The sequence below is a fragment of the Blautia fusiformis genome, assembly GCF_020686995.1.
Lineage (GTDB): Bacteria > Bacillota > Clostridia > Lachnospirales > Lachnospiraceae > Blautia_A > Blautia_A fusiformis.
On sequence record NZ_JAJEPT010000011.1, the window covers coordinates 1 to 115,343 of the forward strand.

Below are 115,343 nucleotides of genomic sequence, written 5' to 3' on the forward strand. Positions count from 1 at the left end.
CAGGACTAAGTTCCACCCCTAATTTCAGCAAAAGAACATAAAGGGCTGAGGGTGGAAATTAGTTTTTCATTTTACGGAACACAAATTCTTCACAACTTTTTAGCACTCGCCTCTTGACTTTGCTAGCAACAGGTGTTATATTACATATAGAACAAAGGAGAAGATAAAAAAGAACTTCCAGATGTTCAGAATAAAACCAAACGATCACCACTGCGGAATAACCCGAAGTGGTAACTATATACCGGCAACAGTTGGATTTCTTGATCCACCGGAACGGCTTTTCAATTTGAAAGGAGAAATGACTTATGATGTTCCCGAGTGTATTTGGAGAAAACTTATTTGATGACTGGATGGATGATTTTGGATTCAGAGATAATTTCTTTAGCGGAAAGAACCCTCTTTATGGCAAACATGCAAAAAATATCATGAAAACTGATGTACGTGAAACAGATAAAGGCTATGAGCTGGATGTAGATCTTCCAGGATTTAAGAAAGATGAAGTACAGGTACAGCTGAAGGATGGTTATCTTACCATCTCCGCTGCCAAGGGTCTTGACAAAGACGAGGAAGACAAGAAAGGCAATTATATCCGCCGTGAACGTTATGCCGGCAGCACAAGCAGAAGCTTCTATGTTGGTAATGGTGTAAAAAACGAAGATGTCCATGCAAAATTTGAGAACGGTGTTCTGAGACTTTCTATTCCGAAAAAAGCAGCTGAAGAGATTGAAGCTGATAAATATGTATCTATTGAAGGCTGATATTGACTCACTCTCACAGGGGGAGGATCCTTAGGGATTCTCCTCCTCTTTTTTATACGCAATAATACATATGACACTCTCTTTCCAATTTACTACGTACTCACAAGTACTTTCACTCTATAGTAATGATCCTATTGTCAAAGTTTTCATGATATTGGATATTTTTTAACAAATACGCTTGATTTTTTGAATATTTTTTTTATATTTTGCATTATATTATTTCATTTTTTTGAAATTAATGGTATAATATGCACAGCTAATCGGATATTTGCAATCCGCATTCGGTTAAATAAATCTGTTTCGTAATCCTTCAGGATAATTCTCCTGAACAACCACGTAAAACACGATCACGACAGGAGGTTTTTATTATGGATCAGGACAACATCATAAAAATTTATGCACGCACTGACAACCGCATACAGCTTAAAATGATTCCGGGACACTTCGTAACATCCCAGTCCCATATCACACACTACCTGGATCTCACTACTATGAAATCCAGATGCGCTGAAGCACAGCGTATTGCATCCGCTCTCGCAGCAAATTACGAAGCATCCATTCCGGTAGACACCATCGTCTGCATGGACGGACTTGAAGTGATCGGTGCTTATCTCGCCGAAGAACTGACCAAAGCCGGCGTCCTTTCCATGAACGCACACCAGACCATCTACGTCATCACCCCTGAGTTCAACAGCACCGGGCAGATGATCTTCCGCGACAACTATGAACCAATGATCAATGGAAAAAACATCCTCGTCCTAAATGGTTCCATCACCACCGGATCCACATTGAACCGAGCTATCGAAAGCGTTCTGTACTATGGCGGTAAGATCCGCGGCGTGGCAGCCATCTACAGCAGTGTAGACAGTGTAGCCACACTCCCTGTCCACTCTATCTTTCAGGCCAGAGACATCCCGGACTATCACTCCTACCGCTCTGACAACTGCCCACTGTGCAAAAACCGCCAGAAGATCGATGCTATTGTCAGCAGTTACGGATATTCTGTATTATAAGATTCAGATCAATCAACGAATCCCCCATGGATAGCAAAACCAGTGGGGGATTCTCTTTATCTTTTCTTATTATAATTGATATTCTCTGTACATAGCTTCACGCATTTCTTTATCTGTAACAACCTTCTGAATCTCATTACCACGCTCATCAAGTATAAGCCTGTTGATCAGAACACTAAGTCGTTCTTCCCCCTGGGCCATTCCCTGAGCTATTCCCTGAGCCATTCCCTGGGCCATTCCCTGAGCCATTCCCTGAGCCATTCCCTGTTCTCGCCCCAGTGCTTCAGCCTGTTCCTTAGCTTCCGCCATCAGTCTTGCCCTTTTCTCAGATTCCAGTTCCAGAACATGTCCACCCATAATCTCACCTATTCCTTTCCGGACTTTCTCCTCATTTCTGAAAATATGATCAGATATCCGAGTTATCAGTCCAATCAGATCACTGAACAGTTCAGACCTTCCAGATTCAGTGATCTCTACCTCCAGTTTACTCCGGATCACTTCATATTCATTCAGTAATTCCTGAAAAAGTTGTGGATTCTCACTCATCTCATGCCCTCTTTTTTCATATCGCATGATATAAAAAGGAAGCAGCATAAGAAGACTCTTTTCAAATATCTTATCTTTTGTATAATTCTCTACTTTAATGGCAGGCACTCTGTACAAATGACATCCCCCATCCGGAAAAACCACATCCACTTCCAGAAAATCCGGCGTATTCCTACTATTTCTCAGATACAACACACAAGAACGTGGAAACTCCATCCGATACCTCCGTCCCTGCTTTCTGGCAAACTCAACAGCAGTTGCAAAATCATACTCTATCATCCGTACAGCCATTGTCGTGTCATCCGTACTCTGGCATTCTATATGATAAATCCTGTTTCCGATCAACAGCCGCGAATCCGTAATAATCTCACCATCCACCCGCTGATACTCGTTACGCAGCTGCACAATCTCCATATCAGCCGGGTATGATGTATGAAAAACATCATTGATCAAAGGCACGACCAGAAACGTCATTTTCTCCATCATAGTACGAAAAACATCATCAAAAATCGTATTATCTCTCAAACAATACTCCTTCTGGTATATACAATTATACCATCAACCAAACACTTCAGAAACCCTGTATACAGTTTTTATAAATATTTTTGAAAAAACGCTTCAGACATTGAAGCAAAAAGAAACCAAATAAATGGATAGATCTTATAAGATATACAAATCATACCACACATCCCACCACAACACCACAAAAACCCATCTCCAAATTTCGACACCACCTTCCAGCGTCCAGCAACGCACCGACATTCACAACCTCCCTCCAAACCACAAAGAATCTCAAGCTTCCAAACTACAGGCGTCCAGCAACGCGCCGACGCTCACAACCTCCCTGACAAACACATAGAATCTCAAGCTTCCAAACTACAAGCGTCCAGCAACGCGCCGACGCTCACAACCTCCCGGCAAACACATAGAATCTCAAGCTTCCAAACTACAGGCGTCCAGCAACGCGCCGACGCTCACAACCTCCCGGCAAACACATAGAATCTCAAGCTTCCAAACTACAGGCGTCCAGCAACGCGCCGACGCTCACAACCTCCCCTCCAAACCACAAGGAAACTCAGCCTTTCCTCCCAGCCATCCAGCGCAGCGCTGATGGCTCATCCAACTCCCGTCAGACCACTCTATCCCTCCCACCATGACCGCACAGTGTGAGGTTTGCAGCAGAAGTCCGGGTGCTTTGGAGTGAGCCTTGGTCCATACTTAGCGTCTGAGGTGGTTCACGGAGAGGTACCCGGCGGCCACAAGCCGTAGGGTAAGGCCCATCTGTCTGAGCCAGGTACGCATCAGCGTACATGGCGAGTTATGGGCCGGCCGCTCCGTGAGGCACCTCAGACGCTTAGTATGACCAGGCGAAACGACGGCACCCGGACTTCTGCTGCAAATCTCACACGTCCGTCCGCGTCATCTTGCCCCCACCAAACACCTGTGCTATAATCAAACTAATTAAAAAACCGAGGTAAACCACACATGAACAAAAAAGAAATCGCAGAAATAAAAAAACAATTCACCCCTGACCGCTGCTCCATCACCCGCATCTGCGGCTGCTACGTAGACGGTGAAAAAAACAAAAAAACCGAACTCAAAGAAGCCTTCTTATCCTTATCAGAGGAAGAAACCTTCAAATACTTCGACATCTTCCGAAAAACCCTCACCGGCACCATCGGAAAAAACCTCATCAACATGGAATTTCCTCTGGATCAGGAAACCGAAGGCGGAACCCAAAACTTCCTCATGAAACTCCGCAAAAGCAAACTCACCGACGACACCCTCACCGAAGCCTTCTACGACAGAATCATAGAAAACTACGACTACGGTGAAAACTACTACATCATCCTCATCCACGCAGTCTACGACATCCCCGGCAAATCCTCCGACGGTGCCGAAATGTTCGACGCTTCCGATGAGATCTACGATCACATCCTCTGCAGTATCTGCCCGGTCAAGCTCTCCAAAGCAGGCCTGCATTACAATGCAGAGACAAACAATATTGAAGACCGTATCCGGGACTGGCTGGTAGAAATGCCTGACTGGGGCTTCCTTTTCCCACAGTTCAACGACCGCAGTACCGATATCCACGGACTTCTCTACTACACCAAAAACGCCGAAAATCTCCGCTCCACCATGATGGAAGAAGTCTTCGGCTGCACCACACCACTATCTGCCGGAACCCAGCGTGACTCCTTCAATGCTCTGGTGGAAGAAACCCTTGGTGATGACTGTGCCTACGACACAGTCCTTGAGATCCACGAAAAGCTCAACGATCTCATCGAATCCCAGAAGGACGAACCGGAACCTGTTGTCCTCACCAAATCCGAAGTCAAACGTCTCTTCGAAGAATGCGGCGTAGAAGACGAAAAGCTCCAGAACTTCGATGAACAGTATGAGCTTGCCGCAGGAGAAAAATCAGCTCTGGTAGCATCCAACATCACCAACACCCGGAAATTCGAGATCAAAACCCCTGACGTGGTGATCCATGTAGCACCGGACCGGGCAGAACTGGTAGAAACCCGCATCATCGATGGTCGAAAATGCCTTGTGATCCCCATGGAAAGTGAAATAGAACTCAACGGCATCCGTGTCAGCACACTGAACTCTGTTGAAGATACATCCGCAGAACCGCTTCCTGTTAATGATATTACTGACATTGATAACAGTAACACCGAAGAAGAAATCCCATTTTAAAGGAGACCTTATGAACGATAAAAAAATCCTGTTCTTCGACATAGACGGCACACTGCTTACGCCTCACCCCTTCAAGGTTCCGGAGAGCACCAGCCGCGCCCTCACAAAAGCCCATGAAAACGGTCATCTTCTTTTCATCAACACCGGCCGCACCAAAGTAATGATGCCCTCTGCACTCTCAGAGCTTCATTTCGATGGCTATATATACGGCTGTGGAACCCACATTTACATGGACAACAAATTGCTTTTTTTCCGCACAGTCCCAAATCTTCTGTGCAAGGAAACCGTAGACCTTCTCCGCAAATGCAAGATCGAGGCAATTTTTGAATCCAACACTGAGATCCTGTATGATGGCATATCTCCGGCCCAGTCCGAATTCGGAGTCAAAATGCGAAAAGAAATTCCAATGGTCGACATCACAAAATTCAATCGGGAGGATGCCTGCACTTACTCCTATGACAAATTCCTGGTACATATGCTGCCGGATTCCGATGTCGAAAAATTCCGCAGCTTCTGTAATGATCATTACACCTATTTTGATCACGGAGACGGAATCTGGGAAGTCACACAAAAGGGTACCAGCAAAGCCACAGGCATGGAATTTCTCCTGGACCGCCTTTCCATCCCCAAGGAAAACTGCTATGCATTCGGAGACAGTCCCAACGACCTTCCCATGCTGAAAGCTGCCGGAGTCAGCGTTGCTATGGGAAATGCTTACGGAGGCATCGAAAAACACTGCACATACCAGACAGACTCAGTGGACAAGGACGGGATCCTTCACGCACTAGAGCATCTCGATCTGATCTGATGATCCGTAAAGCAGGCATGAGCATTACAAAAAACGAGCCGTGTACGATAAATCCGTACACGGCTCGTTGTCTTTTCTCTTATCATTCCATTGTAAACATGGTATCTTATTTCTCAGCTTCCAGTGTAGCAACTGCCTCAGATTCTGTACTATCTGCAGTCTCCTCATCAGCCTTTGCAGAATCTCCCTCTGTCTCCGGTGTCTCGGTCACATCGGTCTGCTCCTCAGCTGCCGGTGTCTCGGTTGCCTCAGCCTCTGCAGAATCTGCTATCGGTGTCTCAGTTACATCCGGGTCCGGTGTCGGAGTTGGAGTCTGGATCGTAAAGCTGTGATTATCTGTGATCTTGATCTTCTTGATCAATTTTTTCTCTTCTTTGATATCAGCTTTCTTCTTCCAGCCATCTGTTGTATCATTATAGAAATCATCCTTCTTGGTGTTTGTCAGAGACTCTTTCTTACTCTCCGTTGCAGTTTTATCATTCTTGGAATCCAGTCTCACAACATACCATACGGAATCTGTCTTTATGATCTCCTCGTTCAGTGCACCCTCGTCCAGCTTTCTTAAAGCGGTACGAACCTCATCCGGATAAGTAGTTCCGTTGGCAGCACTGTCATCACCTTCCTCATAGGTAGGGCATGTTCCGGTTGTTGCGGTCATATCCTCGGAGATCTTATCTCCAAGAGTATTGAAATCTGCAGCCGGATCCTCTTTAACCTTGTCATAGAACTTCTGAAGATTCTCTTTATTCTTCTTGATATCATCATCGGAAAGATCATCTCCGCTGACCTTTGCACTTGCATAGCTGAAGGACATCTGCTGATATTCTTTCTCATCCAGCTTCACGTCCGCTTTGGCTTCAATGGCATCCTTCATCTTCACATCGTATGTTTCAAGCTCGAGGAAAGTCTTCACCATATCTTCATCAACTGCAAGCTCTGCAATTGTCTCATCAGAATTGGCAGCCATGAAGTTCTTGGCAGCTTCCTCAAGAGCCTTCTGCTCATCATCTGTGATTTCAACATCATACTCGGAAGCGTGTTCTTTCTCCAGACACATCTTTTCAACAGTTTCAACAGAAGTTGTTACCGCATTTTCACCGTAAGTCTCATCGGAATCATCATCCATTTTGGTACTCCAGATAGACATATCGCTTCCGCCGCCAAGATACATCTTGTACATTGCCTCAGCCTGTGCCTGCTGCATACGTGCTGCCAGACTTACAACGCCAAACGGGATTTCCTGCTTATTGACTGTCACTGCGATCTTTGTACCATCGAGTTTTTTATTTCCGCAGCCTGCCATCATTCCTGCTGCTGTAACGCAGACAAGAGCAGTAACTGCCGCTTTCTTTACTGAATTTCTCATTTCATCCTCCATCTATCCGTCCATAAGAATCACGGTCCGGCTCTTATTCCATAATACTTGATTATAAACGTTTTCACCTTTAAGAGCAAGGAATTTCACGAACTTACACGACATTTCACAAATTATCCACAAGTCTTTCCGGGAAAATATCCGGTATCCACAAACCGGATGTTTTTTCCCGTGGATAACCCCGTTCCTGGCTGATTTTTCCCTTTACTCCAGTGGCTCTGCCAGTTTTGCCAGCTCCCCCGCAAACTTCATCAGCTCTTCGATCAGCCTTCCCTGTGGTGTCAGGATAAATTTCGGCTCATGATCAGCTTTAAACTGCAAACCTCTCCTGTACTGCGCCATAATAGCCGGGATACCTGCAGGATCCAGCCTGGCCTTTTCATAGAGCGTGATCCGGACATCTTTTCCAAGCTGCTTGACCTCCGTCACATATCCCTGATGGGCAAGAGCCTTCAGCCTTGCAATGGCGAGAAGGTTCAGCACAGCTTTTGTCGGCTCGCCAAAACGGTCGATCAGCTCTTCCAGCATATCGTCATACTCCTGCTGGCTTTCAATACCGGCAATACGCTTATAAATATCCAGCTTCTGGAACTCGTTGCTGATATAGGAATCCGGAATAAACGCATCTATGTTGAGATCAATGGTCGTTTCAAAATCATCCATAGTCCGGATTCCCTTTGCCTCCTTGACAGCCTCACTGAGCATCTTGCAGTAAAGGTCATAGCCAACTGCGTTCATATGCCCGTGCTGCTGAGCACCAAGAAGATTTCCTGCTCCGCGAAGCTCCAGATCCTTCATAGCTATCTTAAAACCGCTTCCAAGGTCTGAATACTCCCGCATGGCACTGAGCCGTTTCTCTGCGGTTTCCTGGAGCATCTTGTTTTTGGTATACATCAGGAATGCATAAGCAGTCCTGTTGGAACGTCCTACACGCCCACGTAGCTGATAAAGCTGGGAAAGGCCATATCTGTCCGAATCATGGATGATCATGGTGTTTACGTTGGAAATATCCAGTCCTGTTTCAATGATAGTGGTAGAAACCAGCACATCCACATCTCCGTTGATAAAATCATACATTACCTGCTCCAGTTCCCTCTGACTCATCTGTCCATGTGCAAAATCCACTCTGGCCTCCGGCACAAGTCTGGATATCCGAAGGGCTACTTCGGCAATGTCATTGACTCGATTATATACGTAATACACCTGTCCACCCCGGCGAAGCTCCCTGCGGATGGCTTCCCGAACAGTCTCCTCATCGTACTCCATAACGTATGTCTGGATTGGCACACGATCCATCGGCGGCTCTTCCAGAACGCTCATATCACGGATACCGATGAGACTCATATGAAGGGTTCTCGGAATTGGCGTTGCTGTCAGCGTCAGTACATCCACATCTTTTTTCATCTGCTTGATCTTCTCCTTGTGAGTAACACCGAAGCGCTGCTCCTCATCAATGATCAGAAGACCAAGATTTTTAAATTCCACATCTTTTGAAAGAACTCTGTGGGTGCCGATCACAATATCTACCTGCCCCTTTTTGATCCCTTCGATGGCCTTTTTCTGCTGGGCAGATGTCCGGAAACGACAGAGAAGTTCCACCTTTACCGGAAATTCTTTCATACGCTGTACAAAGGTATTGTAATGCTGCTGTGCAAGAATGGTGGTAGGGACAAGATAAACCACCTGCCGGCTTTCCTGTACTGCCTTAAACGCAGCTCTTAAAGCAACCTCCGTCTTTCCGTAACCAACGTCACCACACACAAGACGATCCATGATCCTGGTGCTTTCCATGTCTCTCTTGGTATCTTCAATGGCTGCCAGCTGATCCTCTGTCTCCTCATAGGGAAACATCTCCTCAAATTCCTTCTGCCATACGGTATCTGGTCCGCAGACATATCCCTCTTTCTCCTGGCGTACTGCATAAAGCTCTACCAGCTCTTTTGCGATATTTTTTACCGCACCCTTAACACGACTCTTGGTCTTATTCCACTCCTGACCGCCAAGCTTGTTCAGCTTGGGCGTTTTTGCATTTTCAGAGGATCCGGAATATTTCTGCAAAACATCCAGCTGGGTTGCCAGAATATAGAGATTACTGCCGCCCCGGTATTCGATCTTGATGTAATCCTTCACAACACGGTCAACCTCTACCTTTTCGATTCCACGATAAATACCCAGTCCATGCTTTTCATGAACAACAAGATCTCCAATGGAAAGCTCTGCAAAATCCTGGATCCGGTTTCCGCTGTACTTTTTCTTTTTTTTGCGCTTCTTCTGCTCTTTGCCGAAAATATCGGTTTCCGTCATCACTGCAAATTTGATCAGCGGATACTGGAAGCCACGTCTTGCATGACCATAGACCACCATGATCTCTCCGGGACTGATGATACGATCCATGTCCTGGCTGTAAAAAGCATTCAGACCTTCCTCTGAAAGATCTTTTGCCAGACGCTCCGCCCTGGTCCTGGAACCGGAGAGCAGTGCGATTCGGTATCCCTGCCTCTTATACTGAAGGAGATCCTTTACCAGAAGCTCAAAGCTGCTGTTATAAGAATCTACAGACTTCACCGTAAGATCAAATTCCTCATTGATCTTCCATCCGGAACGTCTGGGAGAGAGTGCGGATACAGCCACACAATTCCGTCTGTTCAGCTTCTTCTGCAGTTCCTGAAAACCACATAGCCACTGCTCCGGAAGATTTGCCTCGCCTTTTTCCTCTCTGTGCATACGACTCTGACGGTACTCTTCCTCCACACCCTCGCCGTTTTCTGCCAGGTGGTTCAGTTCATCCAGAAACACCAGTGTTTTTTCTTCCGGAAAATAATCCAGAAAGGATACCATATCCTCTCCGTCCATCTTTTCCGCGGCCGGATAGATCGTAATTTCATCTACATTTTCCAGGGATCTCTGGCTTTCCGCATCAAAGCTTCGGATAGAATCCACCTCATCATCCCACAATTCGATACGCCAGGGATTATCCTCTGTCAGCGGATAGATATCAATGATTCCTCCACGCACAGAAAACTGCCCCGGAAGCTCTACCTGACCGGTGCGTTCATATCCCAGCTCTACCAGCTCTTCCTTCAGCTGATCCAAATCGATCACACTGTCACTTTTAAAATGAAGAAGCCTGCTTCTGATCTTTTCCAGCGGCATCAGGAAATCCATACATCCGTCAATACTGGTAACAACGGTCACTTCTTCCTGTTCCAGAAGTGCCCGGATCACACGCATCCGCTGCCGGATCAGAAGATTTCCGTGAATATCTGCCTGAAAAAACAGAAGATCCTTTGCCGGATAAAAATATACATTTTTGTCATAGAAGCGGTAATCCTCATAGATTTCCTTTGCATTACGCTCATCATCCGCAAGGATCAGATGATATGGAAAAAGCCCGGAAAGTCCATACATCAGATGGACCTTCTGGGACTCCATGCATCCGGAAACGTTAAGAATTCCGCAGTTTGCGCCACAACGCTTTTTTATTTCCCCAAACTCTGCAAGACCCTGCAGAGGCTGCAAAAATGCTTCCATACAAACCTCAATTCTTAGGCTTTTTCCTGTTATACTTATTCATCGCCGCATCTACGCCCTCGGACAGGATCATCTCCACAGCCTCTGCCGCATCATTGATCCCTTCATCCACAAGCTTGCGGTCACTGTCCGAAAAATGCCCCAGCACAAAATCTGCCAGATCCCAGTCTTTCGGTTTCGCACCGACACCAACACGGATACGGATAAATTTTTCAGTTCCAAGACGGCGGATGATATCCTTTATCCCGTTATGTCCGCCCGCACTGCCTTTTTTGCGAATACGAAGCTGTCCAGGCTCCAGATCAATATCATCGTAGATCACGATCAGCTCTGTCTCCGGATCGATCTTGAAATAGCCGGACATCTCCTGGATCGGACCACCGCTTAAATTCATATAGGAAAGCGGTTTCATCAGAATAGCTTTTTCACCGCCGATGATACCTTTTCCATACATGGCATTAAATTTTACGCCACCCTGCGGGATATTATTCTTCTCCACAAGACAGTCAACGGTGTCAAAGCCCATGTTGTGGCGTGTAGCCTCATACTGCTTTCCCGGATTTCCCAAACCTGCAATTAAATACATAAAAACTCCTCAGCTGTAATTTACCTGTTTCAATGCCAGGCCTTCTTATGCCTTAAGGCATACAAATGCTCTGATCGTATCAGTTGAAATATACCATCTCATCAGCAAGTGGCTCGCAAACTTCCACATGCTCTGCGTAAAGTACGATTCCCTCTCCCTGATATTCCATTCTCTTCTCAAACGCAACCTTCGCGGTAACATCCACCCACTGGCCTTCTGCGATCTTCGGAGCAAAAGCGCTCTTGCAAATATAACCAAGGAATGTGGTATCATCTGCACAGCATGTCATGGCTGTTCTTCCGGGAACAAAGAATTTACTTCCCATTCCACGCGGCTTCAGGGCACGTGCTTTAAAGTGAACGGTTTTTCCGACATAGCGGTCCGGATGATCCATGGAATCCACAAACCAGATACCATAATCCTCCGGAAGAATATCGATCACCGGCGCATCAATATCAAATGGCATCTCATCCTCAAAAAGATCACCAAGCTCGCCTTCTTCATCCTCAAAAATAATCTCCGCACGCTGGTTCACCACCTTGATGCTTCTTCTGTAAGAAGGAAGCGGATCATTCTCCTGGCAGCGGTTAAAGATAACCATATCAGCATTGCGGACCATGTCCATAAAAAGGGACTTCATATTCGCCATATAAACCTGGAATGTGCTTGCATCCACACAGGTGATATGCTGCTCCACGCCCCAGCCTTCCGGTTTTTCCATCTCTTCAAATTTACTTACCAGCCACATGCCATTGTACTCAATGATCACCCGCTCCGGCTGATGCAGGATTTCCATTGCCGCAAGTCGTTCCGGTGTAAGCTCTTCCTCGCTGTCAATGATCTCCACAACGGTATTGCACTGTTTCAGTGCTTCCTCATCATATTCTTCCTCACCTTCTTCGCAAAGGATCAGAAGTGTTTTTCCATCGATCTGAAAGTAATCCTGCTGCAGGGTAAAGCTCAGGAAAGAGGTCTTGCCGCTTTCCAGAAAACCTGTGATCAGATAAACGGGTACTCTGGTCTCTTCCATAAATCCATCCTGTCAGATACTGTACGATTTAATGTACAGTATCTGTTTCCTTTCTGTAACAATCTATATCTGTATTCCGCTTTGGTTTTGCGTCAAAACGGACATTTATTTTATCATATGCTTTATGCGATCCCGAAAAGCTCTTCCAGAGCATGCTCGTCAAGTTTGGAACCGATCACGCACAGACGGCCTGTATATTCTGGTGCGCCCTCACGGATCTCGGTTTCTTCCGGAACCATATCAAAATAGATCCATGTTCCGTCCTCTGCCGGAAGCATTCCTTTTGCACGGAGAATGATACCATATTTGTCAGACTCGGAAAGTGCCTCAAGGATCTTCTCAAGTCCCTCACGTGTGAATTTCTTAATCGTCTCACGGCCCCAGCTTGTGAAGACCTCATCTGCATGATGATGGTGGTGGTCATGTCCACAGCCACACTCTCCGTCATGATGGTGGTGCTCATGCTCTTCATGATCATGTCCGCAGCCGCACTCTCCGTCGTGGTGATGATGATGCTCATGCTCTTCATGATCATGTCCGCAGCCGCACTCTCCGTCGTGGTGATGATGCTCATGCTCTTCATGATCATGTCCGCAGCCGCACTCTCCGTCATGGTGGTGATGATGCTCATGCTCTTCCTCAAGCATCTCCTGCTCCAGGGATACCGGATGCTCCATAACCTCTACCAGTTTCTTACCATCAAGATTCTCAATCGGAGTCGTGATGATAGCAGCATCCTTATTCAGGCTACGGAGAAGCTCCAGAGACTCCTGAACCTTTTTCTCACTTGCAATATCGGTACGGCTCATGATGATGGCACCTGCATACTGGATCTGGTTATCAAAGAACTCACCGAAGTTCTTCATATACATTTTGCATTTTTTTGCATCAACAACAGTTGTATAGCTGTTCAGTTTAATGTCAACCTCGTCCTGAACACCCTGTACAGCCTTGATAACGTCAGAAAGCTTACCAACTCCTGATGGCTCGATCAGGATCCTGTCCGGATTGTATTTGGTAACAACCTCTTTCAGGGATGTTCCGAAATCTCCTACCAGAGAGCAGCAGATACATCCGGAATTCATCTCACGGATCTGAATCCCAGCCTCTTTCAGAAATCCGCCGTCAATACCGATCTCACCGAACTCGTTCTCGATCAGAACTACCTGCTCACCCTGAAATCCGTCCTTCAGAAGTTTTTTGATCAGAGTTGTTTTTCCGGCACCAAGGAAACCGGAGATAATATCAATTTTAACCATTTTGTATACACTCCTTTTAACGTAGTTTGACCAGGAAGTATTATACCCCCTGGTTGTATCCTGTTATGATCATGATGACAGAGAAAAACTATCTGTTTCTGTATCTGCTGTCATTATATCCATTTTACAAAACAGACATTCATATTCTGCTTTATATTCAGATTAATAGAGGGATGTGAAAAGCTCACATCCCTGAAAATCGTTCTTCCTATCAGCCGTTGATCATAAAGTTCATAAGCTTGTCGATATCCTCTTTCTCTGCTGCAACGATCTCAAGTTCCGGAATTTCCCCGGCGGAAAAGATGTTTGCAAGAGATACATACTGGGAAAGCTTGGATTTCAGGTTCAGTCTGTCTCCCTCTCCTGTTACAAGCTCTACTCTGCCTTTGCAGCTGTCAATTACCTCAAAAAATTTATCGATATCTGTAATATGTGTTACTTTCATTTTAAAAATCTCCTTTCTTATCAAAGGGCTGTTCTTAACTCTTTCCGTTAGATTATACCCCAGTGTTTTTAAAAAAGCAATCCCTGCCGGGCAAAAACACTTCACAGATATTCTCTGCGGATCTATATATATTTCGTCATATTTCTTCAATTTCAACGGTACAGTCTTTTCTTCCTTTGTTCCATTTCATGAGATAAACCTTAAATCCCAGAGAATCTCTGGCAATGGTAAACGGTTCTTCTCTGAATACTTCGGATCCGATGCCCTGCTTTTTCAGCTCTGCCTGTTTTGCACTGGCTTTTTCCGTAAGAACTTTAATTTCTTCGTCAGCTTCTTTTCCAAAAGACCGATCCCCATATCCTGATGACGCTTCCCTCAGCTTTTCGGAAAGGCACATCGTTACCTGAATGTGTTTTGTACGGTGAAGCATTCCTGCCAGTTTCCGTGCTACCCATTTAAACGGAAGTTTCCGGTAAATTTCAAGCCACCTGACAAAGGTACGGTCTCCTGCCTGCCTTGCGATCTCTCCCATTACCTCAATTGCCTTTTCCGAGGGAATCCACGGATTTTCCCTGGGAACAATATACTTTTCCGGAACAGACGGATAACAGCAGTAATTCAATGGCGGAAATTCCACCAGTACAGAAAGCTTCTCCTCCAGAGCGTTGCAGCTGTCCCCGCCTATATAATCATATTTGTCGCGGAGGATTGCCAGGCGATATTCCAGCTGCCGTAAATATTCATACCCTTCTATCCAGAAATGACCGATCCGGCTGTAATCGTAGAGATATTTTTCCAGAGACAGGGTTTCAAAAAACAAAGTCACCACCGAATCATCCTGGTGAACCACAAGGATATATTCTCTGCCCTGCCGGCTTAAATCTGCCAGGATCTCGCCCTCGTAATCCGGTTTGTATACACCTGTCATACGGGCATTTCCAAAAACAAGAAAGCTTTCTACCGCATCATTCATAAGATACACAAGGCGGATTTCTCCGTTTTTTACATAAGAATCCACTTTGTATATATTGTCATCGGACTTTTCCGCAATTGCTTCCGAAAAAGCACTCTCTGAAGCTGCTTTCTGATCCTGCGGGCCTTTCTCATCATTCACTGCCACCAGTTCAAACTGATCTTCTCCAAGCAGCTCTGCAAGCTTCTGAAATGTATCTGGCAGCTCTTCAAATGCCTTCTCTGAGACATATCTCTCCGGTGCTGTTTTTTCTGCAGTATTATTTCCAGTATCCATCAATTACCTCTTTATTCAGTTTCTCTCCAATAACGATCATGATCGCCTGTCCCAGCTTTGCTGGCCGGATGCAGATCTCATGGCGGGTAGCATTCAGCTCCAGCCACTGTCCATCTTCTTTTCTGAGAAAACCTTTTACGCGAAAAACATCTCCGCAGGATGGATCATTCAGGATCCTTTCTGCAGTTTCATAGAGTTTCTCCTCACTTTTATGAACGTTCATAAAAAACAGAGAATCAAATCCACCGCCTTCCGCATAGGATTCCTTCACATAAGCTTCTGACACATACCCACAATTCAGGATCTTTTCCAGGTCTGTGTCCGTGAGATCATTCCAGTTTCCGGTGAGGATCTCACTGTCCAGACAGCGCCTGCACTGGATCTGGCCAAGTGCACGGTTGAGATGCTCTTTTGTGCTGCTGATCTCTTCCACCGTGGCTTCCTGGCTCCTGCTCAGTAATACACAGCCTGCATCTGCCACCTCAGAAGCCAGCAGATAATCAGCTTCCGCGGAAAGATCCTTTGCCAGCTTCGCATCCACAATGGCGATCACATTTCCGATCTCGTACCATTTATCCAGCGGTTCCTCATGAAGGGCGTCAAAGAACTCATCCACATCAAAGATTCCGGATGGTTCTACGATGACACGGTCGTAACCGCACATTCCCATAGCGATCAGCTTCGTCTTAAATCGCCGTCTGTGACAGTCCGCATCACAACCGCCAGAAACCATCTCCAACTCACAGTTGTCACCCATCAGATCCTGAAGCAGCATCATATCCACATTCACTGCCCCGAAATCATTTTCCAGGATCCCGATGTTCATACCTTTTTTCAGAAGATAGGAGGCATATTTTTTTATAAATGTTGTCTTTCCGGATCCGAGAAACCCGGTTATCAGATCGATCTTTATCATATTTCTTCCTTTACTTATGTTCCGTCCATATTTCAACAATCTCCCGCCCGACAAATGCCGGACTGCTATCAGTATATAATCTTTTTTCCACAAAGAAAAGAGGCGGTCCTGAAAAATTCTCTCAGAACTGCCTCTTTCCGGCTATTTTATTTTTTTATAAACATGTATGAAGACTACTTTGTAAACAGATCTACCAGATCCTGACCATCATCATAGCCCTGTTTTTTCAGTTCCTGAACAAACCAGTCATCTACACCGTCTACTGCTTTCTTAAAGGAATCGATATCCATGTCCTTTTTCTCTGTGAAGGTCACACCATTTTTGTCTGCCCAGCGTGCTTTGATCTCATCATCACTGGAACGGTTGATGTAACGCTCATATTCAACAGCTTTCTGGCCACACTCGTCAACAACAGCCTGCTGCTCCGGTGTCAGCGCATCATAAATATCCTGGTTGATGCAGAAGAACAGGCAGTCATAGATTGCATCCCACATGGAGCAATATGGCTGTACCTCCTGTACACTGGCTGCATCGATGGCGGGCAACGGATTCTCCTCGCCCTCTACCGTATTCTGCTGAAGTGCCGTGTAGGTCTCGGACCAGTTCATATTTGTGGCATCTGCGCCCCATCTCTTATAACACTCCATAAGAAGATTAGAGCCGGCTACACGAACCTTCAGATTCTTCATATCATCTACAGATTTTACCTCATGCTTGCTGTTTGTCAATTCACGGAATCCGTTCTCTGCAATACCCATGCAGTGGAGTCCGTAGCCGTTAAGGATTTCCTTCAGCTTATCTCCAGCCTCTCCGTCAAACTTCGCATCTGCATCATCATAGGAATCATAGATGAACGGCAGGGATACCACATTGAAGCGTGGATCAAATGCAGAATAGATCAGATTGGAATGCATGGAGATCTGTACCGGGTCTCCGTTCATCAATGCCTGGATTCCCTCGGACTGATTTCCGTTTGTCAGCTGATCCGCTGCGTAAATGTTAACCTTGACCTTTCCTCCGGTAGCCTTTTCCATGAGTTCACCGAACTTACGTCCTCCATCAGCCCAGGTACTTGTCTCTGTTGTGGAGCATGCAAAGTTCCAGGTTGTCTCAGGCCAGTTCAGATCACTGTAATCCTCCACGGTATCTACCGAATCCTCTGTAAACAGATCTACAAGATCCTGTGCATCGTCATAGCCTGCACTCTTAAGCTCATTTACAAACCAGTCGTCGATTCCGTCTACTGCTTTCTTGAAGGAATCGATATCCATATCCTCTTTCTTTGTAAAGGTCACACCGTTGCTCTTCTCCCAGCGGCTCATGATCTCCTCATCGCCGGAACGGTTGATATAACGCTCATACTCAACAGCCTTCTGGCCTGCCTCATCAACAACCTGCTGCTGTTCCGGTGTCAGGCTGTCATAGATATCCTGGTTGATACAGAAGAACAGACAATCATAGATTGCATCCCACATGGAGCAGTACGGCTGTACCTCCTGTACACTGGCTGCGTCGATCGCAGGCAACGGGTTCTCCTCACCCTCTACCGTATTCTGCTGAAGTGCTGTGTATGTTTCGGACCAGTTCATGTTTGTGGCATCTGCCCCCCATCTCTTATAACATTCCATGAGAAGATTGGAACCGGCCACACGAACCTTCAGGTTCTTCATGTCGTCTACTGTTTTTACTTCATGCTTGCTGTTTGTCAGCTCACGGAAACCGTTCTCTGCGATTCCCATACAATGAAGTCCGTACTCACCAAGGATCTCTTTCAGCTTTTCTCCGGCCTCACCGTCAAATTTTGCATCTGCGTCATCGTAGGAATCATAGATAAACGGCAGGGATACTACATTGAATCTCGGGTCAAATGCAGAGTAGATCAGATTGGAATGCATGGAGATCTGTACCGGGTCTCCGTTCATCAGTGCCTGGATTCCCTCGGACTGATTTCCGTTTGTCAGCTGATCTGCTGCGTAAATATTAACCTTGACTTTTCCGCCGGTTGCTTTTTCCATAAGCTCACCAAACTTACGTCCTCCGTCAGCCCAGGTACTTGTTTCAGTTGTAGAGCATGCAAAGTTCCATGTCATCTCCGGCCAGTCAAGATCACTGTAATCAGCGATGGTATTAAAGGAATCACTTCCGTCTCCGGAATCCTTGGAACTCTGGCTTTCTGTATCAGAAGACTGGTCTCCTGTATAGGAGCCCTCTTTTGCAAGAGCCTTCGGAAGAGCTGTGGAAACAGCCGGAATATAAGTGATGATCAGAAGAACTGCAACGGATGCAGCGATCATCGGCATAACTGCTCTGGAGATCTGCTGAAGAGTAACCTCCAGACCTTTTTTGATCTTGATACTGATGGCAACGAAAAGATTTACACCTACCGGAGGTGTTACCTGTCCGATCGCAAGGTTAACTGTTGCCATAACACCGAATGCTACCACATCATAGCCCAGAGCCTTACATACCGGAAGCATGATCGGTACAAAAATGTACATCGCAGAGTTTGCATCAATGAAGCATCCTGCGATCAGGAAAATGATGTTTACGATCAGAAGGAAGGTAAACTGATTATGTGCAATGCCGGCAAGAAGCTCAGATGCCGCATTTGCAATACCAAACTTGGTACATACAAAAGAGAACAGAGAAGCACTCGCTACGATCAGCATGATTCCACCGGTTGTCTTTGCAGAATCCACAAGAATGTCAAACAAATCTTTGAGTTTAACCTCACGGTAGATCACCATACCAACAAACAGACCGTAAACAACAGATACGGCTGCGGCCTCAGTTGGTGTAAAGATACCACCGTAAATTCCTCCGAGGATGATAACCGGCATCAGGAATCCCCAGAATGCATCTTTAAATGTATCCCAGCGCTCTTTTGCGGAAGCTTTTTCACGGGATGGCTGAATATTATGTTTCTTTGCCTCGATCATAACGATGATCACAAGAGCAACACCCATCAGAAGTCCCGGAACGATACCAGCCATAAACATATCTGCAATAGATACGCCTGTGATGGAAGCATATACAACGAATGCGATACTCGGCGGTATGACAATGGCGATGGAACTGGAAGTTGCCATCAATGCCGTGGAAAACGGTGCGGAGAAACCGCCCTGCTCAACCATAGCCGGGATCAGAACTGCTCCAAGTGCCGCAACAGTTGCAGGACCGGAACCGGAGATCGCTCCGAAGAAGCAGGCTACGATAACACATACAATGGCGATACCGCCCTTTTTATGTCCTACGCAGGTATCTACGAAGTTGATCAGTCGTTTTGAAATACCGGCTTTTGCCATAATGTTTCCGGACAGAACAAAGAACGGGATAGCAAGAAGCAGGAATTTACTGATTCCGGAGTACATATTTGTAGCTACGATCGTCAGAGATGTGCCGGAATAAAGGATGGCACATACAGATGACAGACCTAAGCAGATCGCAATGGGAAGTCCCAGGATCAGGAAAACAAAGAAGGAGATAAATAAGATTGCACTGATCATTTATTTGTCCTCCTTTTCATCATCTTTTTTCAGGCAGAAGTCCAGGCAGTACTCAATAAAATGAAGGATCATGCAGCCTGCTCCGATCGGCACGAAGGACCAGAAGATCCACTCCGGCCAGTTCAGTACGAAAGTTCTCTTGCCGTTTACCAGCTGTGTAAGAACTTTGTCCATTCCATACTTAAATAAAATTGCGGAAAAAACAATGCACAGGACCGTGATCAGGATCACAGATGGTTTTTCCAGTTTTTTCGGAAGACGGTCCGTAACCAGTGTCAGACTTACCAGTCCTCCCTTTTCACGGCAGGCAAGTGCTGCTGCCAGAAGTGTGATGAGAACAAACACCGCTACAACAAGCTCTTCTGTAAAAGACCATGAGCGATGGATGACCTTACGGGAAAATACATTTCCCACAGTCAGCACAAGGATCAGCAGTGTGGAAATGACCAGTACGATTTTTTCTACTGCTGCAAGTGCGTTCATGAGTTTTTTGTACACTTTCATACTCTTTCCCCTTTTGTATATTTTTCCGGTTTCAGATCCTTACCCCGTGGTTTAAAATGTTTTTGGATAAAAAAAATCCGTCCCCTTTCAGGGACGGATATAAGATTCCGCAACCACCCTGTTTCTCCATTGAAACAAGCACGATTCTGCAACGTACCGGCATACGCGACTTCTGTAACGGGAAGCACCCGTGAAAACCTACTTACTTGTCTGAAACTTTCGGCTTTCCTTCTCAGGGATGATATTCAAGGCAGTTCCGACGCTGCATCACACCAGTCACAGCTCTCTGAAGACGGTTCCTCTGTCTTTACTGATTCCCTTCATGGAATTTACTTCTGTTATGTGTTAACTCTTTAATGAGCTAAACCAATTCTAACTCTGTTTGTTTTGATAGTCAAGTTTTTTTTTCAAAAACTCCTTCAGGCGTTCTTTCCTTCTCCGGCGAAGTACTCCTTCACAAGCTTTACAACCACACCGGAAAGCAGGAATACTGCGATAAGGTTAGGGATCGCCATCAGACCGTTGAAGGTCTCTGCGATACTCCAGAGAAGTCCAAGGTCAACAGTTGCGCCGATGATCGCTACCAGAGAGTACAGTACCATAAAAGGTCTGATAGCTTTTTCCTTAAAAAGGAACTCCGCACATCTGGCTCCGTAAAGTCCCCATCCAATGATAGTGGAAAATGCGAAGCAGCACATGGCAACTGCTGTAAAGATGGAAACCCAGTTTCCGTATGTACTGGTAAAACCGCTGATGGTAAGCTCCGCTCCTGCTGCTGCGCCATAACCAACCGGCACCCCGCTGCAGAGGATGACAAGCGCTGTCAGCGTACAGATCACGATCGTGTCCGTGAATACCTCAAAGATCCCGAAAAATCCCTGTTTTACAGGTTTTCTGGTGTCTGCACAGGCATGTGCGATGGAACCGGTACCAAGACCTGCCTCATTGGAAAAAATACCTCTGGAAACACCTTTTTTCATACTCATGAAAAAGCTTCCTACTACGCCGCCTGTCACAGATGCTGGATTAAATGCTCCTCTGATGATAGAGCTGAAAACACCCGGAACGTTTTTCCAGTTGATGATAACTACACCGATCGCAAGAATAATATAAAACAGTGCCATAAACGGTACCAGCTTTTCTGTAACCTGACCGATCCTTTTGATTCCGCCAAGCAGGATAAGTCCTACAAGTACTGCAAGAATGATTCCCATAACAAGATTCACTGCGGAAGTATTATCTGCAGTGACCACATTGTAATTGATCAGCGCAGAATCAATAGCAGTTGTGATAGTATTGACCTGTGTTGCGTTTCCGGTTCCAAAAACAGTAAGCACACCGAAAGCTGAAAACAGATATGCCAGCCAGTGCCAGTGTTTTTTCAGACCATTCTTAATGTAATACATTGGTCCTCCAACCAGATCTCCGTTGGCATTGGTTTCGCGGAAATGTACCGCAAGTGTTACCTCGGAAAACTTTGTACACATTCCAAGAAGTGCAGAAATCCACATCCAGAATACGGCTCCCGGTCCTCCGATGGCGATAGCACCTGCCACACCTGCAATATTTCCCGTTCCCACGGTAGCAGCTAACGCCGTACAAACAGCCTGAAACGGTGTCAGACTTCCATCGGAAGCTTCTCTTTTCCGAAGCATACGTCCGATAGTGACCCTGATGGCATAGGGAAATTTCCGAATCTGGAGAAAATTCGTGCGGATACTTAAATAAAGACCTACACCAATAATACAGATCATCGCAGGAACGCCCCAGATAAAATTGTTTACAGCAGCATTCACTGATTCAATAACAGATAACATTCTATAATCCTTCCCTTATTTAATTTTGTCTTTTTAGATTGTACGTTTGTCTGTACAAAAAAAGACGATTCGTTAGATTATATCACATTTTCTGTCGAATGTATAAGAGAAAAGCTTTATAATTTTACTATGATAAAGAAAGAAAGTAAATAAAAGCTGCCAATCCTGTTGTTAAATATGTGATACACCTGTAGTAAAAATACTTATCTGTGATCAATATCATTTTCCGTATCGTCCAGGAATGTAAATATATATCCCCAGTATTTCTCCAGGATCTTACCTCTGCTTCCATAGATCTCATGCTTTGTTCCGATCATATGGATATAATCACAGCTTGTTTTTCCCTGGTGATTGATCTTTCCGGCAAAATTTTTCAGGGCGCGGACAGATACCAGATCTTCAGTCTGGGCCTGGATGAGCAGCATTGGTGCCGTATATTTTTTCCATCCATAGAGACGCAGATACCAGCTCATTTCTGCAGAAGCCCAGAGCCAGCCGTAGGATGGAGACCAGGTCTGGAGCTCCTTATGTTCTGCACGGAGATTTTTGTATCTCTCGTATCTTGGTTTTGATGTTGCGGAGCTTGTCTCAAAAGAACCGCTGCCATCGTAAGGCTTTCGGCCAGCTACATATTCCTCATCTTTTCCGAAAATGCATTTCTCCAGAGCTATGCCAGTGGCTGCCGGCCACGGAACATTATCTGTAAGAGGACGGATCATCGGAGAAGAAAGGATCACCTTGTGAAACCAGTCCGGCTCCCAGGCTGCCGCAATACCGCCAATGGCGCCTCCCATGGAATGTGCATACAAGTTAAGTGACAGATTCGGATGTGCTTTCTTTATGTAGCGGCATGCTTTCAGAAAATCGCGGATATATCTTCGCCATGTATCGATGTGGACCAGAGACGGGTCTGCGGTAAGACGATAGCTGCGGCCATGGCCGCAATGCTCCGGAATATATACATGATAGCCTTCCTTAAGAAAATAATAGGCCACTTCATCATATTTTACTGCTGATTCTGTGAATCCGTGGCTGATGACTACCACACCTTTAGGCATATCAATATCAGACAGATACTGCAGCATATGGATCTTACCTGTGATCCGTTTGCTTTCGTTACGAAACGGATAATCCGCACCCGGTACATAAAGTTCCCTTCTGTGAGACAGAAGATATGGCGTTACGATATTTTTCATGGTTTCTTCGTATTCATTTTCATGTATGATCTGCATATTGGTTAAAAACCTCCCTTGCTTTTACTGTATTGCTTTTTGCTTCTCCCAAACTCTGCTTTTCAAAACCCTTCCATGTTGTCACAGCTGTTTTCTTACAGGATAACAGAATTCACTCCTCCAGGCAATCCTTTTCAGACCATTTTGCTCTTTAATTTCCATTAAAAAATGCCCGAACATTTTGATATGTACCGGGCATTTCTTCTATTATTTAATAAAATCTCACAATATCTTCCACATCTTTACGTTTCGGTCTTGCAGGCTCTTCAGCTGCTTTTCCGATGGCGATCACTGCCATTACCGTTTCTGTTTCCGGAATGGAAAGGATCTCACGGAGCTTGTCTCCAGCACGAAGTCCCATGATCAGGGTTCCATATCCAAGCTCCTTTGCCTTCAGGATCAGATTCTCGTTCTGAAGTCCCAGATCATAGCAGCCCCAGCCGTTTCCGAGTTCATTATCCGGTGTTCCGTCTTTCTGAAATCCGGCATGGTTATGTACAAAGGTTGTAACGATCAGGGAGGCATTCTCTGCTTTTGCCTGGTTCATTTCCGGCAGACATTCTCTGCTGACCTTCTCCACCATCTCTTCGGACATTACACAATAATATCTTCCGGTCTGGGAGTTTTTCCAGCTGGGTGCTTCCTGAGCGGCCCGGATCACTGCAAGAAGATCTTCTTTTGTGATCCTGCTCTCCGGGCTGTATTTACGGATGGTCCTTCTCTCTTCGATCAGTTTCTGAAATTCCATATTTTTCCTCCTTACTGTCCGGTGCCGGATCTGCTTCCGGATCCTGCAGTTATTCCGGCATGGATTTTTATGTTCACACTTTTTATGGAGCTATTTTAACACAATGCCGTATTGAAATCAATTTTCAAAACTCCGGCATCGTTACTGTTCATTCTGCGACCGTTACTGTTTACTCCGTTCTCAGCAACACGCTTCAAAAAATATTGCCTGGGGACAATAACTGCAATACCACTTATGAAGATTTTTTTTGATTTACCACATAAATTCCCACACAGACAAGAAACAGTGCGATGAGACTTCCCATATTAAATGCCTGACGTACCTCTCCCAGAACCAGTGCAGACAGTATCACACTGAACAAAGGATTTACAAAGCCAAAGATCGCTACCCTGGATACATCATTCCAGGCAAGCAACACTGACCACAGTGTATAGGCCACCGCAGACACCATTGCCAGATAAAAGATAATCCCAATACCGGCGGCATTTACCACTCCGAAATGTCCTCCCATCCCTTTTCCGATCAGGAACAGAATGATCCCGCCCATGGTAAACTGCGTTCCGCTGAGTACCACCGGAGATACCTTTCTGGAAAAAATATTGATCAGCACCGTGGACATTCCGTAAGAAAACTGCGCGATCAGAATAAATCCTTCTCCTGTAAGCCTAAAACCTGCATCCAGAGAATTTCCCATGAGATTGATCACGACCACGCCGGCAAAACCCAGGATACAGCCAAGCATCTTTCGCCCGGTCATTTTTTCCTTGTGAAAAACAAGGCAGGACAGCAGGATCGCAATAAAATTCCCAAGACCTGTGATAATAGCGCCTTTTACACCGGAGGTATGTGCCACACCTATATAAAAGAAGAAATACTGACATACCGTCTGAGCCATACATACCGGCACCGCATATTTCAGAACAGTTCGATCCGGAAGCAGAACCCTGCGCTCACGCAAAGATGCAAAAATCAGTACAAGGATTCCTGCCAGTGCAAAACGCACTCCTGCAAAAACGATCTGACTTGCCGTATCTGCAGAATCCATCTGCATCAGACGGTATCCTGTCTTGATCAGCGGGATCGCACTCCCCCAGAGAAGACAGCAGACGCAGGCAAGCGCTGCCACCACCCAGGTTTTTTTTAATATTGTTTTTGTTTGTTCCATTTGTTTATTCTCTCTTTCTCAAAACTTCTTCCATCTGACTGATCACAGCTTTTATTTCATTTATTGCACTGATACTTACGTCCCGGAAATCAAGCTTTTTCCCCTTTCCGTATAATTCCGCCTCATAAGCGCTGGCTTTCTCTTCATCTTTATCCTTGTATCGGGCTTTTCCGATCAGCCAGGCACTGGAATCCGCACAGTCCGGATATTCCGTATTTCCCCGGATCAGAAAATCCTCTGAAGCTTCCGTCAATGCTGTTTTCAGTTTTTCTGCTTTATCCAGAAATTCTTCCGTTGTCTGCGGATAATGTTCTTTTATATAGAGGAGATTTTTATGAATACAGGTGGCACTTTTTTCCATTAGTTTCCGTTCTTCCGGATCTTTGAAATTATCATATTCCCCAGGCCGGACTTCCCATCCGCGGATGGATTTGCTTAATTCCATCAGCCAGTATACATGACGGGAAATATCGTCCGGAAACATAAAATACGTAGAAAATTCATGATCGATCATAGGTGCAAGACTTATGATCCCGCCATCTTTATCACAGAGAAATGCTACATTTTCATAATGATAATTCTGGTCTCCCTTCAGGACAGAGATCAGTACCTGCATGGCAAGCTGTTCCGCCATTTCCTGATGCTCCTGCAAAAAATCAGCTTCAAAAATATCTCTATAATCATAAAACATCTGGCAATAGTTTACATAATTATCTATATCTACCTTTTCATCCGGATATTTCCTGAAAAACTCCAGAAGATTCAAAAGGGATTCCCCTTCTTTATAGGCCATGGGTACTGCCGTTCCGTAGTCAAGATATTTTTCATTTACTGCCTCATACCCTTCACAGATGGCCAGTTCATACCTGGGCGCAGGCATAAAATATTCATTAATGATCGTTGACCAGAACACCTCTGCATAAGCATACAGTGGCGTGGAAAATGGTTTGGATTTCGTCAGTGGTTTGAAAATCATATTTCCAGGAAATATGGGGAAATGTTTTTCCCCGCTTACCACGCCTACAGCTTCAGACTTAAGATTTCCGATTCGATTTTTGTATTGATAGTGTCTGACTTTATAATACATAGCAGTCATATCGTATTGCCTTCCCCTTCAATGTATAAGACGGCTCCCGGCCGGCAAGACATTCACTTTTCAGCGGACGCTTGACGATGATCTTATCCGGATTTGCTCTGATAGCTGCATCAAAAAGATCCTTTTCCCCGGAACACGGTGGTTCCAGCTTCTGGATCAATTGAAGTTTCTTGTTGATCAGGCTGGATTTCTGTCTTGCCGGAAACATGGGATCCAGATAGATCACGTCTACAGGATCAAGAAGCTTTGACATACCTTCTACACTGTTTCCCTCGATCACCTTCATACGACCGGCAATATCTTTCAGATCCATATTTTTCTTGGCACGGCGAATGGCATCTTTAAGAAGGACTGCGATTACCGGATTCTGCTCGTACAGCGTCACTTCATAGCCCTGGGCTGCCAGAAGAAAGGCATCCTCACCCATTCCGGCCGTAGCATCGATGGCCTTCCTTCCCTCCTTATCTGACTTCACCGCCTTCACCAGCATCTCATGCTGAAGTCTGCCTCTGGTAACTCTGTGAAGCATCGTCTCCACAAAATCCCCCTGATAGGTCAGCCCGAAACCGGACAGCGAAACGCCCCTGGAATCAAACCGCACCGTCAGAAAATCTCCCGGCTTATCCTGAAGCTGCGCTCCGGTCCTCCTGCAAAAGGCTTCCGCCATATCTCTCTGTCCGCCCTTTCCAAGACAGACTGCGATTTTATCATTCATTTCCCGATTCTCTCTTTCATGACTCTTTTTCATAAGCTCTTTCATTCTACAATTTTACAAAAGAAATTGCAATTCATCTCAAATAAAAGCTGTCGCTTTGCAATCTATTAATCGCTAAAGCGACAGCTTTCTTCTCAGCCGTATATTTATTTTGAATTTTTCTTTCCTTTTCTGACTTTGATCCTGCGGATCATCATTCGGATCAGAAATACCACAAGCACAATGATCACGATAAAGATCAGACAAATACCTGCGATCATTGCCGAAAACTTATTCGGCTGCTTCACCAGATCAATGATATTTCTGCTGTCCTCCACAACCTTACGTCCATGTGTCGTCTCATAATATTCCGGCACATTGGCAATTCCGTCGCTGTCTGTATCCTCAAAGGACTGCATATATCTTGCGATCGCATCCCAGGCCTTTAATTCCCTGTCATCCTCCATGATCGCCTGATCTTCCAGATTTTCAATGGGATTCCCATCCCTGTCCTTCGGTTCAAGAGACAGCAGTCCATAGGACATTTTCATCACAGAACCAAGCATCTGGCCGGTATACAGATCTGTCACGACATGATACAGCTTATCATCCTGGATTTCGATCCGTTCTCCGTCTGCCCTGGTGAGATAACAATCCGTCACCTTATTCAGGATCATCCGATGTGGATTGTATGCAAAATTCAATCCACTGCAATATAACCTTGCCGTTGTCATAAAATCCGATACAGAAGCGTCCACCTCCGCTACCAGCTTCAGCTCTTTTCCGGTCAGGTATGCACTGATCAGCGGATATCCGGCAACACCGTCCTTTCCGATCCCCAGTGAAAAGGAATTAAAAACATCCTCTACTGTGATATCGCCCTTTGTGTATGTGTCCCGCACGGTTCCGCTTGGAACAACGGCTACATCAACCGGATCACCATCATAATACTCGGAATTTTCCACTGCATATATGTATGCATCGGACATGATATCACCAAGATTCAACTCTTCATGCTTCGTGCCCATTTCTTCCAGACTGTTGAATTCAACATCATTTTCAGCAAGAACCTCTTCCCTTGTATAGCCGAAATCGGCAAGATAATTCTTATCTACCGTATCCATCAGGGCATCGATCTGTTCCTGTGTCGCCTGGTCCGGTTTTACATCCTCAGAAACAGGGATCAGCTCATAGGATGTCAGCTCCCACCGTCCGTCCTGTTTCTGTGTCATGGAAAGTGATCCCAGATTTCTTCCGTATTCGCCGCAGGATACGATATATGTGTTCCCATGCTGAATTGCCTCTTTCAGCTCTGTGTGCGTATGTCCGCTGATGATCAAGTCGATATCCGGCACCTCTTTTGCAAGGATCTCATCCTCCGATTTGTTCTCATCCTCCCAGGTTCCTCCATGGGACACACAAGCGATCATATCCACTTTTTCATTTTTTCGGATCTCTTCTACCGTCTGTTTTACGGCCTCAACCGGATCCTTGAACTTTAATTCACAGGTCGGTGCACATTCCAGGGCATCCTTACCGAACACACCGACTACCGCAGCCTTTACATCTCCTTTTTGAACTACTACATAATCCTTCACACCGTAGGCTTCAAATGCCGACCGGATCTGCTTCTGACCATCGCTTAATCCATCCTGCTCCATGCTGTCCCAGTCCACGTTGCACACTACCAATGCCGGCACTGTCTCACCAGAAGTCTTCGCAGCCTCCAGCATATTTGCCAGTCCCTTTGAACGATAATCATATTCATGATTTCCCAGAGTCGTCACATCATACCCCAGATATCCCAGCATCCGAAGCTCTGCCGCCTCCGTTTCGTATACGGTCTGGATCAGGGTTCCCATGGAAAAATCGCCGCCATCCAGCACCAGGGTGTCCGGATTTTCCTGCTTCTTTTCATCGATCAGGGTTTTGATCCTTGCAAATCCGCCAACTTCTTTTTGCTCTCCATCTACGATGGTTGAAAAGCTGTTCAAATGCGAATGTGTATCATGGCTGAACAAAACATCGATCTGTTTTGCCTCGGCTGCTTCCACCGGAACATTCCATGCAAGAGGAAGCAGCAATGCCGCAATAATCATGATCGCCAGCAGCTTTGCTGAAACTTTCTTTCGTGTTTTCATAACACTCTCCTTTTGTATATAGTTTTCTTATGCATTTTTACAAAACCATCAATAATGTTCCCACACCGATCAAAATACATCCCATCATCGATCTTGCTGTGAATTTCTCATGCAAAAAAATAAATGCCAGTACCAGTGTGATCACGACACTCAGCTTGTCTATCGGCACAACCTTCGATGCATCGCCTATCTGCAGGGCACGATAATAGCATAACCACGAAGCACCCGTTGCCAGACCTGAAAGGGTCAGAAACAGCCAGCTTTTTTTGCTGATCGCTGCGATCCCGCCCTGGGTATTTGTGAGGAAAACCATTCCCCACGCCATAACTAGCACCACCATCGTTCGAATCGCTGTTGCAAGATTCGAATTAACACCGGCAATACCTATCTTGGCCAGTATGGAGGTCAGCGCCGCAAATACAGCAGACAGCAAGGCAAACACAAACCACATAGTAACTCCCCCCTTAAATATAAGATTTTCTTAACTATCCCAATACAAGTCCATCATATCATTTCCCCTCTGATATGTCACTATTTACAATTTCCTCCGCCGTATATTCCTCTATTTCTGTCTTTGTCACCTGTTTGATATGCTTTTTTTTCAGGCGCAGATATACAAATTCCCGAAAGATAGTATAGAACACGGAAAGCAGCGGAATGAAAACAAGCATACCTACAATTCCCATAAGGTTTCCGCCGATCGTAACTGCTGCAAGAACCCAGATCGACGGAAGTCCTACGGATTCACCCACAACATGAGGATAGATCAGATTTCCCTCGATCTGCTGCAGCACCAGAAATACTATAATAAATAAAATTGCCTGTTTCGGATTTACCATAAAGATCAAAAAGCTTCCCACCGCACACCCGATGAAGGCCCCGAAAATCGGAATCAATGCGGTAAACGCAATCAAAACTCCGATCAAAAGTGCATATGGCATCCTCAAAATACTCAGTATCACAACAAACATACAGCCGAGGATCACAGCTTCCAGACACTGACCTGCAAGAAAATTCGCAAATGTCCGATAAGTCAGAGAACAAATTTTAAGAAAAGCATCTGCCTTTTTCTTTGGAAGAAAGGCAAAAAATACTTTTCGGATCTGCACATGCAGCTTCTCCTTCTGAAAAAGAACATAGCAGGCAAATGAAAATGCAATAAAAAAGGTTGCCAATCCACTGACTATGGAACCCACTGCTGACATTGTGGTATTCATCATATTTCCTGCACCATTTCCAAGAAGACTTATTCCCCACTTGATCGCCTGATCCGGATTAAACTGCACCTGATTTACCAGCTTCATGATTTCCTGGTTATTATGGGAAAATTCCCGAATCCAGCCTTGCATCTGCGGAATGAAATCAGCGATACTCATCATCAGAGTTCCCATTGTCCGCGTAAGCTGCGGAATCACCCCGAACATTACCAGTACGATTACACCAACCGCCAATATGATCGTAAGGAGCAGACTTATCGGTCTTGCCAGTTTTCCAACTGTCTTATTTTCTTTTTTTACTCTTCCGAAAATTTTCTTTTCCAAAAAGCTCATTGGCACATTTGTTATAAAAGCGATCGCCCCGCCAAGCACAAACGGAAATATAATCCCCCATATTGCTTTTAGCACGCTGAGCACCACATCGAATTTCCATAGGGCAACTACAAGAAGTGCCGTAAACACAATAAGCTCCCTGATTTTTTTTATAGATATTTTGCTTAAATCCACTATTTTTCCTCTCTTTTTTTCAATTTCATACGTATCCATTTAAGCAGCTGAATGATTGGAAGACTTGCAAACGCATACAAATATACACAGCCAAGCTGCATCAGATCCAGCGTCTCTACTTTAAACAGGAGATGAAATCCCGGAACCGTCAGTACAACGGTAATGAGTACTGCCCCAAGTGCAAATGCTCCCTGAAGCCATTTATTATTAAAGAAACGTTTTGTAAAGATAACCGGATGATCCGATTTGCAGTTGAATCCATGGAACAAACGTGCCAGACAAAGTGTTCCGAAGGCATAGGTACTGCCAAGCAGTGCACCATTCTGGTTATATCCTGTCAAAAATCCTATCATCGTCATCATACCGATCACCAGGCCTTCCAGACCGATTTTACCAAGAAAATCCTTTGTCAGTATTGACTCGTCTGCTGATCTTGGTTTCTCATTCATCACCTCACTGCTGTGCGGCTCCACGCCTAATGCGATCGCCGGAAGGCTGTCTGTCAAAAGATTGATAAACAGCAGATGTACCGGTGCAAAGGGAACCGGAAGTCCTGCAAGGGATGCACAAAGAACTGCCAGGATCGCACCAAAGTTTCCTGACAGAAGAAACTGGATCGCATACTTGATATTCTGATATAAATTTCGTCCATTTTCCACTGCTTTTACAATTGTTGCAAAATTATCATCTGTAAGCACCATTGCTGCAGCATCCTTTGCGACCTCTGTTCCGGTCACTCCCATTGCAACACCAATATCTGCCTGCTTCAATGCCGGAGCATCATTCACACCGTCTCCGGTCATTGCCACGATCATCCCCTTCTCCTGCCATGCACGGACAATACGGATCTTGTGCTCCGGTGACACTCTTGCATACACAGAAATATTCGGGACAAACTCCTTCAGCTGCTCATCACTCATATTTTCAATATCAGCACCCTCGCAGGCCTCCGACAGATCGTGTAAAATTCCGATTCTCTTTGCAATTGCAGCTGCTGTGATCTTATGATCTCCAGTGATCATGACCGGCCGGATCCCCGCTTTTATACATTCTGCAACTGCAGCCTTTGATTCTTCCCTCGGCGGATCCATCATGGCGATCAGACCAAGAAATACCAGATGGTTCTCATCTTCTGTCGTCAATACATGCTTCTCCGGAATTTCACGATAGGTAAATGCCAGTACCCGTAACCCTTCCATTGAAAATTCCTGATTCTGGCGCTGGATCTTTTCTTTATCTGCTTCTGTGATTTCCCGAACTCCGTCCTTTGTCCAAATTCTGTCTGTCAGCTCCAGAAGCCGGTCAACCGCACCTTTTACAATCATCCGGTTCTCACCATCAATTCTGTGAAGCGTTGACATCATCTTACGGTCACTGTCAAAGGGAAGCTCTCCTTCTCTTTGATAAAGCTTTCTTACACCTGCAGCCTCGATTCCGTACCGGCTGCCCAGATTGATCAATGCCGTTTCCGTCGGATCTCCGATCTCCACTCCATTTTCATTTGTTGAATCATTACATAAAATGCTGTAGTCCAAAAGACATCTCTGCGCCGGATCTGCTACATCAATTGCATCTGCTGTGATTCTTTTTCCATCAATATAATAATCCTCTACTGTCATTTTGTTCTGCGTGAGTGTTCCGGTCTTATCCGAACAGATAACAGAAACGCTTCCAAGACCTTCCACAGCCTGGAGCTTACGAATGATCGCGTGCTCCTTTGCCATCTTCTGTGTCCCGAAAGAAAGGACGATCGTCACGATGGAGCTTAAAGCTTCCGGAATCGCTGCGACTGCAAGTGCTACTGCAAACATAAATGCACTGCTGATCTTCTCACCGCGGAATACACTGATCGCAAACAGAATTCCGCAAAATATCAGGATCAGAATGGAAAGTTTCTTTCCAAAATCATCCAGATTCGCCTGAAGTGGCGTCTGTTTTTCCGAAGTCGATTTCAGAAGTCCCGCAATCTTTCCAACCTCTGTCTGCATTCCTACATTCGTTACAACCGCTCTGCCACGCCCATATGTGACAAAGCTTCCGGAAAACAGCATATTTGTCCGATCACCAAGCGGTGCTTCCTCCAAAATAATATCCATACTCTTTTCAACCGCAAGACTTTCTCCGGTAAGAGCACTTTCATCGACCTTAAGACTTGCATTTTCAATCAATCTTCCATCCGCAGGGATCATATCACCTGCTTCAAGAAGGATCACATCTCCTACAACCAGTTCTCTTGCCGGAAGCTGTACCGCCACACCATCACGCAATACTTTTGCCTCCGGACCGGCAAGCTTCTTTAAACTCTGCAGAGACTGCTCAGCCTTTACGGTCTGCACGGTTCCCAAAATCGCATTGATCGTAATAACGATCACGATAACTGCTGCACTTTCCACATCTCCAAGCATACCGGATATCACTGCCGATGCGATCAGGATCAGCACCAGAAAATCCTTATACTGTTCAAAAAAGATCTGCAAAATACTTTTTTTCTTTCCTTCTGCAAGCTCATTCCATCCGCACTTCTCTCTGGACCGTCTGACCTGTTCATCGGTAAGCCCTGATTCCCTGCTTTCCACACGCTCGAGAACTTCTCCTGCTGTCTGCTGATAAATTTCTTTCATTACCTTTGCCTCCTTTTTTGCAAATATTCACCAACTGTAATTTTTTTATGCAATAAAGGATTTTTTTGATAAAATGATATAAAAAAAGAAACCCTTATTGCATAACAAAAAATGCAATAAAAGTCTCACCATTTCCCTGCAACGCCGGATGTTTCCACCGTACTGACGACACTGCAAACGCAGATTTCCAAACGTAGGTTACTCCCCTTTATCAGATTTAATAGTATAACAGGATCGGTACCTCTGTCAAGATACTTTATAAATCACACCTTGCAAATATGATACTCCGGTAACAGAAAAACTCCCATTTTTTGAATGGAAGTTTTTCTGTTACCCTGAAAGTATTATAGGCCTGCAGCCGTTTTATTACCTTTTAAGATTTATTACTCTGATCAGCCACAATATTTCCCTGTACAACTCTTCCCTGATCTTTTCCTTTTCTCAGTCCTCGAACTACCTGCACATTTCCAAGAATCAGATAATCCATTTCTCTCTTAGTGACTTTCGCAAAATTTTTCTTTGAAACAAAATAGAAGGTAACTCCCATCAACACCCACACGATCAGTGCTGCAAAGGACTGTGGAGCCATGAATGCTGGAGAACCGGGCACGATCAGGAGCAGCAATATTACAACAGAGATCACGCAGCCGCCCATTGCTACTGCCGGATGGATTTTATTTGTATCTGTATCATCGCCATATTTTTTCAGAAGAATATAAGCACCTGCACAGGTAAAGAAATATCCGAACGCAGTACCTACGGAACACATATCTACAACCCAGCCGATCACTTCTCTGCCGAAAAATGGGCAGATACAGCAGATGATCATGGTAAACCCAACACATATGGACGGAGTTTTATGCTCCGGATGAACCTTTTCAAAAGCTGACGGAAGCATTTTTGCTCTTGCCATACCAAATAAAAGACGGCTGGATGTCATAAAGAATCCGTTCATACCGGTAAAAATTCCCATGCACACTGCCAGTGCCACAAAGCACACACCAATTTTTCCCATTGCAAGATCAAGAACTGCACCTGTATGCCATTTTACAAGAGTTCCATTCGCATCTGTCATAGTCAGAACCTGCTGCCAGGGAACAACACACTCTGTCACCAGTGCCATTGCACCATAGATCAAAGCACCTACGATCAGTGCTGAGATAATCAGCATTTTGCACTTCTGTGGTGGAAAATCATATTCTTCTGCCGCCTGTGGAATACAGTCAAATCCTACATAAAGGAACGGAGCCAATGCCAGGATAGATACAAAACCGCTTCCAAGAGACTTGCCTTCGGCTCCGTATGCCGGCTGCAAGTTTGAAGCATCAAAATGTCCTGTTGCGATCACACCAATGACTGATACAACAACCGCTGCACACATGATAAGGACCATCGCAAGCTGAAGATTTCCTACAGATTTCGCACCTTTGTAATTCATAATCCCGAAAAGTATGATAAAGAACAGGGATAATCCGACTTCACCCATATATACATCATATCCTGCAATTGTATACAGGTAACCTCTGTTAAAGACTCCAGGAAAAATATAGGATGCCAATACCGGAAGTGCCGTTGCATTCAAAGCTACAATAGACAGATATCCAAGCGACAGCATCCATCCGCATATGTACGAAGCAGTTCTTCCAAAGCCTTTATATGCATAGGCAAATTCACCACCCGCTACCGGGAATTTTGCGATCATATAAGAATAGCTGTATCCTACCACGATCATTAAAAGACCGCCTGCCAGAAATCCCAGAAACAGCGGGAGCGGTCCACCTGCACGTTCTGTCCAGAGACCACCCTGTATAAAACATCCCCATCCAATGATGGAACCGACTGCAACTGCCCAGATTGAACCAGGTCCCATGGATTTTTTTAATTTTGTTCTTTTATTTCTTTCACCCATATATATCCTCCTGCTTCATCAAGCATATCATTCATCATCATCTTCTCTGGTTTCTTCACTGATCGTATATGCCTCACTGATATCGGAAACAAAAATTTTTCCATCACCATAATGTCCATACTGTCCACTCTTTGCACTGTTAATGATAATATCTACAACCTCATCTTTTTCTTTGTCCCCAACAGTAATATACAGCATGTTTTTTGCCATTTCCTGATAAAGGACATCCCCTACCTGAATTCCTTTTTCCTTACCTCTTCCTGAAATTGCCCATTTTGAAAAAGCAAAATATCCTTCCTGCTCCAGTGCTTTGATGACGTCCATCACTTTCTCAGGTCTTACGATTGCTGTGATCAGTTTCATAATCCTTCATCTCCCATCCATAAATACAAAAAGAGCCCAGATACCAAAGTATCCGGACTCCATCGTCTCTTTCTATATTATCATTATTTTTTTCAATATTCAATCAAAATCTTTCACTTTCCGGCCAGATATCGATACATCTCATCCAGCATCTCGTCTGTGATCTCTACCGGATTGTTATAAAGGTTCGGGTGTCTGCTGATGCGAACCAGCTCCGCAATCTGATCATCATCAAGCTCCAGATCCTTCAGATCACACCGCAATCCCATTTTTTTCTTTAATTCAAGAACTGCATCCGCCATCTCTTCTGCATCTTTGAATCCAATCCTTCTGGCAAATTCCTCTACACGTTCACCACCTTCGCCTTTTGCATTGATTCTTATAAAATAATCCAGGGTCAGGCCACACGCCTCGCCATGCGGGATGTGATAAATATTGGTCAATGGAAATGAACACGCATGGGACGAAGTGGTTTTTGGTAAAGTAAACGCCAATCCTGCGATCAAAGATGCTTCGCACATTTTCTCCCTTGCTTCCTCATCATCGGGCTTCCTGTATGCTCTGTAAACATATTTAAATACCAGTTCTGCTGCATGCATCGCAAGTACATCACAGATCGGCTGATGACCTTTGCTCCAATAGCCTTCGATCGCATGGGAAAGAACATCAATTCCTGTTCCTGCCGTAACCTGCGGTGGCATTGTATAAGTAAGTTCCGGATCAATGATAGCTGCTGCCGGATAAAATCCCTCTGATACGATCGGCGCTTTTTTTCCATTTGCGTGATCCGAAAGAACTGATACACAGGTCACTTCACTTCCTGTTCCTGCAGTCGTAGGAACTGCGATCAGCGGAAGATGTTTCTCCGGCATTGCTACTCCGGTTCCATGATACTTACGGATGGAATCCGGAGTCAGAGCTACACTGGCAGCTGCTTTGGCACAATCCATGGGACTGCCTCCACCCAGTGCTACCACAAATCCGATATTTTTCTGCCGGATCACTTCCGCACAGGCATCTACCTCTGCAACGTCCGGGTTTGGAGAAACATCTCCAAAAGAAGCAACGATCATTCCTTCTGACTCTTTTATGACCTTTTCGGCAAGACCGCTTTTAAAGAAAAACGGTCCTGCCACCAGAAGGCCTCTTTCGCAGCCAAGCTCTCTGGCTATTTCTTTGATTTCTTTTACTCTACCTTTGCCGAAATGAATTTTTACCGGCTGTAGATAATCCCAGTTCATAGGCTACCTCCTGCTTTATCAGTCACAAAATTTTTCATCGACCATTGTAAGCACTTCATCAAGGATCGGGAGATACTCTTCCAGCTCCTCTTTCGTGATGATCAGTGGCGGACAGATTTCAATAAAGTTCTCACGTCCGAAAGTTGCAAAACCACGTTTCTTTAATTCTGCAAATATCCACGGCATTACCGGTCCGGGTACGCCGTATTCCTGCATCGGTTCTCTGGTTTCTTTATTCTTGACTACTTCAAGTGCACCGAACAAACCGATACATCTTGCTTCACCAATACATTTATGCTTCTTTACCATCTCATCCATAAACGGAGCAACGATCTCGTGCATCTCAGCTACATGGCCCTCGATGTCGTGTTCTTTATAATATTTCATTGCTGCTACACCAGCCGCACATGCAAGTGTATGTCCACTGTAAGTAAGTCCGCACTGAAGAACATTTTCCTCAAAATACTCCGCAACCTTTTTACTTACAATACATCCGCCCAGCTGTACATAACCACAGGTAACACCTTTTGCAAATGTAATGATATCCGGTTTCATGTCGAAATTCATAAATGCAAACATTTTTCCTGTACGGTAAAATCCTGCCATAACCTCATCACAGATCAGAAGGATTCCATATTTGTCACAAAGTGCACGAACACCTTCCATATATCCGTCTGGAGGAAGAATGACACCGTTTGCACCTACTATAGACTCCATCAGGATCGCTGCCACATTTCCGGGGCCTTCATATCTGAGCTGCAGATCCAGCGCATCCAGATATTTTTTCGTTACCTCTGCATCATCAACTCCTTTTGTATATCCGTCACGATACATCTGAGGGTTCATAAAGTGTACGAACCCATTTGCACCACCGATCTCTGCTGCATATCTTCTCCAGTCACCGGAAGCATTGGATGCTCCAAGTGTAGCTCCATGATAGCTTCTGTAGCAGGAAAAGATCTTGGTTCTTCCGGTTACCATACGTGCCATTTTTATAGCATTCTCATTGGATTCTGCTCCACCATTTGTGAAGAAAACTCTCTTGTATGTATCTGCTCCTGCTGCTTCTACAAGCATTTTTGCCAGTATGCTCTTAGGCTCGGATGCATATGCCGGTGCCATGAAGCACATCTTATCAGCCTGTTCCTTGATCGCTTCAACGATCTCCGGAAGCTCATGTCCGAGGTTGGAACACACCAGAAGTGAAGCCATATCTGCATATTTTTTTCCATCATAATCGTAAAAATAAATTCCCTCAGCTCTTTCTACCGGTAAAGTATCTGCTCCTGATCTTGCCCATGACTGCATCACATAATCTTTGTGCATCTGGGCTACTTCTTTTCCTGTTAAACTCATAATAACTTCCTCCTCTTTATCTGTAATCCAGGTTTAAATATTGTTCATTTTTGCGGTAAACAAACTTATTATTTGTTGTAGAATAAGAAAAGCGCCCGGCCCACATTCATTTGTGAACCAGACGCCTTTGTCTTATCTGAGTCATATATTACTCTCGACACTGGCTGTCTGCAATAGACATCTATCCAATTATTTTTGTGCTGCAGCACAATCGTTATTATTCTGCTGCCGCATTTTCCTTTTACATTTCATTCATCTGATATAACAGGAAACCCAGCCTCAGCTGAAAACGCACATCAAAATCAGAAAGATTTTTTCCAAGTATCTCAGCGGCCTTTCCAAGCTTATAATTAATTGTATTTCGATGTACGATCAATTCCTGTGACGCACTTTTGACACTGCAGTCATTAGCCAGGTAGCACTGAAGTACTCTGACCAGATCTGAGTGGTTCATCTCATCATATTCATACAATGGAGCTACTGTATCTGCCAGATATTCTTTTATTGCTTTCTTATCTGTAAGTGTGAGCAGTACCCTGTAAATCCCAAGATCTTTGTAAAAAATAATCTTTCCGCCATCTGTGCTTTGCTCGCCCGGAACCTGACAGACACATAATAGATCAGACATTTTTTCCGCAAACTGATAGCTCTTATAAATCTGCCTGATCCCGGAAATCTGCTTACTTACACTTACAAAAATCTGTTCCTTCTGACATACCATCCTGCATAGTATCTGAAAAATCCTCTCTGTAGTTTTTCTGCATGCTTCATCAGAATAATCACACAAAACCAGAAGAATCTGCTTATTCTGAGCAGATGTGATTCTTCCGGCTGATTCCATCGAGTTAAGCTCTGAATACCACTGCTCAACATCTGCCTGTACGCTTTCCTTTGCCGATTGTCTCTGATCTCTCATTGCTCCCAGTAAGTCAGTGAATGAGCCACTTTCCAGATCAGCTGCATTCAAGCTCCCGTATTCCTGATTTATCCAGTCCCATTTTGCCTGTGCTTCCGATTCCTTCCACCGGGCAGTTATGCTGTTCATTTTTTCCTGCAAAGCACTGATGGCGCCTTCTTCATCTGCATCTATGATTCCATCTTTCAGTGCCTCAGAGACCTTTTGTGATAACTGGCTAGATAATCCATCCAATTCAACATAATCCGCTGTAGCCCATTTCTCGATGTTCTGGGCTAATGTCTGTCCCTCTTCCGTACCTCCGAGATACGTCTGAACGTGGATATGCGCTGCAAACGTCCGACTTTCCAGTTCATCAATCTTGCTCTTAACAAAAGTTTCGATATTACTTGTGTAATCTTCCTGTTCTTCAGTCGTAAGTTTAATACCAACTCTGCTCTTAAACTCCAGAACGTCATTGGATTCCAGCGCCTTCTGGGCATCTTCTCGAAGCTTATCAGCGTTCTTTACCTCATTTAAGGCAACTTCCACATTGGCCAGGTACTTCTGATCAAGAATTCCAGAAGCAATGTCCTGCACTTCCTGAGCCGATAGTTTGATGTTTCCAAAATGTTCTTCCAGATTACTGTTCAAAGCTTTCTGGTTATAGTTGTCTACTGCAACACCAATTCCAACTACTGCCGCTGTTACTGCCGCTGCCGCAAGTCCGAATTTCGCCGCTGTCGGAACCATTGCTCCCAGATCACTTATGAACGCTCCAACACTTGGCGCTGTCTGTGCTGCAAGTCCAATGCTTTTAATAGCATTTCCGATAGGCTGTAAGGTGGTCGCAATATTCTTTGCATTTCCAAGAAGCCCAGTTGCTCCTTTAGCGATCAGCATAGAGCTGAGCACAGAAGAAAGGCCTGCTTTCTTTCCTCCCGGAAGAATAGCAGACGCGCTAGAGAATAATGTTCCGAGGCCGGAAGAAATCAGATGTTTCCCATCTCCGCTAATCCAGTCGGCAAAAGGCTGACCGATAAGAGTATCCCATGCAATATCCATCTTTCCGAACATATCCGCATTCTGCCACTCATCAGATGCCGTCATGGTCCCGATAACTGTCTTCATGTGTGCTGCTTTTTTGTCCACAGTGTCCATAAAATCATTCAGAGCAACCGTCACAGCCGGCATTGCGTCCGTAATGGAATCAACGAATCCTCTGACATAAGGAGTAAGTCTCTGTCCAAAACTGTTCTGAACACCCTCTACAGCCGACTGCATAAGAGTCATAGAGCCTGCCAGGTTGTCCAACATGGTGTCAGCCATATCCTGCGCTGCATCTTTTGAATTTCCGATAGCGTTGGAAAGATCGTTATAATCCTGTTCTGAAGCATTGATGATAGCAAGCATACCGCTCATAGCCTCTTTTCCGAAAATGGTGGATGCCGCCGCTGTCTGTTCAGTTTCAGAAAGACCTCCTAAACTGCTTCGCAAATTATCCATGACACCTTTCAGTGTTTTCATGTTTCCTGAGCTGTCGGTCAGGCTAATACCATATTTGTCCATAGCCTCTGCCATGCTGTTAGTTGGTGCTGCCATGTTAGCCAGGGACGTCTTTAAGGCTGTACCGGCCATGCTTCCTTTAATTGAACTGTTAGCCATAAGTCCTAATGCCAAAGAAGTATCTTCGACGCTATATTTCATGGCTCCTGCTACCGGAGCAACATATTTGAATGATTCACCCAGCATGCCTACGTTTGTATTCGAACTAGCGGACGCCTTTGCAAGGACATCCGAGAAATGACCGGCATCTCTTGCTTTCAGTCCAAAAGCTGTCAAAGCATCCGTAACAATATCCGAGGTGCTTGCCAGATCTTCGCCGGAAGCTGCTGCCAGGCTCATAATACCGGATATACCAGCGGTCATTTGTTCTGGTTTCCAACCTGCCATAGCCATGTAATTAAATGCCTGAGCCGCTTCAGTAGCAGTAAACTTCGTAGTTGCACCCATTTCCTGTGCTTTTGCGGTCAGATCATCAAACTCTTTCCCTGCAGCGCCAGATATAGCCTGGACCTGCGACATCATACTCTCAAACCCTTTGTATGTATTCACAGTATCAGCCAGTCCTGCGCTCACTCCAAGGAATGTTGCGCCCTGCGCTATTGGATTCTTTGCAGCATTTAAAACCGCTCCCATTGGAGCAGTAGCAGCATCTACTATACTCATAGTTGCCGTAAAAACGCTTCCGTCCCAGGCTTTTGCTTTGTCCCTCACATCGTCGATGATCGGACTTGCATTATCATCTGCCCCCAGTTCCGCTGTCCCGGAAGTTCCATCGAATGTGGCCACTGCATCTTCGGCACTTCGGATTATCTCCGTGGCTGTATCATCAGCTTCCACTGAGGCCACAGCCACTTCACCATTCAAGGCGGCCAGTGCATCCTCCACATCCATAATTTGCATCGTAGCATTGTCGTCCGCAGTAAGCTCTACTACCGCTTCATTTCCGTTTAGAACAGACAGTGAATCTCCAACACTATTTACCACCCCGGTGGCATTATCATCCGCCCCCAGTTCCGCTGTCCCGGAAGTTCCATCGAATGTGGCCACTGCATCTTCGGCACTTCGGATTATCTCCGTGGCTGTATCATCAGCTTCCACTGAGGCCACAGCCACTTCACCATTCAAGGCGGCCAGTGCATCCTCCACATCCATAATTTGCATCGTAGCATTGTCGTCCGCAGTAAGCTCTACTACCGCTTCATTTCCGTTTAGAACAGACAGTGAATCTCCAACACTATTTACCACCCCGGTGGCATTATCATCCGCCCCCAGTTCTACATCAGTACTTGTTCCGTCAAGGGTTACTGCTGCATCCTCGACACCAGATATTTCGGCAGTAGCATTGTCGTTTGCTCCTATCTCAATATCTGCTGAAATTCCTCCTACTCTTTCAGCTGCATCTTCGACTCTTGAAAGAACCGGAGTGGCATTGTCATCTGCCGAAACTTCAATAGAGTGCTCACGTCCAAGCGTTCGTTCCACTCTCTCTGCTGTTCGTTCAATCCCTCTGGTTTTTAATCCAGATGACAGGATCCGATTTACCTTCTGGGCGGCAGTGGCCAGGGTGTTCATCTTATTCGTGATATTTGATAGGCCAGGGTCTGTATTATCATTCACAGATACAGGAATTTCAATTCTAATTGTTTCTCCCATTTACCATGTCACCCCTTTTTCGTATTCGCCTCGATCCATAGCCTGGTTGAAGCAAAAAGAAAAGCCCTCTCTCCAGAGGGCAAACTCATTACTTCACTCGGCAATAAACCTTGGCGTTGAAATATGTGGTGGAGCAATGTTGACTTTCCACCGGCCATAATCAGTTTTTTGCAGTTTCAGCCTTCACTTCTTCATTATTGAAACCATTAACATCATCAATAATCTCCATAATGCGGTCTTTTTCTCCCGGAAGGAGAACAGCGTCAATTACATCGAGAGCATTGATAATACAGATGCCTTTTGCTTCCAGGCCCTTTTTGACAGCCGGATTATCCCACAGTTTGGCCTTGTCTTCTTCCGTAGTAGAGTTGTAGATCACGGAAGCCCTGTACTTTGGCATATCCAGTTCGTCCGCAACCCGGATGCCCTGGCGGCGATTCTTTGTATATTTTGTGTATTTTTTTCGAATATCTTTTAACATTTCATCAGTCAGTGAATGAATACTGAAGGAGAAATACTTCCGTTCGTTACGAATGATCTCGATCTTCTTTGTGTCATTTGCTGCATTATCAGCAGCTGCCAATAATCCTTCCAGATAATCATCCTCGTTTGCAAGGATAGTTTCTCTTTTCTCTTCCTCAGTTAATTCCGGATCCATAAAGTCTTTATTTGCCATTTCTTTTCCTCCTGTTAAAAACGAGGGGCTGATGCCCAGCCCCTCTTAATAGAAATCAGATTGTCAGTTTGCTCTTATTCTCAACCTTGCCATTGCAGTGCAGGGCAAAAGATCTTTTCAGCACATCGCCTGTAGCTACGTTCTGGATATCGCTGTCTCCGGAAAGGATACACTCTCTGTAGGTCACACGTTCCTGTGATCCATTTCTTCCTTCGATAACTCCTGTAAACATCAGAACAGGAGATTCTCCGTTTGCAATAGCATTGATAACCGCATTAAACAGCTCACCATCAAGAACTACGATTTCGGAAATGTTTACGGTAACTCCTACGGTTCCATTAACCTCAAGCTCTCTGTTCTGGCCAAGAGGCGCATATTTGTAGTTATTAAATGAACCTTTAGTAGTGAAACTTTCAACCTGTGCAAATGGTTTTCCAGCAGAGTTATAAAGCATCGCATCTTTGCCGGATCTGCTGTGTCTGGCATCAGTAGCCGCGCTCTTATTCAGCATTATTTATTCCCCCTTTTCTTATTCTCCAGATGCAGCAACAATAGTGCTGAACTGGAAGTAGTAATTCAGATAGATGTGCTCTGCAGAATCCAGATCGATCACTTCGATATCAAATCCACAGGTGTCTCCATCAGTAGTAACAGTTGTAGATTCAGTTACATTGCCGTACTGGATCTTTCCTTCTGCCTCCATGGCATTGCAGATACCCTGGATAGCTGCCATGATAGTGGCTCTTCCGTTTGTATCGTTATCAACCTTTCCAACCAGTGCGTCAGCTGCTGCATTTGCTCTGTTCAGAAGTTCATAACGTGTCTTTGTTCTACGGATTTTCTTCCATCCGCTGTCGTGGTTGGCATCCGGATGAACCAAGGTATTAACACCATTGTCAAGCCATACAGCCCCATCAGAAGCCGTAGAGAGGACCAGGCAGCCTTTTTCTTCAGCTACTTCCATCTCTGTATTTGTAAGGATTTCATTCAGAACGCTGTATCTGCTAAGAGTAGCGTGTGTCACGGACTGGTTCGCAGGAGTAGCGGCTACAACACCCGCAATATACGCAGCCACCTGATATCCTTTCAGCTCTTCATTGCCGGCATTGGCATTCGCATTCAGCGGCGCGATTACGTTTTCGGTATCGAAGCTGGAGATGGATGTCATCCTATCTTCCAGTGAAGAGGAAGGTTTTGGAGTGACAATTGCCATTCCAAAAGAGCCAGCCAGATAAATTCGGTCAAGAAATGCCGCTACCAATGCATGGACAGCGGCGTCTTCTGTATCAACACAAATGGTGTTGAAGTAATATTTCTCCACTTCTTTTAATCCGGCACTGTAGTCTGCGTTTGTTACTGTCGGATCTGCACCATCTGCGAAAGCTGACTGGCTAACCGCTGTAACGGCTCCTGATGCGTCAGTAATATCGACTACAAAGTTCTTTGAGGAAGCAAATGCTTCTTTCAGTGCAGTAGCTTCTTCTGCTCCTGCTGCAAATGTTACCTTTTCGAACTCAGAGCCATCCAAATATACGATGCACTCCTTCTTTGAGGAATCGCCAAGCTTCTCTCTGATTGTTGCTGTAAATTTTGCACCGCTTGGATATTTTGTTGAAAGCTTTGCCTTGCCTGTTGCACAAGCAAGAGAGGCGCTGCCAACCGTACCACCGTTTCCTACTCGAACAGCGATAAGTTTGACAGCGCCTCCATAGAACGCTTCTCTTAATGCATCTGTGGTGCCTCCAGTACCAAAGGTATTTTCATATCCTTCAGATGCCGGAAGAACTGTAGCTTTTCCAAGTGGTCCGATTGAAGACTTGAAAAGCACTGCTACAACACCATCAATTGCTCCAAAGTTTGTTTCGTCCCCTCTTTTCTGTACATTGAAGTATGCACTGGGACGGATTTTGTTTTCTCCAAGAGAAAAATAACCTGCCATTTATTTGACCTCCTTTTTCATGAATCTATCAATGATCTGTTTCGCTTCCGCAACAGTCATTTCTGTTTTTTTGCAGCCTTTGAAGGCTGCTACTGCACATTCGCGAGGAACTCCAAATACTTTTGTGCTTGCATTTTCAAGTTCCTGGATGGTGTACTTGTCAGCGGACGGCTGTACTGTTTGTGTCGCAGCCGGTGTCTTCTTGATATCTTTTTCTGCCATTGCTTACTCCTTTCATGTAAGATCGTTGACTGTTACGCCTGATATACCAGGCTGCTTAAATGTGTCTTTTAAGCACGCATAATACCCTGTCAGAGACATCTGCCCCTCTCTAAGGTAATCAGCATTGTTGTTCATTTTCAGAGCTTTCACGACCATTGGGGAATCATCAAACATGATGATCTCTTCATCCTTCGCTAAGCTCTGGTGAAGTGCGGCCATCATCTTCAACCGCAATGACGGTTTCGGGCACAGGAGATGCACCGAAATAACTGCATTGAACCACGACAGGCTACTCCTGCAATGACCATCTGTGCTGTCAATTGATTTCAGTCCAGAATAGAAAACAGGAGTATCTGCCGGAATGGTGTATTCTGATAACTCATCAATTCCAAAAACTATGCATTCTGGGAAAAGATTCTTAATATACCTGTTCAACGCCATAACAGGATCTGGATCCGTAGTTTCCTGTGCAGGGTATTCCAGAATATCGAACACAATTTCTTTGCACAGCACTGCGTTTCCTTCCAGGATGTAAGGTTCGCTTCTGGCCCATGCAAAGCACATAGGTGCCTCCCCTTCTGGTTTCATCACCACGTCCTGAAGACAATTCCTGATAGCAACTTCTATCTTCTCTACTTCAAGCGGATCCATGATGTCGTACAATGCGACAGTAAGCTGGCCAGATGAAGACCGCTTTGTATCCACCTGTTTGTTGAAGACATAAGAAATCCTCGGATACTGGCTTTTCCCATTCCATCCCTCCTGCTGATCAGGAGGAAACTCTGTGTTAAAGATGGCCGGCTTATCTGCGTACTTGGACAGAGTTCCGTTCAGAAGGTTGTCCTGAGATAATCTTCTATACAGCAACTGATTCAGATCCATTTTCTACACTCCCCTCATATACGTTCACCGTTTCCATTCCGTCAGAAGAATATCTGATAGTCCACATTCCTTTTTCAATAGCCTCAGCCTGGATCGCGAAATGATTCTGGATATTCTGTGTTTCCGGAAGGAATAAAACTGTGATGGTGTCAGCAGTCACTTCTGTCACTATTCCAGACTGCGCTTTATCCCAGGTTTTATTTTTTGCCGAGATAAGAGATCCTCTTCCGATTTCAGCAAGATTTATAACTTTCTTTGTTTCTTCAGTCAGTAACATTTACCCTCCTAATTCCGAGAACAATGCCAGGATTTCCGGCATCGCAGTTTCTTTGATTTTTTCAACATAAGGACGAGCTGCCATTTTGCTTGTTCCATGTTCCAGGTATCCCGAGTAGTGCATTCCAGATTGGATTCCGAATATGCCATTTCCTCCACCGCCAGAACTGTACATATTCCAGTTTCTTCTCAGGTTTCCGCTTCTTACACCCGGTGGACTTCCGGGAGCTGAAGGACTTGGATTGGCCAATACCGTAAGAGCAGCATTTCTGAGTTCATTGGCACCCTGCATCATCTTTGCATCAACCTGTCGTTTGGTTTGCTCTACGCGGTTCTTTACTTCTTCCTGTACGGCTGCCGCTGCTGCCTCCGGACTCATTTCAGATCATTCCTTTCTTCAAGATAAGCAATGCCGGCAACCCCAAGGTCTCCGGCATTATCAACAGCAAGAACTAAATATGCTTTTTCCTCATATGCAAGAATATCTGACTTTTTGAGATCACATCTTCCAGATACCACAAGGGTATGCGTCAGGGAATGCAGTTTCTGGTCCCATAGGTGTTTTGTCAGCTCCCTCTCATTCGAAGTCGCCTGTGCAAGAATTCCATCCACTATAGTTCCCGTATCCTCATATGAGTTCTTTGCATATCCATCTACATTGTCCACATGCATCTTCAATACCCGGAAGCTCTTCCAGAGATTTCCCGGACGAAGGTACATTATGTTTCCGAACATCATATATCTTCCCCCTCTGTTTCCTCATGTGACATCATTCCGGCATAAAAATAAGGCGGTGTTATCCGCCCTGTTTCTGGATTTTCTGCCAACGGAAGAATTGCTTCGGCCGAAGCTGCACTGGCTTTCAAGTCTTTTTTCAGATCCTCATACATCTCTTTCCATAGTTTGGCCCGTTCCCCCATGGATAAGGAGAGTGGGCCAACCTTTGTATCGGGTTCAAATGCAAACTTCCGCATAATGCTTTCAAGGCAACGAAGTTTTGCTTTTTTCCATTGTCTCGCCGTCGGAACCTTTTCCGGAATCACCGCATTGTATTCCTCATCGCAGAGCGCACAAGTCTTTTCTTTTCCCTCGACCATTACATCTCCGAGTTCAAAACGCATACGGTCTTTTCCGTATTCAGCAATATTCCCCGGTTCGTACTGATATGTTCCAGGCATCAGGCATCACCTGCGCTTTCCTCCAGTTCCCCAAGGCTCTTCGCCTTAGTTTCAGCTTCTTTCTTTACAGCAGTTCTCGAATCTACTGCATTCAGAAAGATAAGCACTGTATTATCCTCTACAGTGTCTCTAATATGAGCTACAGCATCCTTCTGGTTCATCTGCATAGTTTTTACTGCTTCCTGAAGCTGAGGCTCTGTAACGTCCAAATCGAAGCCCTTATCTCCTTTTACGATTTCGATTTTGAAGAATACTTCTCCGACTGATGCCACGCATTCCTCAAGTGTTTCAACCGGAATACCGTCACGAATCACAGTCAGCACTCCCATTTTTTCAAGAGCTACCGGATCAGTGACTGCTTCGGCCGGGATTTCCTCTCCGATGAAGTATCGTTTCCCGCTCAGAGTGCATGGTTTATTTGCAACAAGCTTCATATGGCACCTCCTTAGACTGCAGATTTGTAGAATCTCGCCAGATCATCGGATGTCTTATGCATATCTGTTGCCATAAGTCCTTCCACGTATTCTGTATGTGTTCCATTCTCGCCAAGATAGTTCAGAATCGGAAGTATCTGTCCATTTCCAAGCATATCCCATGTAAAGATGTAGCCGGCAGACGGTTCATCAATGCTCGGTGCGTTTGTGGCATAGGCAAGAAGGAATGCATCCGGATCTCCGATGTACTGCATGTTTTCATCTTCTCCCATGCCGGCATTGTTCATGATGGATTTAAGCACCACGATCTTTTCTACTCCGAAGAGCTGTGCCAGAACGTTTTCTGTTACAGACGCTGGGTTTGCAGTGCTTCCACCATATTTAACCCTTTCAAGGATTGCCGGATGCACCTTCAGGGCATTGAATACATTGATACCAAGGCCGAGGCGGTTCGGCATGCGTCCTGTCTGCTGATTCATGTTTGTCTTCTCGCTATCGATAAATGCAATAGGATCAGAGTTTGCATTGCTGAATTTAATGAACTGGTTTGTGCTTGGAGAGGTATTGTCTACTCCTTCAAGTTCATTCTTCCATGCGCCGGCTTTGAAGTAGCTTTCCGCAAACAGACGATCCTGATGGATATTTGCCTGTTCTGCAATGGTTTTTACTCTCTGCTGTTTAGGCTGCATTGTGGTTGGTCCCTGTCTTCTACTGAGATCGGTCTGGCGAATCTGATCAATTCCCATGATCATCTGGTCTACCTGGCATACATAAGGTTTCATGCTCTCGCCTACTACTGTAGGATCAACTTTTCCATAAGCAGGTTTTCTGCTCCAGTTATCTCTCAGAAGATCTTCCTTGCTGAACTCATAGTAGTTGTCAGAAGAAAGACTTACCGGACAGGTTGGGAAAAGAGCCTTTGCGAAGTAGTTAGCTGCATTCTGGTAATATGCCAGAGCCATGTTTGTAAGTGCTGTGTGAGGTCTGAATGCGCCTTTTGCGATTTCAAACTGGATTCCTGCTGCTGTGTTTCTCATCAATATTATCCTCCTTTATCAAGATTATGCTTTTGCCTTCTGGTATTTAGAAAGCTGCAGTCTGCTGTAGCCTCCAGCAGATACATTGTTAAGAGCTACCCCGATCACGTAATCACCAGCTGCCGCAACTGCCGCTTTTCCTCCGGTGGTCGCAGTAACCTCCTGCCCTTTCTTGATCTCAGCGGAAGCAATGACGAATCCGATGTCCTTAATCAGGATATCAACGTCTTCACCCTTCTTAACATTTCCAGCTTCTACACCGGAAATGTCATTATATCCACCTTCGATAATAGAAACGCCAAGCAGAGGTGCTGTGCCATCGGCAGCGACAACCACATTACCATCAGTATCGTATTTCAGAATAAGGTTACGGATGTCAGCAACATCTGCTCCTGCCTTTTCGGAAATAGTTGGTGACTGGTTGATCTGTGTTCCATTAAAATTTTTACCCATTATCATTCGCCTCCTTCTTAGTATCCGGCTTCGTTTTCATACTCAGCTACAAGCTCCGGATGTGCTTCCCAGGCTTTTGCCAGTGCCATGTTATATGGCATGGAAGGATCTTTTTCAATCAATCCCTTTGCAATCTTATCGATTTTTCCTTCTGCTGCAGACTTCTTGACTGCTGCAGTTCCGCCAGAGAATGATTTTCCGATTTCTCCAAATACGCCAGAGTTGTTGACCATTGCCACATTTCTGTCGAGAACGCCGATCATATCATTGTAGGCAGTTCCACCTGCACTTTTCAGCGTTTTCAAGGTCTTAGCCAGTTCTTCTGGCTTCTCTCCAAGAATTTCGTACTTCTTAGCAACTGCATAAAGTTCTCTGTCTTCCGTTTCCTCCGCTCTTTTCTCGAGAGCTTCCAGTTTTTCTCTTACAAGAGGATGCAGTCCTTTGTAAATATCATCGTCTGTATTCTGTTCTGGCGGTGCAAAAGATTTCTTTGTATCTGTTTTCTTTTCAGTTCCATCATCATCGAGAACGTCTGGGTTTTCCTCTTTTTCGCTTTTCTGCGGTGCTTTCTTCTCGATAGACGGCTCCTCGTTTGTCTCTACGGCAAACTTTTTGATAAGTTCATCATATGTCGCTCTTTCCTCAGCAGACATTTTTGACTTGTCGATTTTAATCATGTCTTCCAATTCTCCTTTCGTTTCTACGGATTTCTGAATGATTTCCTCTAGATTGCTATGCGCTTTCATCACCATAGGAAGATCTGTTTCGTCAGGCGCATCCAGATTCTTTTTGATTTTTGCAGATGTTCCCCCAGCCCATCCGGGAATGTATTCCTTCATAGCTGTAGCGAACTGTTCAATGCTTGTATCCATTGCACTCTGCTTCCCGCTGCTGTCCAGTTCTGGGTCGCACAGGATTGAATTAAGTGAATTCTGCAGGGCGTAACATACAGACCAGATTTCATCCCGGATTGCGTCCATGCTCACAGCGTTGATCTGTTCATCAAATGTCGTGGCTGATTTCTGCACCTCTCCGCTGATCCAGTTCAGGAATCGTTTAAATAGTCCGATTTCCGGGTCTGATGTTTCCTCTGCTTTATTCTTGCCTTTCAGCAGTTTGATATCAGCTCTCTGATTTGCGCCTTCATCAACGAAATCTACTTTACCTACTTCCAGGCCTTTCAGTTTTGTTGCCACAATGCTTCCTCCTTTCGCTTTTATTTATCAAAAAAGCACCCTTTCGGATGCCTATTGATCACATTTATTTAATTCCGTGCCACGCTGTCTGAAGCAGAAATCCTAAAAGATACCAGATCTTATCCTTTATCTTCTTCATGCAGATTTCTTCTCCGAGCTGAGCATCTACACATGTAGATGTTTCAATGATCTCAAAACCATTTCGAAGTACGCAACGAACCATTACCGTCTTATAACCTACGGTACTGGTTTTGGTGTAACTGATAAAATCATTCACCATGTGTTCTCCTATTAATACGCCAGATATCAGTTTCGGATCCTCTTGAACCTGCATATAAGACTGTTCGAACACATCTTTCGGAGACCAGCTGATATATCCATCCGGATATTTAACTACATATCCCAGATTGCCATCATCTGAACCTCCAAACCTTCTTCTTGCTTCTTCAATGGTATCGCAGGCACCTGTTTTTAATGCCTGTGCTTCTGCAAGAGTTGCTTTTTCTGCCTCAACAAGCTTTGTTCCAATATATTTATTCATTGTTTACTTCTACCCTTTCTGCTTTCCCTTCAATGGAGAACATGCTGTAAGTTCCATCTTTTACTTTCTCCCAAACATCCGCATCTGTAACCTGGAATCCAATCCACCAGCCAACAGGGAGTGTACCTTCCGGGATTCCCATTGCCGCCATCTTCTCTTCCGTAAATACAACACTCTCGATCAGATAAGCAATCCCGCCTCTTTCGTGCATCTCTCCACCTTCCCGGTAGAGATCAACAAACTTGTAAGCGGCACTTTCAAGTTCATCAGGCTCTATGATGTCGCCCTGCCAGTCTTCCAGAGTTTCTCCATTCTCAGCAATGGCAACACTGGCCCAGCCGAATGCCTGCATTTTTTCATTATTTGTCTTCTTTACCTGGAACTTTCTTTTTGTTACCGCCGGCTTATTGTCCGGTTCGTCCCTTATTTTCATTATTTCATTGAATGTTTTCATTTTTCACCCTCACATACTTCACCGCACATTTACAGCGCGGGTGTAATGGTGGAATAGACGTTGTAATCTCTCTCCTTCCGGATACTGTTTCGAATTCATCATCCATTCCTATCTTAGTGCCTTCAAGAGCTGCACATGATGCACACACATGACCGTCTAGAGCTGTTGACCACTCTTTTTCCATCTCCGGAAGGTTTCCTGCCGTTACCGCTTCCCTCACAAAGGCATCTGCGCCATGGTTGTAGGCTTGTGCTATTTCCGATCTGGCTATAGTCTCTGCCCTATACCGCTGCTGTCTTTCTGCATATTTCGAAGCAGCTTCTCTCGCTTTCCGCTCAATTGACTCAGGTTTCATTCTTGGATGATCTGTTGTCAGCCTTTCCTTGATGGAGTTGTAATATTTGAGATTCGCCGCAGCCTGTCTCTCTGTCAGTCCTATTGTTGGCCGGATATATCTTGCCGTTTCAGCACTGCTCATATTAAGAGATTCAGCTTCAGCGATCAGATACCGAATTGCGCTCACCTGCTCATTACAACAATTTGTTATCAAATCTCCCGTATGATCAACAATCCAGCTTCGAACCCAGCTCTCAGAGCTTATTACATCTTCTGCTCCACAAAAGAGAGAATTGTTTTTCCACCCTTCAAGAAACGCCTGTTCCCATACAGGTGTCATTTTTTCTGACAGCATCTTCGAATAATCCTGGAACCATATATCAAAAAGGCTTTCCGGATCTGTTTCTCCTATTACGAGTTCTCGCAGTTCTCTGTACAGCATGACTGCTGCCTGATCCTGCCAGAATCGAACAAGCCATCTTACTGGTTCATCAATATTTCCCTCGAGATAGGCGTCAAGTGCATCCAGTACTCTCTGTGATTCTTCGCTTTTTTTAACAGCCCTTGATCGTGGCCGTATTTTTCGCATCATCAAATCACCTGCCTAACCTTTTCTTGGCTTCCTCAGCATCTTGATTCTCTTCTGGATCCACCTCTGGTCCATCAGGTTCGTTTGCTGTCTTCTCTGGTGCTCTGCGCTGTGCTTCTCGCCGTTCATCTTTCTCTCTGGAATCTGGAACTTCCGTTCTTTCCGGCAGGTTTGCTGCCTCCCTGACATAATCTTCCAGTTCTTCATCAGGTATCAAGATTCCCGTGCCGACCATATCCTTCAGGAATGTTGACAGTTTCGTGATATCCCGTTTGTCCACATCTCCATGGGCGAGTGTAGGATAGTCCTCAATCCCATCGAAATGGGAACCATTAATGTCTATCAATGAAGGAATGCCCTGGTTATTGAACGTCTCGCAAATAATATCTAAAAAAGCTCCGAGCGCAACAGAAAACAATTCTGTCTTGTCCGAGCTTAGTGCGAAGCTTCCAGTCTTTTCATGTCCAAGCATAATAAAATCTGCAAGGACTGTCTGGGCGATCTTCGTATCGTATCTGTTTATGATTGCATTGGTGTCAAATTGTCTTGTGCCTCCGGTGCTCAGAAGTTCCGCTTCGTATCCATGCGGAAGAACAAGCCCTTCGGATTCATTTCTACGAAGGTTCTTTACCATGGTAATAAGTGCTCCATTAATTTTAACCATGTCAGGATCTTGACTATCCCATATTTCTAAATTTTCAGGAGCATGAATAACTGGCAGACCTGCAAGATCTCGCTCAATTCCGATAGCTTCAATTTCCTGGATTCTCCGTTTAAAATACCAGGAGCGATATGCGTTTCTTAAAATACTCCGACCTTCTGGATTGTCTTTTACGCTCTCCGTTCGGAATAGCATTGCTTTACTCATCGGTATAGTAAACAGTCCATAATCCGGAGGCGGTTGCTGTGTCATTCCAATCAGATTGTCACTATCATCATATTCCCAGCGGTACAAGGTATCCTGTGCTCTCGGAGGAAGTTTCTGCCAACCTATCAGTCCATCAGAGTATTTGCTTGATGATCTTCGGTTCTTTGTTTTACCCATTCGGCGCTTATATACAATCTCATGGAAGCTCCAACCGTAAGGCAGGAATGACAGGATTTCCGAAATGGTATCTGTCCATGTGGCCTGCATGTCGTCCATACAGCTTTCAACAAACTCTGCAGCTTCCTTGTCTTTGGCACTGTCACCTCCCGGCTCTACATGCCACTCAACCTGCCGGATCAACATCTTAATTGCAAAAAGAATGGCTCCAACGGTATCGTCATTCTCTTTCATTTCTTGAAATACCTTTATCCCACGCATTCCGGACAGTTCCGGAAGAAATTCCTCGTAAAACTGTCCTTCCCAGCGTTTCTGTCCAATCCGTCCATACTCTTTCATCTTCATCACCCCTCTTTCCGGCTATATCAGCCCCAGTAATTGTCTTTGGTCAGTTCCTGTAATTCTTTGACTCCAGGTGCTGTGCCTGTGTGTTTCTTGATCTTTCCGAGATACAATGCCAAAGAAAGAGCATCTGCTCGGTCGGGGGAATCCAGCCCCCTTTTCTTCATTTCTTTTTTTGATTCGATTTCAAGCTTTCCGTTACTCGTCATTGTATATTTTCTGGAGGAAAGCTGGCCGACCGTCTGCTCATCGTCTTCAATTACAATTTGCTTGTTATCCAGAAGATCTCGCATGCTGGCCCACATGGCGGTGGTCAGGTTATTGTACTTTTCAGCTGCATCTTTACCTGCTGCCGTATCGGTCTCAATCTTTTCTGCTGCATTTATCGGAATAATCTGCATCTTATACAGCTTCTGTTCTTTCCGGACTTCCTTCAGACGGTCAGTAACACCTCCACCAAGACCGGTGTCATCAATCTGTACATACACCTTGCCTTCATACTTTGAATACTCCCTGTATATCTTTTTGAATTCCTTTACGATGTCACCTACAGTGGCCATCAGGTTCTGTCCTCGCCTGTTTCGGACTATTTTGCAATGACCATGATAATTACGATATATGATCGTTTCATCATCTCCGAAACGAGCCACATCTACCCCCAGTGATACAAACTGCATCCCAGCCGCATCATCAAGTTCTAGCAATTTACTGCTGCACTGCTCGATCAGGCTTAACGGAATAAATACATCATCTTCCTGATTCGGAAATTCTCCACGGACACGGACACGGACTACGTTTGAATCCCATCCATACTTCCTTATGAGCGAATCAATATTTTCTTTGTTTGTTCTACTGCTGTCTGCAGATGATACAGTGTGGCATTTATACAGTGCCCTGTCTCTGGTATGCGAATCATAGAATGTTCCAGATGTTCGTGTTGGGTTTCCACACAGAAGAAGTTTATTATTTGATCCGGATAAGGTACCAAGGATAGCCTCCATGATCGGATCCGCAACACCGGAAGCTTCATCAACGATAAAAAGCATATTATCTTCATGGAAGCCTTGCATATTCTCTGGCTTTGTAGCAGTCCTAGCAACACCAAACCAACGCTTTTCATTGCCAACCATATAAACATAGGTCTTTGTCCATTTCAGAAGCATAGAGAGCAACTCAGACTTGCTCATCCACTTAGAAATCTCAGACCAGAGGACATCGTGCAACTGCTGTTTGGTTGGTGCTGTCGCAACGATTCTTGGATATGGGAAACAGGTTATGAACCAAAGAAATACTGCTGCCTCAAGACCAGTCTTTCCTACACCCTGTCCAGATTTAATACTGACCTTCGGGTTTGCCGCCAAATCTCTTGCAGCTTCTGCCTGCCATTCATCAGGTTCAAAGTTGAGCACCTCCCGGAAGAACATAACCGGATCATTTCGCCACAGCGGTATGCTTTCATCAAGGAATTCAGAGAACTGAATATCATCCATCTTTGTTCTCTCCTTCCCTTGCTTTTACCACAGCTTCGGCCCATGCACGAACAACCTCATTGCCCTTGCTTTCTCCGGCTATCTTCTGCTTTTCAAGTCTCAGCTTCGCAAGTGCTTCAATAGCCTTTGTCTTCTTTGACTGTACAGTTGACAGCTCTTTTTCAAGTCTGGCAATCATATTGTCCTTGTTTTCCATTGTGGTTTGCATGTTATACATATCTCCCGGCAGACGTTCTTCAGCAGATATTTTCTTCTCTATGCGTTCTTCGTAGAGCTGCTTGTCCTCTTCTGTTTTGAATGTCCTTTTGCTTTCGCTTCGGTTGAATCCATACAGGGATACTTCACCTTTCATGTTCCGGTATTTATTGATTGCAATCATGATCCTTCTTTCCCTCACGGCAAAGAGCTGAATCTGTTCGATCAGGAGCATTTCTTCATCCATCGGGATATCTTCGATCATATCTTTTTCAGACTCATCAAGGACATCCCAATATACAGAGGAATATGCTCCGTGTTTCTCTGCAATCTTATCTCCCGGTTTCAGTGGACCGCCCTTATTTCCAACTGCATTTCTGTTTCCAGGCTGTCCACCTTTATGGCGAGCGTTCGTTTTTTTCTTTTGCGAACGTTCGTTTTTCTTTCCTTTTGTCTTTCCGTCCCAATTCTGTGTTGATTTCCACCGCCGAACTGTGCTGGCCGGGACGTCCAACTTCTTGGCAATGTCAACAAGTTTCATCCCGTTCTTATACATTTCCTCAGCTTCAATGCTGTTGGGACTTCTTGCCCTTGCCAATGGACACCCCTCCCCTCCATCATCTTATTTCGGCATATGCAAAAGGGAGAGGTTGCACTCCCTCTCCCCGCTTTCTGTTCTATATGTCGTAGAACAATATTAAATTTTTGTAATAAATTCAGCTTTTGAATAGCCCGTCACCCCTTTTGTCATCATCTTCAAGAAGTCTTCTTTTGAAAAATCTGACAATCGGAAGATCTCCTCCGGTCTCATTCCAAGCTGTTTTCCGATTTCTTCAACTGTTTTGCCTTCGTCCATGAGTTCTTTAACGATTTTCTTCATAGGTTCTAGCAAATGGGTACCTCTTGCCCTATTATGGGTAACGGTACCGTAAATATTTTTCGCTTTATCTTTATGATCAACAATCACTACAAGCACTTTTCCCTCAAGACGTTCGTATAATGTCCTGCGATCATCTTCTTCCGAAGGAGGAACGTACTTCCAGTCAGGTCCTGCAACCGTCCATCTGTGGAATCCATCAATAATAGTACCGTCTGGTCTTACCACAATTGGCAGCGTCCATCCGTTTGTAAAGATAGACTGTGTGAGCAGTTCCAGATTTTGTCTCGAAACTTTGTTCGGGTTGTAATCATTTGGTTTGATCTTATTCCTATCTACCCAATGCATGGTCCTAGATGGTGCTGACAGCTTATTGTCCATGGTGTTCTCCTTTCTTCGCATCGTTGATATAACGTCCATATACTCTCTGGTACAGTGCCCGGAATGCCCTCATTTTGGGATCTCCGGATATCAGTCCTTCGTATATGTGCTTGCAATCGGCCGATGTAGCTATTGCTGATACCGCCATAAAGAAATTACGGTATCGTTCTGCCACATGCCTTTTATGCGGAGTGTCGAAAAAAACGTCCATGTGATTAAAAAGATGTATCAGCTCCTGCCGATAATCTCTCTGCTCCTGTCCCTCTTCCGCCTCTTTCCTTTTTCTGGAACTTCTGCCGAACATCTCGCTGTCCCAATACAGGGCAGCCAGATAAGCGTTCGGTTCTCTTCTGATGATCCGTTCCATAAGATCTGGATAATACTCATTCATCTTCACAAGGCTTCTTGCTGTATCAACAGAAAAGAACTGGGATACTCGCATCTGCCTTTTACTGGATCCTGACTGCCAGAGGAACAAATATATCTCCGGGATATCTACATGATTTCTCAGAAGGAAGAGCCAGACATCATTGTCCGTCCAATCATAAATGGGAAATACCTGCTTCTTTGCAGTCATTTTGTTTCCTGCTTTTGTCATAGACGCAATATTCTGAAGCCTCTGTACAGATTCCGCTGTACGGATACCGACCATTGTAATTCCTGATACGGTTGTCCTTGGCAGGAAATCCTGATAAGCATCAATCCTTGGACGTAACAGTTTATGGTTCCTTATCGCAAAGGAAGGCGGCTGTCTTACCCATACGTCTTGTTTTGCGGAATCCCAGCAGATAAATGTTTCATCATTTGACAGTTCATTGAAGCAGTTAAAATGTTTTACTTCTACGCAATACCATTCAAACTTTGCTCCCATCATCATAAAGATGCGCCGCCACTTCTTTGTCATATCCTCCATGCAAGGAAAGATTGCTTCTTCATCTATAAACTGCACTGTAAGTTGTTTCATGTCAATCTCACCTCGATTGGCCAGATTGACCATCAGCTGCGCCACGCATAAGCTGTCCTTTCCCCCACTGAAAGAAAAGAACACTGGTAGCCCGTTTCCGAACACGTTTTTTATCCGGATCTCTGCAGCTTTCACAACATCGATATTGGCTTCACAACGTTTTACAGCCATATCTTTTCACCGCAGTTCGGGCAGATAACAAACTTCCGGGTTTCTGTTATTTCCGGTTCTGTTTCAGTGGTATTCTGCCTTTCCGACGATTGGTTGTCTGAAGTGTTCGGATTTTCCGAACTGTTCTCTGAATTATTGTCAGATATTTCCGCTGCTGCCGCTTTCTGCTCCCGTTTCTCATTGGCTTCCTTTATCTTCTGGATCTCTGATTCGTCCAATGTTCCATATTCAGAGATTTTCTCAGTTACTTCGTCTGCATCCGCGACCATCTGCTGTAATATTTCTTCATCGTATCCCGGAATGTCCAGATCGCCCTGCAATTCCTCAAGAAACTCATTCAGTGTATCCAGATTATCAATTCCAAGAGCATAAGTCTTATTGTCGGCTATCATAAGCTTCTTTTTATCATTTTCAGAAAGTTCCGTTTTTACATATACGGATGCCTCCTGATAACCAAGGCTCACCATAGCCTCATATAAGCCGTTCCCGATCAGAATCACATTATTTTCATCCACAACAAGGGCTCTGGTCTGTCCAAACTTCTCAAGGGAGCGTTTCAGTTCCCTGATCTGCTGTTCAGAATGAATTCTGACATTTTTCTCTGGATGTTTAAGATCATCCAGTCTCTTTTTAATAACCTTCATTTTGTCCTCCATTTCTGAAGGGCAATGGCCTCCGGCTGCAACCGGCTATTTGATAGCTTTTAAAAAATCTCTGGCTCCATCGAAATGCTGTGCCGCACTTTCAACTATGGTCTTATCAATGTCGTAAACTTCTTTCCAGCCCTGCTGTTCTGTCTCCATGTACTGTCTGGCAGGCCATGGATGTGTGCCGCATAAATATCCTTTCTCCCAGTCATATATGGGTGGGAGCTTCACATCATAATAGTGAATGTATGCAAGGATATCTTCGTGCCTCCACTCTGCAAGAGGGCTGTATCTGGTGATTCCGGCTGAATTAGTGTAGATATTATCTTTTCCAACATAATTGCCGTCTGCCTTTCTGCGTCCGAGCAGGAGTATTTCCAGCTGATGTTCTTTATAATATCGTGCCTGTCCCCTGTGCTGTACGATATGGAACCACTGCGCTGCCTTATTGCTTTTATCCGGAAATAACATATCCGGATGCTTTTTCAGCCATTCCATATCTTGTCCGGTATTGATAATCTCAAGGCCAGAAGGTTTATTCTGCTCTACCCATGCAATAAATGCCGGATATTCCAGATTACACCTTACAAGGACGCTCTGATCAATGCCGGCTTTCTCGCATATCTCTCCAAGTACCAGTGAGTCTTTTCCCGCACTCCATGCATAGGCTGCCTTTTTCCCCTTGCATTTCTCTTTGATGTCTTTCACTGTCTTTTTCACAAGGGAATCCAGTTCTTTCTTTGGCACCGTCTCTTCAATGTGATCAAGCGCATTCTTCCAGTCTTCATTATTTCGAACGGATTGTTTTCTACCGAGCATAGTGTCTCTCCTTTCCGGAAGCAGCCAAGGCGATAAGTCCGCTCAACAGGACTGTCAGCAAGCTTCCCAGTGTTTTATATGGTCCACTATTCAAAACGCTGCCGTAGGCGAATACAGGAAGCCCTACAGCCAGTGCAGCAACCACACCTGTGATAATCCCTTTTGCATTCAGTCTTACCCCTTTCAGTGTCATGACTGTTGGAAGTAATGTTGACGCCCTCAGTGTGCCATAGAACAAAAACAGATGTGTCACTGTAATTCCCGGGATATTTGCAATCAGAATGCCAGTGATCAGAAGCACTACCATTGCAACTCTGGTCTTCCTGATGTCTTTTCCTCCTGCAATATCTGTCGTAAGCGAAGATACTGCGCACAGGTTGCTATCCACTGTAGACAGCAAACCGGAAACAATCATGAAAAGGAACGGCAATACTGCCCAGGACGGGAAAAAGTGGCGGATCAATTCAAAATTGATGATTCCAAGGTTCTGTGCCTGATATCCTGCACCGGCTCCCATAAATCCAAGAATTCCCATTGACAGTGGAACCACCGCAAAAAGAACTGCTCCAAGAAGAAACGCTCTTCCCAGCTTCTCTTTTTTTACTGCAAATGCCCTCTGCCAGAAGCTCTGATCTCCAAACGGCCCGGATAAAAGTCCTATCGTTGTCGGAAGCCCAAAGGCTAAGAAAATCTCTACTCCTTTTCCAGAAAAGAGCGTTGTACAGTCTCCTGATATACCACTCAGGCCCTGTATAATGCCCTGTGTTCCTGTATTTCTTACTCCGAATATTACAAATAGGCTACATGCAACAAGCATGAATACCATTTGAATAGCATCTGTAAGCATAGATGCTTTAATTCCAGAGAACAGAGAATAGGAAATTGCTATACAAGCGAGCAGAATAGTCATGGTTTTAAACGAAATTCCTGTTACTGCACTAAGAATCTGGCTTCCCGCAAGAAGCTGAACTCCTGTTGACAGAACAGACAGTCCGATCAGCTGAAAGAGGTAAACTCTTTTCACTCCATCGGATTTGTATTTTTCTTTCATGTAACCAGACAGTGTCATTCCTTCCGGCATTTCCTTCCGGATTTTCTTTGCAAATGGAATGAATATCACCAGACAAAGGGCATTCGGAACCAGAAACCAGAACAGGCCAACCCAGCCGGTAGAATATGCTTTCTCAGTTGATACAAATAATGCCGGAGCCCAGATCCACGTTGCCGCAATGCTGAGAGCCGACATCAGCCAGTTTTCAGAACGGCTTCCAACACAGAAGCGTTCCACATTTTTTTCTTTCTTTGTCAGAATCACTGTTGCCAGGATCATAATAACTGCATATACAAATAATATTGTTACTCCATTCATGCGTAATCTCCTCTAAAATATTTTAAAGGAGCATTCCCATCTTTCTATCCTTTCCTCCCTCCCAAGATTGCATTAAAAAAGCCACTGGTTTTTCCCCAGTGGCTCATGGCTTTTGATTAAAATTTTACCCGCATATCATACACCATTTTCGTTATTAAGTCAATGTTAAGTTAACAGATTCCGTTATTCTGATTTTATTAAAAAAACTTCAGACCGTCAATTCCGAAAAACAGCGAAGATAAGCGCTCTTTCGCAATTTTGATATCTTCATATACAGTGACCTTGCTGACCGAAAATTTTTTTGAAATTTCTGCAATCGTCATTGGAGTCTTTGATATGTAAAGGGCTTTAATAATCTTATAGCGTCTCTTATCTTTTTCCGATAATTTGCTACAATAGATACGGTATACATCAAGCATTTTGTCAATATGCTGTACCATGATAGCGGTTCTTTTGGCCGAAGTTTTGATGCTCTCCACTATGACCTTATCATCTTTCATGGTCATGATGTCTTCCAGCACCTCTGTAACCTCCCCTTCCTTGGACTTGTAGACGGCATTTTCGTAGCTCGCCTTTAAAGTTCTGTAATTTCTAAGGAGTAAATCAGTATTATGCAAACGACGATCAATCTTCTCCTTCTCGCTTTTTCTCTGCCCTACCATCATTGCATCAGACGCAACCTGTGCGCCGGCAAGGGCAGCCTGCTGAATCATTGCATCAATTTCCTCTTTTGTCAGTGCTACGAATTGTACTTTTTTCTCTGTGTCCATGCCATACCTCACAAATATTTCTTTCCTGTTTCCGGATCCTCAAATCGAATTCTGTCGCAAAGTTTAAAATTAAATCCTTTTGCCAGACGTTTCACCATCTTTACGAACATATCTGCCTCGTTGTCTCTCCGCGTCCAGTCAGATCTGAAAACCTGTGTCTGCGGTTTTGATGCAGAACAAATCGCATCATGAGCGGTCTTATCCTTACACCCGCTGGCATTATAAAGTGTTCTGTCCATGCTGTCCCTCCCTCGACCTTTTTAAAAATCCACTTTTATATCCTTCCCATTGCTGATCGGTCATTTCCGGTCCCAACAAATCCCTCACAGTGTCAAGTGCCTGCTTTGTTCCACAGTCAGGACATATTTCTGTTTTCCTATCCTTTCTCGACACTGCTGGTCTGATGCCGTACTGCTGCCCGCATTCAGGGCATATCTTTCTTATCGCCATTGTCCCCACCTCCCATATCCAAAAAATCCTCGATGTTCATCTGCCCAGGTACTCTGTAGTTTTCCCAGTCAACAGGGCTCCGGTAATAATGTGCAGTTAGGCTATTCCAGCATTCCGGACCATATCCCCTTTTGATGCTTTCCGGATCCGTCAGTTTCTTTCCACACTTCTGGCATTTACTGTACATATGGGCTTCCTTTCTTTACTCGTCTGTATATGTTTCATACGCTAATCGAGATATTGGAATTACCTTTTCTTCCGGCACATTGCACATATCCGCAATACTCTTTTTCTGCATGCTTACATATTCTTCAAGATCGATGTTTTTTGTATCAATATCGACATTCAGCTGCATATAGCCATCATCAAAGTTATACAGCTCTGCGTCTAAAATTTTATAATATGTGCTAATACTACATTTCATTGCTTTTCCTCCTGCTTTTCTTCTTCTATTTTTCCGCACATCAGTTCGACAAGCCATTGTTCCTGTTTCATCAAATACTCATACTTCCACTGAAGCAATGCCTGATCCAGAGCATGATCTGCTATATGAAGCTGCATTTTCACAGAAGAAATTCTCATTCTTGTTTCATCGATCTGTTTCTGAATCCTCGCGCAAAGCTCTCCGTACTTGGATGCTTCACTTTCTTTTCTCACTCTTTGTACTGCTACCGCGCACCATAATGTAAAAAATGCTCCTACTGTAGCAGCTCCAGCAATATAAAATAATACTTCTATCATTCATTCACCTTCTTCCCCTTCTTCAAATTTGAATTCGACATTCTCACTGCTATCCACTCCAAGCTGTTTACATTTTGCCATTGTGGACGTTCCTCCGGAATGATATGTCCTGAACAAGAACAATTCCTGAACGATATGGAAATACGACATGTTATAGCAGAACCTTTCTTCTTCACTCAGCTCTTTTATTGCATTTTCTCCATGTACCCATCTGTACCATTCTTCGAAACATCCGACCAGCTCCTGCATGAGAGAAATACAGTAATGCAGAATGTACTTTTCTTCATGGCTTTCAAGCTCTTTGTCTTTGCAATCCCATTTTGTTTCCCGTAATATCTTCCATAATTTTTCTACTTCCGGGGATCTCCACGCAACCATGCAATATGTATGTGCGTCTTCTGAGTAATGATAATAATTTCTCTCAAGATGTCCCCTGGCTTCTTTCTCTGTAAGAAACATCGTGTTTGGGTACATAAATGGTCTGATCGAAATACCAATTATCATGGTATCATCATGTCCATTGTTGGCAAGAAATTCATTCACTTCCTGCGTTGACAAATCCTCATACTCTTCTTCTCCATCTTCCGTGTACGTCAGTTTAAAATCCCATGTGTACCCTGTTTCAATTTTGCAGTTTTCTCTATCGATATTGCAGTCTGGCAAGATGTTATCATTGAGATACTTCACTGTTTCTTCCGTTGTGCTTGTAACGGTGCTTCCATCTACTTGCAGGACAAGTTCATCTGGATTTTCATTGTCAACTACTCTCTCGCTGCCTTTAATAACCCAGAAGCGAGGATCCGCTGTTCCTGTTGTGTCCTGAGTATTCATCTCAAGCTGTAATTTCTTCAGAAATTCTATATCTTCCTGTGAAATATCTCTTTTCTCTGTTGTATCTTCATGATACTGCAATGTTTTATGAAATATTGCCATCTTAATTCCTCATCTTAATGCCCGCTCCGCAGCATGCAGAACAGCAGTTCCGTCATAGATCGTTTTCTTGAGCCTGCATGACAGTTCAAAGCAACTGACAGTTTCCATTTCTCCGTATCTCCATCTAACGGTGTTGGATTTTCGAATTCTTCCGTAACCTCTCTCCAACGCGGAACCGCAACCAATACTCCCATGCAGCCTATCTCCGCATAGCATTCTGGAAAGTGCTCGCGTACATGTCTTGCAAAGTTTCCATTTCTGAGGTCTGGTAAAATGTCTTTATAACACTCCATTGTTACTACAAGATAATTTTTCTCACCGATAAAATTCAATCCATTTCCACTATAAATATCTGCCCGGCAACTTTTGATTTCATAGCAAGTAAATATGCCTTTCTCAATTGCAGATATGGAGCACTGATTCTCCGGCGAAAATTGCATATAATCTATTCTTCTTGGCTTTCCTGCTGCGTAGCCATAATCAAGGCTTACTTCTCTAGCCCAGTATTTACCTGGACCAGAAAAACGGCTTTTTTCCAACAATCTGCTAAGAAATTTTGTTGTTTCAGATCTTGTCATTTTATACCTCACATTCTTCTGCAAGTTCTGCTTTGCTACTTCAGATTTGGTTTCTTGATCTTAATCGTTTCCTTCAGCTCAGGTTTTACAGTGTTGTTTTCTGCCCACATGCGAAGCTCCTTTGCTCCCGGATTATTTTTTTTCAATATCATCTGCCAAATTACGCAGGACCATAGAAATAATTCCGGCGTCTGCAGTTGCATATGGCGTAAGAGCTTTAATGATATTTTTACTGTAATAGTTCAAGCCTTCACTAAGCATTTCTGCCCCTTCTTTGTTTTTTCCTTCTTGGACCATTTTTCTGGCTCTAAGGACATAACTCTGCATACGTTTCTCCTTAATCTTTATCATTTCTTTACCACCTTTATCTTTTTTCTCAAACGTTCAGCATGTTCATTTGTCACAATATAGTTTTCGCACTGCTTACATCTCATATCTTTATTTTTTAAGTCACCATCATAGTATCGACATTCCTCGCAAACATAGCAAAATATCTTTGCTTCTCCTGCCATTTGGTCTGAACTGTACAGATTGTTCGCACAATGGTCGCAAAGACAGCCGGCGCACGGAAAAGCATAGTCATCCCGGCTTATACTTCCACCTCAAATTCTTTCAATTCAGAAATTAACCATCTTCTTCCGTCATCTGCGATAAAATCAAACTTGGCTTTTGTTACGTCTTTTAAATTTAGGCTCTCAGAATTTACAGCGAATAGAGTGAATGTTCTTTTAACAGCTTCCAATTCTCCGTTGCTATTTCTGCATAAGTAATCCCATTTATCATTCAAAGATTCGACAAAACATTTCTCAATTTTTGTAAGTTTTGGTCTTTCATCTTTCTTCAGATCATCCTGTAGCTGTTGAATCATAACTAAAACATCTTCTGACGACATTGGCTTGCCTTCCATTACCAGCGGTCTTAAATAATCACGGTATGCAGATAATCTGCTTTTTATCCGGCTCATTCTCTCGCCTCCGTTTCTTTAAATTCCTCCTGCAACTTATCATCAATGAGCGGGAGCATCATCTTAGGAGTCACCATCCTATGAATCTGTGTAGGTGCATTAACAATTTTCAGACACATATCCAAATATATCTCTCCTGCTGTAATGCCATCCTTATAGGTATCCACTTTATCTGTATTGTCCTTATAAACCGGCAATTTTCTGCATTTTTCTGCCACCTCACGAATCAGTTTCCTAGCCTCTTCCGGAAATTCAACTGTATTGTCTTTCTTTATCTGGACCAATTGCATAATCTTAATGATTTTTTCTTCCATAACGCCATTTCCTCCTTGCTTCTGCTCTTTTCATGCGATGAACTTCATTTTCCAAGGTATTCACCTGTTTCTGCAGGTCATCCACATCGACCAACAGGTAAAAATCCGGCTGGACCAGTCTGGTCGGGCCTACATTCATATTCATCTCTTTGTGCAATTCCTTGCACTTGTTTTCTCTCTCATGCACTGCTTTGTATACTTTCATGCTACTCCTTTCTACTGAATCCAAGCCTCTTGCGGAAGCGCATCAGTATATCTTTCAAATTCTTTCCACTCCGTACTGTATTTGGCGGTTATACCTTGTTCTTTGCTCGCCGCTTCATACAAACGCTCAATTTCCTTAATGGTTTGCAAAAATCCCGTGTTTTGATCTCTCAGGATATCTATAGCCGCTTTCAAGGAATCGTAACGATTCCGTAACCCTATATACGACTGATAAACCTTAAAGCACTGTCTGGCCGCTGCTATTAATTCATCCTTTGTTATTGCCTTCATTTTCTTCTTTGCTTCGTCTTCAGCCCAAGCATCTGTACCGTCAATTCCGAAATAATCTCCTTCAAAGGAATCCCAGCCAAGTAGTCCCCCGGAGTTTTCCCCTGCACCTGCAGCCACGAAAAACATATCGAAACAATTCGGAATCCATTCTTCCCGCAAATCCTCTTGCATTCTTTCACATTCAGCACACAGATCCGCAAACGCCATTTTAAATTCATATGCTTCGTCTTCATCTCCATCCAAAGCATTAATAAGAGAATCGTTTCCATCGTCAGAATCTGTATACCACCGAATATTTTCACATTCCTCCATGATGTTCCATAAATCCTCTTGTATCTTGTCCAAGTTCAAATCCCGGACTATCGGCTTTTTATAGCGGAGCTGTTTCGCCTTCCATCGTTTTGTTTCTTCTGCATCCATATTTTCCCACACCTCTCAAGAATTTCTCTACAAACCCGGTCATATTCCAAAAGTAATGTAAGATCTTTCGTTCGGCTCAGTGGCCGGTCTACAACTTCAACGTAAAATTCTTTCCGGATCATCTGGCCATAGCTCGCAGAATTATAAACATCCTGCTTTTTGCAGCTAATCAATTCAGCTACTTCGGATCCAGTGATGGAGTACTCCATCACTGTCCCATTCCTTTTGCATAAGTTATATAACGCCTTCGCCATATTAATCACCCGTAATAAATTTCGCTGCATCCATCATCGGAAAACTCAACTTCTTCCAGCTTCCAACCATCGCGCTGGAATTCTCCTCGATATGCTTTTTCGTAATGGTTTTTTACGATTTTTTCAGCCTCTTGCATGTCTTTTGCTTTAACAATTCCGACTATAGTTTCGCATCGGAATCCATCATGCTGATAATATCTATACAAATTCATTTATTTCATCCCCTTTCAGCTGTGCGTGGCAATAAAGTTTTCCATCGCCCATCTGTTTCCAGTAGCAGCCACCTGTGCTCTGGTTCGTTCATACGGGCTGAGAGGTCTCCCAGATATTCTTCTGGTTTCTTCTGCCGGAAGAAGTCCCTTCCGGCGAAGATTTGCAAGTTCCTCTGGTGTTGCGTCTTTGATATCTTTTACTGATATGATCTCAATCATGTTTATGCCTCCCTTATCGCAACCGGAAGCACCATGGCTTTCATGTCGCTGTCCTCTGCTTCCACAATCATCGGTGTTCGTGGGCTGGTGAAGCCCAGTGCAATATTGTCACAGGTGAAGGCTTTCAATGTTTCCAGGACCAGTCTTGAATCGAATCCCAACCGTATGGATTTGCATACGGTTTCCTGGAGCGGTACCTGTTCCTGATAGTCTGCCAGCTTATCCCGGATACTGATATTCAGCACATCGTCTTCTATCTGGAACACTGCCGGCTGCTTTTCTTCCGTACACATCTTTGCCCTGGTCATTGCGCCGATCAATGCAGTTCTTGATGCACATGTATTAATCTCGCCTTCGGTAAACATTTTCTGATAAGCAAAGTATTTTCCTTCAATCAGTCTTGTGTAAATGGTATATTCAGCAGACTTGAATACCGCACTGTTTTTGGTGTATGTAAGTGTCACATCATCGATTACGCCCATGGAAATCAGCTTCTTGGCAGTCGTCTTCGGTACGATCAGTTTCATATCCTTTGCGCCTTCTGCTTTAACAGAATCTACTGCGACTACGTGCCCGTCCAGTGCGGCAAGGGAAACTCCGCTGTCTGTACCCTCAAAATAAATTCCGGTCATCTGTGTATTCGCACCGCCGTCAGCTGCTGCATAAATAACATGACCTATAGCCTCCATGATCTTTTTACCATTCAATTCCACTCCATCCGCTTCCGGATCCTCTGTAATATCAAAATTGAATTCCTCCGGAGGGTAACTCTGGTATTTGTTTTTAATTGCTCCTATCTTGATCATAACTACATTCTTGTCGGTTGCGCTGATGTCGATTTCTCCATCCGGAAGATTTTTGATCAAGTCAAAGGCTTTCATTGGAATAATAAAATAACTGCCTTCTGAGGCCTCTAATTTGACCTTCATTGTAATCTCGGAGTTGGAGGCGATTAAATACCCGTCCTTTACCAGAATCCCTCCCAGAGCCGGAAACTGGTCGTTCTTCTGCACAATACTTTTTAATTTATCAATAACTCTGGCGATCTCATACTTCTGTACTTTCATCTTCATTCCTTTCCCGGAGAACAATACCATCGAGGTACTTCACCACTCCGTTTGAATATTTGATCCTGTAAGGTTCCAGTTCTTCCCGGTTCATGTACTTGTGTCCGTAAATCTTCTTCATATCCCGAAATACCACCCACGGAACCCGGTAGAATTCTTTAAATTCCAGAGATACAACCAAAAAACACATTGCCCCAAGCTTCATATACCTTTCAAAGCACGCCTGCTGTTCAGTGGTTACTACGTCCCTGCTAATCTTATCTTTGTCCGTATGCTTTGCATCAAACAAGATCATGGTTGAATCCATGAGAATTCCTTTGAAATCAGGCTGAGCCTGTTTAGTGAAACAGCAGATGAACTGCCCTCTGTTCCTGTCCATTGCCTTCAGTACCTTAAATGCTTCCGGAGTTTTATCAACTGCTGCAATTCCTCTTTCTTCATAGAATCTGGATGCCGCAAGTATCATTCCCTCAAAATGTTCTCCGTTAGATCTGCTCTGCAGACCTCTTATTGAACGCTTATAAGTATCCATTTTCTTCCGCTACCTTTATGAGTTTGTTTATTGTTACTGCTCCAATTCCCGGAATCTTATTCAGCTGAAGGAATGCGATAAACTCCTTTGCTCCCTCTCCGGTTTTTGAGATACTGGCTTTTCCACAATTAAAGCCCTCGCTTCGTGCTTTTTCCACACGATCTTCCACATAATGCACAAGCTGTTCGTCTGTCTTCTTTCTCATTTCCACAGCTTTTTTATGAATAAGGTTTTCATCAGTTGTTCTTCTACAGCTTCTCTTTGCCATCTTCAATCTCCTTTTTATTTTCAAGGTCCGGCACCGGTATATTGTGACTAGTCAGCCATTTCGCAAAGCAGGAATGACACATATGGCCAAACGATGTCGCCTTGCCGCCCCTGACCGCTCTTGCTGTCAAGGTAACCATCTTGTTTTTATCTTCTGTCTTTCCGCACAACATACAGTTGCCACTGAGTTTTTTATTGACTTTCTCGCTCCTTTTACGAATCTGCAGCTCCTTCGGATAATCCCTGCGCATATTCTTCTCACCAACAATCGGAATCAGACTGTCTTTCATAAATACCGGTATCCCGTTGTAATCAGCTTCTACAACGATTCTCTTGATCCATTCGAATTCAGGAATCACTTTCTCTTTCCTGTGTCCTGTCTCGGCACCGATGATTATCCAGTTCAAATATTTCAGTGCGGAAATGTTTTCATCTATATCTTCGAGCAATGGCTCTATACTGGTGAAAGTGTTTAACAGGTTTGGAAGCTGGTATATCCGTTCCATGTCCTCACTATTCGTCACAGTTGTTCCGTACCACATATTCCCTTTCCCAGAAGGCACACCGTACTGGGTGTACCTTTTCGGATTCTTTGTGAGAAACAGGTAATTGTGCTGAGGATGTTTTGCACAAGCGTAAAGGACATCCTCTATCCAACTGTCAGGAATCCACTCTCCAAATATGTCTGCCATTGCTCCAACAAATATATTTTGCCCCTGTTTCAGCTTGTCCAATGTGTCATATCTGTATATGTGTAATGTCGGTTCAAACCCAAATGGATATATGACAGGCTTTCCATCCTCATTCATGAACGGTTTATCCAGGACAAACAGATCTCCCTCCATTCGATATTGGTCTGTCTGGACCATATTTCTTTTCATATTTCCGCAAAAACGGAGTGACATCTTGTCAGCGTAGCAGTAAGAACAGCCATGCCGACAACCGGTAATTGGATTCCATGTATGATCGCACCATTCGATACCACTCTTATTCATTGGCCAGCCTCCTTCCTGCATGTTCAAGGATTTTTTCTTCTTCCCACTTCACTTCGGAGAAGTCAATCTTCTGTCCACACTCGCTACAATATTTCGGTTGAAAGTTCGGCCCCGCATTCAACACATGATTACATCTAGGACAATAACAAGGCTTATGCTCCACATATGTGAATCCGTATTTCCGGTAAACTTCCGTTCTTACAACTGGTTTTCGTGCTATGAATTTCATCACTCCACCTTCTCTCCATACTCGATCACGTATTCGTACTGAGCTGATTTTCTGTTTTCGCCTCCGGGAACTTCTTTTCTGACAATCTGGACTGCATATCCTGCTTTTGCCAGCATGGAAACCATCTGCAATCGGTCTTCTTCGTTCCACTGAACGCTTCCTTTTCGAATACTTCTGATGCTCTGCTTCGCCATTATCCGCACTTCCTTTCCATCTTTTCTTCTCGTTCTTTCATCAGCTTCTCAAATGCAGCTACAAAAGCTTTTACCGATGCCGGCATCCCACAGTTGTGATTTCCCCTGCACTGGATCACGCGACCATTGTTATATTCCATTGTGAAATATGGTGTATCAGGTTCTTCCACTCTGCGCACAAAGAAGATGTGTGTCTGCCCTTTGGCCACTCGGTCAACGTAAGTTCCAACACAATGGTGAAGGGCAGCTCCTTCATTCTTGATTTCCTGTGTATCTCTTGGCACTCTCAATATCAATCCTTTTCCTTTTATCAAGAAAGCGTTGTCTATGCCGGCATTCTCTTTGAGCATTTCCTCCAGAAGTTTTTTCATGACCTCGGCTTCCCGCTTTATCCGTTCATCTTCCCGGCGTTTCTTTTCCGCTGCCTTTTTATCCTGCAATGCTTGATATTCCGCAGCTGTCCGATCATGTACTTTCTTGAAATTCTTCGGAAAATAGAAGAACATATTGTTGAGATCATATTTCAGTTCTTTGCACCAGTTCAAATAATCAAGCCAGTCCTTAGCGCAATTCTGCAGACGTTCTTCTCTGATATCCGGTCTTTCTTTACGCTGCATATAGGAATATCGCCAACATTGTCCGCTCTCTCCCACGCGATAATCAGCACCTTCGCGTTCAATATATCTGCAGATCTTATGGATGGTCGATTTCCTGTTCTCCTTCCGGATCAGCGTTGTGTTGCATCCGAAAAGTTTATAGAACCGTTCCAGTTCTTCCGCTTTTAGGTTGTAACCAGAGCTTTGCGCTTCCTGCAATAATCTCAGTTCATCAATGTTTCCATCAATAGACTGCAGTATTCGCGTGTTTTCCTTCGTAAGGCCAAGAATTTCAAATATTGTTTTTCCACTTTTTCTCAGTCCCCTAATTCCATTCCGGCTTTCATACCCAAAAGCACCATCGTGAAACTCGTTGATCAGATGTGCGGCCAGTTTATACAGCCCCATTTTTATAAACCATTCAAGCTGCGGAAACTTTCTGTATCTGTTGATTGCCTTTGCATAATGTATCTGTTCACTCGGTCTATTCTCCGCCAAAATTTCCAGTGCCGAGTATTTCATCGGAGTATCTTTCCATGCTTCCGGCAGGTTTCCAGGATATAAGGTGCAGTATGAACTTTCTCTGTATCCTTCATCTGTGCACCACCGTACAATACCAGTCTGTTTATACTCTCTGTATTCATAACTGCTGGTGCATGGCGTTCCGTTCGGTGCAAATTTGTAAAATGTCCTTACAATCTCAAATAATCCATCATTTGTCTTTCCATCCAGCTTTACTTCTCTGTATGCTGTAAAATACCGCCACAGGAACCCATCTTCTCTTGGCTCAATAAATGAAACAATCCTCCTGTCACATATGCGTGCCGGCATCCTGCCTCTGGCTTTAATGGTGACCGGACTTCCACAAAGGGGGCATATCCCCTTCTCGTTATTTCTTAACCGAATTTTCGTTCTGTCTACCAGTGTCACCCCATTACAATGAGTGCAATGCACCAGAGCCTCATTCTTTGATCTTGTTGAGTAAATCAGATATCTGCTGAATGACATCGCCTTATCTGATACCCAGTTTTTAAATTCATCAGGGATTTCTTTGACCGTTTCCATAAGCGCATCAATTGGATTGGTTTCTTTGGCATGTCTTTCATCAAGACGTTTTTGTTTGACCATATCCTGAAAGCGTGTCACAGCTGTCCAGTCTCTTGCATCTTTCTCTGTGCTCCATTCCTCGAAAAAGCTGCGCATACGATCAATGTCTGCATCCGTCCAGAAAAACATATTCGGCGTCCATCTGCCTGTGCTTTCTTTGTAATCCCAATGATGTTCATAAAGGCTGATATCATACATTCTGTCATAAGCTGCAGTCAGCCATTTCACTTTTTCAACGGTCAGATCTTGTGATATGTAATCATTCTTGGAAAAAAACGTTCTTAACTGAGCGTCTTTTTTTCCTTTCTTCAATTTTCTGATTGGATAGAATGTTACCATCAACAGATCTTTTTCTATATCTTTGGTCGTTACGATATGTGTGCCTGCAGCTCTTTCCGCAAATCTGACCATTTCATCAGAGGCTTCCTCCCTCGGAATCTTTGCTAATTTTCTCTTTTCCATGCGACAGCCTCCTACAGAAGATCAAACAATGACATCTGGCCAGACAGTTCGCTGCTTTTGGTACTGGTTTTTTCAGTTTTCCGCCGCTTGGAAGCAGCATCTTTTTTCACTGGCTTTTCAGAAACCTTGGAATCATCCTTTATTTTCTGGACATCTTTCTTGGTTTCTGTAACTTTTTTAGTTGGTGCTTCGGTCTTTTTTGTTGTCGCAGGCTTTTTGCTTTTTTCCTTTTTGGCGGTTTCCGGTTTTTCATACTTGTGGTAATAATCCTCGGCCCATTCATACACGACCCGGTCTTCAACTGCTGTACTTCTACCATTCGACTGCTTCCTGGCCTGCTCAACGATATAACTAAAGCACTTGTTCCAGGTCTTTCCCTCCTGCATCACATCTTCAGCAAGCCCCTGATCCTCTTCGCATCTTTTCATCAGGTAAGTAATGACCGGATCCGCAAAGTTCTTCTGGGTTGCTTTTTTCTTTTCAGCTTCCAGTTTTTCTCTGGCTTTCTGCTTTACCGGCTTTGCATTTTCAGCTTCTGCCGCTTCAACTTCTTCTTTTGTCGGAGCCGGAATCCCGGAAACAATATCAGCAAGAGAGGCTTTTCCCATTGGAACTGTATCCTCTTCCTTTGATTCATCGTCTTCCTGGGCCTCTAATTTGCCCTCTGTCGGTTTCTCTTCCTGTTCCCCTATTGTTTCACTGTCTGCAACCGTTTCCGCCTCTAAACGGTCAGTATCAGCTTCAAGTTCCTGTTTTAACTGTTCTGACATTTGTAATCTCCTTTCTCGAAATCAAAATAAAAAGTAATCTTCCCAGGGTTGCGTTCTTCAATCGGAGTTATCCATGAACCGCACATTTCTTTAAATATCTGAATCTGCCGTCTACAGTTCCATTCTCCCCTGAAATAAAACGGTGTGTACCAGAATTCCTGTCCCGGCTTTTCAACCGGCATCAGTGGATCTCCGCACACCGGATTGGATATCGTATTTGCAACAGCCACCCAGCCTGCGCACCCAAGAAGCGAAAGCTGTATGTAACACATCTGGGCAACTACCCTGTCTATGTCATTGGCGGTGAACAAAACCCGTGTCTGATAATTTATCTTTTTTCTGTGGAATATGTTTGCCGCTGCTACAAGAGTTGCTCCTGCTCCACACGCCGGATCATTGACAGATATCCATTCCTGTTTTTCCAATGTCTGTACATTGTCATTGATTGTTATGCTTGCCATACATTCACAGACATTGTATGGTGTAAAAAACTGCCCTTTCCAGTGGTTCCCTAGCTCAAGGCTCATGTACAGTTTTCCAAGAAAGTCCTGATCTGGATTGCGTTCCAGTGCCTCAACCACAATCGCAAAGCATTTGGCCGGCTTCTCTACCCCGCCAAGGCGTTTGATGCACTCTGCATATTCTTTCTCTCTTGCAGTGTATCTCGGTTCCGTCTTATCAACCGAATTCGCCAGTGTGCAAGCCATTGCCGCCATTAGATCGGCCCACACCTGCCATGAACTCCGGCTGTAACACAGCTCTTGAAAGACTTTTATGAATTCTTTCTCTGTTCCCTGTATTTTCTCTATCTGCTCCATGCTGTCACCTCTTGAATCCGTGTTCCCGCATTAGCATATCTATATACTCTGGTGTCGCACGTTCTGGTTCTTCTGCTATCTGGTCCCGGTGCTGTTGTTCTATTGCCGCATTTTCGTGTGTGGTAAGCTGTGCAATATATTTATTTTTCGCTTCCAGAATACTCGGAGGAAGCTTTGCATCATTCGTCTTGCGCTCGATCAGGGTTGAATATATCTTGAAGAAATGCGCTCGGACAGCATCCTGGTTCTCATCAAGGCATATCTCCCGGAAGCCAAGCCGCTTTACCGCCTCTCTGACTATTGGTGTCAGGCTTTCCAGCGCCTCTTCCTGCCTGTAATATCCATACTGGCTGATGGCCTTCTGGACTTCTCCCCAGGCTTCTCCCTGGTCTTTGAGGTGTGGAACTGTGTATTCTGCACATTTCTCCCGTATCTCAGATATCTGCGGCGGGTATGTATGAGTGGCAAACAGTTCCATCAATGCTGTTTCGCAAAGCTTATAGTCCAGATCTCCAAGCATGCGGTACCACATTCTGATGCTGTATTGGTCTGGCATGACATTAAATGTTGGATAGGCACTTTTGATTGAAGCTCTGATAAAATCAAATTCTTGAGGTGTCACTTCAATCACCTATCCCTTCGCACCAGCCGGACGTTGCCTCCATATACTGATCCGTTGACATGTTCTTTGTAGCTGCAGGTGCTTGCGGTGTTCTGGATGCCGGCATTGAATTCTGTGAACGTTCTAACCAACCAGTGATAAATCTCTTGATTCCTCTCGGTGTCTTACGATTACGAGGGTGACTGTCAAGCCATGCCGCCATTGATCTAAACTCCTGTTCAACATCCAGTGCCGGAAACAGTTCTCTCAGTGAATTGAGATAATCAAATGTCACATCATAGTTTCCAGATCCTGTAATCAACGGAAGAGAGATGAACGTGTTCTGCTTGGAGTCTTTAAGCTCCAAGCTAATGTTTTTATTATCTTTATTATCTTTATTCTCTGTTCTCTTATCTCTATTCTCTGGTGCCCGAACGTCCGACATTTGTCTGGACATTTGTCCTTCTTTATCCTCAATAATCCTTGATTTTTCGGCATTTATAGTTGCTCTGTACTCTCTTTTCCTGTCGGCTTCATTAGAACTCCGTCCTATAAAATTCTGGATATCAAGCATATAAATTGCACCATTATCCAAAATTTCAATGAATCCCATGGATGTCAGCACTTTCATTGCTTTTTCAACAGTTCCAACTTGATGGTGTGTAATTGTTGCCACCATATCCGGCGTATAAGGGATAATTCCCCTATACATAAGCCGGCCGTCCTGTCTTAAGCTCATTAAATAGAGTTTAAGTAAGATATCACTATAGATATATCCATCCTTCATTCCTTGCAGGAGAAGCATATCTTCTGAATCGAAGAAGCCTTCTTTAAGTTTCAGGTAATAATAAGTTTTCTTATCTGCCATCTTCCCCTCCTGTTAATAGATTACTTTTGAGCCATCATCTGTTTTAATTACTGTCACAGCCTGGCCGAATCTCGCTTTCATGGCATCGTCATGAGTGATTGCCATAATCTTCACATCGGAATACCGATCACGGATCGTCTCAAGGGCATCTACATAAGCCTGTGCGCCCTCATCATCAAGGAATGGTGGTTCATCAATAAAGAGCATTCCAAGCTGTATTCCTGCCGCTGTTGCCTTGATCTCGGACAGTGCAAGGATAACGGCAAGAGAAGCTTTTACCTTCTCGCCTCCGCTCTTGGAAGCATATGGAAGAGTTGTCTTGCCATATTCGTTGATCAGAACATCCAGCGTTGCCTTGTCTCCGTCCTTTCCTTTGACGGTGCGCTCCATCACAAATTCCACTCCCATCGTTCCACCAGTCATCTGGCCAAGAATATTATTCGTAGTATCTGTGATATGAGGAATGATGTTCCTGATGATCTGGTGTGGAACTCCGTCCTGTGAAAAAGCCTGCTTTAATGCTTCGTAACAGTCCGCTCTGCCGGCAGCTACAGCAATTCCATTATTCAGCATGGAGATTTCGCCTCGCATGGTATCGATATTTTCCAGACGTTCAAGGAGTACTCCCTTCTGGATCTGCAGTTCTCCAAGAGTTTCCTTGTTACTGCGAATCTGCCTGCCTGTTTCTTCTACCATATCTGCCGAAAATGTTTCCTTCATTTTTTCTATCATGGTATCCATACCAGTAAGCTGAGAAGAGAGAATGAATTTTCTGTCAGTAAGTTTTTCCATCTCTTTTTCCATGCTCTCAATCCTTTCAAGAACATGCTGCTTTCTTTCTTCGTAAACAGGAAGTTCTTTTTCCTGTTCTACATAAGTCTGCAGATGAGCCATCTGCTGTTTGATCTGTTCCTGTCTGTCAACTGATTTCGATAGTTCATTAACTGTTTCCGTTATCTCAGAGGCCTTTGATTTGACCTGTAGCAGATTCTCCTCGCACTGCCCTATATTTTTATCGTTCGATTCCTTTTCGGCCTCTAAACGGGCAATTTCGAGTTTGTTTTGCTCCGCATCTTTCTTTATGCGTTCATATTTTGCAAGTCCATTCACCTGTATGAGCAACAACTTCAGCTGATCTGGATTGTATCCGATCTCCCAAATTTTCTTTTGTTTCTCCGCTACCTTCTTGTTCATTTCAGATGTCAGCGTTTCGATTTCTTTTTCAAACTTCTGCAAGCAGCCCCGTTCAACAGGAAGGTTTTTGACATCATCAACTGCTTTTGCAAGAAATCGGCAACTTGCATTTTCGATATCCGGACATCCGGAATTTTTCATAAATTCTTCCTGCTGTTTTATTTCCCTGAGCCTTGTCTGGTGATAATCACGTTTATTTTTTGCATCTGATATCTGCTGCGAATATGATGATCTGATTTGCTGCAGTTCGTGATCTGCAACAGATGCACGGTATCTCTTTTCCTGCTGGCTATCAAGTTCCTCTTTTTTGCGATTCAATTCTTCAAGTCTGTATTCCAGATCAGTCGGAACGTTGGAACTCAGCAGAGAAATCTGAGAATCTATCTGCTCATTTCTGAGCTTGCTCTTTGTAATAATCCTCTGGTAACGGTCAGCCTCTTCGGTGTAACCGTTCAATGTCTCTTTGGCATTTTTGTATTTAATAACGTCCTTTTCTACGCCAGAAAGCTGCAAAGATAATTCTGAATGCTGTTTTGCTTTTTCCCGTATCACATCCGCCATTTCCAAAAGGTTATTGCACGCTGTCAGCGTCTGCTTTGAATATTCCAGGTCATGTTCCATGGCACTGCATTCCTCAGAGCATTCTTTTAATTCACTTCTCGCTTTTTCGCTTTCTTTCTCTGCCTCAGATATTTTTTCCTGACGTTCGAGCAGTTTTCTTCTGGATTCATCCAGATTTTCAAGTTCTTCCTGCTTTTTATGAATATCTTTTTCTACTGTCTCCAGTTCTTCCTCTGGATTTCCCTGAGCCTTAATGAAGTCAGTCTTGATCCGAACGGCTTCTTTTTTAGAAGCAAGCTCTTTTCTTGCATCCGCAAGCTTCTTTCTGGCATCCAGTTCCATTACTCCATAGATTCCAAGCCCGAGCAGATTTCCAAGGATAGCAATACGTTCATCTTTCTTCGCCTGCAAGAATAATCCATACTGGTCCTGCATGATCAATGCGCAGCTGCGAAATGTCATGCTGTCCATGCCAAGAAGCTTCTCGATTTCAGCCTGTGTGTCAACGATTCTTTCCTTGGACAGATTCATCCAGTCAGCACTTTCTTCCTGATACTGTGACAAGTTCAGAGTTGGTTTTCCGGATTTTGTTCTGGTGCGAACTACCCGGAATCGTTTCTCTCCGATGTCGAAAATAAATTCTATGGAACCGCTTCTTGCATCCTCTGTACCTCGGATCCACGCCTTGCAGTCTCCCTCACGGGTTTCTTCAAACAGGCAATCCACAATAGCATCCATGAAAAGGCTGCTCTTTCCTGCACCGTTTACTCCATTGATCGTGCAAAATGAAATGTCTGAAAAATCAAAACTTTCTTCCTTGTAGTTTCTGTAATTCCTTACCGAAATAGATACCGGCTTAAACACACCGTGAATCTCTGCAGTGGTACTCTGTTTCATGGCTTCTGCTATGATTGGCTCGGCAAGCTCCACGATTTTGTCTGGATTCTTAAATGTCTTTTCCTCCAACCATTTTTTCAGATTCAACCTTGGGTCGCTTTCCTCCGAGAGAAGCCCGCGGTTCGTGATGTCAATAGTGCTTTCTGCTTCAATATCTGCCACATAGAATGCACCAAGCTCATACAGGTTCTTTTGCAGTAGCGGAATGTTGAGCGCCTTTTTCTGCTCAGATGTGCAGGAATACCGCACCCGGACTATCTTATCCGTCACATCTTCTGAAATGCCTGTTCTGTGAAGATACATAGCTCCTTCACGGATATAGTCGCTAGCTTCATCAGGATCCCAGGTGATAGTGTGGAACTGTCTGTATGGAGTAGTGTATTTATGTCCTTTTACCAGAGTGCCTTTCTCATTAAATTCATGAATCCAGAATCCACGATCCTGTCCTTCATCATTAAAATTCATTGCATTGATCGCTCCGGAATAGAATACATTGTCAAGTCCTTCAATGATTTGCGGGCGATGGATATGGCCAAGAAGCACCGCCTCATATCTTGCGGCCATTAAAGCTTCTCTTGGAATGACCGGCTCAAAGTTTGTGAAGAAGGAGGTCTGCCCTGATTCCATGTTGCAACCAGGAACCGTATAATGTGCCATGAGAATCGGTGTCTTTTCACACTCTGCTCTCAATGCAAAAACCATATCTGAAATATATTTCGTCCATGCAAGATTTTCTTCGTCTGCAGATAAACCAGGGAATTTTGCTCTGAACTCCTGTTTGTCAAATCCCGGCAGGCAGGCAATGTCTGCCCATGGAGTCTTTATTACTCCTGGTTCTGTAACAACATCTACATTTCTAATATTAAGCAGCATCCGTTCAAGAACTCTAAACTGAGCAGCTCCATCGTGATTTGGAGTGCCTCGCATCACGATCACATACTTCGAAAAATGTGCTAATGATGTAATGATGTTCGTTGCCGTAATCATTTCGTCTGAATACCTCACGGGGCCAACCTGTTCCTGATGAAAGATATCTCCTGATACACAAACGATATCCGGTTTCTCTTCTATAGCTACCTGTACCATATATTCCAAACATTTTACTGTATCCTGCGAACGGAGATTTACTCCGTCCACTACAGGTCCTTTAAACTGGCCAATATGCCAGTCAGCAGTATGAAGTATTTTCATTTGCTCATCTCCTTTACTGTTGCCTTCATTGCTGTGATCATGTTCTTTAATTCCGTTTCTAAAAGCGAAAAGTTCTCCTCGCTAATTCCGCAGAATTCAACGCCATCATCTCCCATCTTTTCTCCGATAAAGAGAATATTTCCAACAATGGGGCATCCATGTTTATCAAACTCGTAAAGATAACTTCCGATCAGATTTGCTTTGTTCGGCTTCAGTCTTCCCTCTTCATCGATCAGCATACTCACACACTTCCCTGGTTCTTTAACAGGGCTGGATGGCATTTTCAGTTCTGTGTATAATCTCTTTGGCATTACATGTTCTACAAGGTCACAGCCGTTTCCGATAAGTTCACACAGAGCTTTGTTATGTTCCCGGATGGTACCGGATGGAAATTCATGTACTGACATTTCCAATTCTGTTGATACCTTTATTATTTTCATCTGCGCCCGCCTCCTCTCTGGCATTTAATGCAAAGTGGCTCTCCGAATTTATTGATTGAATATTCGTAAACCCTTTCATTTATGACCTCACCGCATCTGGAACACTGGAAATCTGCCGATCTATCCGGCTCTGGTTCTGGCTCCGGTTCGGGAGCAATATCCGGCTCCTGCATTGGTGGATAATCATCTTCGTTTTCTGTATCCGAAGCATATGCTGGATTATTCAAATCATCCTGAGTAAATACTGTGCTTTCAGATTCGAAATCCACGCTCTTAACTGCTATCTGTGGTGTACCAAACATATTGTTCACGGAGTTCATGCCTTGTGTCAGCATTGCCTGTCTGACCTGTGGATCCGAGAAATCAGGTGAAAATATAACTGTTGGGATAGCGAAATTCTTCTGCAATTCCGCCTTTGTGTATGTGCCTTTTACACCAAGCAGAGCTCTTATAACACGAAGCTTCGCACCGGTCATAGCTTTTTCAGCCCAGGTCTTTTTCAGCAGTGCCATGTTTACCATGACGGAGCGATCAATGTATCTGTCTCTATCTTCTTTCGCAACCACAAAGGCCTGACATTTCTTCCCCCATTTATTCTTGGATTCCACCCATTGTCCAGAAAAGATTTCCGCAGCTGCCTGTGCCTGTTTTTCATCAGTAATGCCTTTTGTGGCTTTGTCAGCAAACTCAATGCGGTATTTTTCTTCTTCATCTTCCAGACAGATCACCTTCTGGTCAGTTTCTGTTCTGGCTGTTCCGTCAGCCTTGCGCATAGCTCCCTGAGCCTGTGCTCGATATGTAACCCGGTCGATACGCTCACCATATGTTTCCTTTGGATTGAACTGGATACCGGCTGCCATAGCCATTTTGTTGAGCAAAGGCTTAGATAAAGAAAACACATCTTCCCAGATGTCTTTTCCTTTCTCATCCTGCTTACCTGTCTTAACTGAGCCAACCTTGAAAATGTCTCCGCTGTTTTCGCCCAGATCAACCGGAACCTCTTCTACATGGAATTTGTAGAATGGATTAAGTTGCACATCCGTTGCTGTCGGCACCAGCAGGTTATAATTTTTGTATGCCGTTATAACTTCCGGCAAGCTTCCTAAAACCTCTTTCATCTACTTGATAACCTCCTATTTTTGTGATAAAATGACGATGACTTTAAAAACAAAGGGTCGATAACCTGTTTTTAAAAGTTCTGACTGGTCTTGGATAGGATCGTGGGTGCCGTCTACACTCCGCTTTCCCCTTATTATCCAAGACCTTTTTAATGTTCATCACCTCCTATAAACCAATTCAGAAACCCAAACAGTGCGATGCCGAATATTCCAACAAAAACTATTTCTGAGCCAATTTCATGGCTTCCTCTTTCGAGATAAAGCTTATTTGAAAGCATATTGTAAAGAATCGTGCTTGCCAGGACTGGAAGTGCATACTTCAAAGCTCTTGCAATAAAAAGGATTCTCTTTCTCACTTTCTCTTTCTTTTTGCGGATGTAGTATTTCTCATATTCTGCCTCATTGAATTTTCGCACCACGGACAGATATACCCTTGTTTTGGAATCTTCTGTGATATACTTATATTCCATGTCTTTGCACATATCTGGCACCTTGCATACATTCATTTCCTTACCTCCTTGTCAATGAGAATCAATTCCTTTGCGATAACGCTCTGCAATGCCATTCTGTCCATTTCGTGCCAGCTGATCGGCACCGGGCTGTTGTCCATTGCATTCAGGATCCGCTCTGCGGCCTGATGATATTTTTCAAGATCTTTTGCTGTCAGCATCTTTCCCTCCTATACTGCCAGGCGAAGCTGGCCATTTTTTTCTTCTTTCATCATCTTTTCAACAAATGCAGTTGCTTTTTCTTTTCTTTCCATTTCGATCAGACATTCTTCATGGCAACTGCACTGTTCTCCCGGATCCAGATACGCTCCGCAATCCGGGCAGATTCTATAAAAAGCCATCGTATCCACTCCTTTCATTCAATCATGTATAATTTGTTAAATGCCTTTTTGGGGATTTTCCCTGACGGATACCCCTTGGCAAGCTGTCCATCGGCTATCAGGTCCGACCTAAGGGAGCGTATCATGCGATATGCCGTATCCCTGCTCACACCCATCATTTCTCTGACCTCAGCGGCTGTATAGTAAGAACGTTCCGCAGATGTAAGCTTTTTGATTACACCGTTTGCATTTTCCATACCAAGCACCTCATTCCAGATTTCTCTCAACCCAATTTTTCAGATTCTGCGTGATCTCATTTACTTCGTCCAATGTCTGAATGATTTTTTTCAGTTCCGGTTTTTCCTCTTCTGAGATAATTCCGTCTGCCGTAATATCAAGAAGTGATTCCTTTGCCTCGTTTATCTTCTTTAAAGAAGAAAGCATTCTCAGGCTGATTCTATCCAGTCCTGCATTCTCTATCTTCGGCATGTTCTTTCCAAGCGGGCACATCTCCCGGCAATAATTTCCTTTCAATTCCGGCGCCTTATAGCAGTCAGCCATCAGAAGAACTTCCTCCTGATATGGTATCGTGCTCCCAAGTTCGATTCTGGCTAGCCTTGTACGATCAATTCCTATTTCTTCCGCAGCACCTTCTCTGCTGCTCAGACGCTCATTTGACTTTGCCGCCTCATATCGTGCCTGGCAAAACATATTAGCCGCTGCTTTCGTAGCAAATTTCGACATTTTTCTCTCCTTCTATAAGCTGTATAATCAAGTTATGGTAATTAAATTGTGTACTCTGTATCGATATCCAGAGCCTTGCTGATTTTTTCAGCAAGTGCAGGTGCATACATTCTTCCATTTATGGTGGTTGTCACGTAGTTCCTGCACATCCCAACTTCACCGCACAATTCCGTGACAGACATATCTCTGTCGATTAAGGTTTTCTTTACTTCTTTGCACCATGGCGACAGTTTTCGCTTCAAAATATCACCTCCGTTTTCAACAAATGTTTATTACATTTGTTGTTTACATTTGTTTGCGATTGCATTAAAATAATCAGAAAGGAGTTATCATGGATAATTGGATTGATAATCTCAGAAGAATTGGGCTTAAACGTTATGGTGACGAAAACCGCCGGATTCTTTCTGAATTATTAAGAAACGGTATTCCTGCCGGAAACACTGTTATGTCAGAAGCATCTGCTGAGGCTCTTATCATTGCTGTGGCGGCCATGATTGAAGAAAACAACAAAGCATTGCTCTCCGATTTATCATCGATGTAACTCTCTCTTTTTTTGTTTTGCATTAAACATTTGTTTATTACATTTTTAATAATAATAGCATATTTGCTAGTTGTCAATACTTTTTTCGCATATTTGCTAAATCGGAGGTTTTTTATCATTATGTCTTTGGTTTCTCGAATCAAGAATCTTTCAAAAGAAAAAGACTTGAATTTAAAGCTTTTGGAAGAACAGGCAGGTTTTGGTAATGGAACTATCCGTAGATGGGATAGTAGCCCTCCCTCCGCGGATAAGCTTCTAAAAATAGCACATTTGCTAAATACATCCTGTGAATTTTTACTTACAGGAATAGAACAAGAATACCGCTGCTCTGAATTTGAATCGGAAGTTCTTTCTTTATTTAGATCACTTCCGCATGATGCGCAGTTGGAATTTCGAGGTGAATTGAAGGGGTACATAAAATGTTTAAAACGACAGGAAGAAGATGCTGCCGAGCCTCTTAAGAAAGCAAAATAATAAGCTTCGAGTGGTACCGAAGCAAAAGAGGGGAATGACTATGAAAGAGAAAATGATTGCACTTACCTGCTCATTGATTTTTGCCAATACTATCCCTGTATTCGCAGCATCCGATTATGGCATTAATATCGATCAAAAATACGTTTCTGGAGATGCTTCCCAATTATCCGATGCAATTTCCGAGTCGTTGAATGATATGGGTGTTAAAAAGGTTTCCTCTTACGATTTAGAGAAAAAAGAAGATTCTCAAACAGTTGCACAAGTAATTTTATCAGCAGATGGCGTAGCCATGGAGGCGGTCTGCTACTATACAAAAGACAATACTTGGAGTTGCTCTTCTATAACGAATATCCACAGTAGTAGTGATGATCTGATTTATTATTGGGTCAATCCGGTTTCCGCTGATGCAACCGCGTTTGAAATTAAAGACTACAAAACAGGGGAATATAAGCCAGAAGGAGCTGCCAAAGAACTGCTTTCACAATATGAGAATCAGGAAAAATGGTTTTCACTGGAAGATTTTAAATTATACGATAAAAATGACGCTCCTATTGAGATACCTGATTCAGAAGATCATATAATGGCCTCTGCTTATCCTGATAGCAAAACATTTCGTGGCATAAAAATTGGTGATACAATTTCGAATTTATTTTCAGCGTATGATTCCAAATATTTTTCAGTACAGGTAGGCTATGATGACACCACCGCTACCGACGCTCAAAAGAAACTGGTTGAGATGTACAATGCCCAGATTGAAGCTGCTGATCCAGAGGATATCGAAAGTACTATTTCTTCTATTGACAGTAGCGCAGTATCCGTAGTCGTACTATTTGAAGGTGCTGAATTTTGTGGAAAAATAATTCCAAAGCCAGAACCGAATTCAGGCAAGTCGGTTTCATATAAGGTATCAGAAGATATAGGTTTCATAATTGATAATGATAAGATTTCTGATATTGGAATCCAACGCGGTGGCAGATATTAATAAGAGGAATAGTTTTTATGACAATTGGTGAACGAATAAAAGAATTGCGGGCTGAGGCTAATCTGCGTCAGTCCGAACTTGGAAAAGCAATAGGTTTTTCTGGCCAAGTAGTATCGAATGTCGAAAGAGGTTACTCTTTCCCGTCAACAGAATTTGTTAATCGCAGTGCTGCATGCTTCGGTGTGCCAGCAGATTACATTCTTGGCCGAACTACTTCAAGATATGCTGTTGCGGATCCGAAAGAAGTTTCCGCAGTGCAGGCAAGAATAAAAGCCCGTTTGGCTCAGTTGCAGATGAGCCTTCCGGACCTGATCAAAAAATCAACGCTGACAGAGGAAACCTGCTGTGACATTCTGGCCGGAAAGACTGTTCCTGGAATAGATGCCACTGCAAGCCTGTCAAAAGCCCTCGACACCTCTATGGATTACCTTGTGGGTAATTCTGAATACAGCTGTGCCATTGCTTCAGAAGACGAACAGGATATCATCCTGCGGTACCGTCAGTTATCCAAGAAGGGAAAACGTATCTTTTTGGGAATGATGGAGAAGATGGAAGAAGAAAAAACAGAATAGTATATTTAACTGGGGAACCGTTGGGGTGTTATGTCAGCCGCCGGACACTTTTGTGAAAGGAGGCTGGTGCTGATGGTTACATATGGTGATTTATTTACTTTTGTAATTATGCTTTGTGCAGTTGTAACTCTTGTTATCAATTTAATGCATAAAAAATAGCGCCCCTGCTCTGGTAAAGTAAGGCGCTATTTTTTAGTTACTACTCTATCCGGCGGTCAGGTGTACACTGACCAACGGTTCTCTTGTTAAGTACATTATATCTATATTCAACATTTTTGTCAAACATTTGTTGATTACATTTGTTTAGTAATGGAGGATTCAGATGCCGGCTTATAAGTATTTTACCAAAGATGGAAAGACAAAATGGTACGCCAACTTCTACTATGATGATTGGCTTGGCAAGCGTCAGCACAAATGCAAAAGGGGGTTTTCTACCAAAAAAGAGGCTATAGAATGGGAACGTGACTTTCTGGCGCAGGGAGCCAAGGATCCAGATATCCTGTTTTCTGCTCTGATCAAGAATTATATGTCAGACTGCAGCTCCCGGCTGAAACTGACCACTCTGGAAAATAAGCAGTATCTAATAGACATGAAACTGCTGCCATTCTTTAAAGATATGAAGATCGGTGACATTACTCCGATCGTGATCCATCGATGGCAAGATGCCATGATTAATTACAGGGACGATAAGGGAAATCCTTATTCTCAGACGTATCTGAAGACCATCAATAACCAGATGTCTGCTATCATGAATTATGCTGTCAAATACTATAAGCTCCGGAGCAATCCATGCCTTGCAGCTGGTGCGATCGGGAAAAGCAGTGCAGATGAAATGAACATCTGGACCAGAGAGCAATTTGACTACTTCCTTACCTTTGAAAAGAAAAGTGCGTACCGGATGGCGTTCAGCCTCATGTTCTATGGAGGACTCCGATCTGCAGAAGTTCTGGCTATTACTCCGGCGGATATCCTGCCGGACTACTCCATATCAATTAACAAGAACTTTGTGGTTATAAAAGGCGAGCAATACTTCCAGACACCCAAAACCGAAAAGAGCAAACGTGTCGTGAACATTCCGCAATCTCTATATAAAGAGCTTCAGGATTATGTTGCCAGCATGGCTATAGAACCAGATGAGCGTATCTTCTATTTTCAGAAATCCGGTATGCGGTCAGAATTTAAACGTGCAACTGCCAGATCTGGTCTTCCGGAGATCAGGATCCATGATCTTCGCCATTCCCACGCAAGTATGCTGATTGACATGAAGTTTTCTATCAAAGAGATTTCGGACCGGCTTGGACATGAATCACCGGAAACAACCTGGAAAGTTTATGCTCATTTGTATCCAGGAAAAGACAGGAAGCTTGCTGACGCTCTCAATGAAGTAAGAGCCACAAATGATAATGCAGAAGATAAAAACGTATGAAACGTACAGTATCATATAATAACAAAAAATCCCCAAAAATAAGACACTTTCTCCCCATTAACATCACCGTAGCATCACGGGCAAAAATAAAATCCCAGAAACCCTTGTAAATAAAGGATTTCTGGGATTTTGCTCATTATTCAAACTCAATCGTTCCAGGCGGCTTACTTGTAAGATCATAGAATACGCGGTTTACGCCCTTAACCTCATTAATAATGCGGTTCATCACCTTATTAAGTACTGCATAAGGAATCTCAGCAGACTCCGCAGTCATGAAGTCAATAGTCTTAACGGCGCGAAGCGCCACTGCATAATCGTATGTTCTGAAGTCTCCCATTACACCTACGCTTCGCATATTTGTAAGGGCTGCAAAGTACTGGTTCGGCATCCAGGACGGATCTTCTCCGTGTTCTTTCTTATAGTCGGCGGCTGCATTGTCGACTTCTTCACGGTAGATGTAGTCTGCATCCTGTACGATGCGTACTTTTTCCTCGGTGACTTCACCGATGATACGGATTCCAAGTCCCGGGCCCGGGAATGGCTGACGGAATACCAGTCTTTCCGGAATTCCAAGCTCAAGGCCGGCTTTACGGACCTCATCTTTAAACAGGTCACGAAGCGGCTCAATGATTTCTTTGAAATCAACGAAATCCGGAAGGCCGCCTACGTTATGGTGGGATTTGATCACTGCGGATTCTCCGCCGAGACCGCTCTCTACAACGTCCGGATAAATGGTTCCCTGTGCAAGGAAATCTACAGCACCGATCTTCTTGGCTTCCTCCTCGAAGATACGGATAAATTCCTCACCGATGATCTTACGCTTCGCTTCAGGCTCTGTAACACCGGCAAGCTTGTCGTAATATCTCTGCTGTGCATTCACGCGGATAAAGTTCAGGTCAAACTGACCATTCGGTCCGAATACACCTTCAACCTCATCACCTTCATCCTTACGAAGAAGACCATGATCTACAAACACACAGGTAAGCTGCTTGCCGATCGCTCTGGAAAGAAGTCCTGCTGCTACGGAGGAATCTACACCACCTGACAGGGCAAGGAGAACTTTTCCATCACCGACTTTCTCGCGGATCTCTTTGATCGTGTGTTCAACAAAGGCATCCATCTTCCAGTCTCCGGCACATTCGCAGACACCAAGCACGAAGTTGGACAGCATTGTCTTTCCTTCTACTGTGTGCAGTACTTCCGGATGGAACTGGATCGCATACAGTTTCTTCTCTTCATTCTGTGCAGTTGCTACCGGACAGTCTGCAGTATGTGCAGCGATCTCAAATCCCGGTGCAGTCTGGGAAATATAGTCTGTATGGCTCATCCAGCAGATTGTTTTGTCGGATACATTTTTGAAGATCCTGGAATCTTTCTTATCGATGAGAAGCTCTGTCTTACCGTATTCGCTGACATCTGCTTTCTCAACTTTTCCGCCAAGGACATGCATCATGAGCTGTGCTCCATAGCAAAGTCCAAGTACCGGAATACCAAGCTCAAATAATTCCTTCTGGTAAGTCGGTGAATCTGCCTCATAGCAGCTGTTTGGTCCGCCGGTAAGGATGATTCCCTTAGGATTCATCGCTTTAATCTTCTCAAGATCTGTCTTGTAAGAATAAATTTCGCAATATACATTACATTCTCTGACACGTCTTGCAACCAGCTGATTGTACTGACCGCCAAAATCAATGACAATAACTAATTCTCTTTTCAAGGCTTTCCTCCTGTTATTTATAACATCTTTAGAATCTGTTACTCATTATAAATGAGTACATGCACTTTTACAATGCTAATTTTATCTCCCGCCGGACTTTTTATTTTCCGGAAAAATTTTTCACTGTTTTTTTTGCCTGCTCATCCCAGTAAGCGCAGTCATTTCTTCCAATTATCTCCGATGTAAACGGAGTACCGTCATTCTTCTTATAATGTCTGGTCGCCCGGAAAACATATTTCGCACCGACATAAACGATCGGTACGTTGAAAAATACGATCAGAATATTTCCAAGATCAGAAAATGCCCAGAGATTTCCAAGCTCCAGTCCTGCGATATTACAGAGAATACCAAATGCGGCAACAAAAAGACCGATGCAGCGTACAAAATTAATACATATCTTATCCTTGCGGATACGGTTTGCTGCGATTTCCGAAAAGCTGATCATTCCAAGCAGACAGGTAAATGCAAACAGGCAGAAACATAAGGTTACAAGAAATGTAACGATCCCGTTCATTGCAGTTCCCGGAGTCAGCACAGCAATGGACTCCGTATATTTAGGAAGTTTATCAAGAGCCTGCCAGTTTTCCGCATCTGCTCCTGTCCAGCAATGTGCCATAACTACCACAAATCCGGTAAGTGTACAGATCACAATGGTATCAAGAAAAACTCCCAGAGAAGCGATCACACCCTGCTCACATGGATGCTTTGCGTCAGCTGCTGCTGCTGACATGGTGATCGTTCCCTGACCAGCCTCATTGGACATCAAACCTCGTTTTACGCCCTGTGCAAGAACTGTTCCAAAAACACCTCCAAAAAATGCATCCGGCTTAAAGGCTCCTGCAAACACGCTTCCGAAGAAATACGGAATACGGGTAAAATTCAATATGATAAGAAGTAACACTACTACCATATAGAGCACTGCCATCACCGGCACCATCATATCTGTCCATCTGGATACTTTTTTGATTCCGCCAAATGCGATAGCTGCTGTGAGAATTACGATCAGCGTACCTACTATATAATAGAAGGCTGATCCGCTTGGGATGGTTTTTCCGGTTACGATCTCTGCCATGCGTCCTACTGATGAAACAACGTTAAAGCCCTGTGCCGGCAGACAGCAAAGCGCATACAGAATATACAATACCGAAAGAAAAACACCGATCCATACCTTATTTCCAAGAAGCTTTCTCCCATAAAAAGGAAGACCTCCTACGAACTCATCGTCCTTCTTCTCCTTGAAAATCTGAGCAAGGACACCCTCCATGTATGCAACTGCCATCCCGAAAAACGCAGATATCCACATCCAGAACAGGGCCCCCGGTCCACCCACTGCAATAGCACCTGTTACGCCCAGGATATTTCCCGGTCCTACACGCATAGCTGAACTCAGGAAAAACGATGCAAGCGGCGAAATTCCTGTTTCCACAACACGTTTCTCCGTCATGGTCCTGATTCCTTTTTTAAAGTAAGTCACCTGCATAAAACCGATCCTGAAACTGAAAAAAATCCCGGACCCAAGAAGTAATATGATCGCAAAGGATATATTTCCCAGAATCGGGATACTGCTGTACCAGTCAAAATTCGTGGGGAACTCCCACAGAAAATCAGACAGTGGACCGATAAAGCTGAACACTCCATTGATCGCCTCAAACACTTTCTCCATAGCCATCTCCTCCCTTTTCATCTGAATACCTCAGAATTGAACCATCTTTCCGGATATCACATTTTCCGCTGAATATAAAATATAGATATATTCATTTATACCCCTCAGAAAAATTTCCGCACCTGTTCATATAACATGTGTACCACATCCATACTCGTTCATTTCCCCTCCGGATTTTTATGCTATGGTTTATTATACCGTATCGGCTTAAAAAAGTCTTATTTATTTTCACTATTTTTGTACAAATTTCAGAATTTTCTATTCTTACAAGCCCCACCGACTGCTATTGCTTTTCGCCCCCCGCAGGGGACTTACTTGATTCGAGTCAAGCGGATATTCGCAATCCGCTTCGCTACGCGGCTCTACACCGAATAACTTCTTCGCAGTTTATCAGACTTTATAAGATATTTAGACTTTCCTCACAAATTTTTAAAACGCTTCTCACAGTTCCATCACATTTTGACGGTATATTATTAATCAAATAAAGCACAAAGCTTTTTCATCTTATAGATCATTACTTATTTTTCTTTTCATACTCTGCCGGGTCCCTTCCAAGACCCGGCCCTCCTTTTTATCTTCTTACAAACTCCCATAGTATACCATCCTTTCTTTATTCAAAAGGATCTATACCTATAATCATGGTGTCTATATTAGACATTCTGATTCTATCTGATGATCGACATTTTCATCTCGGTCCATTTACTCCGCATCACTTCACGCCCAGATATCCTTATCCCCCCTGAAACCCGAATAAACACAACAAAAAAACACCGTCCCCGCAGCTCTATATCTGCAAAAACAGTGCCTTTAGTGCGTCTTCAGGGGTTCGAACCCTGGACACCCTGATTAAGAGTCAGGTGCTCTACCAACTGAGCTAAAGACGCTTATTTAATTATTTGTCTTTCGTTTTTTGTTTCGTTCGTTCCTCAAGACATGTTGTATTATACGTTATGATTTGAAGAAAGTCAACACCTTTTTTTAATTTTTTTTATTTTTTTCTTTTTTATTTTTTATATCTTCATTTGATGCAATTTTGTTCAGTGATTTTTCTATTTCTGACAGCGAATTTCTGATCTGAAATGCCTGGCTTTTGACGCCGCGTTTTACACTGTTGAGATTTCGCCGGAATGAGTTGGATTTTCTTTTTTTCAAACCTTATCTTCCCCTCTTTCTTTATGCAGATCAGGCAGCTTCTCCTGCAGATTCGTATATTCCTGCTTGACGCTCCCTCTTATTTATTATATGAAAACAGGCCGATCTGTTTACAGATCAGCCCGATAAAACAACCTTCTATATTAATGCAGAATATCTATGCGCCAGATAAGCTTTGATATCAGATACCTTCTGAAAACCACTTAACCTTACCTCTTCTATTTTTGTCTGATCACCATCTTACAGATCGGATTGCCCATGGAAGAAAACTTCTCCTCATACTCCGTCATCACATTTCCCTTCACCAGCTCCTCATCATGATGAAGATCAAACGTACAAACCTCCAGGTTCCAGTCAGACTCCTTCACCTCTTCCAGGGAAAATTCAAACAATCCACGGTTATCTGTCTTAAATTCCACAGTACCCTCTTTTTTCAGGACCTGCTCATACCTCTTCAAAAACTCCCTGGAAGTCAGTCTTCTCTTGGCATGACGGGCCTTCGGCCACGGATCGGAAAAATTCAGATAAATCCCGTCAACCTCATCCTTCTCAAAAATCTCCGGCAAAAGCCTTGCATCCACACGGATGAACACCAGATTTGAAAACTTCTCCCCGGCCTCCTCAAGCTCCTCCCTCTTCTGAAGTGCCCGAAGCAGCACACTGTCATACATCTCGATCCCAACATAATTCCTCTCCGGATGCAGCCTCGCCATATCCATCAGGAAACGCCCTTTTCCCATACCAACCTCAAGAAAAAGCGGTCTCTTCTCCCCAAAAACACTCGCCCATTCCCCTTTAAACTTCTCCGGTTCATCAATCACCCAGTCACACTCCAAAATCGCATCCTTCGCCCCGGGAATATTACGTAATCTCATAAATAACCTCCAAATTAATCTTCCTATAATATACAAATCAAATAACTACCTCTCGCAGCCAGCAAAAGCAGTCTATAACAATTCCCCAAACCAATGAAACCACTATAATACATCCGCCACCAGCCACACAAACCAGAATACCTGCACAAATCCAAAAAAATCATCATTCCTCTTCCAGAATATCCGATAAAACACCCTGTGCAAGGCATCCCAATATTCAACTATACATGTAACCCCCACCCCGCCGCAAGCAAAAAATAAAAAAAATCCTCAACCAAGCAATAGCAACGCGCTTCGCCATCCACATCCATATACACATCCCCTCAACCAGGCGACAGCAACGCGCCTCGCCGTCCACATCCAACACCATCCGCATCCACACACATCGGCTCAACCTCACACATCCAACACAGCAGCATACATACACAAGTCAACAACCTCACACCACCACAACCAAGAACTCCTAAAAAAAAGCCCGAGGGGTGTGCAGAGGGGCCATGGCTTTATGGCCCCTTTGCGGTTTTCCTCTTTTCCCACAAAACCCCAAAAAATATCTTTTTACCCACATTTCCCTCAAAAGTTTGCAGAAAAATTAACAAAATTTTAGTTGTTTTTACCATAAAAAAGGTGTATCATATAAAAATCAATTATAAACAATAAACAAACAAGGAGGGCGCTATGGAACAAATCCTAAATAAGCTTTCGGAAATCGAAGCTACAGCCAATGCCATCATGCAGGACGCTGCGCGACAGAAACAGGCTCTCTCGGAAGAAGCAGAAAAACAGACGAAGGAATTCGACGCTTCACTTGAAAAAGAAACCAGCGACGAGATCCGGAAGATCCGTGAAAATCTGGCCCGCGAGAAAGACGCCCGGATCAATGAGCTTCGTGCAGAAACCGAAGACCAGCTATCCAGGCTGGATGCCTATTACGAAGCCCATCACGAAAGTCTTTGCAGTGAGCTGTTTCAGAAAATAACAGGCATCACCGAAACCTGAAGGGAAAGGAAGTGATTCAATGGGCTCTGTCCTCTCATACAGCGGACTCTCCACCAAGATCCGCGCCATGCAGAGCAGGCTTGTGACAGATGAGCAGCTGGAAGAAATCGTTCAGCTTCCCAATGTCCCCCAGGTAACAGCCTACCTGAAACGGACTCCGGAATATCAGAATATCTGGTCCGGTCTCGATGAAAATGATCTTCACCGCGGACAGATAGAAAAACTCCTGAAGAAATCCATCTTCCTGAATTTTTCAAGGCTTTACCACTTTGCAAATCAGGAACAGCGAACGTTCCTGTCGCTTTACTCGAAGCGTTATGAGATCCGCGTCCTGAAAGAAATCATGACGAATCTCTTTGACCACCGGGACACCGATCCCGTAGATATTTCTCCCTACCGCGATTTTTTCAGACATCATTCCAAGCTGGACATTGACAGGCTTACCGCCTGCACCAATATGGATGAATTCATTGCGGCACTGAAGGGAAATGATTTTTTTATTCCGCTGTCTCAGGTCAATGAACGTGGAAATGCCACGCTTTTTGACTTCGGCATGGCACTTGACCTTTCGTATTTTTCACAGATCTGGAATGTGCGGAAGAAGCTTTTCAAAGGTAACGATCTGAAACAGATCACCAGGGCTTACGGTGAAAAATTCGATATGCTGAACCTGCAGTTCATCCAGCGCTCCAAACGCTGCTTTCAGATGGAACCGGCTGCTATTTACGCACTGCTGGTCCCCATGAACTACAAGCTCCGCAAAGAGGAGATCACCACCCTTGTGGAAGCCCCTACACCAGAAGAGTTCCGTCGTATCTTCAATGGGACTTATTATGGTAAAAAATACGAACAGCTGACCGTCGCCAGTCTGGAAGAATTTTATAACTATATTCTTCGCAGCATACTGGAACAGGAAGCACGCAAGGATCCCTATTCCGTAGCAGTCATCTATTCCTATTTATATCACAAAGAACATGAAGTCAACCGTCTGACCATTGCCCTTGAATGCGTGCGCTATGGCGTGGACCCAGAACAATCCCTGCGTTATATACGCAACGGTTAATAACCAGGAGGTAGCAACGTGATTGAAAAAATGAATTTTCTGAGCATCACCGGTCCCAAGGCAGATATCGACCGGGTTGTAAACACCTACCTGTGCAAGTACGAGATCCATCTGGAAAACGCTCTCTCAGAGCTGACCACAGTAGAAAGTCTGACGCCTTTCCTGGATGTCAACCCTTACAGAGATGCCTTAAATTCCATCAATACCATTTATGAGGAGCTGAAAACTCCTCCGTCCACTTCCAACAGAAGCCCGGGTATTGAAACAGCACTTTCCACAGTAAAGGAGATCCGCTCCCAGGCGGATCAGCTCCAGAAGGAACAGTCCGAACTGGAAGAAAAATGTTCCTCTCTGGAAGAGTCACTGCGGATCATACGTCCCTTCCGAAATATTGATTATGATATTTCATCCATACTTCATCTGAAGTATATCCATTTTCATTTCGGACGTATCGAGAAACAGTATTATGAGAAATTCAAGAAATATATTTACGACAATCTGAACACGATCTTCCTTAAATGTGATGAAGATGACCAATACGTCTGGGGCGTTTACTTCGTACCGAAGCATGAAGCGCACAAAATCGATGCCGCCTACTCTTCTATGCACTTTGAGAAGATCTTTGTGCCGGATAATTATACCGGAACTGCCCAGCAGGCATTTTCAAGCGTAAGCAAACAATACGAGGATGCCCTGAAGCATCTGGAAGCACAGAAACAGAAATACCAGAGATTTCTTGCGGATCAGGCAGAAGCCATCGTTACCGCCAGAAACACCCTTCTTCAGTTTTCCAGAAATTTCGATGTCCGTAAAGCGGCTGCCTGCACCGGAAAGCATGAAAATTTCTATATTCTCTGCGGCTGGATGACAGAAGCCGACACCAGAGCCTTTCAAGCCGAAATCTCATCCGACGAAAAAATCTTCTGCCTGGTAGACGGAGAAGATACCAATACGCCGGAGCACGACCAGAACCATCAGCCACCGACCAAGCTGAAAAACCCGAAGCTTTTCAAGCCCTTTGAAATGTATGTAAAAATGTACGGACTTCCCGCCTATGGTGAGATGGACCCCACCTGGTTTGTCGCCATCACCTACTCCTTTATTTTCGGAGCCATGTTCGGTGATGCAGGACAGGGACTCCTGCTTTTTATCGGAGGATTGCTCCTGTACAAACTAAAGCATATCGATCTTGCCGGAATCATCAGCTGCGCCGGAGTCTTTTCCACATTTTTCGGTCTGATGTTCGGAAGCATCTTTGGATTTGAGGATGTCATACCTGCTCTGTGGCTGCGGCCTGTGAACAGTATGACGACCATACCTTTTATCGGAAAACTGAATACCGTATTTATTGTTGCCATCGGCTTCGGCATGGGAATCATCCTCCTGTGTATGGTTTTCAACATCATCAATTCCTTTAAGATGCATGACGTTGAAAAAACCTGGTTTGACACCAACGCTGTGGCAGGACTTGTATTTTATGGCTCCGCAGTTCTCTGCATCGGACTTTTTGTATCCGGGCATGCTGTTCCGGGTGGTGCAGTCCTTGCCATTATGTTTGTTTTACCGCTGCTTCTTATTTTCTTCAAGGAGCCTCTTACAAACCTGGTAGAAAAAAAAGCCGAGGTTATGCCAAAAGAAAAAGGCATGTTTATCGTACAGGGTATCTTTGAACTGTTCGAGGTTATCCTGAGCTACTTTTCCAATACACTCTCCTTCGTGCGTATCGGTGCTTTTGCAGTCAGCCACGCAGCTATGATGGAGGTTGTACTTATGCTTGCAGGCGCAGAGAACGGCAGTCCGAACTGGATCGTCATCATTCTCGGAAACCTGTTTGTATGCGCTATGGAGGGCCTGATCGTAGGTATCCAGGTACTCCGTCTGGAATATTACGAAATGTTCAGCCGTTTTTACAAGGGCAGCGGACGGAAATTCGAGCCGTTCTGCTCTAAAAACAAATAAAATGCCAGAGTCGGAACGCATTCTGATCCGGGCATTCAATTAAACGAATATTAAGGAGGTCATCATCATGACAGTCATTACACAGATCACAATCGCAGTTGCACTTATACTCAGCATCATTCTTCCATTTGGTTACTATCTTCTCGGCGAAAAAAACCGTGGCCGCTACAAAACAGCTCTTGGTGTCAACGCCTTTTTCTTCTTCGGGATCATGCTTGTTGCCATTGCAGTAACATTTGCAGGCGGAGCTTCCGTACAGGCTGCTACAGGCGCTGACGCAGGCCTTGCAACAGGTATGGGTTACATCGCAGCAGCACTTGTTACCGGACTTTCCTGTATCGGTGGTGGTATTGCCGTTGCCAGTGCGGCAAGCGCAGCACTTGGAGCGATCAGTGAGGATCAGAGCATCCTTGGTAAATCTCTTATCTTCGTAGGTCTTGCCGAAGGTGTTGCTCTTTATGGACTGATCATCTCCTTCATGATCCTTGGTAAACTTTGATATGAAAATGTATCTGATCAGTGACAATATTGATACTCTGACAGGAATGAGACTGGCTGGTGTAGAGGGTGTGATCGTTCATGAGCACGACGAACTGAAGGAAGCTCTGGAGCGCACCATCGCAGACAAAGAGATCGGAATCATACTCCTGACCGAAAAATTCGGCCGGGAGTTTCCTGAGATCATTGATGATGTCAAGCTTCATCACAAAACACCTCTCATCATTGAAATTCCTGACAGACATGGTACCGGCCGCAGACCTGATTTTATTACATCTTATGTAAACGAGGCTATCGGATTAAAATTATAGGCAGGTGATATTATGACAATTGAAGAGAAGCTTAAACACTTCTATGACACCTCCGTGGACGAAGCACGCCGTCAGGCGGAAAAAGATGTCCGGGAACACAAGGAAGCCCTGGATGCCGCACTGGAGGAACATAAAAAAATGTCTCTGGGAAATGCTGCCAGTTCCCGCAAAGCCGAGATTGCAAACGCAAAGCGCGAGATCAACAAGGCACTTTCCGCAGAGCAGCTTCACATCCGGCGAAACTGGACTGCCAGGCAGAGCCGCTTAAAAGAAAAACTTTTTGCAGATGTTCGGGTACAGATCCTAAAATTCATGGAATCTCCCCGCTATGAAGAATATCTTTGTACAAAGATCGAGGAAGCTGTCTGCTTCGCGGAACACGATGAGATCCAGATCTATCTTTCAAAAGAAGATGAACCCCGTCTGAAGTCTCTCACTGTAAAGACCGGTTTCCCGCTGAAGCTTTCCGATGAATCCTTTATCGGCGGAATCAAGGCGATAATCCCTGAAAAAAATATCCTCATCGACAATTCCTTTGAGGAAGGCTATCAGGCAGCTTACAGAGAATTCAAATTTGACGGAGGTCCAGCACATGAGTAAAACAGGTATTATCTACGGTGTTAACGGTCCTGTTATCTACCTCAAGGGCGACACCGGCTTCAAGATCTCCGAGATGGTCTATGTAGGCCCCGAAAAACTGGTTGGAGAAGTTATCGGTCTCAAGAAACATATGACGACCATACAGGTTTTTGAGGAAACTACAGGACTGAAACCCGGAGAAACTGTTATCGGAACAGGAGACGCCATTTCCGTTCTCCTTGGTCCGGGAATCATCCACAATATTTTTGATGGTATCCAGAGACCTCTGGCAGAGATTGCCCAGGCCTCTGGAAAATATATTTCCCGTGGTGTCAGCGTTGACTCTCTTGACACAGAAAAAAAATGGGAAACCCACATTACCGTAAAGGAAGGTGACGTCATCGGTGCAGGCACGGTTATCGCTGAAACACAGGAAACCGCCTCCATCCTTCACAAATCCATGGTTCCGCCCACGATCACACACGGAACCGTTATCCATGCGGTTCCTGACGGTGCTTATAACGTTCTGGAGCCCATCGTTACCGTCCGTCTTGATGACGGAACCGAAAAAGAACTGGCACTTGCCCAGAAATGGCCGATCCGTGTTCCACGTCCGACCTACAAGCGTTTCCCGGCCAGCGTTCCGCTCCTTACTGGACAGCGAATCCTGGATACTCTTTTCCCTATTGCCAAGGGAGGCACTGCTGCAGTTCCAGGCGGATTCGGAACAGGAAAAACCATGACACAGCACCAGATCGCCAAGTGGTCTGACGCAGATATCATCATCTACATCGGCTGTGGCGAGCGCGGAAACGAAATGACACAGGTTCTTGAGGACTTCAGCAAGCTGATCGACCCGAAATCCGGAAACCTGATGATGGACCGTACCACACTGATCGCCAACACTTCCAACATGCCGGTTGCAGCCCGTGAGGCTTCCATCTACACAGGTGTTACACTTGCGGAATATTACCGTGATATGGGTTATGACGTAGCAATCATGGCAGACTCCACATCCCGATGGGCCGAGGCTCTCCGTGAGCTTTCCGGACGTCTGGAGGAGATGCCTGCAGAGGAAGGCTTCCCTGCGTATCTGGCAAGTAAGCTTTCCGCCTTCTATGAGCGCGCGGGAATGATGCAGAACCTGAACGGAACAGAAGGTTCCGTATCCATTATCGGTGCAGTTTCCCCTCAGGGCGGTGATTTCTCCGAGCCGGTCACACAGAATACCAAACGTTTTGTCCGCTGTTTCTGGGGACTGGACAAGGCTCTTGCCTATGCCCGTCACTTTCCTGCCATCCAATGGCTGACCAGCTACAGCGAATATCTGGAGGACCTGACTCCCTGGTACAGAGAGCATGTCTCCCCGAAATTCGTTTATGACAGAAACCAGATCATGGCTATCCTCAACCAGGAAAGCTCTCTTATGGAGATCGTCAAGCTGATCGGAAGCGATGTTCTTCCGGATGATCAGAAGCTGACGCTGGAGATCGCCAGGGTTATCCGTCTGGGCTTCCTGCAGCAGAACGCTTTTCACCAGGAGGACACCAGTGTTCCTATGGAAAAGCAGTTCCTGATGATGGAAACCATCCTCTATCTCTACGAAAAATGCCGTGCCCTTGTAAACCGTGGCATGCCGGTTTCCGTGCTGAAGGAGGATAAGATCTTTGAACGTATCATCGCCATCAAATACGAGGTTCCAAATAAAGAGCCGGAGCGTTTTGATGAATATCATAAAGATATCGACCGCTTCTACGACAATGTACTGGAAAAAAACGGTTAAAGGAGGGATCAGTTTATGGCAATCGAATATCTTGGCCTGAGTGAAATAAACGGCCCTCTTGTTGTCCTTGAGGGTGTAAAAAATGCATCTTACGAGGAGATCGTGGAATTCCACATGGAGGACGGCACTCAGAAGATCGGCCGTATCGTGGAAATCTATGAGGACAAGGCCGTTATCCAGGTTTTTGAGGGAACTGACAATATGTCCCTCGGCAATACACACACACGTCTTACCGGACATCCTATGGAGATCGGGCTTTCCCCTGAGATCCTGGGACGTACCTTTAACGGTATCGGCCAGCCCATTGACGGGCTTGGCGAGATCACACCGGAAGTCAGCCTGAACATTAACGGGCTTCCGCTGAATCCGGTAACCCGTGAATATCCACGAAACTATATCAACACCGGTATCTCCGCTATCGACGGACTGACCACACTGATCCGCGGCCAGAAGCTGCCGATCTTTTCCGGTAACGGTCTTCCACATGATAAGCTGGCTGCACAGATCGTTCAGCAGGCTTCCCTGGGAGCAGATTCCGATGAAAAATTCGCCATTGTTTTTGCGGCAATGGGCGTCAAATATGACGTAGCCGAATTCTTCCGCAGAACCTTTGAGGAAAGCGGTGCCTCCGATCACGTTGTGATGTTTTTGAACCTTGCAAACGATCCGGTTGTAGAGCGTCTTCTGACACCGAAGATCGCCCTCACTGCCGCTGAGTATCTTGCTTTTGAAAAAGGCATGCACATCCTGGTAATCCTTACAGATATCACCTCCTTCTGCGAGGCCATGCGAGAGGTTTCCTCCTCCAAAGGTGAAATTCCTTCCCGAAAAGGTTATCCCGGATATCTGTACAGTGAGCTTGCAACTCTTTACGAGCGTGCGGGAATCGTCCGTGGCGGCACCGGTTCTGTAACCCAGATCCCGATCCTGACCATGCCAAACGACGACATCACACACCCGATCCCAGACCTTACCGGATATATCACAGAAGGCCAGATCGTACTGGACCGCCAGCTTCACGGTCAGGCGATCTATCCGCCGATCAATGTTCTGCCATCCCTGTCCCGTCTGATGAAGGACGGTATCGGTGAAGGCTTCACACGTGCCGATCATCAGGATGTTGCCAACCAGCTCTTCTCCTGCTACGCAAAGGTAGGCGACGCAAGAGCTCTGGCATCCGTTATCGGTGAGGATGAGCTTTCTCCGCTGGATAAGCAATACCTTGTATTCGGAAAAGCCTTCGAGGCAGAGTTTGTAGGACAGTCAGAAACAGAGAATCGAAGCATCATCGAAACTCTGGATAAGGGCTGGGAGCTTCTTGGTCTTCTTCCAAGAGAAGAGCTCGACCGTATCGATACCAAAGTTCTGGATCAGTATTACAGAGAAACCGTCCGTTAGTGAGGTGATTTTATGGATCCGAATACCTTTCCTACCAAGGGAAATCTTATACTTGCAAAAAACTCTCTGGCTCTTTCCAAACAGGGCTATGAGCTTATGGACAAAAAGCGTAATATCCTGATCCGTGAAATGATGGAGCTGATTGATCAGGCAAAGGACATTCAGTCCCAGATCGATGAGACCTTCCGTACCGCTTACGCGGCGCTTCAGAAGGCAAATATGGAAATTGGAATCGCTTTCGTAGACCAGATCTCTCATACCGTTCCTGTGGAAGATTCCATCCGAATCAAAACCAGAAGCGTTATGGGAACCGAGATCCCTCTTGTGGAATATGACAAAAAAGCAGGCAACACGCCGACCTACGCCTACTACAGCACCAAGCTGTCCCTGGACGAGGCCAAGGCAGCCTTCGAGCGTGTAAAGGAGCTGTCCATCCAGCTCTCCATGATCGAAAACGCCGCCATCCGTCTTGCTACCAACATCAAGAAAACCCAGAAGCGTGCCAATGCGCTGAAAAACATCACCATCCCCAGATATGAAACCCTCACCAGAGATATCACTAATGCTCTGGAGGAAAAAGAGCGCGAAGAGTTTACACGTCTGAAGGTGATCAAGCGTATGAAACAAAACAGTTAAAAAAATCCTCCGCAGATCTTTCCGGTTCTGCGGAGGATTTTTGGGTTATCCACACTTATCCACATCTGAAAATAACTTTTCAACACCTTGCAGTGACCGTTTTAACTGGGCACTGTTCTTTTTTATCCTCATTTCCATACATCCGATAATCCCCCTTTTAAATAGATTAGTTTTTCAAGAATTTACTCACTATTATCTGATTATTTGTTTTTATTCTTTTATATTATGTCTTTTTTGCAATAAATTTTATGATATTTAGAATTTAAAAATGTCAATAGTTTTAAGAACTTTTTTCCCACTTTTTACAATTTTATCATTTTACACAAAACATATGTTTAAATTTATTTATGTAAATCAGCTCATCCACATGGTTATCCTTGTGGATAATGTGGATAAATTTGTGCATAACTTGATTATTAGCGGATTTGCGGATTTTTGTCATGTGGAAAACTTTTTGGAAAGTTTTTCACTTATCCACCATAGTTCGACAGGTTTTGTGCATATTGCCAGAATGGTATTTTCCTGCGTGCAGTCTTGACATCAGCACTGTTTTTTGTTAAGGTGAAAACGCTAAAACAACGTGTGGATTTTTCAGTTCCGACTTTTTTCGCCACACAATCTGCCTTCACCAGTAAGACAGATTGTGTGGCTTTTATTATGCACAAAAAGCACACCTTTTTTCCCATGATCTACATTGTGAATTCTGATATAAAGGAGGATTTTTCATGAACGACACATTTATGAAGGAGAAGCCTGTCGGCCCGCTGCTGGCATCCATGGCGCTGCCTATGGTCTTTTCTATGCTTGTAAACTCACTATACAACATTGTGGACAGCTTCTTCGTGGCACAGATCAGCGAGCAGGCCATGACCGCCCTGTCCCTTGTCTATCCGGTCCAGAACATGATCAACGCCGTTGCCATTGGCTTCGGGATCGGAATCAACGCCAGAGTTTCCTATCACCTTGGCGCAGGGGACAAAAAAATGGCAGACACTGCCGCAACCCACGGATTTTTTCTGTCTGTGATCCACGGGATCCTGATGACTGTGATCAGCATCGCTGTTATGCCCGTATTCCTTCAGATGTACACCCAGGATGAAACCGTGATCCGGATGGGGCTGGAGTATTCTACCATCGTTTTCCTGTTTTCCACAGTAATTGCCATCAGCCTTTTCTTCGAAAAACTTTTCCAGGCTGTAGGACGGATGAAAGTATCTATGATCGCCCTGCTGGTGGGATGTATCAGCAACATCATCCTGGATCCGTTCCTGATCTGGGGAATCGGCTTTTTCCCGAAGCTGGGTATCCGGGGCGCAGCTCTGGCTACTGGCATCGGCCAGGTGCTCACCATTGCGGTCTATATGTTCTTTTATATCCTGAAGCCTATTCCTGTACGTGTAACGCCCAAAGCCCTGAAAACAAGCAAAGTAACGGATCTGAGCCTGTATGCCATCGGTGTTCCCGCGATCCTGAACCTGGCACTGCCATCGTTTCTGATCTCTTTTCTGAACTCCGTGCTGGCCGCTTACTCGGACAGCTATGTGGTGATCCTTGGCATTTATTACAAACTGCAGACCTTCCTGTATCTCCCGGCCAACGGAATCATCCAGGGAATGCGCCCGCTGATCGGTTATAACTTCGGTGCCCGTGAGATGAAGCGTGTGAAAAAAATCTTCCGGCTCACCCTGGAATCCAGCTGTGTGATCATGCTCTTTGGAACCGTTATCTGCCTCCTGGCATCCGGACAGCTTATGGGACTTTTCACAACTACCCCGGAAACCATTGCCGCTGGCTCCAGAGCACTGAAGATCATCAGCGCCGGCTTTCTTGTTTCTGCTGTATCCGTTACCACTTCCGGTGCCATGGAAGGCCTTGGAAAAGGCACGCAATCCCTTGTAATTTCCCTTTTCCGCTATGTGGTCGTTATCATGCCCACCGCATATCTTCTGTCCCATTTTATGGGTCCTGATGGCGTGTGGAACGCATTCTGGATCACAGAGGTGTTTACAGCCATCGTTTCTGTCATGATTTATCACAAAACGTTGAAAAAAGCCTGAGACTGCAAATGTCCGGCCCACCGGCCTGTTTGCAGCCACCTGCAGGTTTACGTCCCGAAAGCACAAAAAGCTTCGATCCACTCTCTGAGCACATCGCTCATCGATGAGAGTTAGATCGAAGCTTTCTTTATTAACCAAATCAGGAAAATCCCAAGAGTGATCCCTGATATCCTCTTGACTCAAACGGATATCCGTGATCTGCGTTCATTTAATTCGCGGAAATTTCCTCTGTATTTCTTACAGCAGTCCCTTCTCACGGATCAGCTTTAAAGCGCCTTCATCGGCCACTACCGTCACATCCGGGTGAAGCTGCAGGATAGATGCCGGCACGTTGGGCGTGATCGGTCCGTAGAGAGATTTGTAAAGAGCATCTGCCTTTGCCTCTCCGGTAGCGACCAGAAGGATTTTCTTTGCAGTCATGATGTTTTTGATACCCATGGTATATGCCTGCTTCGGCACATCATCCATAGTCTCAAAGAATCTTGCATTTGCCTTGATGGTGCTCTCCGTAAGGTCTACGCAGTGAGTCTCCTTCTCAAATGCTGCACCCGGCTCGTTGAAGCCGATGTGGCCATTTCCGCCGATTCCAAGCAGCTGCATATCGATACCACCCACGCTGCGGATGATCTCATTGTAATCCGCGCAGGCTTTCTCACTGTCCTCTTCCAGTCCGTTTGGCACATAGGTTCTTGCCTTATCGATATTTACATGATCAAACAGATTTGTGTTCATAAAATAACGATAGCTCTGATCGTTGTCTCCGGAAAGTCCTTTGTATTCATCAAGATTTACGGATGTGATCTGCGAAAAGTCCAGATCTCCTTTTTTGTACCACTCGATCAGCTGCTTGTACATTCCCACCGGTGTGGAGCCTGTAGCAAGTCCGAGAACGGCATTTGGCTTCATGATGATCTGTGCAGACATGATATTCGCTGCTTTTCTGCTTACGTCATAGTAATCTTTTCCTGTATAAATGATCATAATCTTTTCCCTTCTCCTTATGGTAAAAAAGAACAACCGGATAACTAAGATTCACATATCTCCTGCTTTTCCTGTTGTTCTTTTTTATTATTGATTCGTTTTTTTACTCAGCCATCTCTACTTCGAGAACATAATCTACCGGGTCCGGAAGTACCGGGTCAGGTCCCAGATCAACGAATGCGATATCCGGGTAATCGCTGTGCATCCATGCGTTGGAGATCGGCACCTCATGTCCGTCATCCAGCGCACGCACCTTCACGATCTTATCCTTATCAAATCCCAGAAGCGGAAGTGGTCCCAGTGTATTCTCATAAATATGCACATAGTATTTGTTTCCGTTTCTGGTGATACGTCCGTAATCCGGCTTCGGAATGTTTTCAGCCGGTACACAGCCGTAGATACTGTCATGATTCTTATCCATCCAGCGGCCGATCTCAGCCAGGATCGCAGATGATTCCTTCGGGAATTTACCTTTGGCATCCGGTCCTACGTTCAGGATCATATTTCCACCCTTGGAAACACACTCTACCAGCTTCTTGATCAGCATGGAAGCCGGTTTGTAATAATGATCGTTTGCACAGTATCCCCAGTTGTTGTTCATGGTGAAGCATGCTTCCCAGACCATCGGGTTGCCTTCCTTATCGCAGATTCCTTCCGGCGGGATGATCTGCTCAGGGCTTACGAAATCGCCATGGTACGGTGTCGGATCACACTCATACAGGGATCCTCTTCCCTCTCCGCTGGCTTCCAGACGGTTATCGATGATAACCTGCGGCTGTAAGCTGCGCACCATGTTGATCAGCTTGGTTGCGCCCCATTTTTCCCCTCTCATATCGTCGTAGGAGAAATCAAACCAGATGATATCGATCTGTCCGTAGTTTGTACAGATCTCTTCTACCTGATTATACAGATATTCTGTATAACGTGAGAAATCACGGTTCTCATTTCCGCACTCTTTGTGGTTTCTCATCGGATGGATACGGTCTCCGTAATGCGGATAATCCGGATGATGCCAGTCAAGTAGTGTGAAATAGATTCCAACCTTAAGGCCTTCCTCACGAAGTGCCTCTACATACTCCTTGATCAGGTCTCTTCCTGCCGGTGTATTTGTTACCTTGTAATCTGTGTATTTACTGTCAAATAAGCAGAAGCCGTCGTGATGCTTCGCTGTCAGGACTACATATTTCATACCTGCAGCCTTGGCCTCTTTTGCCCACTGCTTCGGGTTGTAGTCTCTTGCATCAAATTCTTTCATAAACGGAAGATATTCTTCCTCAGGTATTTCCTCTACGCTTCGTACCCACTCGCCTCTTGCAGGGATAGAATATAATCCCCAGTGGATAAACATTCCAAAACGGGCATCCTGGTACCACTCCATACGTTTTTCATATTCTTTTCTGTCAAACTGATACATGATTTTTTCCTCCTGTTTAGATTAAAAGCATCAGCCTTTGATAGCTCCGGAAAGCATACCTTTTTCAATCTGTTTATGGAACACGATGTAAATGATAAGCATCGGAATTACGGACATTACTACATATGCAAACTGACTTCCGATCTCCTGTGTATGTGCAGAAGAGAAGTTCAGCATCGCACGTGAAACTGTGAAATATTTGGTATCTGTCATCAGGATCATGGAGAATACAAGTTCACTGTATCCATAGATGAATACGAAGATCGCCTCTGTTGCGATGATCGGCTTGCAAACAGGGAAAAGGATCTTCCACAGCAGCTGCCAGTTGTTACATCCATCAATGATCGCCGCCTCATCCAGGTTCCTGGAGATTCCATCCATGAATCCTGTATAAAGGAATATCGCCTGGGACATACCAAACGCAACATAGATCAGGATCAGGAAGAACAGATTGTTCTTTGCATTTAATGCTGTTGCAATGTTGTTGATCGGGATCAGCGTACAGTGAACCGGAACCATTACTCCGATCATGAAGAATACATATACCCATTTCAGGAATTTGTAATCTTTTCTTGATAAGATGTATGCTGCCATCATTCCGACTACAGTATTAAATACAGTTGTCAGAGTTGCTACAACCAGGGAGTTCTTGATGGTATTCAATGCATCCGCTGTTTTGTTTGCGCTGATATAGTTCTGGAACATAAGCTTCTTAGGTAAGCTCAGCAGGTTCAGGTAGATCTCTGAGTTTGTTTTGAAGGAAGCCATTACGGTCACTACTACCGGAAACAGTGTAACAACTGTCCACAGGATCGCGATAACGTACAGTGCTATCTTTCCTCCGTGCATTTTCTGTTTATTAGCTGTTTTTTCCATATCGTCTCTTCTCCTTCCGCCTACATTGCAAGATCTTTATCTTCACGGAACAAATGATTGGTTATAAGACTCAGTGCAACACCCAGCACTAACAGAATAACACCGTATGCACTGCTTCGTCCGAACAGCTTATAGGAGAATCCCTGTGTATAAAGCATGATTGAAGGTGTGGAGCTGATATCGTTCGGGCCTCCTCTTGTCATCGCCCAGATAATATCGAATACTTTCAGACATCCTGTAATACACAAAATAGAGAATACCTTGAAGGAGTTTTTCATCAGAGGCAGGGTAATGTAACGAACTCTCTGCCATCCGGTAGCTCCATCCAGTGCTGCTGCCTCATTTAACTCATCCGGGATCGCTACCAGACCCGCTGCAAATATCAGCATGTTATATCCGGCATACATCCACTCATTTACCAGGATAACGATCCAGACGTTTACAGTCTTTATCGTCAGCACATCAGGGATCGTACCATGAAGGCCGAAAATATTTTCAATGGTATTAAAGATACCAAAGTTCGGATTTAACATAAATGTCCACATCAGGGCTACTGCTGTTGTTCCTAACATATTCGGAAGGAAGTAACAGGTTCTGAAGAATCCGGTTCCCTTAATCTTTGCAGTTACCAACATTGCGAGACCAAATGAAAGCGGCATCAGGATAACGAAACCACCGATCATAAAGTACACACTGTTGAGCATTGCATTCCAGAACAACTTATCTGAAAAAATCTTCTGATAGTTCTCAAGACCTACCCATTGCTTTACCGCGCCAAACATACCGTTCCATTTACGGAATGATAAGCCTACGGTATCAAAAACAGGGTAGATGACAAAAATAACTGTTATTAAAATTGCCGGAAGAAGGAACGCTAAAGAAAGCGCAAGATCTTTTTTGTCCAGCTTCTGTTTTACCTTTGGTACAGATTTACCTGCCATATGTATACCTCCGTAATGAACAAGGGGAAGCAGATGATGCTTCCCCCTGTTTCTCTTATCCACACATCATGCGTTCAGTCAAAATTCTCTTTATTCGTAAGCAGACATTTTGTCAACGATATCGTCTCCAACTTCCTGTGCACTTGCGCCTGTCGCTAATGCCTGAAGAGAATTACGGATTGTGTCCATAGCTGCTGTGTTACTGTCATATGTAGGAATCTCAAGTTTAGACTCTGTATTCTCAGCCATGATCGCATTTACATCGTCAAGCAGATAGTTACCTGTATCGATTGTAACCTTCTCAGCATATGTTGTCGGGCTGGATTTGCACATTTCGTTGATGGAATCTACACTTGTAAGATATTTGATGAATTTAACAGTTGCTGCGATTTCCTCATCACTCTTGTTTAATGTAGTGATGTAGTATGTATCAGAACCGCCACCCATCTCTACAGTCTTGTTTGCTTCGTCGATATAAGGAATTCTTGTAACACCGATCTTCTGAGCATCGAAGAGAGTTGTATCGGAGTCATTCTGGAAGTTACCGCAGTTCCATGTTCCGTCAACTGTGAATGCAGCTTTTCCTGCCTCGAACATATTTCTCTCTGTGTTGAAGTCTGTGCTGAGGATTCCGTCTCCCCAGTATCCTGCATCGATCATATCTTTCATCTTCTGATAGATTGCAACCATCTTCTCGCCGTTGTAAGCTTCTTTGTCGCTTGCAAGATCATCTGCGATGCTTGTTCCGTAAGCTTTCAGAGCAAGAGCACTCATCAGATGCTCGAAGTGATAGTTATCTTTGTCAGAGTAGTTGAATGGCTGGATTCCTGCTTCTTTTAATTTTGCGCAGGCATCAACAAGATCATCCCAGGACTCCGGAACATCTACGCCAACCTGATCAAGGTAATCTTTGTTGTAGTAGAGGCAGAGCTGATAAGCGGACCACGGAATACCATAGGTTCCTTCAATACCGTCAAACTGTGTTGTCTCCCATGCAAAATCCTGAACTCCCTCTTTCCATTCCGGATACTGCTCGAAGTATGGTGTCAGATCCAGTATATATCCTGCATCTACATACTCTCTTGTACGGCTTCCGCCATACTGAAGGAATGCGTTCGGTACATTACCGGAAGCAAAATCTGTTGTAAGCTTCTCTTCGTAATCAGACTCTGTAGAAATACTCTCATCTGTTACATGGATCTTTCCTTCGTTCTCTTTATTGAACTCTTCAAGTGCTTTGTAATACCATTTAGCCTGTCCGTCTGTGTCAGATCCGTTGTTAAATCTGAATGCTACACGAAGCTCAACGTTTTCAAAATCCATACTCTCTACGTCGTAGTTTGTGTCACCCTTTGCAAATACAGCGCTTCCTGTTACGCCTACTGTAGACATTGCTGTTACACCGGCGAGACACAGTGTTGCAACTTTTTTCATTCGTTTCTTCATGAATAAATCCTCCCTTAATATGATTTTATTTATATAGTTTACCCATTGATGCTCTTAAGTTAATCGATGATCGCCTCAAAGATCGGCTCCTCTTCCTCAAGCTCCAGGCATACACAGTAGTTCTTTGCTCCCTGAAGTTTCTCCGGAAGTTCAACCTCTACCATGGAGTTTCCTTCGCAGCACTTTAATGCGCGGCATGGAAGTTTCTCTCCTGTGCTTACCACATATGCACCTTTTAACTGGTTGCCGATGTTCAGCAGCTCTACACGATATCTCGGTGCAAGTACATGTACATAAAGTTTATGTGGTCTCTTGGTAAATTCAATGCTCGGAATCTCATACGGATAGATACCAACATTCTTGGTTCCGTAAATTGCTTCCGCATTCTCGGTCACGTATTTACCAACCTCATTCATAACCTCAACACAAGCTTCCGGAACAGTTCCGTCTGCCATTGGTCCTACGTTCAGCAGATAATTTCCGCCTCTGCCGACGATCTTGAGAAGAAGGTTCAGGATATCATCCGGATTCTTCCAGTTTGTATCGTATTTATTATAACCCCATGTATCATTTACAGTTGCCGGTACTTCCCAGTCACCGTCGTATGGAAGACGTGGGATAAAGTTATCACCGGTGGTCATATAATCGCCCTTCTGGTGTCCGATACGTCCGCTGATGATGCAGTCAGGCTTAATACCCTTAACCCAGTCTCTTAATTCCTGAGCTTCGTCTGCGGTCATTCCCATCGGAGTATCAAACCAGATCAGGGAAATATTATCGTAATTCTCAAGAAGCTCTTTTAACTGCGGCTTGCATTTCTCATCGAAGTATGTACGGAATTCCAGCTTCCATTCGTTCTTGTCTTCGTAATCCTTCTTATAGGCATTGTCATCATCCCAGTCCTGAGCCTGTGAATAATAGATACCCATTGTCATGTCATATTTCTTACAAGCATCGGAAAGCTCTCTTAAGATATCTCTTCCTGCAGCCTTCACTACATTAAAATCACTGACCTTGGAATCGTACATTGCGAATCCCTCGTGATGCTTGGAAGTAAGAACGATATATTTAACACCCCACTGTTCTTTCGCTCTTTTCACAAACATGTCCGCGTCAAATTTGTCCGGATGGAACTCATCTTTCAGCTTTCTGTAATCTTCCTTGTCAATGTTGAGATTGTTCTCGATCCACTCTGCGATACGGTCTGTCTTGGTGACCTCGCCGGTCTTCGGATCTTTCCACTCTCCTGCAAGGATGGAATAAAGTCCCCAATGGATGAATAATCCGTATTTGGCATCTTTATACCACTGCTGCTTTGTGTCTGCCATAACCTTCTCCTTGTTTCGTATAGCTGATTTTCTTGTTACGTAAAACGTTTCGTTTTTTGTTAAGACTATCTTACCGCATCCGAAGCAGCTTTTCAAGTAAAATCATGGGTCAAAAATCATTTTTCCTATTTTTTACAATTATTCCATCTTGTTTTTGTGTATTTTTTCGTATCAGGTTTTGTTAAACGTTTCATTTTTATCAATTTTCTGTACAATACACTCGTTTTTTCTGATAGTTTATGTGTAAAAAATGCCTTATGTGTTGAGGCGTTTTCTTTTTCATGATATAATATGAGAATACTCTATTATCTGTAAATGTATCAGAACCGGAGGTTTTACATGAACGTTACGATCAATGATATCGCCCGTGCGACAGGCCTGTCCACCGCAACGATCTCAAAATATATAAACCACAAAAAAATACGGGAAGAAAATCGTATCCTTATAGAAAGGGCAATTCAGGAGCTTGGATATACCCCAAACCGGAATGCCCAGCTTCTCCGTGCCAAAAACACACATACCATCGGTATCCTGATCTCAGATCTTGGTAATTATTTCTGGGGCGAGCTTGTCAATTCCATTATCAAGCATTTCACGGATCATGGTTATACAGTTATTGTCTGTTCTTTCTTTTTTGAACATCAGAAGGAGATCGATACGATACAGGATATTATCTCCCAGCACTTTGACGGAGTTATCATGCTCCCATCCTGCTGGCATGATGATCTGTACCAGCTTTTACAGAATGCCAGCATACCGGTTGTAATGCTCGATCAGATTCCTGCTTCCATGAGACATTTTCCTGTAGACTGTGTTATTTCTGATAATTACAAAGGCGGTGCACTGCTGGCAGAGCACCTTTTGGAAAAAGGCCACACAAAGGTCTGGATCATGGAACAGTATCTGGACGCCTACACGATCGAGCAGCGGATTCAGGGCTTTGTGGATGTATACCAGAAAAATGGCATTGACCTTCTGAAACAGCAGGATTCTTTTCCCCCTGTTTCTTTTGGTTCCACTGCAGAAACCATCACCCAGAGCAACCTGCATTTCCAGAAGCTTATTGATTCTTCCGATCCCCCTACTGCTGTTTTTTTTGACTGCTATCTCTCCGCAATGGGTGGTTTAAGCGCTGCCAGCCAGGCACGGATTTCCGTTCCTCAGGATATTTCCTTTGTGTGCTTTGATGATGATCCGCTTTTCAAGACCATGAGTGCGACTATGACCTGTGTCTCACAGGATCTGACAAGCATGGGGAAACATGCTGTGGAATTACTTTTAAAAAGAATCCATGGAGACTATACGGATTTTCCAAAAATAGACATGCTGGATATTGTATTCCACCCGCGGCGCTCTGTAAAAGACCTGTCCGGGCACAACAGTACAGCATCCGGAAAGGATTGATTTATGAGTGCAACCATCAAGGACATTGCCAGAGAAACCGGTCTGGCACTGGCCACCATTTCAAAATATATCAACGGCGGAACTGTACGGCCGCAAAACAAAAAGCAGATCGACGAAGCGATCCGGAAACTGAATTACGTTCCACGAAACACGGCCCGGGGACTTCGTTCCTCCAAGACATACCGTATCGGTCTGATATCCGCTCCTCCCAATAATCCGCATAATGCTTTTCTTCTGAGCAAAATAGAAAACACCATGCGTGCTCACGGTTATTCTCTCACATTTATGAGCGGCGACAAATATAAGGATCATGTCAATAAATTTATCCCCCATATGCTCCACTCAGGGATCGACGGTCTTATCATTTCTTCTTTCTGTCTGAGCAAGGACATCTGTTCTGCCGTGGAACATACCAAGATCCCTGTTGTGGAGCTGGAAGAGCATAGTCATTTCCACCGTACAGACTGTGTACAGACCAGCTGTACCTCCGGGGCCTATGAGATTGTGGAGCATCTGATAAAAATGGGGCATCAGAAGATCGCCCTTGTCACCGGTCCTCCTGCATCCTATACCGCATGCGAACGAAAAAAAGGATATCTCCGGGCACTGGAAGACTACAATATTCCTGTTAACCCCGATTATATCATCGCTGAAAATTATGCAAACGACTTTGGATATCAGGCAATGCAGAAATTATGGAATCTTCCGGAACGTCCGACTGCCGTATTTTCTGCGAACTACACACTATGCCTCGGTATTTATGAAGCGATCTACAGCCTTGGCATCCGTATCCCGGAAGACCTGTCTGTTGTCTCCTTTGATGATTTTGAACTGTCCATGCTGCTTTCTCCTCAGCTGACCGCTGTCCGTCAGCCGCTTGCCGGTCTGGCAGAGCAGGCCTGTGATCTGCTGCTTCGCAGAATGAACGGAGACTACTGCGATTTTCCAAGGACGATCCGCCTGAAGCCGGAATGCATTTACCGGGATTCTGTGCGTAATCTCTATTCTGATGGTAAGTAATGCAAAACAACTTTTATTACGGCAATTTCGGGAAGCACAACAGGCATTCTCATTCCGATCTGCCTTCATATTCTGAGCATCTGAACCACTGCAATAATTTCACAGCTTTTACAGGGGCACAGACCGTCACCGACACAGTCGATGATACGGCCTGTGTTCCTTCTGTATATATCTGATATATCTGTCACATCAGTCTCAACAGCATATCTCCGGTTCCCACATTGTATCCACTGGTTGCATAAATCCCATTCAGGCTTTTGTTTGTCACAATGATCAGCGGAAGCTTATCCGGATCTACGTACATTCTTCTTCCCAGTGTATTGATAATCTCTGAAAAATCATCATATAAGATCTGGACATTTCCAAGCTTGCCCAGTGCTCTTGAAAGGGTAGGTGTCTCCAGCGCTTTTTTGCTTTTTACGACAAAAATGATTCTCGTCGCATATCGGGAAAAAACTTCCTCCTGCTCCATCATCTCATTTAAGATATGCTCCGTCGGTTCTTTCTCCTCTTCCAGAAACGCCAGGATATGCTTCCCATCTGCCGTCAATTCTGACGCCTTCACGGTGCTTCCATCCTCTTTTCTGAGAGTAAATTCCGGTATGGAAATATTCTCCAGCATGTCTTCCAGGTTTGCATTCCGAAATGCCAGCTCCACCCTCTTCATTTCTCCGATCTGAACCTCAAAATAATACTCCGCTGCAAATATATTTCCATTTGGCAGTCTGTTTGAGGTAAGGATCCTGTAATTTCCCGCTTCCAGTGGCAGCTTCATCATCTGATCTCTGAAATTTTCGGCTTCCAGCTTTAGTGTGCTGTATTTTCCGGCTTCCAGTTTTGCGATGCTCCAGTTCTGGAAATATTTCCACTGTGTATCCTCACTTGCCTTCAGAAGGATCGATGCGTTTTTCTCCGTTTCCGCAGATACCGGGATGAATTTTCCGTTTTTCATATACTCCATGGAACGGTCATGAGGGTTCAGGCGTGCCGGAATTCCCAGTGTTCTCGCCATTGCCACAAAAAGGATCTTCTTTGACAGAAGGCTTCCTGTTCCCGTTTTCAAACATCCGGACGGCGTGGTGATCACACTGCTGCGTTCTTTCTTCGGACAGGAAATGATCTTATCCTCAATCCATTTCCAGATCTTTGCCGGCTCCTTTTGCAGCATATTTTTCTCTTCTTCCGACAGCTGCTCAAGGATCGCTTTTCTGTATTTCTGCAAAACTTCATCGTCAACTCTCGGGTTCAGTACATATGGTACAAAAATATCTGCATCCATGTTTTTTTCATACGGTAATGCAAATTTCAGATGCTCCTCCAGAACCTGGCTGATGCAGTCTGTTCTGTCTTTCTCTGTGAGGACTTCAAGGAGTTTTTTTCTCATTGAAGAATCTCCGGTTTCTTTTTCCAGGAATTTCCGGCACTCCGGATTGCTCAGGTTTCTTACCTTCTGTTCCCTGTAAGCGTTTGCCTCTGCCAGACGTCTGCTGCCTCTTTCCTTCTGCTCCGGTGTTGGCATATCTTTATTTACAGGCGCATCATGAGGTGCGATCATATCGTTCTCCGCCCACTCCTCATAAAAAATACCATTTTCTTTTCCCACGGGCATCAGACAGATCTCGCAGCAGTCCTCTGTTTTTGTATCCATGCTGTTTTCTGCATGCAGCCATTCTCCATCTGCGTACATCCTTGCAGAAATATGGATACTTCCAAGCCCTGTTGTCAGGCAGACTTTTCCCAGACTGTCGGTTTTCAGTTCTGCGATCGGGGCATATTCTGAATAATTCAGCACCTCAAAAGAAACTTCTGCACCTTCTGCCGGTTTTCCATGTGAATCCTTTACGGACACAGTGATCTCTTTTGTCAGTGCATATCGTTTCAGCTCGTTGAGCATAGTCACCATACCATCTTTGCCGATCACTTCTCCCTCCGGGATCATGGTATCAAAAACTCTTGAATGGACCATCATGGCCCTTGAGGAAGCGTTGGTAAACCATCCCTTATTCAGGATCTCCTCCGGCTCACAGGCTCCCAGAAAATACCAGCTTCCATCGCACCAGATTTCCACCCAGGCATGATTGTCATCACAATGAGACCACTTTGGTGCATATACCTGACGGGCAGGTACACCAACACTTCTCAGTGCATTAACGGTAAATACAGATTCCTCTCCGCATCTTCCGTTTCCTCTGCGGTATACGGCAAGTGCAGACAGGGTACGATCATCTGTACAATGATAGGTAGCCTCCTGTGCACACCAGTAGTTCACCTCCAGGGCAGCTTCCCGGAAGCTCATTCCCTCAGTTCTCTCTCCGATCTCCCTGCGGAAAAATGTACGGCAGGGTGCGATCTCCTCCTCATTTACTCTATGAAACAGCACATAATTCAAAAAGATCTCTTCCGGCAGCTCTGCCACCCCGGAGTTTTCCTTCCATAAATGTACGCCATTTTCCGCATAATC

The 115,343-nt window shown here is 44.4% G+C and carries 117 protein-coding genes, 1 tRNA gene and 1 other annotated feature (1 of these 119 running past the window's edge); of the genes, 21 read left to right on the forward strand and 97 right to left on the reverse strand.

Features of this window, described 5'->3' with window-relative positions; genetic code table 11:
- The first annotated feature begins 305 nt into the window (after positions 1–305).
- A complete protein-coding gene (locus tag LKD46_RS10225; protein ID WP_015525518.1) occupies positions 306–758 on the forward strand; it encodes an Hsp20/alpha crystallin family protein in 453 nt (150 codons plus the stop codon).
- A gap of 368 nt (positions 759–1,126) precedes the next feature.
- Positions 1,127–1,771, forward strand: a complete 645-nt coding sequence (locus tag LKD46_RS10230) for a type I phosphoribosyltransferase (RefSeq protein ID WP_021652759.1) — start codon at positions 1,127–1,129, stop codon at positions 1,769–1,771.
- 69 nt (positions 1,772–1,840) lie between these two features.
- Here the strand turns inward: LKD46_RS10230 and LKD46_RS10235 are convergent, their stop codons facing one another.
- Complete coding sequence (locus tag LKD46_RS10235; protein WP_110102710.1) at positions 1,841–2,842, reverse strand: RpnC/YadD family protein; 1,002 nt, start codon at positions 2,840–2,842, stop codon at positions 1,841–1,843.
- Between the two features lie 960 nt (positions 2,843–3,802).
- On the opposite strand from LKD46_RS10235, the gene LKD46_RS10240 reads away from it, so the two are divergent.
- Positions 3,803–5,017, forward strand: coding sequence for a DUF4317 domain-containing protein (locus LKD46_RS10240; RefSeq protein WP_059086232.1), 1,215 nt, complete (start codon positions 3,803–3,805; stop codon positions 5,015–5,017).
- 10 nt (positions 5,018–5,027) lie between these two features.
- On the forward strand, positions 5,028–5,825 hold the full coding sequence (locus LKD46_RS10245) for a Cof-type HAD-IIB family hydrolase (RefSeq protein WP_015525514.1): 798 nt from the start codon (positions 5,028–5,030) through the stop codon (positions 5,823–5,825).
- Between the two features lie 106 nt (positions 5,826–5,931).
- Here LKD46_RS10245 and LKD46_RS10250 read toward each other — a convergent pair whose 3' ends face one another.
- The 84 genes from LKD46_RS10250 to LKD46_RS10665 all read right to left on the reverse strand — a co-directional run bounded on the left by LKD46_RS10250 (position 5,932) and on the right by LKD46_RS10665 (position 83,032).
- A complete protein-coding gene (locus tag LKD46_RS10250; RefSeq protein ID WP_227574092.1) occupies positions 5,932–7,191 on the reverse strand; it encodes an FKBP-type peptidylprolyl isomerase in 1,260 nt (419 codons plus the stop codon).
- Between the two features lie 213 nt (positions 7,192–7,404).
- Positions 7,405–10,731 carry a transcription-repair coupling factor gene (gene mfd / locus LKD46_RS10255; RefSeq protein ID WP_227574093.1) on the reverse strand — a complete coding sequence of 1,109 codons (3,327 nt, stop codon included), beginning with the start codon at positions 10,729–10,731 and terminating at the stop codon, positions 7,405–7,407.
- A 7-nt stretch (positions 10,732–10,738) separates the two neighbouring features.
- A complete protein-coding gene (gene pth, locus LKD46_RS10260) occupies positions 10,739–11,317 on the reverse strand; it encodes an aminoacyl-tRNA hydrolase (protein WP_118514159.1) in 579 nt (192 codons plus the stop codon).
- Between the two features lie 79 nt (positions 11,318–11,396).
- A complete protein-coding gene (locus LKD46_RS10265; RefSeq protein ID WP_118607885.1) occupies positions 11,397–12,347 on the reverse strand; it encodes a TIGR03943 family putative permease subunit in 951 nt (316 codons plus the stop codon).
- Between the two features lie 122 nt (positions 12,348–12,469).
- Positions 12,470–13,606: a CobW family GTP-binding protein gene (locus tag LKD46_RS10270; RefSeq protein WP_227574094.1), complete on the reverse strand. Its 1,137-nt coding sequence runs from the start codon at positions 13,604–13,606 to the stop codon at positions 12,470–12,472.
- 211 nt (positions 13,607–13,817) lie between these two features.
- On the reverse strand, positions 13,818–14,051 hold the full coding sequence (locus LKD46_RS10275; RefSeq protein WP_015525508.1) for a hypothetical protein: 234 nt from the start codon (positions 14,049–14,051) through the stop codon (positions 13,818–13,820).
- Positions 14,052–14,187: 136 nt separating this feature from the next.
- Positions 14,188–15,300, reverse strand: a complete 1,113-nt coding sequence (locus LKD46_RS10280; protein ID WP_118607887.1) for a DUF3878 family protein — start codon at positions 15,298–15,300, stop codon at positions 14,188–14,190.
- Positions 15,284–16,216 carry a GTP-binding protein gene (locus LKD46_RS10285; RefSeq protein ID WP_227574095.1) on the reverse strand — a complete coding sequence of 311 codons (933 nt, stop codon included), beginning with the start codon at positions 16,214–16,216 and terminating at the stop codon, positions 15,284–15,286. Before LKD46_RS10285 ends, LKD46_RS10280 begins: the two co-directional genes overlap by 17 nt.
- A 173-nt stretch (positions 16,217–16,389) precedes the next feature.
- Positions 16,390–19,722, reverse strand: a complete 3,333-nt coding sequence (locus tag LKD46_RS10290; protein ID WP_118514169.1) for a TRAP transporter large permease subunit — start codon at positions 19,720–19,722, stop codon at positions 16,390–16,392.
- The gene (locus tag LKD46_RS10295) at positions 19,723–20,226 is read right to left on the reverse strand and encodes a TRAP transporter small permease (RefSeq protein ID WP_173754051.1); all 504 of its coding nucleotides are present in this window, start codon (positions 20,224–20,226) and stop codon (positions 19,723–19,725) included.
- A gap of 86 nt (positions 20,227–20,312) precedes the next feature.
- Positions 20,313–20,559, reverse strand: a binding site (T-box leader).
- A gap of 86 nt (positions 20,560–20,645) precedes the next feature.
- Complete coding sequence (locus tag LKD46_RS10300; protein WP_173754052.1) at positions 20,646–22,043, reverse strand: alanine/glycine:cation symporter family protein; 1,398 nt, start codon at positions 22,041–22,043, stop codon at positions 20,646–20,648.
- Between the two features lie 203 nt (positions 22,044–22,246).
- Positions 22,247–23,275, reverse strand: a complete 1,029-nt coding sequence (locus LKD46_RS10305; RefSeq protein ID WP_227574096.1) for an alpha/beta fold hydrolase — start codon at positions 23,273–23,275, stop codon at positions 22,247–22,249.
- Between the two features lie 211 nt (positions 23,276–23,486).
- Positions 23,487–24,023 carry a nitroreductase family protein gene (locus LKD46_RS10310; RefSeq protein ID WP_015525501.1) on the reverse strand — a complete coding sequence of 179 codons (537 nt, stop codon included), beginning with the start codon at positions 24,021–24,023 and terminating at the stop codon, positions 23,487–23,489.
- 232 nt (positions 24,024–24,255) lie between these two features.
- A complete protein-coding gene (locus LKD46_RS10315) occupies positions 24,256–25,188 on the reverse strand; it encodes a DMT family transporter (protein ID WP_227574097.1) in 933 nt (310 codons plus the stop codon).
- Between the two features lie 4 nt (positions 25,189–25,192).
- Positions 25,193–26,284 (reverse strand): hypothetical protein, encoded by a 1,092-nt coding sequence (locus LKD46_RS10320; protein WP_227574098.1) that lies wholly within the window; start codon positions 26,282–26,284, stop codon positions 25,193–25,195.
- Positions 26,265–26,999: a class I SAM-dependent methyltransferase gene (locus LKD46_RS10325; RefSeq protein ID WP_092072118.1), complete on the reverse strand. Its 735-nt coding sequence runs from the start codon at positions 26,997–26,999 to the stop codon at positions 26,265–26,267. Before LKD46_RS10325 ends, LKD46_RS10320 begins: the two co-directional genes overlap by 20 nt.
- Before the next feature lie 146 nt (positions 27,000–27,145).
- Positions 27,146–29,119, reverse strand: coding sequence for a bifunctional metallophosphatase/5'-nucleotidase (locus LKD46_RS10330; protein WP_227574099.1), 1,974 nt, complete (start codon positions 29,117–29,119; stop codon positions 27,146–27,148).
- A gap of 37 nt (positions 29,120–29,156) precedes the next feature.
- Positions 29,157–29,570, reverse strand: coding sequence for an EamA family transporter (locus LKD46_RS10335; RefSeq protein WP_227574100.1), 414 nt, complete (start codon positions 29,568–29,570; stop codon positions 29,157–29,159).
- Positions 29,571–29,628: 58 nt separating this feature from the next.
- Entirely contained in the window at positions 29,629–30,843 is a 1,215-nt protein-coding gene (locus LKD46_RS10340) for an AI-2E family transporter (RefSeq protein WP_334303263.1), read from the reverse strand.
- A complete protein-coding gene (locus LKD46_RS10345; RefSeq protein WP_227574101.1) occupies positions 30,843–33,464 on the reverse strand; it encodes a cation-translocating P-type ATPase in 2,622 nt (873 codons plus the stop codon). Before LKD46_RS10345 ends, LKD46_RS10340 begins: the two co-directional genes overlap by 1 nt.
- Before the next feature lie 373 nt (positions 33,465–33,837).
- Positions 33,838–35,373: an APC family permease gene (locus tag LKD46_RS10350; RefSeq protein ID WP_227574102.1), complete on the reverse strand. Its 1,536-nt coding sequence runs from the start codon at positions 35,371–35,373 to the stop codon at positions 33,838–33,840.
- Positions 35,374–35,400: 27 nt separating this feature from the next.
- Positions 35,401–35,736: a P-II family nitrogen regulator gene (locus LKD46_RS10355; RefSeq protein ID WP_015525489.1), complete on the reverse strand. Its 336-nt coding sequence runs from the start codon at positions 35,734–35,736 to the stop codon at positions 35,401–35,403.
- Between the two features lie 113 nt (positions 35,737–35,849).
- A complete protein-coding gene (locus tag LKD46_RS10360) occupies positions 35,850–36,977 on the reverse strand; it encodes an iron-containing alcohol dehydrogenase family protein (protein ID WP_227574103.1) in 1,128 nt (375 codons plus the stop codon).
- Positions 36,978–36,995: 18 nt separating this feature from the next.
- Positions 36,996–38,333, reverse strand: a complete 1,338-nt coding sequence (locus tag LKD46_RS10365; RefSeq protein WP_227574104.1) for an aminotransferase class III-fold pyridoxal phosphate-dependent enzyme — start codon at positions 38,331–38,333, stop codon at positions 36,996–36,998.
- A gap of 241 nt (positions 38,334–38,574) precedes the next feature.
- Entirely contained in the window at positions 38,575–42,447 is a 3,873-nt protein-coding gene (locus LKD46_RS10370; protein ID WP_227574105.1) for a phage tail tape measure protein, read from the reverse strand.
- A gap of 160 nt (positions 42,448–42,607) precedes the next feature.
- Positions 42,608–43,123: a phage tail assembly chaperone gene (locus LKD46_RS10375; protein WP_226854272.1), complete on the reverse strand. Its 516-nt coding sequence runs from the start codon at positions 43,121–43,123 to the stop codon at positions 42,608–42,610.
- A gap of 55 nt (positions 43,124–43,178) precedes the next feature.
- A complete protein-coding gene (locus LKD46_RS10380) occupies positions 43,179–43,634 on the reverse strand; it encodes a hypothetical protein (RefSeq protein ID WP_021652452.1) in 456 nt (151 codons plus the stop codon).
- Between the two features lie 18 nt (positions 43,635–43,652).
- Complete coding sequence (locus tag LKD46_RS10385) at positions 43,653–45,062, reverse strand: phage tail sheath subtilisin-like domain-containing protein (RefSeq protein ID WP_227574106.1); 1,410 nt, start codon at positions 45,060–45,062, stop codon at positions 43,653–43,655.
- Complete coding sequence (locus LKD46_RS10390) at positions 45,063–45,284, reverse strand: YqzN/YkzM domain-containing protein (RefSeq protein WP_117628314.1); 222 nt, start codon at positions 45,282–45,284, stop codon at positions 45,063–45,065.
- 12 nt (positions 45,285–45,296) lie between these two features.
- Positions 45,297–46,166, reverse strand: a complete 870-nt coding sequence (locus LKD46_RS10395) for a hypothetical protein (protein ID WP_227574107.1) — start codon at positions 46,164–46,166, stop codon at positions 45,297–45,299.
- Positions 46,141–46,443, reverse strand: a complete 303-nt coding sequence (locus LKD46_RS10400; protein WP_117628316.1) for a DUF5026 domain-containing protein — start codon at positions 46,441–46,443, stop codon at positions 46,141–46,143. Before LKD46_RS10400 ends, LKD46_RS10395 begins: the two co-directional genes overlap by 26 nt.
- Positions 46,444–46,821: a hypothetical protein gene (locus LKD46_RS10405; protein WP_046438167.1), complete on the reverse strand. Its 378-nt coding sequence runs from the start codon at positions 46,819–46,821 to the stop codon at positions 46,444–46,446.
- Positions 46,818–47,180 (reverse strand): hypothetical protein, encoded by a 363-nt coding sequence (locus LKD46_RS10410; RefSeq protein ID WP_227574108.1) that lies wholly within the window; start codon positions 47,178–47,180, stop codon positions 46,818–46,820. Before LKD46_RS10410 ends, LKD46_RS10405 begins: the two co-directional genes overlap by 4 nt.
- Positions 47,177–47,620: a hypothetical protein gene (locus LKD46_RS10415; protein WP_226854267.1), complete on the reverse strand. Its 444-nt coding sequence runs from the start codon at positions 47,618–47,620 to the stop codon at positions 47,177–47,179. Before LKD46_RS10415 ends, LKD46_RS10410 begins: the two co-directional genes overlap by 4 nt.
- Positions 47,620–48,054, reverse strand: coding sequence for a hypothetical protein (locus tag LKD46_RS10420; protein ID WP_158433213.1), 435 nt, complete (start codon positions 48,052–48,054; stop codon positions 47,620–47,622). Before LKD46_RS10420 ends, LKD46_RS10415 begins: the two co-directional genes overlap by 1 nt.
- An 11-nt stretch (positions 48,055–48,065) precedes the next feature.
- Positions 48,066–49,091, reverse strand: a complete 1,026-nt coding sequence (locus LKD46_RS10425) for a hypothetical protein (protein WP_195566754.1) — start codon at positions 49,089–49,091, stop codon at positions 48,066–48,068.
- 24 nt (positions 49,092–49,115) lie between these two features.
- Entirely contained in the window at positions 49,116–49,544 is a 429-nt protein-coding gene (locus tag LKD46_RS10430) for a structural cement protein Gp24 (RefSeq protein ID WP_118252757.1), read from the reverse strand.
- 17 nt (positions 49,545–49,561) lie between these two features.
- Positions 49,562–50,740 (reverse strand): hypothetical protein, encoded by a 1,179-nt coding sequence (locus tag LKD46_RS10435; protein WP_227574109.1) that lies wholly within the window; start codon positions 50,738–50,740, stop codon positions 49,562–49,564.
- Between the two features lie 64 nt (positions 50,741–50,804).
- Complete coding sequence (locus tag LKD46_RS10440) at positions 50,805–51,281, reverse strand: Gp49 family protein (protein ID WP_195565626.1); 477 nt, start codon at positions 51,279–51,281, stop codon at positions 50,805–50,807.
- Complete coding sequence (locus LKD46_RS10445; RefSeq protein WP_227574110.1) at positions 51,274–51,735, reverse strand: XkdF-like putative serine protease domain-containing protein; 462 nt, start codon at positions 51,733–51,735, stop codon at positions 51,274–51,276. Before LKD46_RS10445 ends, LKD46_RS10440 begins: the two co-directional genes overlap by 8 nt.
- Positions 51,719–52,663: a phage minor head protein gene (locus LKD46_RS10450; protein ID WP_227574111.1), complete on the reverse strand. Its 945-nt coding sequence runs from the start codon at positions 52,661–52,663 to the stop codon at positions 51,719–51,721. The genes LKD46_RS10445 and LKD46_RS10450 overlap by 17 nt, the downstream gene beginning before the upstream one ends.
- A 4-nt stretch (positions 52,664–52,667) precedes the next feature.
- The gene (locus LKD46_RS10455) at positions 52,668–54,050 is read right to left on the reverse strand and encodes a phage portal protein family protein (protein WP_423856348.1); all 1,383 of its coding nucleotides are present in this window, start codon (positions 54,048–54,050) and stop codon (positions 52,668–52,670) included.
- A 20-nt stretch (positions 54,051–54,070) separates the two neighbouring features.
- Positions 54,071–55,537, reverse strand: coding sequence for a DEAD/DEAH box helicase family protein (locus LKD46_RS10460; protein WP_227574112.1), 1,467 nt, complete (start codon positions 55,535–55,537; stop codon positions 54,071–54,073).
- Complete coding sequence (terS, locus tag LKD46_RS10465; RefSeq protein ID WP_227574113.1) at positions 55,530–56,330, reverse strand: phage terminase small subunit; 801 nt, start codon at positions 56,328–56,330, stop codon at positions 55,530–55,532. Before terS ends, LKD46_RS10460 begins: the two co-directional genes overlap by 8 nt.
- Positions 56,331–56,429: 99 nt before the next feature.
- Positions 56,430–56,990 carry a ParB N-terminal domain-containing protein gene (locus tag LKD46_RS10470; protein ID WP_021652434.1) on the reverse strand — a complete coding sequence of 187 codons (561 nt, stop codon included), beginning with the start codon at positions 56,988–56,990 and terminating at the stop codon, positions 56,430–56,432.
- On the reverse strand, positions 56,980–58,125 hold the full coding sequence (locus LKD46_RS10475; protein WP_021652433.1) for a phosphoadenosine phosphosulfate reductase domain-containing protein: 1,146 nt from the start codon (positions 58,123–58,125) through the stop codon (positions 56,980–56,982). Before LKD46_RS10475 ends, LKD46_RS10470 begins: the two co-directional genes overlap by 11 nt.
- Positions 58,116–58,769, reverse strand: a complete 654-nt coding sequence (locus LKD46_RS10480) for a ParB/Srx family N-terminal domain-containing protein (protein WP_044962048.1) — start codon at positions 58,767–58,769, stop codon at positions 58,116–58,118. Before LKD46_RS10480 ends, LKD46_RS10475 begins: the two co-directional genes overlap by 10 nt.
- Before the next feature lie 45 nt (positions 58,770–58,814).
- On the reverse strand, positions 58,815–59,591 hold the full coding sequence (locus LKD46_RS10485) for a phosphoadenosine phosphosulfate reductase domain-containing protein (RefSeq protein WP_227574114.1): 777 nt from the start codon (positions 59,589–59,591) through the stop codon (positions 58,815–58,817).
- Positions 59,581–60,960, reverse strand: coding sequence for a sodium:solute symporter family transporter (locus tag LKD46_RS10490; RefSeq protein ID WP_227574115.1), 1,380 nt, complete (start codon positions 60,958–60,960; stop codon positions 59,581–59,583). The genes LKD46_RS10485 and LKD46_RS10490 overlap by 11 nt, the downstream gene beginning before the upstream one ends.
- 197 nt (positions 60,961–61,157) lie before the next feature.
- The gene (locus LKD46_RS10495; RefSeq protein ID WP_021652429.1) at positions 61,158–61,730 is read right to left on the reverse strand and encodes a helix-turn-helix domain-containing protein; all 573 of its coding nucleotides are present in this window, start codon (positions 61,728–61,730) and stop codon (positions 61,158–61,160) included.
- A gap of 8 nt (positions 61,731–61,738) precedes the next feature.
- Complete coding sequence (locus LKD46_RS10500) at positions 61,739–61,969, reverse strand: hypothetical protein (RefSeq protein ID WP_021652428.1); 231 nt, start codon at positions 61,967–61,969, stop codon at positions 61,739–61,741.
- Positions 61,950–62,180, reverse strand: a complete 231-nt coding sequence (locus LKD46_RS10505; protein ID WP_227574116.1) for a hypothetical protein — start codon at positions 62,178–62,180, stop codon at positions 61,950–61,952. The genes LKD46_RS10500 and LKD46_RS10505 overlap by 20 nt, the downstream gene beginning before the upstream one ends.
- Positions 62,155–62,367 (reverse strand): DUF6011 domain-containing protein, encoded by a 213-nt coding sequence (locus tag LKD46_RS10510; protein ID WP_118510322.1) that lies wholly within the window; start codon positions 62,365–62,367, stop codon positions 62,155–62,157. Before LKD46_RS10510 ends, LKD46_RS10505 begins: the two co-directional genes overlap by 26 nt.
- Before the next feature lie 15 nt (positions 62,368–62,382).
- Positions 62,383–62,604, reverse strand: coding sequence for a hypothetical protein (locus LKD46_RS10515; protein WP_227574117.1), 222 nt, complete (start codon positions 62,602–62,604; stop codon positions 62,383–62,385).
- A complete protein-coding gene (locus tag LKD46_RS10520) occupies positions 62,601–62,921 on the reverse strand; it encodes a hypothetical protein (RefSeq protein ID WP_227574118.1) in 321 nt (106 codons plus the stop codon). The genes LKD46_RS10515 and LKD46_RS10520 overlap by 4 nt, the downstream gene beginning before the upstream one ends.
- Complete coding sequence (locus LKD46_RS10525) at positions 62,922–63,854, reverse strand: hypothetical protein (RefSeq protein WP_227574119.1); 933 nt, start codon at positions 63,852–63,854, stop codon at positions 62,922–62,924.
- Positions 63,855–63,868: 14 nt separating this feature from the next.
- Positions 63,869–64,432 carry a hypothetical protein gene (locus LKD46_RS10530; RefSeq protein ID WP_227574120.1) on the reverse strand — a complete coding sequence of 188 codons (564 nt, stop codon included), beginning with the start codon at positions 64,430–64,432 and terminating at the stop codon, positions 63,869–63,871.
- Between the two features lie 132 nt (positions 64,433–64,564).
- Positions 64,565–64,783 (reverse strand): hypothetical protein, encoded by a 219-nt coding sequence (locus LKD46_RS10535; RefSeq protein WP_227574121.1) that lies wholly within the window; start codon positions 64,781–64,783, stop codon positions 64,565–64,567.
- A 238-nt stretch (positions 64,784–65,021) separates the two neighbouring features.
- Complete coding sequence (locus LKD46_RS10540) at positions 65,022–65,396, reverse strand: hypothetical protein (protein WP_046438148.1); 375 nt, start codon at positions 65,394–65,396, stop codon at positions 65,022–65,024.
- Complete coding sequence (locus LKD46_RS10545) at positions 65,393–65,710, reverse strand: hypothetical protein (protein ID WP_227574122.1); 318 nt, start codon at positions 65,708–65,710, stop codon at positions 65,393–65,395. The genes LKD46_RS10540 and LKD46_RS10545 overlap by 4 nt, the downstream gene beginning before the upstream one ends.
- Complete coding sequence (locus tag LKD46_RS10550) at positions 65,691–65,915, reverse strand: hypothetical protein (protein WP_118510338.1); 225 nt, start codon at positions 65,913–65,915, stop codon at positions 65,691–65,693. The genes LKD46_RS10545 and LKD46_RS10550 overlap by 20 nt, the downstream gene beginning before the upstream one ends.
- 11 nt (positions 65,916–65,926) lie before the next feature.
- Positions 65,927–66,625 (reverse strand): hypothetical protein, encoded by a 699-nt coding sequence (locus LKD46_RS10555; protein ID WP_227574123.1) that lies wholly within the window; start codon positions 66,623–66,625, stop codon positions 65,927–65,929.
- Between the two features lie 259 nt (positions 66,626–66,884).
- A complete protein-coding gene (locus LKD46_RS10560; protein WP_046438144.1) occupies positions 66,885–67,091 on the reverse strand; it encodes a hypothetical protein in 207 nt (68 codons plus the stop codon).
- Positions 67,092–67,106: 15 nt separating this feature from the next.
- Positions 67,107–67,310 (reverse strand): hypothetical protein, encoded by a 204-nt coding sequence (locus tag LKD46_RS10565; protein ID WP_118045288.1) that lies wholly within the window; start codon positions 67,308–67,310, stop codon positions 67,107–67,109.
- A gap of 2 nt (positions 67,311–67,312) precedes the next feature.
- A complete protein-coding gene (locus tag LKD46_RS10570) occupies positions 67,313–68,377 on the reverse strand; it encodes a DNA polymerase III subunit beta (RefSeq protein ID WP_182437394.1) in 1,065 nt (354 codons plus the stop codon).
- Positions 68,358–68,909 (reverse strand): Holliday junction resolvase RecU, encoded by a 552-nt coding sequence (locus tag LKD46_RS10575; protein ID WP_117628348.1) that lies wholly within the window; start codon positions 68,907–68,909, stop codon positions 68,358–68,360. The genes LKD46_RS10570 and LKD46_RS10575 overlap by 20 nt, the downstream gene beginning before the upstream one ends.
- Positions 68,896–69,177, reverse strand: a complete 282-nt coding sequence (locus LKD46_RS10580) for a hypothetical protein (RefSeq protein ID WP_117628349.1) — start codon at positions 69,175–69,177, stop codon at positions 68,896–68,898. Before LKD46_RS10580 ends, LKD46_RS10575 begins: the two co-directional genes overlap by 14 nt.
- Positions 69,158–70,192 (reverse strand): DUF5131 family protein, encoded by a 1,035-nt coding sequence (locus LKD46_RS10585; RefSeq protein WP_331465970.1) that lies wholly within the window; start codon positions 70,190–70,192, stop codon positions 69,158–69,160. Before LKD46_RS10585 ends, LKD46_RS10580 begins: the two co-directional genes overlap by 20 nt.
- Positions 70,164–70,400 (reverse strand): hypothetical protein, encoded by a 237-nt coding sequence (locus LKD46_RS10590; RefSeq protein WP_046438199.1) that lies wholly within the window; start codon positions 70,398–70,400, stop codon positions 70,164–70,166. Before LKD46_RS10590 ends, LKD46_RS10585 begins: the two co-directional genes overlap by 29 nt.
- Positions 70,400–70,594: a hypothetical protein gene (locus LKD46_RS10595; RefSeq protein WP_021652404.1), complete on the reverse strand. Its 195-nt coding sequence runs from the start codon at positions 70,592–70,594 to the stop codon at positions 70,400–70,402. The genes LKD46_RS10590 and LKD46_RS10595 overlap by 1 nt, the downstream gene beginning before the upstream one ends.
- Positions 70,594–72,759, reverse strand: a complete 2,166-nt coding sequence (locus LKD46_RS10600) for a PcfJ domain-containing protein (RefSeq protein WP_227574126.1) — start codon at positions 72,757–72,759, stop codon at positions 70,594–70,596. The genes LKD46_RS10595 and LKD46_RS10600 overlap by 1 nt, the downstream gene beginning before the upstream one ends.
- A gap of 11 nt (positions 72,760–72,770) precedes the next feature.
- Positions 72,771–73,529 carry a Cas9 inhibitor AcrIIA9 family protein gene (locus tag LKD46_RS10605; protein ID WP_227574127.1) on the reverse strand — a complete coding sequence of 253 codons (759 nt, stop codon included), beginning with the start codon at positions 73,527–73,529 and terminating at the stop codon, positions 72,771–72,773.
- On the reverse strand, positions 73,514–74,347 hold the full coding sequence (locus LKD46_RS10610; protein WP_021652401.1) for an N-6 DNA methylase: 834 nt from the start codon (positions 74,345–74,347) through the stop codon (positions 73,514–73,516). The genes LKD46_RS10605 and LKD46_RS10610 overlap by 16 nt, the downstream gene beginning before the upstream one ends.
- A gap of 4 nt (positions 74,348–74,351) precedes the next feature.
- Positions 74,352–74,978 carry a replicative helicase loader/inhibitor gene (locus tag LKD46_RS10615; protein WP_046438193.1) on the reverse strand — a complete coding sequence of 209 codons (627 nt, stop codon included), beginning with the start codon at positions 74,976–74,978 and terminating at the stop codon, positions 74,352–74,354.
- Positions 74,971–75,816 carry a phage replisome organizer N-terminal domain-containing protein gene (locus LKD46_RS10620; RefSeq protein ID WP_227574128.1) on the reverse strand — a complete coding sequence of 282 codons (846 nt, stop codon included), beginning with the start codon at positions 75,814–75,816 and terminating at the stop codon, positions 74,971–74,973. The genes LKD46_RS10615 and LKD46_RS10620 overlap by 8 nt, the downstream gene beginning before the upstream one ends.
- Positions 75,817–75,828: 12 nt before the next feature.
- The gene (gene sbcD, locus LKD46_RS10625) at positions 75,829–79,659 is read right to left on the reverse strand and encodes an exonuclease subunit SbcD (RefSeq protein WP_173758005.1); all 3,831 of its coding nucleotides are present in this window, start codon (positions 79,657–79,659) and stop codon (positions 75,829–75,831) included.
- Positions 79,656–80,099 (reverse strand): hypothetical protein, encoded by a 444-nt coding sequence (locus LKD46_RS10630; RefSeq protein WP_117628356.1) that lies wholly within the window; start codon positions 80,097–80,099, stop codon positions 79,656–79,658. Before LKD46_RS10630 ends, sbcD begins: the two co-directional genes overlap by 4 nt.
- Positions 80,096–81,217: a hypothetical protein gene (locus LKD46_RS10635; protein WP_118045308.1), complete on the reverse strand. Its 1,122-nt coding sequence runs from the start codon at positions 81,215–81,217 to the stop codon at positions 80,096–80,098. Before LKD46_RS10635 ends, LKD46_RS10630 begins: the two co-directional genes overlap by 4 nt.
- A 149-nt stretch (positions 81,218–81,366) precedes the next feature.
- Positions 81,367–81,723 carry a hypothetical protein gene (locus tag LKD46_RS10640; RefSeq protein ID WP_173745658.1) on the reverse strand — a complete coding sequence of 119 codons (357 nt, stop codon included), beginning with the start codon at positions 81,721–81,723 and terminating at the stop codon, positions 81,367–81,369.
- On the reverse strand, positions 81,720–81,887 hold the full coding sequence (locus LKD46_RS10645; RefSeq protein WP_227574129.1) for a hypothetical protein: 168 nt from the start codon (positions 81,885–81,887) through the stop codon (positions 81,720–81,722). The genes LKD46_RS10640 and LKD46_RS10645 overlap by 4 nt, the downstream gene beginning before the upstream one ends.
- Positions 81,888–81,896: 9 nt before the next feature.
- On the reverse strand, positions 81,897–82,067 hold the full coding sequence (locus LKD46_RS10650) for a hypothetical protein (protein WP_173757997.1): 171 nt from the start codon (positions 82,065–82,067) through the stop codon (positions 81,897–81,899).
- Positions 82,068–82,081: 14 nt separating this feature from the next.
- Positions 82,082–82,303 carry a helix-turn-helix domain-containing protein gene (locus tag LKD46_RS10655; RefSeq protein WP_021652393.1) on the reverse strand — a complete coding sequence of 74 codons (222 nt, stop codon included), beginning with the start codon at positions 82,301–82,303 and terminating at the stop codon, positions 82,082–82,084.
- Between the two features lie 10 nt (positions 82,304–82,313).
- Positions 82,314–82,790, reverse strand: a complete 477-nt coding sequence (locus tag LKD46_RS10660) for a transcriptional regulator (RefSeq protein WP_055222078.1) — start codon at positions 82,788–82,790, stop codon at positions 82,314–82,316.
- A 41-nt stretch (positions 82,791–82,831) separates the two neighbouring features.
- Complete coding sequence (locus tag LKD46_RS10665) at positions 82,832–83,032, reverse strand: helix-turn-helix domain-containing protein (RefSeq protein ID WP_021652391.1); 201 nt, start codon at positions 83,030–83,032, stop codon at positions 82,832–82,834.
- Between the two features lie 89 nt (positions 83,033–83,121).
- Between LKD46_RS10665 and LKD46_RS10670 the strand changes: the two genes are divergently transcribed.
- The 5 genes from LKD46_RS10670 to LKD46_RS10690 all read left to right on the forward strand — a co-directional run bounded on the left by LKD46_RS10670 (position 83,122) and on the right by LKD46_RS10690 (position 86,785).
- A complete protein-coding gene (locus LKD46_RS10670) occupies positions 83,122–83,331 on the forward strand; it encodes a hypothetical protein (protein WP_055222080.1) in 210 nt (69 codons plus the stop codon).
- Positions 83,332–83,451: 120 nt separating this feature from the next.
- Positions 83,452–83,805 (forward strand): helix-turn-helix domain-containing protein, encoded by a 354-nt coding sequence (locus LKD46_RS10675; protein ID WP_117628360.1) that lies wholly within the window; start codon positions 83,452–83,454, stop codon positions 83,803–83,805.
- Positions 83,806–83,845: 40 nt separating this feature from the next.
- Positions 83,846–84,787 (forward strand): hypothetical protein, encoded by a 942-nt coding sequence (locus LKD46_RS10680; protein WP_227574130.1) that lies wholly within the window; start codon positions 83,846–83,848, stop codon positions 84,785–84,787.
- Positions 84,788–84,804: 17 nt separating this feature from the next.
- Positions 84,805–85,359, forward strand: a complete 555-nt coding sequence (locus tag LKD46_RS10685; protein WP_173758000.1) for a helix-turn-helix domain-containing protein — start codon at positions 84,805–84,807, stop codon at positions 85,357–85,359.
- Between the two features lie 322 nt (positions 85,360–85,681).
- Positions 85,682–86,785, forward strand: coding sequence for a site-specific integrase (locus LKD46_RS10690; protein WP_227574131.1), 1,104 nt, complete (start codon positions 85,682–85,684; stop codon positions 86,783–86,785).
- Between the two features lie 136 nt (positions 86,786–86,921).
- On the opposite strand, the gene guaA is transcribed toward LKD46_RS10690, so the two are convergent.
- From guaA to trmB, 5 genes are all read right to left on the reverse strand, one after another.
- A complete protein-coding gene (guaA, locus tag LKD46_RS10695) occupies positions 86,922–88,499 on the reverse strand; it encodes a glutamine-hydrolyzing GMP synthase (RefSeq protein WP_021652384.1) in 1,578 nt (525 codons plus the stop codon).
- A 100-nt stretch (positions 88,500–88,599) separates the two neighbouring features.
- A complete protein-coding gene (locus LKD46_RS10700; protein WP_118515345.1) occupies positions 88,600–90,162 on the reverse strand; it encodes an alanine/glycine:cation symporter family protein in 1,563 nt (520 codons plus the stop codon).
- A gap of 811 nt (positions 90,163–90,973) precedes the next feature.
- Positions 90,974–91,046, reverse strand: a tRNA-Lys gene (locus LKD46_RS10705).
- A gap of 94 nt (positions 91,047–91,140) precedes the next feature.
- Positions 91,141–91,314 (reverse strand): hypothetical protein, encoded by a 174-nt coding sequence (locus tag LKD46_RS10710; RefSeq protein WP_173739392.1) that lies wholly within the window; start codon positions 91,312–91,314, stop codon positions 91,141–91,143.
- A 218-nt stretch (positions 91,315–91,532) separates the two neighbouring features.
- Entirely contained in the window at positions 91,533–92,189 is a 657-nt protein-coding gene (gene trmB, locus LKD46_RS10715) for a tRNA (guanosine(46)-N7)-methyltransferase TrmB (RefSeq protein WP_092072632.1), read from the reverse strand.
- A gap of 678 nt (positions 92,190–92,867) precedes the next feature.
- On the opposite strand from trmB, the gene LKD46_RS10720 reads away from it, so the two are divergent.
- The 10 genes from LKD46_RS10720 (at position 92,868) to LKD46_RS10765 (ending at position 103,472) form a co-directional block, all read left to right on the forward strand.
- Positions 92,868–93,188 carry a hypothetical protein gene (locus tag LKD46_RS10720; RefSeq protein ID WP_227574132.1) on the forward strand — a complete coding sequence of 107 codons (321 nt, stop codon included), beginning with the start codon at positions 92,868–92,870 and terminating at the stop codon, positions 93,186–93,188.
- Between the two features lie 19 nt (positions 93,189–93,207).
- Entirely contained in the window at positions 93,208–94,251 is a 1,044-nt protein-coding gene (locus tag LKD46_RS10725; RefSeq protein WP_227574133.1) for a V0D/AC39 family V-type ATPase subunit, read from the forward strand.
- 18 nt (positions 94,252–94,269) lie between these two features.
- On the forward strand, positions 94,270–96,210 hold the full coding sequence (locus LKD46_RS10730; RefSeq protein WP_118625180.1) for a V-type ATP synthase subunit I: 1,941 nt from the start codon (positions 94,270–94,272) through the stop codon (positions 96,208–96,210).
- Between the two features lie 67 nt (positions 96,211–96,277).
- Positions 96,278–96,709, forward strand: a complete 432-nt coding sequence (locus LKD46_RS10735; RefSeq protein WP_227574134.1) for an ATP synthase subunit C — start codon at positions 96,278–96,280, stop codon at positions 96,707–96,709.
- 1 nt (position 96,710) lies between these two features.
- Positions 96,711–97,019: a V-type ATP synthase subunit F gene (locus LKD46_RS10740; protein WP_021653137.1), complete on the forward strand. Its 309-nt coding sequence runs from the start codon at positions 96,711–96,713 to the stop codon at positions 97,017–97,019.
- Positions 97,020–97,031: 12 nt separating this feature from the next.
- Positions 97,032–97,619 carry a V-type ATP synthase subunit E gene (locus LKD46_RS10745; RefSeq protein ID WP_118515355.1) on the forward strand — a complete coding sequence of 196 codons (588 nt, stop codon included), beginning with the start codon at positions 97,032–97,034 and terminating at the stop codon, positions 97,617–97,619.
- Positions 97,612–99,381: a V-type ATP synthase subunit A gene (locus LKD46_RS10750; RefSeq protein WP_227574135.1), complete on the forward strand. Its 1,770-nt coding sequence runs from the start codon at positions 97,612–97,614 to the stop codon at positions 99,379–99,381. Before LKD46_RS10745 ends, LKD46_RS10750 begins: the two co-directional genes overlap by 8 nt.
- 15 nt (positions 99,382–99,396) lie before the next feature.
- Positions 99,397–100,779: a V-type ATP synthase subunit B gene (locus LKD46_RS10755; RefSeq protein ID WP_015525388.1), complete on the forward strand. Its 1,383-nt coding sequence runs from the start codon at positions 99,397–99,399 to the stop codon at positions 100,777–100,779.
- 12 nt (positions 100,780–100,791) lie between these two features.
- Positions 100,792–101,415 (forward strand): V-type ATP synthase subunit D, encoded by a 624-nt coding sequence (locus LKD46_RS10760; protein WP_059086266.1) that lies wholly within the window; start codon positions 100,792–100,794, stop codon positions 101,413–101,415.
- Positions 101,416–102,140: 725 nt separating this feature from the next.
- Positions 102,141–103,472, forward strand: coding sequence for an MATE family efflux transporter (locus LKD46_RS10765; RefSeq protein ID WP_227574136.1), 1,332 nt, complete (start codon positions 102,141–102,143; stop codon positions 103,470–103,472).
- A 237-nt stretch (positions 103,473–103,709) separates the two neighbouring features.
- Here the strand turns inward: LKD46_RS10765 and nagB are convergent, their stop codons facing one another.
- From nagB to LKD46_RS10795, 6 genes are all read right to left on the reverse strand, one after another.
- Positions 103,710–104,453 carry a glucosamine-6-phosphate deaminase gene (gene nagB / locus LKD46_RS10770; protein ID WP_015525385.1) on the reverse strand — a complete coding sequence of 248 codons (744 nt, stop codon included), beginning with the start codon at positions 104,451–104,453 and terminating at the stop codon, positions 103,710–103,712.
- A 103-nt stretch (positions 104,454–104,556) separates the two neighbouring features.
- Positions 104,557–105,867, reverse strand: a complete 1,311-nt coding sequence (locus LKD46_RS10775) for an alpha-L-fucosidase (RefSeq protein WP_021653144.1) — start codon at positions 105,865–105,867, stop codon at positions 104,557–104,559.
- A gap of 30 nt (positions 105,868–105,897) precedes the next feature.
- Complete coding sequence (locus LKD46_RS10780) at positions 105,898–106,743, reverse strand: carbohydrate ABC transporter permease (protein ID WP_227574137.1); 846 nt, start codon at positions 106,741–106,743, stop codon at positions 105,898–105,900.
- Between the two features lie 20 nt (positions 106,744–106,763).
- Positions 106,764–107,684, reverse strand: coding sequence for a carbohydrate ABC transporter permease (locus LKD46_RS10785; protein WP_227574138.1), 921 nt, complete (start codon positions 107,682–107,684; stop codon positions 106,764–106,766).
- 90 nt (positions 107,685–107,774) lie between these two features.
- Positions 107,775–109,130, reverse strand: coding sequence for an ABC transporter substrate-binding protein (locus LKD46_RS10790; protein WP_118515363.1), 1,356 nt, complete (start codon positions 109,128–109,130; stop codon positions 107,775–107,777).
- A gap of 59 nt (positions 109,131–109,189) precedes the next feature.
- The gene (locus LKD46_RS10795; protein ID WP_227574139.1) at positions 109,190–110,554 is read right to left on the reverse strand and encodes an alpha-L-fucosidase; all 1,365 of its coding nucleotides are present in this window, start codon (positions 110,552–110,554) and stop codon (positions 109,190–109,192) included.
- Between the two features lie 243 nt (positions 110,555–110,797).
- Here LKD46_RS10795 and LKD46_RS10800 point away from each other — a divergent pair, with 243 nt between their 5' ends.
- Complete coding sequence (locus LKD46_RS10800; RefSeq protein WP_227574140.1) at positions 110,798–111,862, forward strand: LacI family DNA-binding transcriptional regulator; 1,065 nt, start codon at positions 110,798–110,800, stop codon at positions 111,860–111,862.
- Between the two features lie 3 nt (positions 111,863–111,865).
- The gene (locus LKD46_RS10805; RefSeq protein ID WP_227574141.1) at positions 111,866–112,882 is read left to right on the forward strand and encodes a LacI family DNA-binding transcriptional regulator; all 1,017 of its coding nucleotides are present in this window, start codon (positions 111,866–111,868) and stop codon (positions 112,880–112,882) included.
- Between the two features lie 184 nt (positions 112,883–113,066).
- Here LKD46_RS10805 and LKD46_RS10810 read toward each other — a convergent pair whose 3' ends face one another.
- Positions 113,067–115,343 carry the 3' portion of a transglutaminase domain-containing protein gene (locus tag LKD46_RS10810; RefSeq protein ID WP_227574142.1) on the reverse strand. Its footprint extends 207 nt past the window's final position, so 2,277 of the gene's 2,484 nt are visible here — the last part of the coding sequence; the start codon falls outside the window, past its right edge; its stop codon occupies positions 113,067–113,069.

What these genes read in the sequence shown, in the direction of transcription:
- LKD46_RS10725 (WP_227574133.1), top strand. Translation starts at nt 93,208, where the DNA reads ATGGGCTCTGTCCTCTCATACAGCGGACTCTCCACCAAGATCCGCGCC.
- LKD46_RS10760 (WP_059086266.1), top strand. Translation starts at nt 100,792, where the DNA reads ATGGATCCGAATACCTTTCCTACCAAGGGAAATCTTATACTTGCAAAA.
- LKD46_RS10585 (WP_331465970.1), bottom strand. Translation starts at nt 70,192, where the DNA reads ATGCAGGAAGGAGGCTGGCCAATGAATAAGAGTGGTATCGAATGGTGC.
- LKD46_RS10380 (WP_021652452.1), bottom strand. Translation starts at nt 43,634, where the DNA reads ATGCTGAATAAGAGCGCGGCTACTGATGCCAGACACAGCAGATCCGGC.
- LKD46_RS10420 (WP_158433213.1), bottom strand. Translation starts at nt 48,054, where the DNA reads ATGAAGCTTGTTGCAAATAAACCATGCACTCTGAGCGGGAAACGATAC.
- LKD46_RS10240 (WP_059086232.1), top strand. Translation starts at nt 3,803, where the DNA reads ATGAACAAAAAAGAAATCGCAGAAATAAAAAAACAATTCACCCCTGAC.
- LKD46_RS10540 (WP_046438148.1), bottom strand. Translation starts at nt 65,396, where the DNA reads ATGAGCCGGATAAAAAGCAGATTATCTGCATACCGTGATTATTTAAGA.
- LKD46_RS10595 (WP_021652404.1), bottom strand. Translation starts at nt 70,594, where the DNA reads ATGGCGAAGCAGAGCATCAGAAGTATTCGAAAAGGAAGCGTTCAGTGG.
- LKD46_RS10635 (WP_118045308.1), bottom strand. Translation starts at nt 81,217, where the DNA reads ATGAAAGAGGTTTTAGGAAGCTTGCCGGAAGTTATAACGGCATACAAA.
- LKD46_RS10305 (WP_227574096.1), bottom strand. Translation starts at nt 23,275, where the DNA reads ATGCAGATCATACATGAAAATGAATACGAAGAAACCATGAAAAATATC.
- LKD46_RS10450 (WP_227574111.1), bottom strand. Translation starts at nt 52,663, where the DNA reads ATGATGCGAAAAATACGGCCACGATCAAGGGCTGTTAAAAAAAGCGAA.
- LKD46_RS10360 (WP_227574103.1), bottom strand. Translation starts at nt 36,977, where the DNA reads ATGAACTGGGATTATCTACAGCCGGTAAAAATTCATTTCGGCAAAGGT.
- LKD46_RS10280 (WP_118607887.1), bottom strand. Translation starts at nt 15,300, where the DNA reads ATGGATACTGGAAATAATACTGCAGAAAAAACAGCACCGGAGAGATAT.
- LKD46_RS10290 (WP_118514169.1), bottom strand. Translation starts at nt 19,722, where the DNA reads ATGATCAGTGCAATCTTATTTATCTCCTTCTTTGTTTTCCTGATCCTG.
- LKD46_RS10335 (WP_227574100.1), bottom strand. Translation starts at nt 29,570, where the DNA reads ATGTGGTTTGTGTTTGCCTTGCTGTCTGCTGTATTTGCGGCGCTGACC.
- LKD46_RS10565 (WP_118045288.1), bottom strand. Translation starts at nt 67,310, where the DNA reads ATGATTGAGATCATATCAGTAAAAGATATCAAAGACGCAACACCAGAG.
- nagB (WP_015525385.1), bottom strand. Translation starts at nt 104,453, where the DNA reads ATGATCATTTATACAGGAAAAGATTACTATGACGTAAGCAGAAAAGCA.
- LKD46_RS10545 (WP_227574122.1), bottom strand. Translation starts at nt 65,710, where the DNA reads ATGGAAGAAAAAATCATTAAGATTATGCAATTGGTCCAGATAAAGAAA.
- LKD46_RS10605 (WP_227574127.1), bottom strand. Translation starts at nt 73,529, where the DNA reads ATGTCAGAACAGTTAAAACAGGAACTTGAAGCTGATACTGACCGTTTA.
- sbcD (WP_173758005.1), bottom strand. Translation starts at nt 79,659, where the DNA reads ATGAAAATACTTCATACTGCTGACTGGCATATTGGCCAGTTTAAAGGA.
- LKD46_RS10640 (WP_173745658.1), bottom strand. Translation starts at nt 81,723, where the DNA reads ATGAATGTATGCAAGGTGCCAGATATGTGCAAAGACATGGAATATAAG.
- LKD46_RS10590 (WP_046438199.1), bottom strand. Translation starts at nt 70,400, where the DNA reads ATGAAATTCATAGCACGAAAACCAGTTGTAAGAACGGAAGTTTACCGG.
- LKD46_RS10555 (WP_227574123.1), bottom strand. Translation starts at nt 66,625, where the DNA reads ATGGATGCAGAAGAAACAAAACGATGGAAGGCGAAACAGCTCCGCTAT.
- LKD46_RS10530 (WP_227574120.1), bottom strand. Translation starts at nt 64,432, where the DNA reads ATGACAAGATCTGAAACAACAAAATTTCTTAGCAGATTGTTGGAAAAA.
- LKD46_RS10475 (WP_021652433.1), bottom strand. Translation starts at nt 58,125, where the DNA reads ATGGCTGTAAAACGTTGTGAAGCCAATATCGATGTTGTGAAAGCTGCA.
- LKD46_RS10390 (WP_117628314.1), bottom strand. Translation starts at nt 45,284, where the DNA reads ATGGCAGAAAAAGATATCAAGAAGACACCGGCTGCGACACAAACAGTA.
- LKD46_RS10775 (WP_021653144.1), bottom strand. Translation starts at nt 105,867, where the DNA reads ATGTATCAGTTTGACAGAAAAGAATATGAAAAACGTATGGAGTGGTAC.
- LKD46_RS10495 (WP_021652429.1), bottom strand. Translation starts at nt 61,730, where the DNA reads ATGGACACAGAGAAAAAAGTACAATTCGTAGCACTGACAAAAGAGGAA.
- LKD46_RS10355 (WP_015525489.1), bottom strand. Translation starts at nt 35,736, where the DNA reads ATGAAACTGATCACAGCAATCGTAAGACCTGAGAAAGTGATGGACGTC.
- LKD46_RS10755 (WP_015525388.1), top strand. Translation starts at nt 99,397, where the DNA reads ATGGCAATCGAATATCTTGGCCTGAGTGAAATAAACGGCCCTCTTGTT.
- LKD46_RS10490 (WP_227574115.1), bottom strand. Translation starts at nt 60,960, where the DNA reads ATGAATGGAGTAACAATATTATTTGTATATGCAGTTATTATGATCCTG.
- LKD46_RS10310 (WP_015525501.1), bottom strand. Translation starts at nt 24,023, where the DNA reads ATGGAATTTCAGAAACTGATCGAAGAGAGAAGGACCATCCGTAAATAC.
- LKD46_RS10415 (WP_226854267.1), bottom strand. Translation starts at nt 47,620, where the DNA reads ATGCCTGGAACATATCAGTACGAACCGGGGAATATTGCTGAATACGGA.
- LKD46_RS10740 (WP_021653137.1), top strand. Translation starts at nt 96,711, where the DNA reads ATGAAAATGTATCTGATCAGTGACAATATTGATACTCTGACAGGAATG.
- LKD46_RS10500 (WP_021652428.1), bottom strand. Translation starts at nt 61,969, where the DNA reads ATGGACAGAACACTTTATAATGCCAGCGGGTGTAAGGATAAGACCGCT.
- LKD46_RS10745 (WP_118515355.1), top strand. Translation starts at nt 97,032, where the DNA reads ATGACAATTGAAGAGAAGCTTAAACACTTCTATGACACCTCCGTGGAC.
- LKD46_RS10655 (WP_021652393.1), bottom strand. Translation starts at nt 82,303, where the DNA reads ATGGAAAATGCAAACGGTGTAATCAAAAAGCTTACATCTGCGGAACGT.
- LKD46_RS10485 (WP_227574114.1), bottom strand. Translation starts at nt 59,591, where the DNA reads ATGCTCGGTAGAAAACAATCCGTTCGAAATAATGAAGACTGGAAGAAT.
- pth (WP_118514159.1), bottom strand. Translation starts at nt 11,317, where the DNA reads ATGTATTTAATTGCAGGTTTGGGAAATCCGGGAAAGCAGTATGAGGCT.
- LKD46_RS10405 (WP_046438167.1), bottom strand. Translation starts at nt 46,821, where the DNA reads ATGAGTCCGGAGGCAGCAGCGGCAGCCGTACAGGAAGAAGTAAAGAAC.
- LKD46_RS10780 (WP_227574137.1), bottom strand. Translation starts at nt 106,743, where the DNA reads ATGGAAAAAACAGCTAATAAACAGAAAATGCACGGAGGAAAGATAGCA.
- LKD46_RS10575 (WP_117628348.1), bottom strand. Translation starts at nt 68,909, where the DNA reads ATGGATACTTATAAGCGTTCAATAAGAGGTCTGCAGAGCAGATCTAAC.
- LKD46_RS10700 (WP_118515345.1), bottom strand. Translation starts at nt 90,162, where the DNA reads ATGGAGAAAGTGTTTGAGGCGATCAATGGAGTGTTCAGCTTTATCGGT.
- LKD46_RS10470 (WP_021652434.1), bottom strand. Translation starts at nt 56,990, where the DNA reads ATGGACAATAAGCTGTCAGCACCATCTAGGACCATGCATTGGGTAGAT.
- LKD46_RS10675 (WP_117628360.1), top strand. Translation starts at nt 83,452, where the DNA reads ATGTCTTTGGTTTCTCGAATCAAGAATCTTTCAAAAGAAAAAGACTTG.
- trmB (WP_092072632.1), bottom strand. Translation starts at nt 92,189, where the DNA reads ATGAGATTACGTAATATTCCCGGGGCGAAGGATGCGATTTTGGAGTGT.
- LKD46_RS10265 (WP_118607885.1), bottom strand. Translation starts at nt 12,347, where the DNA reads ATGGAAGAGACCAGAGTACCCGTTTATCTGATCACAGGTTTTCTGGAA.
- LKD46_RS10315 (WP_227574097.1), bottom strand. Translation starts at nt 25,188, where the DNA reads ATGGAACAAACAAAAACAATATTAAAAAAAACCTGGGTGGTGGCAGCG.
- LKD46_RS10805 (WP_227574141.1), top strand. Translation starts at nt 111,866, where the DNA reads ATGAGTGCAACCATCAAGGACATTGCCAGAGAAACCGGTCTGGCACTG.
- LKD46_RS10460 (WP_227574112.1), bottom strand. Translation starts at nt 55,537, where the DNA reads ATGGATGATATTCAGTTCTCTGAATTCCTTGATGAAAGCATACCGCTG.
- LKD46_RS10345 (WP_227574101.1), bottom strand. Translation starts at nt 33,464, where the DNA reads ATGAAAGAAATTTATCAGCAGACAGCAGGAGAAGTTCTCGAGCGTGTG.
- LKD46_RS10765 (WP_227574136.1), top strand. Translation starts at nt 102,141, where the DNA reads ATGAACGACACATTTATGAAGGAGAAGCCTGTCGGCCCGCTGCTGGCA.
- LKD46_RS10550 (WP_118510338.1), bottom strand. Translation starts at nt 65,915, where the DNA reads ATGAAAGTATACAAAGCAGTGCATGAGAGAGAAAACAAGTGCAAGGAA.
- LKD46_RS10505 (WP_227574116.1), bottom strand. Translation starts at nt 62,180, where the DNA reads ATGGCGATAAGAAAGATATGCCCTGAATGCGGGCAGCAGTACGGCATC.
- LKD46_RS10630 (WP_117628356.1), bottom strand. Translation starts at nt 80,099, where the DNA reads ATGAAAATAATAAAGGTATCAACAGAATTGGAAATGTCAGTACATGAA.
- LKD46_RS10520 (WP_227574118.1), bottom strand. Translation starts at nt 62,921, where the DNA reads ATGATAGAAGTATTATTTTATATTGCTGGAGCTGCTACAGTAGGAGCA.
- LKD46_RS10300 (WP_173754052.1), bottom strand. Translation starts at nt 22,043, where the DNA reads ATGTTATCTGTTATTGAATCAGTGAATGCTGCTGTAAACAATTTTATC.
- LKD46_RS10270 (WP_227574094.1), bottom strand. Translation starts at nt 13,606, where the DNA reads ATGGTTAAAATTGATATTATCTCCGGTTTCCTTGGTGCCGGAAAAACA.
- LKD46_RS10680 (WP_227574130.1), top strand. Translation starts at nt 83,846, where the DNA reads ATGAAAGAGAAAATGATTGCACTTACCTGCTCATTGATTTTTGCCAAT.
- LKD46_RS10285 (WP_227574095.1), bottom strand. Translation starts at nt 16,216, where the DNA reads ATGATAAAGATCGATCTGATAACCGGGTTTCTCGGATCCGGAAAGACA.
- LKD46_RS10785 (WP_227574138.1), bottom strand. Translation starts at nt 107,684, where the DNA reads ATGGCAGGTAAATCTGTACCAAAGGTAAAACAGAAGCTGGACAAAAAA.
- LKD46_RS10400 (WP_117628316.1), bottom strand. Translation starts at nt 46,443, where the DNA reads ATGTTACTGACTGAAGAAACAAAGAAAGTTATAAATCTTGCTGAAATC.
- LKD46_RS10620 (WP_227574128.1), bottom strand. Translation starts at nt 75,816, where the DNA reads ATGGCAGATAAGAAAACTTATTATTACCTGAAACTTAAAGAAGGCTTC.
- LKD46_RS10800 (WP_227574140.1), top strand. Translation starts at nt 110,798, where the DNA reads ATGAACGTTACGATCAATGATATCGCCCGTGCGACAGGCCTGTCCACC.
- LKD46_RS10330 (WP_227574099.1), bottom strand. Translation starts at nt 29,119, where the DNA reads ATGAAAACACGAAAGAAAGTTTCAGCAAAGCTGCTGGCGATCATGATT.
- LKD46_RS10480 (WP_044962048.1), bottom strand. Translation starts at nt 58,769, where the DNA reads ATGAAGGTTATTAAAAAGAGACTGGATGATCTTAAACATCCAGAGAAA.
- LKD46_RS10790 (WP_118515363.1), bottom strand. Translation starts at nt 109,130, where the DNA reads ATGAAGAAACGAATGAAAAAAGTTGCAACACTGTGTCTCGCCGGTGTA.
- LKD46_RS10320 (WP_227574098.1), bottom strand. Translation starts at nt 26,284, where the DNA reads ATGACTGCTATGTATTATAAAGTCAGACACTATCAATACAAAAATCGA.
- LKD46_RS10385 (WP_227574106.1), bottom strand. Translation starts at nt 45,062, where the DNA reads ATGGCAGGTTATTTTTCTCTTGGAGAAAACAAAATCCGTCCCAGTGCA.
- LKD46_RS10600 (WP_227574126.1), bottom strand. Translation starts at nt 72,759, where the DNA reads ATGGAAAAGAGAAAATTAGCAAAGATTCCGAGGGAGGAAGCCTCTGAT.
- LKD46_RS10275 (WP_015525508.1), bottom strand. Translation starts at nt 14,051, where the DNA reads ATGAAAGTAACACATATTACAGATATCGATAAATTTTTTGAGGTAATT.
- LKD46_RS10690 (WP_227574131.1), top strand. Translation starts at nt 85,682, where the DNA reads ATGCCGGCTTATAAGTATTTTACCAAAGATGGAAAGACAAAATGGTAC.
- LKD46_RS10375 (WP_226854272.1), bottom strand. Translation starts at nt 43,123, where the DNA reads ATGGCAAATAAAGACTTTATGGATCCGGAATTAACTGAGGAAGAGAAA.
- LKD46_RS10720 (WP_227574132.1), top strand. Translation starts at nt 92,868, where the DNA reads ATGGAACAAATCCTAAATAAGCTTTCGGAAATCGAAGCTACAGCCAAT.
- LKD46_RS10660 (WP_055222078.1), bottom strand. Translation starts at nt 82,790, where the DNA reads ATGTCGAAATTTGCTACGAAAGCAGCGGCTAATATGTTTTGCCAGGCA.
- LKD46_RS10440 (WP_195565626.1), bottom strand. Translation starts at nt 51,281, where the DNA reads ATGAATAAATATATTGGAACAAAGCTTGTTGAGGCAGAAAAAGCAACT.
- LKD46_RS10245 (WP_015525514.1), top strand. Translation starts at nt 5,028, where the DNA reads ATGAACGATAAAAAAATCCTGTTCTTCGACATAGACGGCACACTGCTT.
- LKD46_RS10365 (WP_227574104.1), bottom strand. Translation starts at nt 38,333, where the DNA reads ATGAGTTTAACAGGAAAAGAAGTAGCCCAGATGCACAAAGATTATGTG.
- LKD46_RS10535 (WP_227574121.1), bottom strand. Translation starts at nt 64,783, where the DNA reads ATGATAAAGATTAAGGAGAAACGTATGCAGAGTTATGTCCTTAGAGCC.
- LKD46_RS10570 (WP_182437394.1), bottom strand. Translation starts at nt 68,377, where the DNA reads ATGAAAGTACAGAAGTATGAGATCGCCAGAGTTATTGATAAATTAAAA.
- LKD46_RS10250 (WP_227574092.1), bottom strand. Translation starts at nt 7,191, where the DNA reads ATGAGAAATTCAGTAAAGAAAGCGGCAGTTACTGCTCTTGTCTGCGTT.
- LKD46_RS10670 (WP_055222080.1), top strand. Translation starts at nt 83,122, where the DNA reads ATGGATAATTGGATTGATAATCTCAGAAGAATTGGGCTTAAACGTTAT.
- LKD46_RS10430 (WP_118252757.1), bottom strand. Translation starts at nt 49,544, where the DNA reads ATGGGTAAAAATTTTAATGGAACACAGATCAACCAGTCACCAACTATT.
- LKD46_RS10645 (WP_227574129.1), bottom strand. Translation starts at nt 81,887, where the DNA reads ATGCTGACAGCAAAAGATCTTGAAAAATATCATCAGGCCGCAGAGCGG.
- LKD46_RS10685 (WP_173758000.1), top strand. Translation starts at nt 84,805, where the DNA reads ATGACAATTGGTGAACGAATAAAAGAATTGCGGGCTGAGGCTAATCTG.
- mfd (WP_227574093.1), bottom strand. Translation starts at nt 10,731, where the DNA reads ATGGAAGCATTTTTGCAGCCTCTGCAGGGTCTTGCAGAGTTTGGGGAA.
- LKD46_RS10350 (WP_227574102.1), bottom strand. Translation starts at nt 35,373, where the DNA reads ATGGGTGAAAGAAATAAAAGAACAAAATTAAAAAAATCCATGGGACCT.
- LKD46_RS10510 (WP_118510322.1), bottom strand. Translation starts at nt 62,367, where the DNA reads ATGTACAGTAAATGCCAGAAGTGTGGAAAGAAACTGACGGATCCGGAA.
- LKD46_RS10410 (WP_227574108.1), bottom strand. Translation starts at nt 47,180, where the DNA reads ATGATGTTCGGAAACATAATGTACCTTCGTCCGGGAAATCTCTGGAAG.
- LKD46_RS10295 (WP_173754051.1), bottom strand. Translation starts at nt 20,226, where the DNA reads ATGAAAGTGTACAAAAAACTCATGAACGCACTTGCAGCAGTAGAAAAA.
- LKD46_RS10325 (WP_092072118.1), bottom strand. Translation starts at nt 26,999, where the DNA reads ATGAATGATAAAATCGCAGTCTGTCTTGGAAAGGGCGGACAGAGAGAT.
- LKD46_RS10650 (WP_173757997.1), bottom strand. Translation starts at nt 82,067, where the DNA reads ATGGCTTTTTATAGAATCTGCCCGGATTGCGGAGCGTATCTGGATCCG.
- LKD46_RS10515 (WP_227574117.1), bottom strand. Translation starts at nt 62,604, where the DNA reads ATGAAATGTAGTATTAGCACATATTATAAAATTTTAGACGCAGAGCTG.
- LKD46_RS10455 (WP_423856348.1), bottom strand. Translation starts at nt 54,050, where the DNA reads ATGAAGATGAAAGAGTATGGACGGATTGGACAGAAACGCTGGGAAGGA.
- LKD46_RS10525 (WP_227574119.1), bottom strand. Translation starts at nt 63,854, where the DNA reads ATGGCAATATTTCATAAAACATTGCAGTATCATGAAGATACAACAGAG.
- LKD46_RS10735 (WP_227574134.1), top strand. Translation starts at nt 96,278, where the DNA reads ATGACAGTCATTACACAGATCACAATCGCAGTTGCACTTATACTCAGC.
- LKD46_RS10225 (WP_015525518.1), top strand. Translation starts at nt 306, where the DNA reads ATGATGTTCCCGAGTGTATTTGGAGAAAACTTATTTGATGACTGGATG.
- LKD46_RS10230 (WP_021652759.1), top strand. Translation starts at nt 1,127, where the DNA reads ATGGATCAGGACAACATCATAAAAATTTATGCACGCACTGACAACCGC.
- LKD46_RS10370 (WP_227574105.1), bottom strand. Translation starts at nt 42,447, where the DNA reads ATGGGAGAAACAATTAGAATTGAAATTCCTGTATCTGTGAATGATAAT.
- LKD46_RS10580 (WP_117628349.1), bottom strand. Translation starts at nt 69,177, where the DNA reads ATGGCAAAGAGAAGCTGTAGAAGAACAACTGATGAAAACCTTATTCAT.
- LKD46_RS10395 (WP_227574107.1), bottom strand. Translation starts at nt 46,166, where the DNA reads ATGGATCTGAATCAGTTGCTGTATAGAAGATTATCTCAGGACAACCTT.
- LKD46_RS10750 (WP_227574135.1), top strand. Translation starts at nt 97,612, where the DNA reads ATGAGTAAAACAGGTATTATCTACGGTGTTAACGGTCCTGTTATCTAC.
- LKD46_RS10445 (WP_227574110.1), bottom strand. Translation starts at nt 51,735, where the DNA reads ATGAAAACATTCAATGAAATAATGAAAATAAGGGACGAACCGGACAAT.
- LKD46_RS10610 (WP_021652401.1), bottom strand. Translation starts at nt 74,347, where the DNA reads ATGGAGCAGATAGAGAAAATACAGGGAACAGAGAAAGAATTCATAAAA.
- LKD46_RS10560 (WP_046438144.1), bottom strand. Translation starts at nt 67,091, where the DNA reads ATGAATTTGTATAGATATTATCAGCATGATGGATTCCGATGCGAAACT.
- LKD46_RS10425 (WP_195566754.1), bottom strand. Translation starts at nt 49,091, where the DNA reads ATGAGAAACACAGCAGCAGGAATCCAGTTTGAAATCGCAAAAGGCGCA.